Source organism: Paraburkholderia acidipaludis NBRC 101816 (genome assembly GCF_000684975.1).
GTDB lineage: Bacteria > Pseudomonadota > Gammaproteobacteria > Burkholderiales > Burkholderiaceae > Paraburkholderia > Paraburkholderia acidipaludis.
Genome location: NZ_BAXZ01000018.1, coordinates 57,672 through 169,050, shown reverse-complemented (window position 1 = coordinate 169,050; position 111,379 = coordinate 57,672). Strand labels below are relative to the sequence as shown.

At 66.6% G+C, this 111,379-nt stretch carries 104 protein-coding genes, 3 tRNA genes and 2 pseudogenes (2 of these 109 only partly in view); 61 read left to right on the top strand and 48 right to left on the bottom strand.

The annotated features are described in order from the left end of the window. The 3 genes from BAC01S_RS20420 to mfd form a co-directional block, all read right to left on the bottom strand. Window positions 1-23, bottom strand: the start of a protein-coding gene (locus tag BAC01S_RS20420) for a threonine/serine dehydratase (RefSeq protein ID WP_027796429.1). It extends 988 nt beyond the left edge of the window; 23 of the gene's 1,011 nt are visible here — the first part of the coding sequence; it begins with the start codon at window positions 21-23; its stop codon lies off the left edge, out of view. A 26-nt stretch (window positions 24-49) separates the two neighbouring features. Then, window positions 50-1,294, bottom strand: coding sequence for an acetylornithine deacetylase (gene argE / locus BAC01S_RS20415; protein ID WP_027796428.1), 1,245 nt, complete (start codon window positions 1,292-1,294; stop codon window positions 50-52). Between the two features lie 131 nt (window positions 1,295-1,425). Next, window positions 1,426-4,899 (bottom strand): transcription-repair coupling factor, encoded by a 3,474-nt coding sequence (gene mfd / locus BAC01S_RS20410; RefSeq protein WP_027796427.1) that lies wholly within the window; start codon window positions 4,897-4,899, stop codon window positions 1,426-1,428. Window positions 4,900-5,085: 186 nt separating this feature from the next. Here mfd and ispD point away from each other — a divergent pair, with 186 nt between their 5' ends. From ispD to BAC01S_RS32025, 3 genes are all read left to right on the top strand, one after another. After that, the gene (ispD, locus tag BAC01S_RS20405; RefSeq protein WP_027796426.1) at window positions 5,086-5,808 is read left to right on the top strand and encodes a 2-C-methyl-D-erythritol 4-phosphate cytidylyltransferase; all 723 of its coding nucleotides are present in this window, start codon (window positions 5,086-5,088) and stop codon (window positions 5,806-5,808) included. Between the two features lie 36 nt (window positions 5,809-5,844). Further along, entirely contained in the window at window positions 5,845-6,324 is a 480-nt protein-coding gene (gene ispF, locus BAC01S_RS20400; RefSeq protein ID WP_027796425.1) for a 2-C-methyl-D-erythritol 2,4-cyclodiphosphate synthase, read from the top strand. 195 nt (window positions 6,325-6,519) lie between these two features. Further along, window positions 6,520-7,683 carry an acyltransferase family protein gene (locus BAC01S_RS32025; RefSeq protein ID WP_407667944.1) on the top strand — a complete coding sequence of 388 codons (1,164 nt, stop codon included), beginning with the start codon at window positions 6,520-6,522 and terminating at the stop codon, window positions 7,681-7,683. Here BAC01S_RS32025 and BAC01S_RS20390 read toward each other — a convergent pair. From BAC01S_RS20390 to ompR, 3 genes are read right to left on the bottom strand one after another with little or no spacing between them, the layout of a single operon-like run. Beyond that, on the bottom strand, window positions 7,680-8,228 hold the full coding sequence (locus tag BAC01S_RS20390) for a peroxiredoxin (RefSeq protein WP_027796424.1): 549 nt from the start codon (window positions 8,226-8,228) through the stop codon (window positions 7,680-7,682). The two genes, BAC01S_RS32025 and BAC01S_RS20390, sit on opposite strands and share 4 nt — an antisense overlap. Window positions 8,229-8,257: 29 nt before the next feature. Then, window positions 8,258-9,607: an ATP-binding protein gene (locus BAC01S_RS20385; RefSeq protein ID WP_027796423.1), complete on the bottom strand. Its 1,350-nt coding sequence runs from the start codon at window positions 9,605-9,607 to the stop codon at window positions 8,258-8,260. Window positions 9,608-9,650: 43 nt separating this feature from the next. Further along, window positions 9,651-10,385 (bottom strand): osmolarity response regulator transcription factor OmpR, encoded by a 735-nt coding sequence (gene ompR, locus BAC01S_RS20380; RefSeq protein WP_027796422.1) that lies wholly within the window; start codon window positions 10,383-10,385, stop codon window positions 9,651-9,653. Window positions 10,386-10,612: 227 nt separating this feature from the next. Between ompR and BAC01S_RS20375 the strand changes: the two genes are divergently transcribed. The 3 genes from BAC01S_RS20375 (at window position 10,613) to BAC01S_RS20365 (ending at window position 13,998) form a co-directional block, all read left to right on the top strand. Then, window positions 10,613-10,954 carry a hypothetical protein gene (locus BAC01S_RS20375; RefSeq protein ID WP_027796421.1) on the top strand — a complete coding sequence of 114 codons (342 nt, stop codon included), beginning with the start codon at window positions 10,613-10,615 and terminating at the stop codon, window positions 10,952-10,954. A 292-nt stretch (window positions 10,955-11,246) separates the two neighbouring features. After that, entirely contained in the window at window positions 11,247-12,713 is a 1,467-nt protein-coding gene (locus tag BAC01S_RS20370; protein WP_027796420.1) for a DUF1800 domain-containing protein, read from the top strand. A 67-nt stretch (window positions 12,714-12,780) separates the two neighbouring features. Continuing rightward, complete coding sequence (locus BAC01S_RS20365; protein WP_027796419.1) at window positions 12,781-13,998, top strand: DUF1501 domain-containing protein; 1,218 nt, start codon at window positions 12,781-12,783, stop codon at window positions 13,996-13,998. Between the two features lie 54 nt (window positions 13,999-14,052). On the opposite strand, the gene BAC01S_RS20360 is transcribed toward BAC01S_RS20365, so the two are convergent. Further along, entirely contained in the window at window positions 14,053-14,877 is an 825-nt protein-coding gene (locus BAC01S_RS20360) for a squalene/phytoene synthase family protein (RefSeq protein ID WP_027796418.1), read from the bottom strand. A gap of 301 nt (window positions 14,878-15,178) precedes the next feature. On the opposite strand from BAC01S_RS20360, the gene BAC01S_RS20355 reads away from it, so the two are divergent. After that, window positions 15,179-15,265, top strand: a tRNA-Leu gene (locus BAC01S_RS20355). Window positions 15,266-15,386: 121 nt separating this feature from the next. Here the strand turns inward: BAC01S_RS20355 and BAC01S_RS20350 are convergent. Beyond that, window positions 15,387-15,752 carry a hypothetical protein gene (locus tag BAC01S_RS20350; protein ID WP_027796417.1) on the bottom strand — a complete coding sequence of 122 codons (366 nt, stop codon included), beginning with the start codon at window positions 15,750-15,752 and terminating at the stop codon, window positions 15,387-15,389. 119 nt (window positions 15,753-15,871) lie between these two features. On the opposite strand from BAC01S_RS20350, the gene BAC01S_RS20345 reads away from it, so the two are divergent. Beyond that, window positions 15,872-16,624 (top strand): helix-turn-helix transcriptional regulator, encoded by a 753-nt coding sequence (locus BAC01S_RS20345; protein ID WP_407667943.1) that lies wholly within the window; start codon window positions 15,872-15,874, stop codon window positions 16,622-16,624. Between the two features lie 72 nt (window positions 16,625-16,696). Continuing rightward, window positions 16,697-17,800, top strand: coding sequence for a DNA alkylation repair protein (locus tag BAC01S_RS20340; protein ID WP_043202981.1), 1,104 nt, complete (start codon window positions 16,697-16,699; stop codon window positions 17,798-17,800). A 104-nt stretch (window positions 17,801-17,904) separates the two neighbouring features. On the opposite strand, the gene BAC01S_RS20335 is transcribed toward BAC01S_RS20340, so the two are convergent. Further along, the gene (locus BAC01S_RS20335) at window positions 17,905-18,351 is read right to left on the bottom strand and encodes a MarR family winged helix-turn-helix transcriptional regulator (protein ID WP_027796414.1); all 447 of its coding nucleotides are present in this window, start codon (window positions 18,349-18,351) and stop codon (window positions 17,905-17,907) included. A 205-nt stretch (window positions 18,352-18,556) separates the two neighbouring features. Further along, entirely contained in the window at window positions 18,557-19,705 is a 1,149-nt protein-coding gene (locus tag BAC01S_RS20330) for a glycerate kinase (protein ID WP_027796413.1), read from the bottom strand. A gap of 498 nt (window positions 19,706-20,203) precedes the next feature. Between BAC01S_RS20330 and tig the strand changes: the two genes are divergently transcribed. The 8 genes from tig to BAC01S_RS20290 all read left to right on the top strand — a co-directional run bounded on the left by tig (window position 20,204) and on the right by BAC01S_RS20290 (window position 29,496). Further along, window positions 20,204-21,550, top strand: coding sequence for a trigger factor (tig, locus tag BAC01S_RS20325; RefSeq protein WP_027796412.1), 1,347 nt, complete (start codon window positions 20,204-20,206; stop codon window positions 21,548-21,550). Window positions 21,551-21,711: 161 nt separating this feature from the next. Beyond that, on the top strand, window positions 21,712-22,365 hold the full coding sequence (clpP, locus tag BAC01S_RS20320; RefSeq protein WP_027796411.1) for an ATP-dependent Clp endopeptidase proteolytic subunit ClpP: 654 nt from the start codon (window positions 21,712-21,714) through the stop codon (window positions 22,363-22,365). A 248-nt stretch (window positions 22,366-22,613) separates the two neighbouring features. Further along, entirely contained in the window at window positions 22,614-23,885 is a 1,272-nt protein-coding gene (gene clpX / locus BAC01S_RS20315) for an ATP-dependent Clp protease ATP-binding subunit ClpX (protein WP_027796410.1), read from the top strand. A 194-nt stretch (window positions 23,886-24,079) separates the two neighbouring features. Beyond that, on the top strand, window positions 24,080-26,509 hold the full coding sequence (gene lon / locus BAC01S_RS20310; RefSeq protein WP_027796409.1) for an endopeptidase La: 2,430 nt from the start codon (window positions 24,080-24,082) through the stop codon (window positions 26,507-26,509). A 320-nt stretch (window positions 26,510-26,829) separates the two neighbouring features. After that, window positions 26,830-27,102: an HU family DNA-binding protein gene (locus BAC01S_RS20305; protein ID WP_027796408.1), complete on the top strand. Its 273-nt coding sequence runs from the start codon at window positions 26,830-26,832 to the stop codon at window positions 27,100-27,102. Window positions 27,103-27,229: 127 nt separating this feature from the next. Beyond that, a tRNA-Val gene (locus tag BAC01S_RS20300) sits at window positions 27,230-27,305 on the top strand. Between the two features lie 70 nt (window positions 27,306-27,375). Next, a tRNA-Asp gene (locus BAC01S_RS20295) sits at window positions 27,376-27,452 on the top strand. A 106-nt stretch (window positions 27,453-27,558) separates the two neighbouring features. Then, on the top strand, window positions 27,559-29,496 hold the full coding sequence (locus BAC01S_RS20290) for a SurA N-terminal domain-containing protein (protein WP_027796407.1): 1,938 nt from the start codon (window positions 27,559-27,561) through the stop codon (window positions 29,494-29,496). 114 nt (window positions 29,497-29,610) lie between these two features. Here the strand turns inward: BAC01S_RS20290 and BAC01S_RS20285 are convergent, their stop codons facing one another. Both BAC01S_RS20285 and BAC01S_RS20280 read right to left on the bottom strand, forming a co-directional pair. Further along, window positions 29,611-29,958 (bottom strand): hypothetical protein, encoded by a 348-nt coding sequence (locus BAC01S_RS20285; protein ID WP_027796406.1) that lies wholly within the window; start codon window positions 29,956-29,958, stop codon window positions 29,611-29,613. A 121-nt stretch (window positions 29,959-30,079) separates the two neighbouring features. Further along, window positions 30,080-30,838, bottom strand: coding sequence for an arylesterase (locus tag BAC01S_RS20280; RefSeq protein WP_027796405.1), 759 nt, complete (start codon window positions 30,836-30,838; stop codon window positions 30,080-30,082). Window positions 30,839-30,844: 6 nt separating this feature from the next. Between BAC01S_RS20280 and BAC01S_RS32020 the strand changes: the two genes are divergently transcribed. Then, complete coding sequence (locus BAC01S_RS32020; protein ID WP_043202979.1) at window positions 30,845-31,582, top strand: ABC transporter ATP-binding protein; 738 nt, start codon at window positions 30,845-30,847, stop codon at window positions 31,580-31,582. A 47-nt stretch (window positions 31,583-31,629) separates the two neighbouring features. Here the strand turns inward: BAC01S_RS32020 and pgi are convergent, their stop codons facing one another. The 4 genes from pgi to BAC01S_RS34770 form a co-directional block, all read right to left on the bottom strand. After that, window positions 31,630-33,249 carry a glucose-6-phosphate isomerase gene (pgi, locus tag BAC01S_RS20270; RefSeq protein ID WP_027796404.1) on the bottom strand — a complete coding sequence of 540 codons (1,620 nt, stop codon included), beginning with the start codon at window positions 33,247-33,249 and terminating at the stop codon, window positions 31,630-31,632. Between the two features lie 193 nt (window positions 33,250-33,442). Beyond that, on the bottom strand, window positions 33,443-35,053 hold the full coding sequence (locus BAC01S_RS20265) for a bifunctional ADP-dependent NAD(P)H-hydrate dehydratase/NAD(P)H-hydrate epimerase (protein ID WP_043202977.1): 1,611 nt from the start codon (window positions 35,051-35,053) through the stop codon (window positions 33,443-33,445). A 141-nt stretch (window positions 35,054-35,194) separates the two neighbouring features. Then, entirely contained in the window at window positions 35,195-36,490 is a 1,296-nt protein-coding gene (locus BAC01S_RS20260; protein WP_027796402.1) for an FAD-dependent oxidoreductase, read from the bottom strand. Between the two features lie 103 nt (window positions 36,491-36,593). Then, window positions 36,594-36,887, bottom strand: coding sequence for a hypothetical protein (locus tag BAC01S_RS34770; RefSeq protein ID WP_156954483.1), 294 nt, complete (start codon window positions 36,885-36,887; stop codon window positions 36,594-36,596). Here BAC01S_RS34770 and purL point away from each other — a divergent pair. The 4 genes from purL (at window position 36,886) to BAC01S_RS20240 (ending at window position 42,977) form a co-directional block, all read left to right on the top strand. Next, window positions 36,886-40,971: a phosphoribosylformylglycinamidine synthase gene (gene purL / locus BAC01S_RS20255; RefSeq protein WP_027796401.1), complete on the top strand. Its 4,086-nt coding sequence runs from the start codon at window positions 36,886-36,888 to the stop codon at window positions 40,969-40,971. The genes BAC01S_RS34770 and purL overlap by 2 nt on opposite strands. 147 nt (window positions 40,972-41,118) lie before the next feature. After that, window positions 41,119-41,367 (top strand): type II toxin-antitoxin system Phd/YefM family antitoxin, encoded by a 249-nt coding sequence (locus tag BAC01S_RS20250; RefSeq protein ID WP_027796400.1) that lies wholly within the window; start codon window positions 41,119-41,121, stop codon window positions 41,365-41,367. Further along, window positions 41,364-41,750 carry a type II toxin-antitoxin system VapC family toxin gene (locus tag BAC01S_RS20245; RefSeq protein ID WP_027796399.1) on the top strand — a complete coding sequence of 129 codons (387 nt, stop codon included), beginning with the start codon at window positions 41,364-41,366 and terminating at the stop codon, window positions 41,748-41,750. Before BAC01S_RS20250 ends, BAC01S_RS20245 begins: the two co-directional genes overlap by 4 nt. A 102-nt stretch (window positions 41,751-41,852) precedes the next feature. Beyond that, window positions 41,853-42,977 (top strand): Fic family protein, encoded by a 1,125-nt coding sequence (locus tag BAC01S_RS20240; RefSeq protein ID WP_027796398.1) that lies wholly within the window; start codon window positions 41,853-41,855, stop codon window positions 42,975-42,977. A gap of 108 nt (window positions 42,978-43,085) precedes the next feature. On the opposite strand, the gene BAC01S_RS20235 is transcribed toward BAC01S_RS20240, so the two are convergent. The 5 genes from BAC01S_RS20235 to BAC01S_RS20215 all read right to left on the bottom strand — a co-directional run bounded on the left by BAC01S_RS20235 (window position 43,086) and on the right by BAC01S_RS20215 (window position 46,875). Beyond that, window positions 43,086-43,865 carry a peptidylprolyl isomerase gene (locus tag BAC01S_RS20235; RefSeq protein ID WP_027796397.1) on the bottom strand — a complete coding sequence of 260 codons (780 nt, stop codon included), beginning with the start codon at window positions 43,863-43,865 and terminating at the stop codon, window positions 43,086-43,088. A 92-nt stretch (window positions 43,866-43,957) separates the two neighbouring features. Next, complete coding sequence (locus tag BAC01S_RS20230) at window positions 43,958-44,269, bottom strand: BolA family protein (protein WP_027796396.1); 312 nt, start codon at window positions 44,267-44,269, stop codon at window positions 43,958-43,960. Further along, on the bottom strand, window positions 44,266-44,799 hold the full coding sequence (locus BAC01S_RS20225; protein WP_027796395.1) for a septation protein A: 534 nt from the start codon (window positions 44,797-44,799) through the stop codon (window positions 44,266-44,268). Before BAC01S_RS20225 ends, BAC01S_RS20230 begins: the two co-directional genes overlap by 4 nt. A gap of 63 nt (window positions 44,800-44,862) precedes the next feature. Beyond that, window positions 44,863-45,282 carry a peptide-methionine (R)-S-oxide reductase MsrB gene (gene msrB, locus BAC01S_RS20220; protein WP_027796394.1) on the bottom strand — a complete coding sequence of 140 codons (420 nt, stop codon included), beginning with the start codon at window positions 45,280-45,282 and terminating at the stop codon, window positions 44,863-44,865. A 69-nt stretch (window positions 45,283-45,351) separates the two neighbouring features. Continuing rightward, complete coding sequence (locus BAC01S_RS20215) at window positions 45,352-46,875, bottom strand: protein adenylyltransferase SelO (RefSeq protein ID WP_027796393.1); 1,524 nt, start codon at window positions 46,873-46,875, stop codon at window positions 45,352-45,354. A gap of 270 nt (window positions 46,876-47,145) precedes the next feature. On the opposite strand from BAC01S_RS20215, the gene BAC01S_RS20210 reads away from it, so the two are divergent. From BAC01S_RS20210 to BAC01S_RS20175, 8 genes are all read left to right on the top strand, one after another. Beyond that, window positions 47,146-48,843 carry a 3-(methylthio)propionyl-CoA ligase gene (locus tag BAC01S_RS20210; protein WP_027796392.1) on the top strand — a complete coding sequence of 566 codons (1,698 nt, stop codon included), beginning with the start codon at window positions 47,146-47,148 and terminating at the stop codon, window positions 48,841-48,843. A 132-nt stretch (window positions 48,844-48,975) separates the two neighbouring features. Next, a complete protein-coding gene (locus BAC01S_RS20205) occupies window positions 48,976-51,057 on the top strand; it encodes a 3-hydroxyacyl-CoA dehydrogenase NAD-binding domain-containing protein (RefSeq protein WP_027796391.1) in 2,082 nt (693 codons plus the stop codon). A 21-nt stretch (window positions 51,058-51,078) separates the two neighbouring features. Next, window positions 51,079-51,714, top strand: coding sequence for a bifunctional nicotinamidase/pyrazinamidase (pncA, locus tag BAC01S_RS20200; protein ID WP_027796390.1), 636 nt, complete (start codon window positions 51,079-51,081; stop codon window positions 51,712-51,714). 62 nt (window positions 51,715-51,776) lie between these two features. Then, window positions 51,777-52,955: an acetyl-CoA C-acyltransferase gene (locus tag BAC01S_RS20195; protein WP_027796389.1), complete on the top strand. Its 1,179-nt coding sequence runs from the start codon at window positions 51,777-51,779 to the stop codon at window positions 52,953-52,955. A 149-nt stretch (window positions 52,956-53,104) separates the two neighbouring features. Further along, entirely contained in the window at window positions 53,105-53,407 is a 303-nt protein-coding gene (locus BAC01S_RS20190) for a Dabb family protein (RefSeq protein ID WP_027796388.1), read from the top strand. Window positions 53,408-53,487: 80 nt separating this feature from the next. After that, window positions 53,488-53,937, top strand: a complete 450-nt coding sequence (locus tag BAC01S_RS20185; RefSeq protein ID WP_027796387.1) for a PaaI family thioesterase — start codon at window positions 53,488-53,490, stop codon at window positions 53,935-53,937. Window positions 53,938-54,003: 66 nt separating this feature from the next. Beyond that, window positions 54,004-55,002 carry an NADP-dependent oxidoreductase gene (locus BAC01S_RS20180; RefSeq protein WP_027796386.1) on the top strand — a complete coding sequence of 333 codons (999 nt, stop codon included), beginning with the start codon at window positions 54,004-54,006 and terminating at the stop codon, window positions 55,000-55,002. A gap of 76 nt (window positions 55,003-55,078) precedes the next feature. Next, window positions 55,079-55,957, top strand: a complete 879-nt coding sequence (locus BAC01S_RS20175) for an SDR family oxidoreductase (protein WP_027796385.1) — start codon at window positions 55,079-55,081, stop codon at window positions 55,955-55,957. Between the two features lie 29 nt (window positions 55,958-55,986). On the opposite strand, the gene BAC01S_RS20170 is transcribed toward BAC01S_RS20175, so the two are convergent. Next, window positions 55,987-56,811, bottom strand: a complete 825-nt coding sequence (locus BAC01S_RS20170; RefSeq protein ID WP_027796384.1) for an NRDE family protein — start codon at window positions 56,809-56,811, stop codon at window positions 55,987-55,989. Between the two features lie 90 nt (window positions 56,812-56,901). Continuing rightward, complete coding sequence (gene ygfZ, locus BAC01S_RS20165) at window positions 56,902-57,933, bottom strand: CAF17-like 4Fe-4S cluster assembly/insertion protein YgfZ (protein ID WP_027796383.1); 1,032 nt, start codon at window positions 57,931-57,933, stop codon at window positions 56,902-56,904. A 78-nt stretch (window positions 57,934-58,011) separates the two neighbouring features. Here ygfZ and mltG point away from each other — a divergent pair, with 78 nt between their 5' ends. The 10 genes from mltG to BAC01S_RS20115 all read left to right on the top strand — a co-directional run bounded on the left by mltG (window position 58,012) and on the right by BAC01S_RS20115 (window position 67,679). Further along, window positions 58,012-59,022 (top strand): endolytic transglycosylase MltG, encoded by a 1,011-nt coding sequence (gene mltG, locus BAC01S_RS20160; protein ID WP_027796382.1) that lies wholly within the window; start codon window positions 58,012-58,014, stop codon window positions 59,020-59,022. Then, the gene (tmk, locus tag BAC01S_RS20155) at window positions 59,023-59,643 is read left to right on the top strand and encodes a dTMP kinase (protein WP_027796381.1); all 621 of its coding nucleotides are present in this window, start codon (window positions 59,023-59,025) and stop codon (window positions 59,641-59,643) included. It abuts the gene before it with no gap. A 28-nt stretch (window positions 59,644-59,671) separates the two neighbouring features. Then, a complete protein-coding gene (locus tag BAC01S_RS20150; protein WP_027796380.1) occupies window positions 59,672-60,721 on the top strand; it encodes a DNA polymerase III subunit delta' in 1,050 nt (349 codons plus the stop codon). Window positions 60,722-60,863: 142 nt separating this feature from the next. Further along, a complete protein-coding gene (locus tag BAC01S_RS20145; protein ID WP_027796379.1) occupies window positions 60,864-61,376 on the top strand; it encodes a GNAT family N-acetyltransferase in 513 nt (170 codons plus the stop codon). 18 nt (window positions 61,377-61,394) lie between these two features. Then, a complete protein-coding gene (locus BAC01S_RS20140; protein ID WP_027796378.1) occupies window positions 61,395-62,180 on the top strand; it encodes a TatD family hydrolase in 786 nt (261 codons plus the stop codon). Between the two features lie 67 nt (window positions 62,181-62,247). Further along, on the top strand, window positions 62,248-62,991 hold the full coding sequence (locus BAC01S_RS32015; RefSeq protein ID WP_043202973.1) for an ankyrin repeat domain-containing protein: 744 nt from the start codon (window positions 62,248-62,250) through the stop codon (window positions 62,989-62,991). 112 nt (window positions 62,992-63,103) lie between these two features. Beyond that, a complete protein-coding gene (locus tag BAC01S_RS20130) occupies window positions 63,104-63,469 on the top strand; it encodes a Rap1a/Tai family immunity protein (RefSeq protein ID WP_027796377.1) in 366 nt (121 codons plus the stop codon). A gap of 191 nt (window positions 63,470-63,660) precedes the next feature. After that, a complete protein-coding gene (gene otsA / locus BAC01S_RS20125) occupies window positions 63,661-65,058 on the top strand; it encodes an alpha,alpha-trehalose-phosphate synthase (UDP-forming) (protein ID WP_027796376.1) in 1,398 nt (465 codons plus the stop codon). Between the two features lie 117 nt (window positions 65,059-65,175). Continuing rightward, complete coding sequence (locus BAC01S_RS20120) at window positions 65,176-66,339, top strand: AAA family ATPase (RefSeq protein WP_027796375.1); 1,164 nt, start codon at window positions 65,176-65,178, stop codon at window positions 66,337-66,339. Between the two features lie 272 nt (window positions 66,340-66,611). Further along, window positions 66,612-67,679: a glycosyltransferase family 4 protein gene (locus BAC01S_RS20115; RefSeq protein WP_027796374.1), complete on the top strand. Its 1,068-nt coding sequence runs from the start codon at window positions 66,612-66,614 to the stop codon at window positions 67,677-67,679. A 32-nt stretch (window positions 67,680-67,711) separates the two neighbouring features. Here BAC01S_RS20115 and BAC01S_RS20110 read toward each other — a convergent pair whose 3' ends face one another. The 3 genes from BAC01S_RS20110 to BAC01S_RS20100 form a co-directional block, all read right to left on the bottom strand. Then, window positions 67,712-68,299, bottom strand: coding sequence for a BPSL1445 family SYLF domain-containing lipoprotein (locus tag BAC01S_RS20110; protein ID WP_027796373.1), 588 nt, complete (start codon window positions 68,297-68,299; stop codon window positions 67,712-67,714). A 255-nt stretch (window positions 68,300-68,554) separates the two neighbouring features. Further along, window positions 68,555-69,010, bottom strand: a complete 456-nt coding sequence (locus BAC01S_RS20105; RefSeq protein WP_027796372.1) for a hypothetical protein — start codon at window positions 69,008-69,010, stop codon at window positions 68,555-68,557. A 193-nt stretch (window positions 69,011-69,203) separates the two neighbouring features. After that, window positions 69,204-69,518 (bottom strand): PsiF family protein, encoded by a 315-nt coding sequence (locus BAC01S_RS20100; RefSeq protein ID WP_027796371.1) that lies wholly within the window; start codon window positions 69,516-69,518, stop codon window positions 69,204-69,206. A gap of 171 nt (window positions 69,519-69,689) precedes the next feature. Between BAC01S_RS20100 and BAC01S_RS20095 the strand changes: the two genes are divergently transcribed. Next, window positions 69,690-69,986: a YciI-like protein gene (locus BAC01S_RS20095; protein WP_027796370.1), complete on the top strand. Its 297-nt coding sequence runs from the start codon at window positions 69,690-69,692 to the stop codon at window positions 69,984-69,986. Window positions 69,987-70,031: 45 nt separating this feature from the next. Here BAC01S_RS20095 and BAC01S_RS20090 read toward each other — a convergent pair whose 3' ends face one another. Continuing rightward, window positions 70,032-70,691 carry a phosphoribosyltransferase gene (locus BAC01S_RS20090; protein ID WP_027796369.1) on the bottom strand — a complete coding sequence of 220 codons (660 nt, stop codon included), beginning with the start codon at window positions 70,689-70,691 and terminating at the stop codon, window positions 70,032-70,034. A 123-nt stretch (window positions 70,692-70,814) separates the two neighbouring features. Then, window positions 70,815-71,672 (bottom strand): LysR substrate-binding domain-containing protein, encoded by an 858-nt coding sequence (locus tag BAC01S_RS20085; protein WP_027796368.1) that lies wholly within the window; start codon window positions 71,670-71,672, stop codon window positions 70,815-70,817. Window positions 71,673-71,790: 118 nt separating this feature from the next. Between BAC01S_RS20085 and BAC01S_RS20080 the strand changes: the two genes are divergently transcribed. Then, the gene (locus tag BAC01S_RS20080) at window positions 71,791-72,951 is read left to right on the top strand and encodes a 2-aminoethylphosphonate--pyruvate transaminase (RefSeq protein WP_027796367.1); all 1,161 of its coding nucleotides are present in this window, start codon (window positions 71,791-71,793) and stop codon (window positions 72,949-72,951) included. Between the two features lie 76 nt (window positions 72,952-73,027). Continuing rightward, window positions 73,028-73,831 (top strand): phosphonoacetaldehyde hydrolase, encoded by an 804-nt coding sequence (phnX, locus tag BAC01S_RS20075; protein ID WP_027796366.1) that lies wholly within the window; start codon window positions 73,028-73,030, stop codon window positions 73,829-73,831. Window positions 73,832-73,968: 137 nt separating this feature from the next. Here the strand turns inward: phnX and BAC01S_RS20070 are convergent, their stop codons facing one another. Then, window positions 73,969-75,090 (bottom strand): asparaginase, encoded by a 1,122-nt coding sequence (locus BAC01S_RS20070; protein ID WP_027796365.1) that lies wholly within the window; start codon window positions 75,088-75,090, stop codon window positions 73,969-73,971. Between BAC01S_RS20070 and BAC01S_RS20065 the strand changes: the two genes are divergently transcribed. Beyond that, on the top strand, window positions 75,089-75,298 hold the full coding sequence (locus tag BAC01S_RS20065) for a hypothetical protein (RefSeq protein ID WP_027796364.1): 210 nt from the start codon (window positions 75,089-75,091) through the stop codon (window positions 75,296-75,298). The genes BAC01S_RS20070 and BAC01S_RS20065 overlap by 2 nt on opposite strands. 179 nt (window positions 75,299-75,477) lie before the next feature. After that, entirely contained in the window at window positions 75,478-75,795 is a 318-nt protein-coding gene (locus BAC01S_RS20060) for a YnfA family protein (protein WP_027796363.1), read from the top strand. A gap of 34 nt (window positions 75,796-75,829) precedes the next feature. Here BAC01S_RS20060 and BAC01S_RS20055 read toward each other — a convergent pair whose 3' ends face one another. The 8 genes from BAC01S_RS20055 to BAC01S_RS20020 all read right to left on the bottom strand — a co-directional run bounded on the left by BAC01S_RS20055 (window position 75,830) and on the right by BAC01S_RS20020 (window position 84,124). Next, on the bottom strand, window positions 75,830-77,200 hold the full coding sequence (locus tag BAC01S_RS20055; protein ID WP_027796362.1) for a sensor histidine kinase: 1,371 nt from the start codon (window positions 77,198-77,200) through the stop codon (window positions 75,830-75,832). Continuing rightward, complete coding sequence (locus BAC01S_RS20050; RefSeq protein ID WP_027796361.1) at window positions 77,187-77,903, bottom strand: response regulator transcription factor; 717 nt, start codon at window positions 77,901-77,903, stop codon at window positions 77,187-77,189. Before BAC01S_RS20050 ends, BAC01S_RS20055 begins: the two co-directional genes overlap by 14 nt. 18 nt (window positions 77,904-77,921) lie before the next feature. Continuing rightward, the gene (locus BAC01S_RS32010) at window positions 77,922-79,472 is read right to left on the bottom strand and encodes an alkaline phosphatase family protein (protein ID WP_043202969.1); all 1,551 of its coding nucleotides are present in this window, start codon (window positions 79,470-79,472) and stop codon (window positions 77,922-77,924) included. Further along, window positions 79,469-80,197: a TonB family protein gene (locus tag BAC01S_RS32005; protein ID WP_084168702.1), complete on the bottom strand. Its 729-nt coding sequence runs from the start codon at window positions 80,195-80,197 to the stop codon at window positions 79,469-79,471. The genes BAC01S_RS32010 and BAC01S_RS32005 overlap by 4 nt, the downstream gene beginning before the upstream one ends. Before the next feature lies 1 nt (window position 80,198). Then, entirely contained in the window at window positions 80,199-80,597 is a 399-nt protein-coding gene (locus BAC01S_RS20035) for an ExbD/TolR family protein (RefSeq protein ID WP_027796360.1), read from the bottom strand. A gap of 2 nt (window positions 80,598-80,599) precedes the next feature. Beyond that, on the bottom strand, window positions 80,600-81,289 hold the full coding sequence (locus tag BAC01S_RS20030) for a MotA/TolQ/ExbB proton channel family protein (protein WP_027796359.1): 690 nt from the start codon (window positions 81,287-81,289) through the stop codon (window positions 80,600-80,602). 22 nt (window positions 81,290-81,311) lie between these two features. After that, on the bottom strand, window positions 81,312-83,486 hold the full coding sequence (locus BAC01S_RS32000; RefSeq protein ID WP_052408800.1) for a TonB-dependent receptor: 2,175 nt from the start codon (window positions 83,484-83,486) through the stop codon (window positions 81,312-81,314). 383 nt (window positions 83,487-83,869) lie between these two features. Continuing rightward, window positions 83,870-84,124: a DUF4148 domain-containing protein gene (locus BAC01S_RS20020; RefSeq protein WP_027796358.1), complete on the bottom strand. Its 255-nt coding sequence runs from the start codon at window positions 84,122-84,124 to the stop codon at window positions 83,870-83,872. Window positions 84,125-84,387: 263 nt separating this feature from the next. Here BAC01S_RS20020 and BAC01S_RS31995 point away from each other — a divergent pair, with 263 nt between their 5' ends. From BAC01S_RS31995 to BAC01S_RS19980, 8 genes and pseudogenes are all read left to right on the top strand, one after another. Further along, window positions 84,388-84,717, top strand: a complete 330-nt coding sequence (locus BAC01S_RS31995; RefSeq protein WP_043202965.1) for a DUF4148 domain-containing protein — start codon at window positions 84,388-84,390, stop codon at window positions 84,715-84,717. A 38-nt stretch (window positions 84,718-84,755) separates the two neighbouring features. Further along, a pseudogene (locus BAC01S_RS34765) lies at window positions 84,756-84,893 on the top strand (2-hydroxy-6-oxo-2,4-heptadienoate hydrolase); the annotation flags it as partial. A gap of 102 nt (window positions 84,894-84,995) precedes the next feature. After that, window positions 84,996-86,243 carry a serine hydrolase domain-containing protein gene (locus tag BAC01S_RS20005; RefSeq protein ID WP_407667942.1) on the top strand — a complete coding sequence of 416 codons (1,248 nt, stop codon included), beginning with the start codon at window positions 84,996-84,998 and terminating at the stop codon, window positions 86,241-86,243. Window positions 86,244-86,334: 91 nt separating this feature from the next. Then, the gene (locus BAC01S_RS20000) at window positions 86,335-87,024 is read left to right on the top strand and encodes a GntR family transcriptional regulator (protein ID WP_043202964.1); all 690 of its coding nucleotides are present in this window, start codon (window positions 86,335-86,337) and stop codon (window positions 87,022-87,024) included. 194 nt (window positions 87,025-87,218) lie between these two features. Then, window positions 87,219-88,124 carry a dihydrodipicolinate synthase family protein gene (locus BAC01S_RS19995; RefSeq protein ID WP_043202962.1) on the top strand — a complete coding sequence of 302 codons (906 nt, stop codon included), beginning with the start codon at window positions 87,219-87,221 and terminating at the stop codon, window positions 88,122-88,124. A 33-nt stretch (window positions 88,125-88,157) separates the two neighbouring features. Further along, window positions 88,158-89,582 carry an FAD-binding oxidoreductase gene (locus BAC01S_RS19990; protein WP_027796354.1) on the top strand — a complete coding sequence of 475 codons (1,425 nt, stop codon included), beginning with the start codon at window positions 88,158-88,160 and terminating at the stop codon, window positions 89,580-89,582. Window positions 89,583-89,680: 98 nt separating this feature from the next. Further along, window positions 89,681-91,027, top strand: coding sequence for an MFS transporter (locus tag BAC01S_RS19985; RefSeq protein WP_084168700.1), 1,347 nt, complete (start codon window positions 89,681-89,683; stop codon window positions 91,025-91,027). 127 nt (window positions 91,028-91,154) lie between these two features. Then, window positions 91,155-91,502 carry an RcnB family protein gene (locus BAC01S_RS19980; RefSeq protein ID WP_027796352.1) on the top strand — a complete coding sequence of 116 codons (348 nt, stop codon included), beginning with the start codon at window positions 91,155-91,157 and terminating at the stop codon, window positions 91,500-91,502. Here BAC01S_RS19980 and dmpG read toward each other — a convergent pair. The 6 genes from dmpG to BAC01S_RS19950 form a co-directional block, all read right to left on the bottom strand. Beyond that, window positions 91,499-92,593, bottom strand: a complete 1,095-nt coding sequence (dmpG, locus tag BAC01S_RS31990) for a 4-hydroxy-2-oxovalerate aldolase (RefSeq protein ID WP_084168698.1) — start codon at window positions 92,591-92,593, stop codon at window positions 91,499-91,501. The genes BAC01S_RS19980 and dmpG overlap by 4 nt on opposite strands. Before the next feature lie 4 nt (window positions 92,594-92,597). Next, the gene (locus tag BAC01S_RS19970) at window positions 92,598-93,548 is read right to left on the bottom strand and encodes an acetaldehyde dehydrogenase (acetylating) (protein ID WP_027796351.1); all 951 of its coding nucleotides are present in this window, start codon (window positions 93,546-93,548) and stop codon (window positions 92,598-92,600) included. Window positions 93,549-93,561: 13 nt separating this feature from the next. Then, window positions 93,562-94,350 carry a 2-keto-4-pentenoate hydratase gene (gene mhpD / locus BAC01S_RS19965; protein WP_027796350.1) on the bottom strand — a complete coding sequence of 263 codons (789 nt, stop codon included), beginning with the start codon at window positions 94,348-94,350 and terminating at the stop codon, window positions 93,562-93,564. 52 nt (window positions 94,351-94,402) lie between these two features. Further along, window positions 94,403-95,938, bottom strand: a complete 1,536-nt coding sequence (locus BAC01S_RS19960) for a bifunctional 3-(3-hydroxy-phenyl)propionate/3-hydroxycinnamic acid hydroxylase (protein WP_027796349.1) — start codon at window positions 95,936-95,938, stop codon at window positions 94,403-94,405. Window positions 95,939-96,074: 136 nt separating this feature from the next. Beyond that, complete coding sequence (bphD, locus tag BAC01S_RS19955) at window positions 96,075-96,932, bottom strand: 2-hydroxy-6-oxo-6-phenylhexa-2,4-dienoate hydrolase (RefSeq protein ID WP_027796348.1); 858 nt, start codon at window positions 96,930-96,932, stop codon at window positions 96,075-96,077. A gap of 61 nt (window positions 96,933-96,993) precedes the next feature. Next, a complete protein-coding gene (locus BAC01S_RS19950) occupies window positions 96,994-97,890 on the bottom strand; it encodes a VOC family protein (RefSeq protein WP_245616629.1) in 897 nt (298 codons plus the stop codon). 198 nt (window positions 97,891-98,088) lie between these two features. Between BAC01S_RS19950 and BAC01S_RS19945 the strand changes: the two genes are divergently transcribed. Together BAC01S_RS19945 and BAC01S_RS31985 are read left to right on the top strand one after the other, a co-directional pair. Then, window positions 98,089-98,847 carry a TetR/AcrR family transcriptional regulator gene (locus BAC01S_RS19945; RefSeq protein WP_027796346.1) on the top strand — a complete coding sequence of 253 codons (759 nt, stop codon included), beginning with the start codon at window positions 98,089-98,091 and terminating at the stop codon, window positions 98,845-98,847. Between the two features lie 526 nt (window positions 98,848-99,373). Then, a pseudogene (locus tag BAC01S_RS31985) lies at window positions 99,374-100,435 on the top strand (discoidin domain-containing protein); the annotation flags it as partial. A 206-nt stretch (window positions 100,436-100,641) separates the two neighbouring features. Here the strand turns inward: BAC01S_RS31985 and BAC01S_RS19935 are convergent. The 5 genes from BAC01S_RS19935 to ehuB all read right to left on the bottom strand — a co-directional run bounded on the left by BAC01S_RS19935 (window position 100,642) and on the right by ehuB (window position 105,004). Then, the gene (locus BAC01S_RS19935) at window positions 100,642-101,793 is read right to left on the bottom strand and encodes a porin (protein ID WP_027796345.1); all 1,152 of its coding nucleotides are present in this window, start codon (window positions 101,791-101,793) and stop codon (window positions 100,642-100,644) included. 113 nt (window positions 101,794-101,906) lie between these two features. Beyond that, a complete protein-coding gene (gene ehuA, locus BAC01S_RS19930; RefSeq protein WP_027796344.1) occupies window positions 101,907-102,743 on the bottom strand; it encodes an ectoine/hydroxyectoine ABC transporter ATP-binding protein EhuA in 837 nt (278 codons plus the stop codon). A 47-nt stretch (window positions 102,744-102,790) separates the two neighbouring features. Further along, window positions 102,791-103,450 (bottom strand): ectoine/hydroxyectoine ABC transporter permease subunit EhuD, encoded by a 660-nt coding sequence (gene ehuD, locus BAC01S_RS19925; RefSeq protein WP_027796343.1) that lies wholly within the window; start codon window positions 103,448-103,450, stop codon window positions 102,791-102,793. After that, window positions 103,447-104,115: an ectoine/hydroxyectoine ABC transporter permease subunit EhuC gene (gene ehuC / locus BAC01S_RS19920; protein ID WP_043202955.1), complete on the bottom strand. Its 669-nt coding sequence runs from the start codon at window positions 104,113-104,115 to the stop codon at window positions 103,447-103,449. The genes ehuD and ehuC overlap by 4 nt, the downstream gene beginning before the upstream one ends. Before the next feature lie 61 nt (window positions 104,116-104,176). Further along, window positions 104,177-105,004: an ectoine/hydroxyectoine ABC transporter substrate-binding protein EhuB gene (gene ehuB, locus BAC01S_RS19910; protein WP_245616634.1), complete on the bottom strand. Its 828-nt coding sequence runs from the start codon at window positions 105,002-105,004 to the stop codon at window positions 104,177-104,179. Between the two features lie 246 nt (window positions 105,005-105,250). On the opposite strand from ehuB, the gene ehuR reads away from it, so the two are divergent. From ehuR to BAC01S_RS31980, 6 genes are all read left to right on the top strand, one after another. Continuing rightward, window positions 105,251-106,663 (top strand): MocR-like ectoine utilization transcription factor EhuR, encoded by a 1,413-nt coding sequence (gene ehuR, locus BAC01S_RS19905; RefSeq protein ID WP_027796340.1) that lies wholly within the window; start codon window positions 105,251-105,253, stop codon window positions 106,661-106,663. A gap of 118 nt (window positions 106,664-106,781) precedes the next feature. Beyond that, complete coding sequence (eutB, locus tag BAC01S_RS19900; RefSeq protein ID WP_027796339.1) at window positions 106,782-107,765, top strand: hydroxyectoine utilization dehydratase EutB; 984 nt, start codon at window positions 106,782-106,784, stop codon at window positions 107,763-107,765. Window position 107,766: 1 nt separating this feature from the next. After that, window positions 107,767-108,768 (top strand): cyclodeaminase, encoded by a 1,002-nt coding sequence (locus BAC01S_RS19895; RefSeq protein ID WP_027796338.1) that lies wholly within the window; start codon window positions 107,767-107,769, stop codon window positions 108,766-108,768. Between the two features lie 9 nt (window positions 108,769-108,777). Next, entirely contained in the window at window positions 108,778-109,986 is a 1,209-nt protein-coding gene (doeA, locus tag BAC01S_RS19890; RefSeq protein ID WP_027796337.1) for an ectoine hydrolase DoeA, read from the top strand. 5 nt (window positions 109,987-109,991) lie between these two features. Then, window positions 109,992-111,020 carry a N(2)-acetyl-L-2,4-diaminobutanoate deacetylase DoeB gene (gene doeB / locus BAC01S_RS19885; RefSeq protein WP_027796336.1) on the top strand — a complete coding sequence of 343 codons (1,029 nt, stop codon included), beginning with the start codon at window positions 109,992-109,994 and terminating at the stop codon, window positions 111,018-111,020. A gap of 13 nt (window positions 111,021-111,033) precedes the next feature. Then, on the top strand, window positions 111,034-111,379 hold the 5' portion of the coding sequence (locus BAC01S_RS31980; protein WP_043202952.1) for an Lrp/AsnC family transcriptional regulator. The gene runs 137 nt beyond the window's last position; 346 of the gene's 483 nt are visible here — the first part of the coding sequence; its start codon is at window positions 111,034-111,036; its stop codon lies off the right edge, out of view.

Genomic DNA, 111,379 nt, shown 5'->3' with positions numbered 1-111,379 from the left:
GGAAGCGGCGTGCCGGTGGACATGGCGGTAGCGGGGCGTGGGTGCGTAATTATCGGGGTTGCGCTTCCAGCGACATGCCGTGGATCAGCTTGCGCAAAAAGCTTTCGCACGCACCCAGTTGCTCGAGCGCGACGAATTCGTTGGCCTTGTGGGCCTGCTCGATGTCGCCGGGGCCGCACACCACGCTCGGAATGCCCGCGCGCGCGAAGAGCCCCGCTTCGGTGCCGTAGGCCACCTTGCGCTGCGACCGGTCGGCCGTGAGCGTGCGCACGAGCTGCGTGATCGCCGCCTGTTCCGCAGCGTCGAGGCCCGGCGCCGCGGCGATCTTCGTGAACTCGATCGCGGCAGACGCGTGCTCGCGCTGCATCTTCGGCAGCAGCATCTCGCGCGCGTAACGCTCGATGCGCGCGAAGATCGCGTCGGGATCGAGCGAGGGCAGGTTGCGGAACTCGAACACGAAGCGGCACTCGGCCGGCACCGTGTTGATCGCGTTGCCGCCTTCGATCGTGCTCGTCTGCGAGGTCGTGAACGGCACGTCGTAGAGCTCGTCGAACGGGCCGTTCGCGCGGAACTCGTCGGCCAGGTCGCGGATATGGCAGATGAGGCGCGCCGCGTATTCGATGGCGTTCAGGCCGCGCGGCGTGAGCGACGAGTGCGCCGCGTGGCCGCGCACGCAGCACTGGTACGCGTTGATGCCCTTGTGGGCGACGATGGGGCGCATGCTCGTGGGCTCGCCCACGATGCAGCCTTCGGGCTGCACGCCGCGCTTCACGAGTTCCTCGATCATGAAGGGCGCGCCCGCGCAGCCCACTTCCTCGTCGAAGGAGAGCGCGAGATGGATCGGTTTCGCAAGCTGCGCGCGCTGCATCTCGGGCACGAGGGCAAGCGCGGCGCCGATGAAGCCTTTCATGTCGCAGGTGCCGCGGCCGTAGAGCAGGCCGTCGCGGATTTCGGGCTTGAACGGATCGCTGTCCCACTTCTGGCCATCCACCGGCACGACGTCCGTGTGACCCGAGAGCACGATGCCGCCGTTCGTCGCGCCGTCGTGCGCGGGCAGCGTCGCGAACAGGTTGGCCCATCGGCCGTCGCGGCCGTGGGTGAGCGTCGACTCGATGCCGCGCGCGCGCAGATCGTCGCGCACCGTCTCGATCAGGCCGAGATTCGGGTGACGGCTGACCGTGTCCATCGACACGAGCCGGGTAACCCAGGGAAGCGAAATGGGGACGGCGGAGGAGGCGGAAGAAGCGGCGGCGGGCGACTGGGTGGATTGCGCTGATTCAGCGGCGACGGACATGGCGGGGCTCCAGCTTGCTAGTCCTGCCAATCTTACCCAAAAAGGATAAATCGGGCTAAAGGTATCAGCAGATACCCGCATAGCGGGTATCTTTGTGCGACGCAGCAGAGGGCGTGCCGTAGCACGCCGGACTAGCGCGCGCCCGTGCGCGCCGGCGCGCCGAGCGCGCGCAGCGTCTCCTTGACCGTTGCCACGCGCACCGCGAGGTCCGGGCTGCGCGTTTCGATGCGCAGCTTGTCCTGCCCGGCCAGCTTGACGTGCTTGTGCTTCTGCACCATCTCGATGATGCGCATGGCGTCGATCGGCGGGTTCGGCACGAACTGCAGCCCGATCACGGCCTCGCCCGCGTCGATCTTCGTGATGCCGAGCGGCTTCGCGGCGAGGCGCAGCCGGTGCGTCTCGATCAGCGCATGCGCCTGCGGCGGCATCTTGCCGAAGCGGTCGATCAGCTCTTCCTGGATGCCGTCGATCGAATCGTCGTGCTCGCAGTTCGCGAGGCGCTTGTAGAGCGAGAGGCGCTCCTGCACGTCGCCGCAGTAGTCGGCGGGCAGGATGGCCGGCGCGTGCAGATTGATCTCGGTCGTCGCGGCGAGCGGCGCGTTCAGATCCGGCTCGCGGCCTTCCTTGAGCGCCTTCACGGCGTCGGCGAGCATATCCGTGTAGAGCTGGAAGCCGATTTCCTGGATCTCGCCCGACTGCTTGTCGCCTAGCACTTCGCCGGTGCCGCGAATTTCGAGGTCGTGCATGGCGAGGTAGAAGCCCGAGCCCAGTTCTTCCATCTGCTGGATCGCTTCCAGACGGCGCTGCGCCTGCTTCGTGAGCCCCTGCGGATCGTGCACGAGCAGATACGCATAGGCCTGGTGATGCGAGCGCCCGACGCGCCCGCGCAACTGATGCAATTGCGCGAGGCCGAACTTGTCGGAGCGATGGATGAGGATGGTGTTGGCCGTCGGCACGTCGATGCCGGTCTCGATGATCGTGGTACAGAGCAGCACGTTCGCGCGCTGGGCCACGAAGTCGCGCATCACCGCTTCGAGCTCGCGCTCGTGCATCTGGCCATGCGCGACGGCGATGCGCGCCTCGGGCACGAGCGCTTCGAGCATCGCGCGGCGATTCTCGATCGTCTCCACTTCGTTGTGCAGGAAGTACACCTGGCCGCCGCGCTTGAGCTCGCGCAGCATGGCCTCGCGGATCACGCTGTCTTCCTCGCGGCGCACGAAAGTCTTGATGGCGAGGCGCTTCTGCGGCGCGGTGGCGATCACGGAGAAGTCGCGCAGGCCCTCCAGCGCCATGCCGAGCGTACGCGGAATGGGCGTGGCGGTGAGCGTGAGCACGTCCACCTCGGCGCGCAGCGACTTGAGCGCCTCCTTCTGGCGCACGCCGAAGCGGTGCTCCTCGTCGATGATCACGAGCCCGAGCCGCTTGAACTGCACGTCCGACGAGAGCAGCTTGTGCGTGCCGATCACGATGTCGACGCTGCCGTCGTTGATCTGCTGGATCGCCGCGCTCACTTCCTTCGCGGACTTGAAGCGCGAGAGTTCGGCGATGCGCACGGGCCATTCGGCGAAGCGGTCCGTGAAAGTTTGCGTGTGCTGCTCGGCGAGCAGCGTGGTGGGCGAGAGGATCGCCACCTGCTTGCCGCCCATCACGGCGATGAACGCCGCGCGCAGCGCCACTTCGGTCTTGCCGAAGCCGACGTCGCCGCACACGAGGCGATCCATCGGCTTGCCGCTCGTCATGTCGCCGATCACGGCCGCGATGGCGGCGGCCTGGTCAGGCGTTTCCTCAAAGCCGAAGCTCTCCGCGAACTTCACGTAGTCGCGCGGATCGAGCTTGAACGCGTGGCCTTCGCGCGCGGCGCGGCGCGCGTAGAGGTTGAGCAGCTCGGCGGCGGTGTCGCGGATCTGCTGCGCGGCCTTGCGGCGAGCCTTTTCCCACTGACCCGAGCCCAACGCGTGCAGCGGCGCGCTGTCCGGATCGGCGCCGCTGTAGCGCGAGATCACGTGAAGCTGCGAAACCGGCACGTAGAGCTTGCTGCCGCTCGCGTATTCGAGGTGCAGGAACTCGGTGTCGCCTTCGCCGAGATCCATCGTCACGAGGCCGTGATAGCGGCCAATGCCGTGCTGCGTGTGCACGACCGGGTCGCCCACCTTGAGCTCCGAGAGGTCGCGCACCATCGAGTCGACGTTGCTCGCCTGCTCCTGGCGGCGGCGTCCGGCGCGGCGCGCGAGCGGGCCGTAGAGCTCCGTTTCGGTGAGGATGGCGAGCCCTTCGGCCGGCAGCGCAAAGCCGCTCGAAAGGGGGGCGACGCCCAGCACGAAACGCTCGTCGGAGGTCAGCCAGTCTTCATAGCTGTCCACGGACGCGGGCCGCAGTTGGTTGTCGGCGAACAGTTGCGCAATGGTCTCGCGGCGGCCCGCCGATTCCACCGCGAACAGCACGCGGTTTGTCGTCGTGCCCAGATAGTCGCGCAGCGCCGCTAACGGCTCATCGACGTGGCGGTCGATCGCGAGGTTCGGCAGCGCGTTTGCCCAGCCGCCCGCGCTGGCCGCGGGCAGCACGAGGCGCGCGAAGGGCTTGGCGAGCGTGAAGAAGTCGTCTTCGGCGAGGAAGAGGCGCTGCGGCTCCAGGATCGGCCGCTCGCGGTCGTGCGAGAGGAAGTTGTAGCGCTGCTTCGTGTCGGCCGAAAAGCGGCGGATCGCGGCGTCCAGGTCGCCCGAGAACACCAACTGCGCGTTGTCGGGCAGGTAGTGGAACAGCGTGGCGGTCTCTTCGAAGAAGAGCGGCAGGTAATACTCGATGCCGGCCGACGGCACGCCGCTGCCGATGTCCTTGTAGATCGTCGCGCGGCTCGGGTCGCCCTCGAACACCTCGCGCCAGCGGCTGCGGAATGCGGTGCGCGAGGCCTCGTCGAACGGGAATTCGCGGCCGGGCAGGAGGCGCACGTCCTTCACCGGGTAGAGGCTGCGCTGGCTGTCCGGGTCGAAGGCGCGGATCGAATCGACCTGGTCGTCGAACAGGTCGATGCGGTAGGGCAGCGGCGAACCCATCGGGAACAGGTCGATCAGCGAGCCGCGCACGCAGTACTCGCCCGGCCGCACGACCTGGCTCACGTGCTCGTAGCCGGCCAGCGTGAGCTGCGCCTTGAGCTTCGCTTCGTCGAGCCGCTCGCCCTGCGAGAACGAGAACGTATAGGCCGCGAGGAACGAGGCCGGCGGCATGCGGTAGAGCGCCGTCGTGGCGGGCACGAGCAGGATGTCGCAGCGGCCTTCGCCGAGATCGTGCAGCGTCGCGAGGCGCTCCGAGACGAGGTCCTGGTGCGGCGAGAACGTGTCGTAGGGCAGTGTCTCCCAGTCCGGCAGCAGGCGCACGCGGGCCTCGGGCGCGAAGTACGGGATTTCCTGCGCGAGCCGCTGCGCGTCCACGGCGCTCGCGCAGATCACGGCGACGAGCGGCGCGCTCGCGCGCGATGCCGCGCGGTAGCGGGCGATCAGGAGCGCGTCGGACGAGCCGTGCGTACCGTCGAACGCGAAGCGCTGCCCCGGCTTGACGACGGCGACGGGGGACGGAGACGGTGACTGCTGGGAAGCGGCGATATCGGACATAGGCTACAGGTTGGCCTGACTTGGCCTGGTTTGGGCCTGGTTTCGCTCCCGAACCGCCCGTCTCCCAAACGGGGGGCGGGCTGCGGATGCGAGTCCAGCGGGTCCATCCGGCGGGCCGGGGCGCACCGGGCAAAGGACGTATTATAAAATCCGTCCTTTACTTTGACTCATGCGGCTAGCACCAACGTGACACCACGCCTTTTCGCCCTGATCCCGTGCGCCGGAACCGGCAGCCGCTCGGGCTCGGCCATGCCCAAGCAATACCGGAGCGTCGCCGGTCGCGACCTCCTGCACTACACGCTCGCCGCCTTCGACGCCTGCAGCGAATTCACGCAAACCCTCGTGGTGATCTCCCCCGACGACGCCCATTTCGACGCGCGCCGCTTCAGCGGCCTGCGCTTTGCCGTGCGCCGCTGCGGCGGCGCTTCGCGCCAGGCCACGGTGTCCAACGGTCTCGCCGGCCTCGCCGAATTCGGCGCGCGCGACGAAGACTGGGTGCTCGTCCACGACGCGGCGCGCCCCGGCATCACGCCCGCGCTGATCCGCTCGCTCGTGGAGGCGCTCAAGGACGACCCCGTGGGCGGCATCATGGCGCTGCCGGTGGCGGATACGCTCAAGCGCGTGGCGCCGGGCGGCGGCGCGGCGCCCCTTGCACGTATTGCCCGCACCGAGGCGCGCGACGGTCTCTGGCAGGCCCAGACGCCGCAGATGTTCCGCATCGGCATGCTGCGCACCGCCATCGAGCGGGCCCGGCAGGACGGCCACGATCTCACCGACGAAGCGAGCGCGATCGAATGGCTCGGCCATGCGCCGCGCCTCGTGCAGGGCAGCCTGCGCAATTTCAAGGTGACGTACCCCGAAGATTTCGCGCTCGCCGAGGCCATTCTCGGCCGCCAGGCGGCGAACTGAGCGCCTCTCACGATTTCACTACGGAAGACTTTCCCCATGGACATCAGAATCGGACAAGGCTATGACGTGCACGCGCTCGTGCCGGGCCGCCCGCTCGTGATCGGCGGCGTGACCGTGCCTTACGAGCGCGGGCTGCTCGGCCACTCGGACGCCGACGTGCTGCTGCACGCGATCACCGACGCGCTGTTCGGCGCGGCGGCGCTGGGCGACATCGGCCGCCACTTTCCCGACACCGACAAGGAGTTCTACGGCGCCAACAGCCGCGTGCTGCTGCGCGAGTGCCTGCGCCGCGTGCAGGCCGCGGGCTTCGCGCTCGTCAACGTGGACAGCACCGTGATCGCGCAGGCGCCGAAGCTTGCGCCGCATATCGAGGCGATGCGCGCGAATATCGCGGAGGATCTCGGGCTGCCGCTCGATCGCGTGAACGTGAAGGCCAAGACCAACGAAAAGCTCGGCTACCTCGGCCGCGGCGAGGGGATCGAGGCGCAGGCCGCCGTGCTGCTGACGCGGGCGTAAGCGGGGCACGGCCCTTGCGCCGTTCCACCGATGTGCCGATGTGCCGGGCCGACCGCATTCCTGCCCGAAAAACACGGCCGACGAGGCTTGCGCGATCGTCGGCCGTTTTTATTGTCGATTTATTTCCGCTTTTTTTGCACCGATACTGACCGTTGGCGTAAAGCGGGGAGAGTGATGACGGCGGACGAAAGGCGAGTGAAAGGTCTCGACGGTCTCCGGGCGCTGGCAGTGGTGATGGTGTTTCTTGCGCACAAAGCGCACGTCGACGCGGTGGACGTGGGGCAGTTGGGCGTGTGGCTGTTTTTCCTGATCAGCGGCTATCTGATCATCGGCGAATTGCATCGCAACCGCCTGCGTGTGGAGCAGCATACGGCGCGCAAGGATGCGGTGCTTTGCGTGTTTTTCGTCAAGCGCGCGCTGCGTATCTGGCCGGTCTATTACCTCTTGCTGATTGCTTTGGCGATTGCCCACGCAGGCTTTTATCAGCGCGACGTCGATCTGGGCCTCGCCTGGCATTTCGCATTCCTCTCGAATTACTGGATCGGCGTCGTGCACGACAGTTGGCCCGGCACGGTGTCCCACTTCTGGAGTCTCGCGGTCGAGCAGCAGTTCTATCTCGTCGCGCCGTTTGCGCTGCTCTTCACGCGTGCGTCCCGGCATCTCGCGCTCTGCGCGGCGATCGTCGCGGCGGCTGCGCTGGCGCATTGCATGCTCTATCTGCGCGAGGCGAGCGAACCGCTGATCTACGCGTTTTCGCCGTGGAATTTCGCACTGATCGCGCTGGGGGGCGTCGTGGCCATCGGCGGTCAGCGCGTGTCGCCGCCGCGCGGCATGGCGGGCGCGACGTGGTTCGTGGCGGGCATCGGCGGGATTGCAGCCTGCGCGCTGGCGCGAGCGCATTGCGCGGGAGGCGTGGCGCCGGAAGGGGCCGTGCTGCCCGGCGTCTTCGACATCGCTCTCGCGCTGACGCTTGGCATGGTGTTTCTCTGGATCGTGCGTCGCCCGGATTCGATTGCGGTCGCCATGCTCGAGCTCAAGCCGCTCGCGTGGCTCGGCACCATCAGCTACGGTTTCTATCTCTTCCACAACCTCGTGCCGTCGAAGCTGGGCGAGGCCCCCGCACTCTATGCCCGCCTCGGCCTGCCGCCGGTCATGGACGCGGCGCTGCCGCTCGCCGTGCAGTTCGCGCTGGCATTGTTGCTCGCGCATCTATCCTGGCAACTGCTGGAAAAGCGCGTGCTGGACTGGAAGGGGCCGCTGCAGGCGGCGATCCGGCAGCGCATGCCGTGCGGCGTCGACCGCGCCGCCGGGCAGTACCGCAGATCCTCGGACCCGCGGCGAGCGGCGGCCGAGCGCTAGAGCGTCGCGCCGCCGATCGCGCGCCCGCTCGGACACAGCGCGCCCGTCTGCAGGGCGTCGAGCACGCGCAACACCTCGTCGGGGCTGCGTCCAACGTCCAGATTGTCGACCGAGACATGCTGGATCGTGTTGTCGGGGTCGACAATGAAAGTGGCGCGCAGCGCGACGCCGGCCTCCTTGTCGCGCACGCCGAGCTGGTCGATCAGTTCGCCTTTCACGTCACCGAACGAATAGTGATTGAGACGGTCGAGATCCTTGTTCTCGCGCCGCCAGGCCAGCTTCACGTATTCGTTGTCGCAGCTGCCGCCCAGCAGCACGGCGTCGCGGTTCTCGAACTCCTTCTGCAGGCGCGCGAAAGCGACGATTTCGGTCGGGCAGACCGTCGTGAAGTCCATCGGGTAGAAGTAGATGACCTTCCACTTCGTGGAGAAGGTCTGCTCGGTGATTTCGACGAAGGCCGATTCGCCGTTTTCCTCGGGCTCGTTGAAGCCGGGCTTCGCGGCGTTGACGGTGAAGGCTTCGAGTTTGTCGCCCACGGTTTTCATGCGGCAGCTCCTGAGTAGCCAGCGTAGTGTTACGCGCCCTTGGCGAGCGGAAACTCGATCGTCACTTCGAGCCCCGGACCGGGCTGACGGTTGCGCAGGCGCAGCGCGCCGCGATAGCGGCCCACGAGCCGCTGCACGATGGCCATGCCGAGACCCGTGCCGTTGGCCTGGGTGCGCGCGGTGTCGACGCGATAGAACGGCCGTGTGACGAGCGAGAGCTGATCCTCGGGAATGCCGGGGCCTTCGTCGACGACCGAGAGCTCGACGCGCGAATGCGACACGCGCGTTTCGAGCATGATGTGCGGAATGCCGTCCGTCTCGCTCGCGCCATACTTGCGCGCGTTCTCGATCAGGTTGCCCACCACGCGCCGCATGTCGGTGTCGTCGGCCTCGATCATGGCCGAAGGCGCGAGGCGCGTGATGAGCCGCACGCCGTCTTCGCTCGCCATGCGCGCCGCCATCTCGCCTGCGATCACGGAAAGATCGACGCGTTCGGGGCTGCGCTGCACGGGCCGTGCGTAGTCGAGGAAGCGGCCGATGATCATGTCCATCTGCTCGATGTCGTCGATCATCGCGTCCTTGGTGGCCTGGTCGGACGGGCTCATCTCCGTTTCGAGCCGCAGGCGCGCGAGCGGCGTGCGCAGATCGTGCGAGATGCCGGCCAGCATCAACGCGCGGTCGGCCTCGAGCTGCTCGAGGTCGCGCACCATCTGGTTGAAGCTGCGGTTGGTTTCGGCGGCTACGCCCATGCCGCTTTCGGGCAACTGCGCGGGCGACTGCCCGGAGCCCACCATGCGCGCCGACATGGCGAGCCGCGCGAACGGCCGGTTCACGAGACTCGTGATGAACGCCGCGCCGAACAGTGACAGCGCGAGCGCGGACACGCCCCATCCGACCCACTGCAGGCCCGTGACGTTGTCGAGCTGATCGCGGTCGAGCGCGACCCAGTAGTCGTCGTCGTCGATCTTGAAGCTGATCCACACGCCCGGAATGTCGTTCACCGACTGGGCGATCACGGTATCGTCGCCAAGCCGCCCGCGTATGTCGTGCTCGATGAGCCGGTTGAGCGACTCGTCGGGCTGGAGCTTGTATTTGTCGGTGGCTTCGCGCGGATAGACGCGCACGCCCTCGTTGCTCTCCAGATCCTGCAGGAGCGCGCGGCGCAGATCGGGATCGGAATAGAGCAGGGCGGTGCGCGTGAGCTTGACGATGGCGACGAGCTGCAGCGCCACGCGCTGCGCGCGCGGCTCCCGCTCGATCACGCGAAAGCTCTGGAACCACGCGGCGAGACTGACTGCGATGAGGAGTGCAATCAGCAGGAAGGTGCGCCAGAACAGATCGCCGAACGCAAGCGTCAGCACACGCCGGTCAATCCGCATGAAACCTTCCTGTCGACAGAGGAATTGCAGACATCCAGCCGGATCAGGCTGCGCCGTCCGGAATGAACACGTAGCCGAGGCCCCAGACCGTCTGGATGAAACGCGGGCTGCCCGGATCCGGCTCGATCAGCTTGCGCAGACGCGAAATCTGCACGTCGAGACTGCGGTCGAACACTTCGTATTCGCGGCCGCGCGCGAGCTCCATGAGCTTTTCGCGCGACAGCGGCTGGCGCGGATGGCGCGCGAACACCTTGAGCACCGAGAATTCGCCCGTGGTGAGCGGAATTTCCTGGCCGGCCTTCGTGAGCGTGCGCGTGGCGAGGTTCAGCGCGAACTCGCCGAATTCGAACACCTCGGTGGTTTCCGACGGCGCGCCGGGCAGCTCCGAAGGCGCCTGGCGGCGCAGCACCGCATGAATGCGCGCCACCAGCTCGCGTGGATTGAACGGCTTCGGGAGATAGTCGTCGGCGCCCATTTCGAGGCCGACGATGCGGTCCACGTCCTCGCCCTTCGCCGTCAGCATGATGATGGGCGTGCGGTCGTTGCTGCCGCGCAGGCGGCGGCAGATCGACAGGCCGTCTTCGCCGGGCAGCATGAGGTCCAGCACGAGCAGATCGAAACGCTCGCGCACCCACAGCTTGTTCATGGCGGGTGCGTTTTCGGCAACGTACACGTTGAAGCCTTGCTCGCCGAGATAGCGCCGCAGCAAATCGCGCAAGCGCGGGTCGTCGTCGACTACGAGAATTTTCGATGGGTTTTTGGTTTCCATGCGTGGCATCTTATCGCGATTGGATACAGGTGCGAGTTTGCACCAATTATCAGGTAACAGTCAGTTACAAAATTTACCGGTGACGTGCCACGGCGGCAAGCACTGACGGATAGACTGCTTTACTGAATGCGGCCGTTCGGTAGATACTTCAACCGACTTTTACATCGCCACCCGCGTCGGGGCGGGTCCGTGTCTGTTTTCGAGGTAGCCGTTTGCCGCGTCACGAAGGGAAGAAAATGAAGGGAGGGGTCGGGCCGACAATGCGCCACACCGTGACTGCACTGGCGTTGGCCAGCGGCGTCGTGGTGGCATTGAACCCGGTCGCAGCCCATTCCCAGCCCTCGGCCGACCGTTTCGAAAGTCCCCATCCGCCTTCGTACCCTCCCGGCAGCAAGCCGCCGTCCCGGCGCTTTCGCAGCGATTCCCCCGACACCACCGCTTCCGATCTCAGCATGCGTACCTCCGGTGTGCCGCCCGACCTCGATCAGCGCCGCCGCGATGGCCACATGACGCCCGAAGAGCGCCGCCTCCTGCGCCAGCACATCGAAGACGCCGTACGCGAGCTGTACAAGCGCTGATGTCGCGGCACAGCGCGGCCATACGCCGCCGCCGTGCAGGGCTGAAAAATTCCGTAGCAATTGCGCCGTCAACATCCGTACCGGATCGGTCGTTAAGCCGATACATTCAATCTGCGCGTGCCGGGATACGAGTGCGCGCCTTCCTGTCCGAGGCGAAATGGAACCGCTCAGGCCGATGACCCCGCCACGTTTCGTGGCATCAGGCGCATTGCTCGCGGCTGCGTTGCCGCGGCGCGCGGCGGCCGCCGAAGACGGGGCGCCGGCGCCGCATTCCCGGCGCGCATTCGCCGCGATGCCGGGCGAAGACCTGCTGCTCGACCCCGACGACGCGCGCCATCTTCTCCTGCGTAGCGGCTTTGCCCCTTCCGCGGCCGACATCGCTCCGTACGTGGGCCTCTCGCGTGGCGACGCCGTCGACCGCGTGCTGGCGACGGGCCGAACCGTTGCGTTCACGCCGCTTCCCGACTGGACCGCCGTGGCGCCGCCCACGCGCGCCGAGCGCGCCGCATGGACGCCCGACCAGCGCCGCGAAGCGGACAAGCTGCGCGGCCAGCACTACGAGCAGTTGCGGGCCTGGTGGCTGGGCGAGATGCTGGTCACGCCTTCGCCGCTCACCGAGCGCATGACGCTCTTCTGGCACAACCACTTCACGTCCGGCCAGGACAAAGTGCCCGAGCCGCAGCTGATGGCCGCGCAAAACGCGCTGTTCAGGCGCGAGGCGCTCGGAAGTTTCGCCGCGATGCTGCACGCCGTCGCGAAGGATCCGGCCATGCTGCTCTATCTCGACGGTGCGAGCAATCGCAAGGGCAAGCCCAACGAGAACTTCGCGCGCGAGGTGATGGAACTGTTCACGCTCGGCGAAGGGCAGTACACGCAGCGCGACGTTTCGGAAGCGGCCCGCGCGTACACGGGCTGGGGCGTCGATCCGGATACCTGGCACTACGTGTGGCGCCCGGAGCAGCACGACGGCGGCGAGAAGACCGTGCTGGGCCGCAGCGGCGCATTCGATGGCGATGCGGTGCTCGACATTCTGCTCGAAGAGCCGCAGACCGCCCGCTTCGTCACGGCCAAGCTGTGGCGCGAGTTTGTCTCCCCCAGCCCCGACGACGCGCAACTCGACCCGGTCGCGCAGCGGTTTCGCGCGAGCGGCTACGACATCGGCACGGGGCTGCGCGCGCTATTGCTCACGTCCGCGTTTTGGGACGAAGACAATCGCGGCACGCTGGTGAGTTCGCCGGTCGAATTCATCGTGGGCACGATCCGGCGTTTCGACGTTTCCTATGGCGATACGATGCCCTTCGCACGGACGGCCGCGTCGCTTGGGGAGAACCTGTTCTATCCGCCGAACGTGAAGGGCTGGCCGGGCGGCATTGCGTGGATCAACAGCTCGACGCTGCTCGCGCGCAAGCAGTTCGTCGAGCAGCTCTTTCGCGCGACCGAAACGGCGCAGCCGAAGAAGGCCGGCGCGGTGATGAAGGCCGCCGCTTCGAGGGTTCCGCCCAAGGTATCGGCGACGGGATCTTCCATGGCTGCCGGGCCCGGTCCGGCACGCGTGGCGCGAGGCGGCATGCGTTTCGATCTCGACGGCTGGCTTGCGCATTTTCACGTGAGCGCCGACGACACGCCCGGTCTTTCCGCGCAACTGCAAATGCAGCATGCGGTGCTGCCGCTCGAGCCGGTCGACGCGATCGCGGCGGGCTGCAATGCGGGCGCGTATCTCGAAGCACTGCTGATGGATCCGGTCTACCAGTTGAAATAGCGGACATGACACATCGAGTCGACGAACCGGGCGGCGCGGATCGCCGCGACGAGAAGCGAGGCGCAGCATGAAACGACGCGAGTTTCTGGCGGCGGCCGCGGCGGCAGGCACGTCGCTGTGGCTGCCGAACGCGGCACGCGCGGAGGTCGGCTCGGCATCGGGCACCGCGGCCGCGGGCTACGACAATCTGCTGATCCTCATCGAGCTGAAGGGCGGCAACGACGGCTTGAACACCGTCGTGCCGTTCGCGGATCCGCTCTACTACAGCTATCGCGCGAACATCGGCGTGCGCCGCGAACAGGCAATCCAGCTCGACGAACGCACGGCGCTGCATCCCGCGCTCGCGCCGCTGGTGCCGATGTGGCGTGCGCGGCAACTCGCGATCGTGCAGGGCGTCACGTATCCGCAGCCGAACCTCTCGCACTTCCGCTCGATCGAAATCTGGGACACGGCGTCGCGCTCCGACGAATATCTGCGTGAAGGCTGGCTCACGCGTGCCTTCGGGAGTGCGCCGGTGCCGAAGGGCTTCGTCGCCGACGGCCTCGTGCTCGGCAGCGCCGAAATGGGACCCATGGCGAACGGCGCCCGTGCGATTGCGCTCGTCAATCCGGCGCAATTCGCGCGCGCGTCGCGGCTCGTGACGCCGGTGTCGTTGAAGGAACGCAACCCGGCGCTCGCGCACATCCTCGACGTCGAGAGCGACATCGTGCATGCCGCCGACCAGTTGCGTCCGCGGCCGGGACAGTACGCGTTGAAGACGGCGTTTCCGCAGGGGGCGTTCGGCACCTCGATCAAGACGGCGATGCAGGCGCTGGCTTCCGGCGACACGCCGCAGGGCGCACCGATGCCGGGCAAGGGCGTGGCCGTGATCCGCCTCACGCTCAACGGCTTCGACACGCACGAGAACCAGCCGGGGCGGCACGCGGACCTGCTGCGTCAGTTCGCGACGGGCATGGTGGCGCTGCGCGATGCGCTCGGCGAGCTCGGCCGCTGGGACCGCACGATGATCGTCACGTATGCGGAGTTCGGCCGGCGTGTGCGCGAGAACCAGAGCCGCGGCACCGATCACGGCACGGCGTCCGCTCACTTCGTGGCGGGCGGCCGTGTGGCGGGCGGTCTCTATGGCGAAGCGCCGCAACTGGCGCGTCTGGACGGCAACGGCAATCTTCCGGTCGGCGTCGATTTCCGGCAGATTTATGCGACGGTGCTGGGACCGTGGTGGGGGCTCGACGCAGCGGCCGTGCTGCAGGGCAACTTCCGACCGCTGCCGATCCTGCGGGCCTGAAGCACTGCTTAAGATGACGCGCGCCTGATGCAGTTCGTTGCGGATACCCGGAGCTCAGGCGCGCCAGGCGATCCAGAGCTTGCGGATGGGCGTGAGGACGATCTGCTGGTGCAGCACCTGGAACTGCTCGCGCTCCACCTCGGCGAGCAGCGCGAGTGAAAGCGCGGCCAGTGCGCGCAACGTGCGCTGGCCGCGGCGTTCGTCGGACGGAACGGCGGCGAGCGCCGCGTCGATGGCTTCGCGTGCGCGCGCTGTCTGGAACTGCATGAGCTCCGTGAAGTCGTCGCTGTAGCGGCGGTTGATGAGATCCGCAGCGGTGACGTTGTAGCGCTGCAGTTCGTCGATCGGCACGTAGATGCGGCCATGGCGCGCGTCGTTGCCGATCTCCGCCACGAACTGCGCGAGCACGAGCGCATTGCCGAGCGATGCAGCCCATTGCGCGGCCGCCTCCGGGTGGCGTGCGCTCACGCGGGCAATCAGCGTGGCGAAGGTGCCGCCCACGCCCTCGATATAGCGCTTCAGATTCGGGAAGTCGAGATAGCGTGCCTGCTCGAAATCCATCTCGTAGCCGGCGAGCAGCGCCTGAAGCGCCGGGTACGCGCTCTTCACGTCCTGCTTCAGATGTGCCGCGAGCGCCTTGGTGACCGGGTGCGCCGCTTTGCCCTCGGCGAGCGCGGCCAGTTCCTTCTGCCACCACGCAAGCTTGGTGCGGCCAACGGTGGGATCGCTCGTTTCTCTCGCCGTCTCTTCGAGTTCGCGGCGCAGGGCGAAGAGGGCGGCAAGCAGCGGCTGGCGCGCGGCGCTCGCCTGGCGCAGCGCATAGTAGGTGCTCGATCCGGGCGGAGCCGCCTTTTGCAGGCAGTAGTCGTCGAAGTTCACGGCCGAAGTTCGCGGCAAACGAGGGGTGGGGGAGTGCGCCAGCGCGGCCCGGAACGGGCGGCAGCCGTGGCCGCTGCGGCAGACGCGCGATTCTAGCATTGGGTTCGGGATTGCCGCACGCGCACATGCAGACAAGCGTCGGGCAATCGGTTAGAATCTCGCGCTCGCGCTTGACGGGCGTTCGCCGGCGGTATTGGTACGTGTTACGTATCGGCCTACGCTCTGCCCGGCGCCGACGGTTCGCAGAAAATTGACTCGCACGCGACTTCGCAGCGGTCCTGCCGGCCAGGCGAGAAGATTCGCGTGAGTGGCGAAATTGGTAGACGCACCAGGTTTAGGTCCTGACGCCCGCAAGGGTGTGCCGGTTCGAGTCCGGCCTCACGCACCATAAAAGGAAAGGCCACGTTCGAAGGAACGTGGCCTTTTTTGCTTTCCCGACGGCCTTTCGCCAATTCAGACCCCGATAATCCGGCGTTCGCGGGCGCACTATCGAAACTTACTGTTGAAATTTACTGCGCGGGCTCGTTCCGCAGAATGATCAATTGCGTGATCTTTTCCGCCTCTAGCGTGAAGTAGTAGCTGAGGATAAGGGGCGTGGACAAATTCGATTTGTCGAAATTCCCATCGACTCTCGCGTGGATCACGACATTCGCATGATTCCGGAAGGCCGTTTCGACCTGCATCGTCACGTGGTCGCCAAAAATTTCCTTGTCGGCCCACGCCCGGATGGCGTCATGGCCGATGAATTCGCGCCGGACGTCATTGAGCCAGGCATCGGCGGAAAACGTTGCAATGAACGCTGCCGGATCGGCGTGGTTGTGTGCGGCGATGTGGGCGGCAATGACGTCGGGCAGGGCGTGGGTGATGTCTTCCATGGGGTTCTCCAGAGCGGTCTGGCAACGATCGTAAATGAAGGGAATGTCAGTTCCTGTCAGGACGGCGCGCCTTGGCCTGCGCTCCGGGGTCGTGCTGCCGGCGGCTTACAATCTCCGGAATGCGTTTGGGATCGAGATCCCTGTTGAACCGGGAGCGGCGGATGTCACGTTCTGGGCGCCTTCTGGGCCTGATGGAAATACTGCGCATGAGACGGCGGCCCGTAGCGGCCGCGCGGCTCGCGGATGAACTCGCGGTGTCGGAGCGGACGATCTATCGCGACGTGGCCGAGCTGGTCGCGCAGGGCGTGCCCATCGAAGGCGGCGCTGGCATCGGCTACCTGTTGAAACCCGGTCATGTCCTGCCGCCGCTGATGTTCGCGCGCGAGGAAATCGAGGCAATCATGCTGGGGTTGCGCTACGTCGATCAACGGGGCGACGACGTGCTGAAAACCGCCGCCGCGAAGGCGCTGGCGAAGATCGCCGCCGTCTTGCCGCCGGAGGCGGGCGAGGCACTCGACGTGCCGCTGGCGATGCCGGGGCCGCCCGCGCCATCCTTTCCCGACAACCTGGTCGAGTTGGCGCGCCTGCGTGCCGCGATCCGGGCGCAGCGTCGTCTGGAGATCGTCTATGCCGACGCGGCCGGGCGTCGTTCGCAACGCGTGGTCTGGCCCGTGCAGATCGGTTTCATGGACAGCGCGCGAGTGCTTGCCGCATGGTGCGAACTACGGGGAGCCTTTCGCACGTTCCGAACCGACCGGATCCTCGCTGCGACTGAAGGTGCACGCTATCCGGATAATCGCGCCGACCTGATGCGCCGCTTGCACGAGCAGCTTGCGCTTTCCATGGAGCCGCACGCTGCTGACAGGAACTGACAGTCGCTTCGGCGACACTCCCTGCTTCTCCGACTCACGGGCCCCGCCATACGGCGGGCTACCTGCCTTGCCATGACCACTCAAGCTGCCGTGCCGCTGAAGCAATCGATAGGAGAGCTACAGTTCCGCGCGCTGTCGACCCTGCTGAAATCGATCGAGCCTGCTTTCGACGCGCGTGCTTTTCTCGCGACTGCACTCGACGACCTGGACTCGCTGTCCCTGATGGCACGCATACGCCGCGCCAGCGATTCCATCCATGCCGGGGCGCACGCGTTGCCGGGCGGTTACGACGCGGTGCTCGCGCTGCTGACGCAGGCCGCGCCCCGGCTCGACCGGGGATTTGTTTCTCTTGTCGCGCCCGACTTCGTTGGGCAGCACGGTCGGCATGTCTTCGATCGCTCGATGGATGCATTGAAATACTTCACCCGGTTCGGTTCGTCGGAATTCGCGGTGCGCGAATTCCTGCGCGACAACCCGCCTCGTGCGCTGGCGACCATGGAGGTTTGGTCGCGCGATGCCGATGATGCCGTGCGACGGCTGGCCAGCGAAGGCAGCCGGCCGCGTCTGCCATGGTCGTTTCGGCTTCGCGAACTGGATACCGACCCGGCGTTGACGGCACGAATTCTCGATAACCTTCGCGCGGACCCCAGCCCGTACGTGCGCCGGTCGGTCGCGAACCATCTGAACGACGTGACGAAGGTTCATCCCGCGTGGGTGCTGGAGCAAGCCGCCCGATGGGGTATCGAGGACCCGCATACCCGATGGATCGTTTCCCACGCATTGCGTACGCTGGTGAAGCGGGGCGACGCGCGGGCGCTAGCGATGCTGGGCGCGCAAAGCATGCCCAACATCGCTGTCGGGCCGTTCTGCGTGACGCCGGAAACGGTCGTCCTCGGTGGCGCGATCACGCTCTCCTGCGAACTGCGCTCGACGGCAGACGCGGCGCAGCGGCTCGTGGTCGATTACCGCATTGCCTATGTCAAGCGGAGCGGCGTGACGAAAAAAGTGTTCAAGCTGAAGACCCTGACGCTGGCGCCAGGCCAGCGCATTACGCTTGGCCGTAGCCAGCCGATTCGCGATTTCACGACGCGCACGCATTATTCGGGCAGGCATGAGATCGAGCTGATCGTCAACGGCGGTGTCGTTGCGCAGACTGCTTTTGATCTGGTGCGATGACGCGTATGACTTCGGCGGCAACGCGAGCGGGGCGGGCCGCCCGCGTCCTCCGATTCCTCCGATCTATCCGGCCATGGACTCACGCGAGATGCGCGAGCCGGCGCTCACAGTTCCGCGTGTGCCGCCTCGATCACCTTGTCGAGCGCGCGATCCAATGCTTCACGCTCCTTCTCGTCGAGGCAGGCGAAAAGATCGGTATTCCATTTGCGGGCGATGGGCATGACCTTGCGATAGAGTTCGCGCCCTTCGGGCGTGAGCGAGACGAGCACGAGGCGGCCGTCTTCCTCGCTCGTGTCGCGGCGCATGAGGCCGCGGCGCATCAGCGCCTCGGCAGCGCGGCTTGCCTGGCTCTTGTCGAGATTCGCGTGACGCGCGAGTTCCATCACCGAGAACGGGCCGAATGCGCCTACCGCGGCGATGAGGCGCGCCTCGGGCAGCGTGATCCCGAGTTTCGCCTGATAGCGTTCGCTGCTGCCCCGTTCGGACAGCTTGTTCAGGACATGGAGCCGATAGGTCAGAAACTGCTCGAGTCCGGCTTTGCTTGCCTTCATGGTCGTCCTGTCGCGTGAGGATGGCGCGATCGTGTCGCGCGTGATGTGATTGTTGCCGCAACCGGCGCGCGGGTCAATTCGAAACGCATCGCGCGCACCACGAAGGAACGTGGTGCGCGCATCTTTTAATCACTTAAATAGGAACTCGAAGCGCTTGCCGGCGTGTTGCTTGTCTATCGCTTCTTCGGCGCCGGTTCGTCACGCTTCAGCGCGAACCGAAGGCAAGGCGGGTGAGTTGTTCGGCTTCGTTGGCCAGCAGTTTCGCCGCATCGCGAATCGCCGTATCGAGCGTGATGGGCCCAGGGGCCGGGGAGAAGCAACCGCTGAAGTGTTCGGAGAGCCGCGGCAGCGCGGCCGGGTCGACGGCGCCCGACAGCAGCGTCGCGGGCACGTTCGCGGCGCGCGCGTGGCGGCAGGCGATGAAGGGCGCCTTGCCGTGCAGTGTCTGCACGTCCGAACGGCCTTCGCCGGTGATGAGCCAGTTCGCGCCGCGCAGGGCATCGTCGAGTCCGATCTGGCGCGCGACGACTTCCGCGCCCGGCTCGAAGCTCGCGCCGAGCATGCGCAGCGCGAAGCCAAGCCCGCCCGCCGCGCCCGACCCGGCTTCGTCGCGCACGCGCCGCCCGAGCGCCGCTTCGACGAGGTCGGCGAAACGTGCAAGCGCGGCGTCGATCGACGCGACCTGCTCGGCCGTCACGCCTTTTTGCGGACCGAATACGGCCGTTGCGCCATGCTCTCCGGTGAGCGGGTTGTCGACGTCGGACATGCCGACGAACGAGGTCTCGGCAAGACGCGCATCGAGTCCCGAAACGTCCACGCGTGCAACGCGTGCAAGCGCATCGGGCGTGGCGGCGAGCGCCTCGCCGTTGGCGTCGAAGAGCCGCATGCCGAGGCCCGCGAGCAGGCCCGCGCCGCCGTCGTTGGTGCTGCTGCCGCCAAGCGCGACGTAGACGCGGCGCACGCCCTCGTCGAGCAGCATGCGAATTGCCTCGCCCATGCCGACCGTGCTGCGCGCGGCCACGGGCACGCCCATGCCGACGGGGTCGGTGATGCCGACGATCTCGGCCGTTTCGACGATCGCGCTGCCGTCGTGGAGGATGCCGACGGCGGCCTGGCGCTCGGGCCCCGCGGCGCCGCGCACGGTCATGACGCGGCGTTCGCCGCCGACCGACAGCATGGCGTCGAGCGTGCCTTCGCCGCCGTCGGCCATCGGGCAGATGTGGATGAGCGCGTCCGGACGGGCGCGGCGGATGCCTTCGGCGATGGCGGCGGCGACCCCGTCCGCACTCAGCGAGCCTTTGAAAGAATCTGGAGCAATGACGACGACAGGAACGTCGGATGACGGGTTGGGCATGATGTCTCTGCTGGCAAGGGTTGACGTGTCTCAAGCGTCGGCTGAGGCCGGCGGGGCATCCGGCTCGCCCGTAAGCTTAACAGCCTCGCCGCGCCCGCTGGATACCGGGCCAGCGATAGCGCGGATCGGCGCCCGGCATGGCGTTGCGTGGCGAGGGGGCGGTACGCAGGGAGTCGACGCGCCAATCCTTCCGGAAATCGACGTTTTGGGCCGGTTTTGACGGGTTGGGAACCGTCTTTCCGGCATTCCGGGCAAGCCCGGAGGGCAAATTCGTTTTGCGGGGAAAATAGTTTGCTAAAATACTTGGCTCTTTTGACGGAACCGTGTCGCAAGCCGCCTCAATGTGTTTCCTGTGAGCGTGAGGGGCGGCCAGGCTCCGGAGTGTCGCGCCTCTGAGGCCCCAACCAGTCGGGTCGGCCGGGCGCCGCGACGGATGGCGGACCGCGGCACAGCAAAGATTACTGATTCGCTCGAACAAATTTTAGGACGATTGAAGCCATGGCTAACGTTGTAGAAAACCTCGGCAAGCTCGAACGCCGCGTGACGATTTCCCTGCCGAAGGATGCCGTGCAGAAAGAAGTGGATTCGCGCATCCGCCAACTCGCGAAGAACGTGCGCATGCCGGGTTTCCGCCCGGGCAAGGTGCCGCTCAAGATGGTCACCCAGCAGTACTCGGGCCAGGTGGAAGCCGAAGTGCTGAGCGACAAGGTCGGCAAGGAATTCTTCGACATCAGCCGCGCCGAGAACCTGCGCGTGGCGGGCCAGCCGAGCTTCGCGCCGAAGGTCGAGGCAGCCGAAGGCGACTACGCGTTCGACGCGACCTTCGAGGTGTATCCGGAAGTGAAGATTGGCGAAGTGGGCAGCGCCGAAATCGAGCGCACGACCACGAGCATCACCGACGCCGAAATCGACCGCACGCTCGACATCCTGCGCAAGCAGCGCGTGCACTTCCACGCGCGCGGCGAAGCGGGCGAGCACGGTGACGGCGGCGCCGACGCCGCGGCGAAGAGCGGCGACCGCGTGACGGTGGACTTCGTGGGCAAGATCGACGACGTCGCCTTCCAGGGCGGCAGCGCCGAAGGCTTCGCGTTCGTGCTGGGCGAAGGCCGCATGCTGCCGGAATTCGAAACGGCCGCAACGGGCCTGAAGGTGGGCGAGTCGCGCGAGTTCGACCTGACGTTCCCCGCGGACTATCACGGCAAGGACGTTGCCGGCAAGACCGCGAAGTTCACGATCACGATGCAGAAGGTCGAGTGGCCGCATCTGCCGGAAATCGACGCGGAATTCGCGAAGTCGCTCGGCATCGCCGACGGCGACCTCGTGAAGATGCGCGCCGAAATCAAGGACAACCTCGAGCGCGAAGCGAAGCGCCGCACCCAGGCCATCGTGAAGAACCAGGTCATGGACGCGCTCCTGAAGATCGCCGAACTCGAGGTGCCGAACGCGCTCGTCGAGCAGGACCAGCAGCGCCTCGTCGAAATGGCGCGCGCCGACCTCGCGCAGCGCGGCGTGCCCAACGCGAAGGACGCGCCGATCCCGGCCGAGATGTTCAAGGAGCAAGCCGAGCGCCGCGTGAAGCTGGGCCTCGTGCTGGCCGAGCTCGTGAAGGCGAACAGCCTCGAGGCGAAGCCGGAGCAGATCCGCGCCGAAGTGGACGAGTTCGCGAAAAGTTACGAAGACCCGAAGGAAGTCGTGCGCTGGTATTATTCGAACCAGCAGCGCCTCGCCGAAATGGAAGCCTATGTCGTCGAATCGAACGTCGTGGACTTCGTGCTCGGCAAGGCGAAAGTGACGGACAAGCAAGTGAGCTTCGAGGAACTGGCAAGCGCAACGGCGCAGGCTTAAAGCCGCTGTGCTCCGGCGTGCCGGCTGTCGGGGCGACCGACGGCAAGCACGCCGTTTTTGTATCCGCTCAATTTAGCCATGCTGCCCGTGTGGTTGATTTTTGCGGGGTCCGTCGCCATTCGGGTTAATCAAAAGAACTTTTCCAGACAAGGATGCACCGCATGACCATTCGCGCTCAATCGCTGGATACGTTGACTTCCCATGCGTCGCGGGACCTCGACCCGCAGGCGCTCGGGCTCGTGCCGATCGTCGTGGAAACGAGCGGCCGCGGCGAGCGTTCCTACGACATCTACTCGCGTCTTCTGAAGGAACGCGTGGTGTTCATGGTCGGCGAAGTGAACGACCAGACCGCGAACCTCGTCGTCGCCCAGCTGCTGTTCCTGGAAAGCGAGAACCCGGACAAGGACATCAGCCTGTACATCAACAGCCCGGGCGGCTCGGTTTCGGCCGGCATGGCGATCTACGACACGATGCAGTTCATCAAGCCGGACGTTTCGACCCTTTGCATGGGCCTCGCGGCCAGCATGGGCGCGTTCCTGCTGGCGTCGGGCGCGAAGGGCAAGCGTTTTGCGCTGCCGAACTCGCGCGTCATGATTCACCAGCCGCTTGGCGGCGCGCGCGGCCAGGCGTCGGACATCGAAATCCAGGCCCGCGAAATCCTGTACCTGAAGGAGCGTTTGAACCAGTTGCTCGCGCATCACACGGGGCAGCCGGTCGAACGCATCGCGCGCGACACCGACCGCGACAACTTCATGTCCGGCGACGACGCTCAGGCCTACGGTCTCGTGGACCAGGTGCTGCACAAGCGGCCCTGATCCAGCCCGCGCAGTCGTAGTCATTCGATCAGGCGCGCCGCCCCGCGCGGGAGAGAGGGTTCGGCCCTCGCGCCCCCGTGCAAAAAGGGATTGGCGCCGCCGCGCGGACCGTGTGAAATAATCGGCATACGCGCTCGCAGCCTGCGGCCCACACGCCGTCACAGCAAGCGGTTCATGCGCCCCCTTGCCCGGCGTGGCCGGGGGAAACGGCGTATCATGTAACAGAGTGTCCGGAGGCTTATCTATCCATGGCGGACAAGAAAGGTTCTAACAGCGAAAAGCTGTTGTATTGCTCGTTTTGCGGCAAAAGCCAGCATGAAGTGAAGAAGCTGATTGCAGGCCCGTCGGTATTCATCTGCGATGAATGCATCGACCTGTGCAACGAGATCATTCGCGACGAAGCCGCGGGCGCGGGCGTCGACGCAGCGCTGTCGCGCTCGGACCTGCCGAGCCCGCAGGAAATCCGCGACATCCTCGATCAGTACGTGATCGGCCAGGAGCGCGCGAAGAAGATCCTCGCGGTGGCGGTGTACAACCACTACAAGCGTCTCAAGCACCTCGACAAGAAGGACGACGTCGAGCTTTCCAAGAGCAACATCCTGCTGATCGGGCCTACGGGTTCCGGCAAGACGCTGCTCGCGCAGACGCTCGCGCGCCTTCTGAACGTGCCGTTCGTGATCGCCGACGCCACCACGCTGACCGAAGCCGGCTACGTGGGCGAGGACGTCGAGAACATCATCCAGAAGCTGCTGCAGAACTGCAATTACGAGGTCGACAAGGCGCAGCGCGGTATCGTCTATATCGACGAAATCGACAAGATCAGCCGTAAGTCGGACAACCCGTCGATTACGCGCGACGTGTCGGGCGAAGGCGTGCAGCAGGCGCTGCTCAAGCTGATCGAGGGCACGATGGCCTCGGTGCCGCCGCAGGGCGGCCGCAAGCACCCGAACCAGGATTTCATCCAGGTCGACACGACTAACATTCTGTTCATCTGCGGTGGCGCGTTCGACGGCCTCGAGAAGGTCATCACGGACCGCACGGAGAAGACCGGGATCGGTTTCGGCGCGAGCGTGAAGAGCAAGCAGGAGCGCGACGCGGGCGAAGTGCTGCGCGAAGTGGAGCCGGAAGACCTGATCAAGTTCGGTCTGATTCCGGAGCTGATCGGCCGTCTGCCGGTGGTCGCGACGCTCGGCAAGCTCGACGAAGCCGCGCTCATGAAGATTCTGGTCGAGCCGAAGAACGCGCTCGTCAAGCAGTACCACAAGCTCTTCAACATGGAGCGCGTGGAACTGGAAATTCGTCCGGGTGCGCTGCAGGCTGTCGCCCGCAAGGCCATCCGCCGCAAAACCGGCGCGCGCGGCCTGCGCTCGATCCTGGAACAGGCGTTGCTCGACGTGATGTACGAGCTGCCGGCCATGAAGGGCGTGAGCAAGGTGATCATCGACGACAATGTGATCGATGGCGACGGCAAGCCGCTCCTGATCTATGAGGACGCGCCCAAAGTTGCAGGGTCGAACTGATGGCGGTGGTGATCGGCTAAAGAGTTCCGGGAAAAAGCCGTTCATACAATGGGATGAACGGCTTTTTCGTTTATCTTGTGGTCGATGGCGCACTTTTTTTGGAGTCACTGAACTTTTCCCACCCGCGCGAGGCTTGCAATCGGTTTTTCAGGCCTCACTTACCGAACAATTGATTCCATTCATGGGGAAATGAAATGTCAGGCACCCAACTCCTTCCGCCGGAACGCACCACGCTCCCGCTGCTGCCGCTGCGAGACGTCGTAGTTTTCCCGCATATGGTGATTCCCCTCTTCGTGGGCCGGCCGAAATCGATCAAGGCCCTCGAAGCGGCGATGGAGGGCGGCAAGCACATCATGCTCGTCGCACAAAAGACCGCCGCCAAGGATGAGCCGACCGAAAAAGACATGTATGAAGTAGGATGCGTCGCAAACATCCTGCAAATGCTCAAGCTGCCCGACGGCACGGTGAAAGTGCTCGTCGAGGGCCTGCAGCGCGCGAAAACGCTCTCGATCGAAGAGCAGGAAACGCAGTTCTCGTGCGAAGTGATGCCGCTCGAGCCCGACCACGCCGACAGCGCCGAAACCGAGGCGCTGCGCCGTGCGATCGTCTCGCAGTTCGACCAGTACGTGAAGCTGAACAAGAAGATCCCGCCGGAGATCCTGACCTCGCTGTCGGGCATCGACGAGGCCGGTCGTCTTGCCGACACCATCGCCGCGCATCTGCCGCTCAAGCTCGACCAGAAGCAGCACATCCTCGAGATGTTCCCGGTGGTGGAGCGTCTGGAGCATTTGCTCGCCCAGCTCGAAGCCGAAATCGACATCCTCCAGGTGGAGAAGCGCATTCGCGGCCGCGTGAAGCGCCAGATGGAAAAGAGTCAGCGCGAGTATTACCTGAACGAACAGGTCAAGGCGATCCAGAAGGAACTGGGTGAAGGCGAAGAGGGCGCCGATCTCGAAGAACTCGAGAAGCGCATCACCGCCGCGCGCATGCCGAAGGAAGCCAAGAAGAAGGCCGACGCCGAGCTCAAGAAGCTCAAGCTGATGTCGCCGATGTCGGCGGAAGCGACGGTCGTGCGCAACTACATCGACACGCTGATCGGCCTGCCGTGGCGCAAGAAGAGCAAGGTCAACAACGACCTCTCGAACGCCGAAGCCGTGCTCGACGAAGACCACTACGGTCTGGAAAAGGTCAAGGAACGCATTCTCGAGTATCTCGCGGTGCAACAGCGCGTGGAAAAGGTCAAGGCGCCGATCCTGTGCCTCGTCGGGCCCCCCGGCGTCGGCAAGACCTCGCTCGGGCAGTCGATTGCGCGTGCAACGAACCGCAAGTTCGTGCGCATGGCGCTTGGCGGCGTGCGTGACGAGGCCGAGATTCGTGGCCACCGCCGCACGTATATCGGTTCGATGCCGGGCAAGATCCTGCAGAGCCTCGCGAAGGTCGGCGTGCGCAATCCGCTCTTCCTGCTCGACGAAGTCGACAAGATGGGCATGGATTTCCGCGGCGATCCGTCGTCGGCGCTGCTCGAAGTGCTCGATCCGGAACAGAACCACACGTTTGCCGACCACTACATCGAAGTCGATTTCGATCTCTCCGATGTGATGTTCGTCGCCACGTCGAACTCGCTGAACATCCCGCCGCCGCTGCTCGACCGGATGGAAGTCATCCGCCTCTCGGGCTACACGGAAGACGAGAAGGTCAGCATCGCCCAGCGTTATCTGCTGCCGAAGCAGAAGAAGAACAACGGGCTGAAGGCCGGCGAGATCGAAGTGACCGAAGGCGCGATCCGCGACATCATTCGCTACTACACGCGTGAAGCGGGCGTGCGTTCGCTCGAGCGCGAAGTGTCGAAGATCTGCCGCAAGGTCGTGAAGATGCTGCTGCTGAAGAAGGCCGACAAGGCCGTCACGGTGGACAGCGCCAACCTCGACACTTTCCTCGGCGTGCGCAAGTACGACTTCGGTCTGGCCGCGAAGGAAAACCAGATCGGTCAGGTCACGGGCCTTGCGTGGACGGAAGTCGGCGGCGATCTGCTGACGATCGAAGCGGCGGTCATGCCCGGCAAGGGCAACGTGATCCGCACGGGTTCGCTCGGCGACGTGATGAAGGAGTCGGTCGAAGCGGCACGTTCGGTGGTGCGTTCGCGCTCGCGGCGTCTGGGCATCAAGGACGAGGCGTTCGAGAAGCAGGACATCCACATCCACGTGCCGGAAGGCGCAACGCCGAAGGACGGACCGTCCGCCGGCGGCGCCATGACGACCGCGCTGGTGTCGGTGCTCACGGGCATTCCGGTGCGCGCCGATGTCGCGATGACGGGCGAAATCACGCTGCGTGGCGAAGTATTGCCGATCGGCGGGTTGAAGGAGAAACTGCTCGCGGCGCATCGCGGCGGCATCAAGCTCGTGCTGATCCCGGAAGAGAACGTCAAGGATCTCGCCGAGATTCCGGACAACGTGAAGAACGCGATCGAAATCGTGCCGGTCCGCTGGATCGACAAGGTGCTCGAACTCGCGCTCGAGCGGGTGCCGCAGGCGCTGCCGGAAGAAGAGGTGAAGGCCGAGGATGCCAAGGCGCCCGTGGCCGAGTCGAAGGATGCCGGCGCCACGACCGAGGTGGTCAAGCACTGAAACCGGCTGGTCCTGCGCCTGCCGCACCGTCCGGTGCGTGCGGCGCAGCGAATGGTCCGAAAACCCGCGGCTTCGTCCGCGGGTTTTTTTATGGCCGCGCCGCTGCCCGCTCCGTACCTGGGTAAGGAAATCGAATATTCCCTCGAATGCCTCGCCGAATCCGGCGGAACCCCGCTTGACACCGCGCTTTCGGCTTCGTTAAATGTGCGGGGCCCGGCGTTTTGCCGGACTGCGTGTTCCAGTTTTTTGTTCCTGCCTGGTTCCTTTATCTGGCGCGGCAGGCGCCACAACGATTGTCAAACACATTCTCGGGGGCTGGAATGAATAAGACGGAATTGATCGACCATATTGCACAACAAGCCGATATCTCAAAAGCGGCGGCCGGACGCGCGCTCGACGCCGTGATCGGCGGTGTGAAGGGCACGCTCAAGAAGGGAGGATCGGTGACGCTGGTCGGCTTCGGCACTTTTGCCGTCGGCAAGCGCACGGCGCGCACGGGCCGCAATCCGCGCACGGGCGATGCGATCAAGATCAAGGCCGCGAAGGTTCCGAAATTCAGGCCTGGCAAAGCTCTGAAAGATGCGCTAAACTAATTGGCTAGCTGGTTGACGGTGCTTTCGCCGAGATGAATTCAAGATCATGGCGGAATGCGCGGGCTGGCTGTAGTGGCAAAAGCAGCGTGGCAAAAGCAGCACACAGCAGTCCAGAAATCGCGAAGCTGGGTGCTTAGCTCAGTTGGTAGAGCGGCGCCCTTACAAGGCGTAGGTCGGGAGTTCGAGCCTCTCAGCACCCACCAGTTTTCCGCGGTTTTTGCCTTATTCTGTCAGGCACGGGAAGTAAGCCGCGCGTGCAGGTAGTCACCGCATGGAGCGGTAGTTCAGTTGGTTAGAATACCGGCCTGTCACGCCGGGGGTCGCGGGTTCGAGCCCCGTCCGCTCCGCCAGATCAGTCGAAGGCGAACCGAAGGCAAACTGCGGTTCGCCTTTTTTATTGTCCTCTGAGGTAATATCGGGCGTTCTGTTTTTGGCGCTCCCTTTGCTCCTTCACGCATGCTCGACTTTTTCCGCAATCACAAACGGCTGATGATGTTCATGCTGATCCTGGTGGTCCTGCCAGGGCTCGGCTTCGTCGGCATTCAAGGTTTCCGCGGCTTCTTCGACGAAAGCGCGAACGTCGCCAGCGTGAACGGTCACAAGATCACCCGCGCCGAATACGACAGCGCCGCCCGCCAGCAGCTCGATCAGGCGCGCCAGGTCATGGGCGCGAACTTCGACGCGAGCCTCTTCGATACGCCGGAGCACCGCAAGGACATTCTCGACGGCCTGATCCAGCAGCGCGTGCTCGCGGATGAGACGCAGCGCCTGCATCTCACGGCGTCCGACGACGCCGTGCGCCGCACGCTGCTCGCCGATCCGGTGATCGCCTCGCTGCGCAAGCCCGACGGTTCGATGGACCTCGACCGCTACAAGCAGTTGCTCGCGATGCAGGGCATGACGCCCGAGCAGTACGACGAGCGCGTGCGCTATGGCCTCGCGATGCAGCAGTTGCCCGGCGCGGTGATCGACAGCGCGTTTACGCCGAAGTCGCTCGCGCAGCACCTGATGGCGCTCTCGGAGCAGCAGCGTGAAGTGCAGGGTCTCGCATTCCGCACCAGCGACTATGCCGCCAAGGTTCAGCCCACCGACGCGCAGCTGCAGGCTTACTACGACGCGCACAAGAGCGACTTCGCGACGCCCGCCACGGCGCAGATCCAGTATCTGGTGCTTTCGGCGGCCACGGTGGCGGCGAACGTGCAACCGAGCGATGCCGATCTTCAGCAGTACTACAACGAGAACATCGCGCATTACCGCACTGACGAAGAGGTGCGCGCGAGCCACATCCTGATCACGGTGCCGAAGGATGCGAGCGCGGCCGACCGCAATGCGGCCAAACAGAAGGCCGAGTCGATCCTGGCTGAAGTGAAGGCGCATCCCGACCAGTTCGCGCAGATCGCCCAGAAGGAATCGCAGGACCCGGGTTCGGCGGCGAAGGGCGGCGACCTCGGCTACTTCGGCCGCGGCATGATCGCAGGCGGCCAGGCGTTCGACGATGCCGTGTTCAAGCTCAAGAAGGACGAGATCAGCGACGTGATCCAGTCGGACTTCGGCTATCACATCGTCAAGGTCACGGACATCAAGCCGGCCACGACGAAGCCGTTCGACGACGTGAAGGCGTCGATCGTCAACGACGTCAAGGCGCAGCAGGCCGGCAAGCTCCTCGTCGACGACTCCGACGGCTTCAGCTCGCTCGTCTACGAGCAGTCGAAGAGCCTGCAGCCGGCCGCCGACAAGTACAAGCTGACGCTCCAGACGGCCACGGTCACGCCGAAGCCGAACCCCGCGCTGCCGCCAGACAGCCCGTTGAACAACCAGAAGTTCCTTAACGCCGTGTTCGCGAACGATTCGGTGAACCAGCACAACAACACCCAGGCAATCGACGTCGGCAACAGCACGCTGATTTCGGCGCACGTGACGAACTTCCAGGCCGCTGCTACGCCCGCGTTTGCCGCGGTCAAGGACGCCGTGCGCCAGAAGGTGGTGGCGGAGCAGGCAGCCGAACTGGCGCGCAAGGGTGGCGAGGCGAAGCTCGCCGAGCTGCAGAAGTCGAAGGCAACCGACGGGTTCTCGTCGGCGGTGAAGGTTTCGCGCAACGATGCGCAGGGGCTGCCTTCCGCCGCGCTTTCCGCCGTCTTCAAGGCCGATTCCCAGAAGCTGCCGGCCTACGTAGGCGTGGACCTCGGCGCCGACGGTTATGCGATCTACCGCGTGAACTCGGTCACGGAAGGCCCGGCTGTGGAAGGCCCGCGCCTTGCCGCCGCGCAGCAGCAGCTTGCCCAGATGGTCGGGCAGTCGCAGGGCCAGGCTTATCTCGACGCGGTGCGCGACCGCTCGAAGGTCAAGTACTACGGGTCGCTTGGCGCCTCGGGGCAGTCGGGCGACGCTCAGTAAGACGTCTCCAGGCCGTCTCACGCCGGCATGCATAAACAAAGCCCCGCAGTCGAACTGCGGGGCTTTGTCTTTGTTGGCGGTTGCCAGAAGTGCGAGATGCGGGGCAATGTGTCGTTAGAGGCAGGCGCTGATGTCGCCCGTGGCACCGCTGTCCCCGCCGGCGCCCGCGCGCAGGCCTACCCAGGTCTTGCCGCTCGACGACCAGGCCGGGCGAACGATCGCGGCGCCGCCGTTGGGCGGCTGTTGGCCTGGCATATAGACGTCGGCCGCCTGGTCGTTCGCGACGACGGTTTGCGTCACAACCTGTTGCTGCGAGCGGTCGGCCCACTTCTGCGCGATGCATTGCGCCACGGCCCCGGGCGGCTGCTGGCTCGTGCCGACGGACTGCGTGCCGCTTGGGATCGGCTGGTTGGCGCAGGCGCCGAGTGCTGCCGTTATGACAATAAGAGGTAAATATTTCACGCTTGACTCCCTCCAGTCAGGGTCGATCGGAATCGGACGCATGCCGCTCGTCCGGCAAAGGTTCCATGACCGATTCGCTGGGGGCCCGGAGCCGCAAGGCGTCTCTGACGTCCTGCTCCGGCTAGCGCCGGGCACCGCTCTCCAGCAGCGGCTTCAGCGTCGGCCACACGTTATCGAGAAGCAATGGTTGTGCCTGTTGGGTGGGGTGGATCTGGTCGGACTGAAAGAGGTCGGGTTTGTCGGCGAGTCCGGCAAGCAGGAACGGGACCAGCGGCACGTTCAGCTCCTTCGACAACTGGCCGTACAGGCCATGGAATTTCTGAGTGTAGTCGGGGCCGTAATTGGGCGGCACGTACATGCCCACGAGCATCGGTTTCGCGTTGCCCTTGCGGACTTCGGCGATGATGGCGCGCAGGTTGCTGTCGGTGGTGGAGAGCGGCACGCCGCGCAGCGCGTCGTTGGCGCCCAGTTCGACGATCACGATGGCGGGTTTGAGGCGCTGCATCACGAGCGGCAGGCGCGCGAGGCCGCCGCTCGTGGTGTCGCCGCTGATGCTCGCGTTCGCGACGCTATAATCGATTCGATCGCTGGCGAGCCGCCCGCGCATCAGCGCGACCCAGCCCGTGTCGCGAGGTAGCCCGTATTCGGCGGAGAGACTGTCGCCGAGCACGACGATCACGGGCTTCGCGGCGTTGGGCGCCGGTGCCGCAATCGGTGCCGCAGTTGGCAAAGCAGCGGCGCACACTGCCTGCGCGGCGAGGATAAGAGTGCCTGCGGCGAGTCCTGTGGAAAGCCGCGCGGCGAAGAATCCGGCAAGCTGGGCGCGTGCGGAGGAAAATGCGCTGCGAAGCGCCTTGACGGCTAACCTGTGCTTGATCATGTGCGAATGAATAGCGATCCAGTCATCGAAGTGCGGGGATTGTGCAAGCGGGTCACCGATGCCACCGGTGAGCTGACCATCCTCGACGGCATCGACCTCACGGTTGCCGCCGGCAGCAGCGTGGCGATCATCGGCGCGTCGGGCTCGGGCAAGTCTACGCTGCTCGGCCTGTTAGCGGGGTTGGACAGCGCGAGCGCCGGCTCCGTTCGGCTGCTGGGCCAGGAGCTGACCGGGATGGCCGAAGATCAGCGCGCGGCGCTGCGCAACGGCTCGGTGGGCTTCGTGTTCCAGTCGTTTCAGCTGATGCCGCATCTCACGGCGCTCGAGAACGTTGCGCTGCCGCTGGAACTGCAGGGCGGCATGGCCTCGCGCGAGGCCTACCTGCGTGCCCGCGCGCTGCTCGAACGGGTCGGCCTCGGCCAGCGCACCTCGCACTATCCGAAGCTGCTTTCCGGCGGCGAGCAGCAGCGCGTGGCGCTCGCCCGCGCGTTCGTCACCCACCCGTCCGTGCTCTTCGCCGACGAACCGACGGGCAGTCTCGACGCCGCCACGGGCCATGCGGTCATCGACCTGATGTTCGAAATGAATCGCGCCAACGGTGCGACGCTAGTGCTGGTCACGCACGACATCGATCTTGCGCGCCGCTGCGACAGCACGGTGACGATCGAGGCGGGCCGGCGCGTGGCGCACGGGGCATTGGATGCCGGGACGCACATGCCCGGCCGGGTGGAGGCGGGCCGTTAGAAAACGAGGCACAAAGCGCTGCCCTGTGCCTCGATACCGTCCTCGCTTCAGCGCTTCAGCGCGGCGCGTGCCCGTGCGATCAGCGCAGCCGTCGACGAATCGTGCGCCTTCACATCGCCCGGCGCGGCCGTGAGGTCGGCCTCCACCACCTTGCCCAGAATCTTGCCGAGTTCGACGCCCCACTGGTCGAACGGGTTGATGTCCCACACCGTCGCCTGCACGAGCACCTTGTGCTCGTAGAGCGCGATCAGCGCGCCGAGCGAGCGGGCCGTGAGCGCGTCCACGAGCAGCGTCGTGGTCGGGCGGTTGCCGGGGAACATGATGTGCGGCACGAGTTCGGGCTTGTCCGGGTCGGCGATCTTCTTCGCTTCTTCCTCGGTGCGGCCGAGCATCATCGCCTCGCTTTGCGCGAAGCAGTTCGCGAGCAGCTTCGGATGATGATCGGCAAGCGGATGCTCGGGCGTGAGCACGGCGATGAAGTCGATCGGCACGATCGTCGTGCCCTGGTGCAGCATCTGGAAGAACGCGTGCTGGCCGTTCGTGCCAGGCTCTCCCCACGTGATCGCCGAGGTCGCGTAATCGACGAACTTGCCGTCCAGACGCGCCTGCTTGCCGTTGCTCTCCATTTCGAGCTGCTGCAGGTACGAAGGCAGATAGTGCAGCGCCTCGGAGTACGGCGCGACGAGATAGCTCTGCGAACCGAAGAAATTGCGATACCAGATGCCGATCATGCCGAGCAGCACCGGCAGGTTCTTTTCGAGCGGCGCCTCGCGGAAGTGCTTGTCCATGTCGTGCGCGCCGGCGAGCAGCTCGTCGAACTGCTGCGGCCCGATCGCGATCATGATCGAAAGGCCCACGGCCGACCACAGCGAGTAGCGGCCGCCCACCCAGTCCCACATTTCGAACACGTTGTCCTTCGCGATGCCGAACTTCACGACCTCCGCCGGATTGGCCGAAACGCCCACGAAGTGCTTCGCGAGCGCGCTTTCGGGGCAGCCGTGCTTGACGAACCAGTCGCGCATCGAGCGCGCGTTCGTCATGGTTTCGAGCGTCGTGAAGGTCTTCGAGACGATGATGGCCAGCGTCTCTTCCGGATCGATGTTTTCGATGACGCGCCACAGATCCGCGCCGTCGACGTTGGAGACGAAGTGCGACGTGATCTCGGGCAATTCGAGGTGCTGGAGCGCGTGCACGACCATCTTCGGCCCGAGGTCCGACCCGCCGATGCCGATGTTCACGACGTGACGGATGCGCTTGCCCGTATAGCCGGTCCAGGCGCCGCTGCGCACGGCGTCGGCGAATTTCGCCATCTTCGCCCGTTCGGCGAGGATCTGCGCATGGAAGGGCGCGTCGGGCTCGGTTGCGCGCAGGGCCGTGTGCAGTGCCGCGCGGCCTTCCGTCGGGTTGACGATTTCGCCTGCGAACATGGCGTCGCGGCGCGCCTCGACGCCGGCCTCGCGGGCGAGCTGCACGAGCAGCTTCAGCGTGGCGTCGGTGATGCGGTTTTTCGAGAAGTCGGCCGCGAGGCCGCCGCCCGCGTACGTGTAGCGTTCGGCGCGCGTGGGGGCGGGGTCGTTGGCGGGCGCGAACCAGTCACGCAGGCGTTCGTTGCGGATCTGTTCGTAGTGCGCCTGAAGCGCGGACCATGCTGGGAGGGGATTCGTCATGTTCGTCTGGCGGGGAAGAACGAATGGAGAATGCGCGGGCGCGGGGTCGCCGATGACGCAGGCGAGGCTGTACGCGCCGCAGGGATGCGAGCCCGCGTCCAATGGGTTTTGGGCTACGCGGTGAATCAGTATAGCGGTCCCGCGCGCGGCTGCGCGAGGCGCGTCCAGCGTACGGTCGTGCGTTTTTCGAGCGTCAGTCGCGCGACGCGTAGAACAGCCGGTTCATCAGCCGCCGTACCGCCGGCGCCAGTTCGCCTGCCGTGAGACCCGCCGGGCCGTTGCCTTCGGCGCTGAGCGTGTCGGCGGCGAGCCCGTGCAGCCACACTCCCGCCAGTGCCGCTTCGAACGGGGGCAGGCGCTGCGCGAGCAGGGCGCCGATCAGGCCGCCGAGCACATCGCCCGTGCCGCCCGTCGCGAGCCCCGCGTTGCCGGTGGGGTTGACGGCAACGCGGCCGTCCGGTGCCGCAATGACCGTGCCGCTGCCCTTGAGCACGGCCACGGCGGCGAAACGGGCCGCCAGCGCGCGCGCGGCGGCGAGGCGGTCGCGCTGGACCGAGGCCGTATCGGTGGCCAGCAGGCGCGCCGCTTCGAGCGGATGCGGGGTGATCACGCACGGGGTGGCGCGGGCGGCCGCGCGTGCCGCGAGGGCTTCGTCGCGGGCGACGAGATTGAGTGCGTCGGCATCGAGCAGAACGGGCACATCGAGCTCCAGGATCTGGTCGACGAGATTGCGGGCCGAGGCGCTGCCGCCCATGCCGCAGCCCGCGGCGACGGCGTCGAGCGTGCCGAGCGCGAGCTTGCCTGCGGCATGCAGCATCAGTTCGGGGTGCGGCGGATCGTAGGGCGGCGCGTCGCTGCCGATGAAGCCCACGTGCACTTTGCCCGCACCCGTCAGCAGTGCGGCGCGTGCGGCGAGGATGGGCGCGCCGCACATTCCCGTGTCGCCGCCGATCACGGCGAGCGTGCCGTAGGTGCCTTTGTGCGTCGAGTAATCCCGGGCGGGCAGCGAGGCGGCGAAGAGCGACGGGGCGTTCAGGCGAGCCGGGCCCGGAGAGTTCGGTGCGCCAGTGTCGGCTTCGATGCCCGCCGTTACACCAATCGGCGCGACAGTCACGGCCCCGGCGTGGTCGCGGCCCTCGCCGGTGTAGAGGCCGGGCTTGGCCGCGATGAAGGTGACCGTGTGCGTCGCGCGCACCGCGGGGCCCGAGCCGACGATGTTGCCGGTGTCGCTGTCGAGACCGCTCGGCACGTCGAGCGCGAGCACGTGACCGGCCCCGCGCGCCCGGGCCGAAAGGCGCACGGCGAGATCGGCAAAGATACCTTCGAGGCCGCGCGTGAGCCCAATGCCGAACATGCCGTCGACGAGCCAGCCGTAGGCGTCGAACGCGTCGGGCGGCACGGCGCCGATGGGCACGCCGGCCGCGCGGGCTTCGGCCAACGCCCAGCGGGCGTCGTCCGGCTTGACCTCGACGGGCATGCAGACCTCCACGGACACGCCGGCGCGGTACAGGCCGGTCGCGACCACTAGAGCGTCCCCGCCGTTGTTGCCCGGCCCGGCGACGATCCAGACGGGCCGCCCCGCGGCCGGCGAGGGCGCATGAGCGATCTGCTCGAGCAGGAAATGGGTGGCGGCGGCCCCGGCGCGCGCCATGAGCGTATGGGGAGGCTCGGCCTGCGCCGCCGTTTCAACGGCGCGCAGTTCTGCGACGGTGAGGAGCGGCAAGGCCCGGTCGTGCGGCGTAACCAGGGTGGGGACGGAGAGGCCGGAAGAGCGGGAAAGCGGCGTATCGGTTATATCGGGCATGGCGTCGGCGAAGCGGAGGGTATCGACAGTGCAACGATACCCGAGCCGCTCCGGCCGGGCGAGGGAGGCCGCGCGCCGCCGCCGGACGGGGTGTCGCGCAAGCCGGCCGGCGGCGGCAGCGCGAGTCGGCGCGAACGGGTCTTAGCCGCGCTCGGGCCGCAGCGCGGCGATGGTTTCGGGCGGCAGTTCAGGCGCGATGCCCGACACCTGCTGCGCGACAAGCTGCGCCGAGCCCAGCGCGAGCGCCCAGCCCGCGGGCCCGTGACCGGCGTTCACGAAGAGTCGCGGATGCCCCGCGTTGCCGACCGCGGGCAGGCCGTCGGCCGAAAGCAGCTTCATGCCTTCCCACGCGAGGGCTGCGGAAATGCGCGCCGCGCCGGGTGCCCAGTCGCGCGAAGCCTCGCCGAGCAGCGCGAGCGCGTCTTCGGTCAGCGCCTCGGGCAGCGGCTCGTCGATCTGGCGGGCGTGCAGCAGCACCGCGCCGCCCGAGATGCGCAGCCGGTGGTTCACGCGTGTGATCGCGATACGCCGCGCCGCGTCGACGATCGTGTGGTGCGGCACGCACTCCTCGTGCGCCACCGGGGCGTTCAGCGTGTGCACGCGCAACGGATAGAGCGGCAGCTTGATCCCGAGCGGCGCGAGCAGGCGGGGCGTCTGCGCGCCCGCGGCAACCACCACGGCGTCGGCGGAAATCACTTCGACGTCGCGCGAGCGAGCCTCGTCGGGCTGGCGCGGCGCGAGCTCCACGGCCGCGCGGCCGCTTTCCAGCCGGATCGCGCTGACCGCGCGGCCCGTCTGGAACTGCACGCCGCCCTGCATATCGAGCACCTGCTTGAGCTGCTTCACGAAGAGCGGACAGTTCGCCACCCGGCCGTTCTCGAAGTGCACGCCGCCCGCGAACGGCGGGTCGGCGGGGAGATTCGGTTCGAAGGCTAGGCACTCCGCCGCGCTGAGCGCATGGTGCGGCACCTCGAAGCGGCGCAGCAGTTCCAGCGCGGGCTGCGTCAGCGCCCATTCGTCGCTGCCGCGCACGAGGTAGACGAGGCCCTCGCGCTGTTCGTACTCGAGCTGGAAGCGGCCTTCGGCGTCGTCCAGGACGTTTTCCGCCGCGTCGATCAGCGGACGCAGCAGCGCATAGCGCGCCTCGAATGCCTCGGAGCCGTGGAGGGCGCCCAGCCGCTTGACGAACGCGCGCGCCTGGCCGGTAAAGCCCGTCTTGCAGATCACGCCGCCCGTGGACTGGCGGCCGTCGCGCAGGAAGGTGGGACCGAACCATACGTCGATCGGCGTGGGCAGCGCGATGCCGCTGTGGCCGTAGGTGGCGCCTTGCGCGACCGTGGCGTGGCGCTCGACCACGCAGACGCGATGGCCCGCCGCGCGCAGCTGGTAGGCGGTGGCGACGCCGGCGATTCCGCCGCCAATGACGATGACATCCATGACGATACGATCTGCAGGCAGACGGCGCGCCAATGACCGCAGTGATGACGGTCAGGCCGTGCCGTGCCGGGGTAGGGCGTGCGGCGCGTGGGCTTTCGTGGGTTCACGAGTTCGCGCGCCGATCGGGTGAAACGCGCAATGATAGCAGCCAAACGGGGCGGCTCGCCATGCGCGGGGTGCCGGAAAGGCCCCGGCGGGTCGGCTGGAGCGGGCCTTCCGGGTTATAATCGCGGTCTCCCTTTCGCCCGATGTCGCCCCCCACGCGCGACGCATCGCCATTTTTGCGATGGCCGCCGCGCGAGGCGAAATTTGCGCCCCCGGCTTCATGACGCAAATTCGCGACGCAAATCCACGACGCCAACTCGCGACGTAACTTCGACGCAACGCCCCAGTCCATGGCCCACTTCTCGTGTTTCCCCGGTGCTTCGGCCCTCTCCGACTTCCGTCAAACCCGTCTGCTCGAAACGCTTCAGCGTATCGACGCCAACATCGTCGGCGTGCACGGCCAGTATCTGCACTTCGTCAATGCGGCTGCGCCGCTCAGCGCCGAGGACAGCGCGAAGATCGAAGCGCTCATGCACTACGGCGCGCCGTTCGCAGCACCGCAGGAGCGCGGCAGCGCGGTGACGTTCCTCGTCGTGCCGCGCTTCGGCACGGTGTCGCCGTGGGCAAGCAAGGCCACGGACATCGCGCATCACTGCGGCCTCGAACAGGTGCGCCGCATCGAGCGCGGCGTCGAATATACGGTCGTGCTGAAGTCGGGGCTGCTCGGCGGCAAGAAGACGCTGTCCGACGAAGCGCGCGAAGCGGTTGCGGCGGCGCTGCACGACCGCATGACGGAAAGCGTGGCGGCCTCGCGCGACGTGGCGATGCATCTCTTCGACGAACTGCCGGCAAAGCCGATGCAGACCGTCGACGTGCTGGGCCACGGCCGCAAGGCGCTCGAGACGGCGAACGGCGAACTGGGCCTCGCGCTTGCCGACGACGAAATCGACTATCTCGTCAACGCGTTCACGAAGCTCGAGCGCAATCCCACCGACGTCGAGCTGATGATGTTCGCGCAGGCCAACAGCGAACACTGCCGCCACAAGATCTTCAACGCGACCTGGACGATCGACGGCAAGGAGCAGGAGCTCTCGCTCTTCGCGATGATCCGCAACACCGAGAAGATGAGCCCGCAAGGCACGATCGTCGCGTATTCGGACAACTCGTCGATCATGGAAGGCGCCGTGGCCGAGCGCTGGTTCCCGCGCAAGAGCGCGGCAAGCGGTGCCCCGGGCGAGCAATACGGCCGCCACACCGAACTCACGCACACGCTGATGAAGGTGGAGACGCACAACCACCCCACGGCGATCTCGCCGTTCGCGGGCGCGGCAACGGGCTCGGGCGGCGAAATCCGCGACGAAGGCGCGACGGGCCGCGGCGCCCGTCCGAAGGCCGGTCTCACGGGCTTCACGGTCTCGAACCTCGATTTGCCCGAAGCACGCGAAACGTGGGAAAACGCGCGCGACGCGGCCATGCCGCCCGCGCACCGCAATCCGGCCGATGAGGCGCAGGCCTATGGCCGTCCGGACCGCATTGCCTCGCCGCTGCAGATCATGATCGACGGGCCGCTCGGCGGCGCCGCGTTCAACAACGAATTCGGCCGCCCGAACCTGGGCGGCTATTTCCGCGTCTACGAGCAGAACGTGGCGGGCACCGTGCGCGGCTACCACAAGCCGATCATGATCGCGGGCGGCATCGGCAATATCAGCGCGCAGCACACGCACAAGCACGACCTGCCGGCGGGCACGCTGCTGATCCAGATCGGCGGCCCCGGCATGCGCATCGGCATGGGCGGCGGCGCGGCCAGCTCGATGGCGACCGGCACCAATACCGCCGAACTCGACTTCGACTCCGTGCAGCGCGGCAACCCCGAAATCGAACGCCGCGCGCAGGAAGTCATCAACTCGTGCTGGCAACTGGGCGAGGGCAACCCGATTCTCTCCATTCACGACGTGGGCGCGGGCGGTCTCTCGAACGCGTTCCCCGAGCTCGTGGACGGCGCCGACAAGGGCGCGCGCTTCGAACTGCGCAAGGTGCAACTGGAAGAATCCGGCCTCTCGCCGCGCGAAATCTGGTCGAACGAATCGCAGGAGCGCTATGTCCTCGCGATTTCGCCCGCTGACCTGCCGGCCTTCGAAGCGATCTGCGTGCGCGAGCGCTGCCCGTTCGCGGTCGTGGGCGTCGCGACCGAAGCGCGCGAACTCAAGCTGATCGACACCGACGAAGCGGCGCTTGCCGCGAACGGCGGCCACCAGCCCGTCGACATGCCGATGGACATCCTGCTCGGCAAGCCGCCGCGCATGCATCGCGACGTCGCGCACGCGAGCACGCCGCTCGTGCCCGTGGACGTGACCGGCATCGCCTTCGACGAAGTCGCGAAGAGTGTGCTGCGCCATCCGACTGTCGGCAGCAAGTCCTTCCTCATCACCATCGGCGACCGCTCGGTGGGCGGCACGAGCGTGCGCGACCAGATGGTGGGCCCGTGGCAGGTGCCGGTGGCCGACTGCGCGATCACCGCGCTCGACTACGCCGGCTACAAGGGTGAGGCGATGACGATGGCCGAGCGCACGCCGCTCGCCGTGATCGATGCGCCCGCATCGGGCCGCATGGCCGTGGGCGAGGCGATCACGAACATCGCGTCCGCGCCCATCGCCTCGCTCGACAAGCTCAAGCTATCGGCGAACTGGATGGCCGCGTGCGGCGCGCCGGGCGAGGACGCCGCGCTCTACGACACCGTGAAGGCGATCGGCATGGAGCTGTGCCCGGCGCTCGGCATCGGCATTCCGGTGGGCAAGGATTCGCTCTCGATGCGCACGAAGTGGAACGACGCGGGCGTGGCGAAGGAAGTCGTCGCGCCGGTGTCGCTCATCATCTCGGCGTTCGCGCCGGTCGAGGACGTGCGCCGCCATCTCACGCCGCAACTGCGCCGTACCGACGAAGCGGGTCGCGGCGTCGACTCCGTGCTGATCGCGATCGATCTGGGCCGCGGCAAAAACCGCCTCGGCGGCAGCATCTTCGCGCAGGTCACGCAGCAGGTGGGGGACGCGGTGCCGGACGTGGACAGCGCCGAAGACCTCAAGCAGTTCTTCACGGCCATCCAGCAACTGAACGCCAACGAACAACTGCTCGCTTACCACGACCGCTCGGACGGCGGTCTTTGGGCGACCGTCTGCGAAATGGCATTCGCGGGCCACACCGGTGTGTCGCTGAACGTGGACATGCTGGCGCTCGACTCCGAACACGAATCCGACTATGGCGACGCCAAGGACTGGGCGAAGCAGACGAGCGGCCGCCGCGAGGACCGCACGCTGCGCGCGCTGTTCTCCGAGGAGCTCGGCGCCGTGATCCAGGTGCCGGCGCAACAGCGCGACGCCGTGTTCGCGGTGCTCCGTCAGCATGGTCTTTCGGCTTGCTCGCACGTGGTCGGCCAACTGAACGACCGCGACGCGATCGAGATCTATCGCGACGCGAAGCGCATCTACGAAGCGCCGCGCGCCGAACTGCAGCGCGCCTGGAGCGAAGTGAGCTGGCGCATCGCGCGCCTGCGCGACAATCCGGCCTGCGCCGATGCCGAATACGACGCGTTGCTCGACGCGGCCGATCCGGGCATGCAGCCGCATCTCACGTTCGACGCGGCCGAGGACATCGCCGCGCCGTTCGTCGCGACCGGGGCGCGCCCGCGCGTCGCGATCCTGCGCGAGCAGGGCGTGAACTCGCATCTGGAGACCGCCTACGCATTCGACCGCGCGGGCTTCGACGCCCACGACGTCCACATGAGCGACCTGCTGGAAGGCCGCGCGACGCTCGCCGACTTCGCGGGCGCCGTGGCGTGCGGCGGCTTCTCGTATGGCGACGTGCTGGGCGCGGGCGAGGGCTGGGCGAAGACGATCCGCTTCAACGCTAGGCTCGCGGACATGTTCGCCGCCTTCTTCGCGCGTCCGGACACGTTCGCGCTCGGTATCTGCAACGGTTGCCAGATGCTGTCGAGTCTCGCCTCGATGATCCCCGGCGCGGAAGCGTGGCCGAAGTTCACGCGCAACAAGTCGGAGCAGTTCGAAGCGCGCTTCTCGCTCGTGGAAGTGCAGAGTTCGCCGTCGATCTTCTTCGCGGGCATGGAAGGTTCGCGCATTCCGGTGGCGGTGGCGCACGGCGAAGGCTACGCCGACTTTTCGCAGCAGGGCGACCTTTCGAAGGTGGCCGTGGCGATGCGCTATGTCGATCACCGCGGGCAGGCTACCGAGGGTTATCCGTTCAACCCGAACGGCTCGCCGCAGGGCATCACCTCGGTGACGACGCCGGACGGCCGCTTCACGGTGCTGATGCCGCACACGGAGCGCGTGCAGCGCACGGTGACGATGAGCTGGCATCCGGAGGCCTGGGGCGAGGCGAGCCCGTGGATGCGCGCGTTCCGCAATGCGCGCAAGTGGGTGAGCTAAGGGGAGCGTTCGTTACCCCTTGCCTTGACGACAAAAAGCCGACCCGCGAGGTCGGCTTTTTGTTGCGTGGCATTCGGTGCCGATTCGGTGTCGGCTTGATTCACGAGATTAGCCAGACTAGACTAAGTATATTAAACGGGAGCGCCCATGAACTACGTCAACATGCTTGAAGCCAAGTCGTCCCTGTCGCGCCTGGTGGAGGACGTCGAATTGGGGCGCGAAGCGGAAATCATCATTGCCCGCGGCGGCCGGCCGGTCGCGCGACTCGTGCCGCTGGCTCCGGTCGCGCCCGTGGAACGGCGCATTGGCGTGGCCAAGGGGCGCTTCGAGGTTCCCGACGACATCGACGCCCACAATGAAGAGGTGGCAAACCTCTTCTATGGACGCGGCGCGTGAATCTTCTGCTCGACACGCATATCGCGCTTTGGGCCATCACGGATAGCCCGAAATTGTCCTCAACGGCGCGAGATCTGATTCTGGCGCAAACCAGCACCGTCTTCGTGAGTGTTGCGAGCCTCTGGGAAATCGGCATCAAGCATTCCCTGCAACGCGGCGATATGCCGGTATCTGGAAAAGCCGCGTTGGATTACTTCAGGGAAGCGGGGTATCGCATCCTGCCAATCGAAGCCGAGCATGCAACGGCTGTCGAAGCGCTACCGTCGCATCACCAGGATCCGTTTGACCGGCTCCTCGTGGCCCAGGCCCTGACTGAACCGCTGAGGTTGATCACGCATGACCAGCAAGTCGCACGATACAGCGACTCCATTATCCTGGCCTAACCAGCACGGGCCGGCTCAGGTTGCGGCGAATACCCCCCTAATCGCTGCATAAAATGCGGCGATTAACTTGCCCCTGCGGCGAATGCCGCCCATAATCACCGCATGAATAGCGGCGATTACACCTACATCTGGCAGGCCAACGACTGGCCAAGCTGGCGTTTCGACCTGGCGAAACTGGCAGCGCCCATGGCCGAGGTCAGTCGCGCCCAAGGCGTGTTGACGGGACGGCTGGCCGACGTCGGCATGGCGCTGCGCGACCAGGCCAGCCTCGCCGCGCTCACCGAGGACGTTGTCAAGACCAGCGAGATCGAGGGCGAACGGCTCGACGTCCAATCGGTACGCTCGTCCATTGCGCGCCGTCTGGGCGTGGACGTCGGCGCGCTCGCGCCGGTGGACCGTCATGTGGAAGGCGTGGTCGAGATGGTGCTCGACGCCACGGCCCACAGCGAGTCTCCGGTCACGAGAGAACGCCTGTTCGGCTGGCACGCCGCATTGTTCCCCACGGGCTATGCGGGTCTTTCCCGGATCAACGTCGGCGCCTGGCGCGACGACGCCAGCGGACCCATGCAGGTGGTGTCGGGTCCGATCGGCCGCCAGCGCGTGCATTTCGAAGCGCCGCCCGCAAACCGGCTGGAGGCCGAAACCGGCCGCTTCCTCGACTGGATCAACGGTCCCGTCAAAGAGCCGCTGCTGATCAGGGCCGGCCTCGGTCATCTATGGTTCGTGACACTGCACCCGTTCGACGACGGCAATGGCCGGATCGCCCGGGCGATCGGCGATTTGCTGCTCGCCCGAGCCGACGGCAGCCTGCAACGGTTCTACAGTCTGTCGGCTCAGATTCAGCGAGAGCGAGCGGGATACTACGACATTCTGGAGCGCACGCAGAAGCGGGGCCTGGATGTGACGGAGTGGCTGCTCTGGTTCTTCGACGCGCTACATCGTGCGGTCGACCAGGCGCAGTTCACGCTCGATGCGGTGCTGACCAAGGCGCGCTTCTGGCGCGAGTGGGCGACGTCGCCATTCAACGAGCGCCAGGTGAAGCTGCTTAACAAACTGCTCGATGGTTTCGACGGCAAGCTCACGAGCGGCAAATGGGCTGCCATTGCCAAATGTTCTTCCGATACGGCCTTGCGCGACATCAACGATTTGCTGACGCGTGGGGTGTTGCGGAAGACGAAGGGCGGCGGCCGGAGCACGAGCTACGAGCTGAGCGAGCTTCCCGGATAGCTGCGTGGTCGCGGCCAGCGCATGCAGCAACAGGCAAAAGAGAGGGCCAACAAAAAACCCGCGCCATCAAGGTCGCGGGTTTTTCGTCACAGCATCGCGCCGGGCGCGTTACTGGATCTTTGCCTGCTTGCGCAGATTCTCTTCGAACGCCTGCAGCTTTTCCTGCTGCAGTTGCTGCGTGATCTGCGGGCGCACCTGGTCGAGCGGCGGCGGCGTGATCGGGCGGATGTCGTCCACGCGGATGATGTGCCAGCCGAACTGCGTGTGCACCGGAGCATCAGTCATCTGGCCTTTTTGCAGATGCGTTGCCGCCGCGGCGAATTCGGGCACGTAGGCCTTCGGATCCGACCAGTCGAGGTCGCCGCCGTTCTTCGCCGAGCCCGGGTCCTTCGAGTACTGCTTCGCGAGGTCTTCGAAGCTCGCGCCGGCCTTGATCTTCGCGATCAGGTCCTTCGCTTCCTGCTCGTTGTCCACGAGGATGTGGTGCAGGTGATACTCGCTGCCGCCCGCGTCCTTGATCAACTGGTCGTAGCGCGCCTTGACTTCGGCGTCGGTCGGCTGATTGTTCTTCACGAAGTTTTCGATCAGCGCGCGCAGCACGACCGTCTGCTGGGCCACGGCGATCTGCGCCTTCACGTCCGGCTGGTTCGGAATGCCTTCGCGAATCGCTTCCTGCATCAGGATCTCGCGGTTCACGAGTTCTTCACGCACGGCCGCCTGCAGCTGCGGGGAGTCCTGCTGGCCTTGGTGGACGAGCTGTTCGACGAGCGCGTCGGCGCGTGCTTTGGGAATCGGCGTGCCGTTCACGACGGCGATGTTCTGCGCGAAAGCGGGAGCCGCCGCGCAAGCAGCCAGCAACACCCAGAGACGGGTTTTCTTCAAGGTCATCGGAAAGTCCTAACAGGGCGAACCCAAAGGGCAACTAAACGGGAACGAATGGAAAATGCAAGAGAAACTAAAAGGCGAACCGGAAAGCAGGGCTACCGTGGCAGCGCTGCGGCTTCTTCGGGCGTGAGCGCCGTGATCGCGAGCGCGTGGATGCCGCGCTGCATCGCCTCGGCCAGCGCATCATACACCATGCGATGCCTTGCCACGCGGGCTTTCCCCGCGAATGCGGCGGCCACGATCGTGACGCTGTAATGGCCGCCGGCCGCGGCGCCGGCATGGCCCGCGTGCTGCGCACTGTCGTCGCGCACCGCGATCGACGCGATGGGCGCAAGCGCCGCCGCGAGGCGCGACTCGATCAGCGCCATGCGTTCGGCCGGGCTGGCGTTCAGGAAGACGTCGCTCATTCCTCTTCCTTGATGTAACGCGAAAGCCACAGGCTCTGCCCGACGATGAACACCACGAGAATGCCGGTTGCGCCAAAGAGCTTGAAGTCCACCCACGCGTCGGTCGAGAAGTGGAACGCGACGAAGAGGTTCACGAGGCCGAGCAGCACGAAGAAGATCGCCCAGATCAGATTGAGCTGCGTCCAGACGCGGTGCGGCAGCGTGATCTGCTTGCCCATCATCGTCTCGATGAGGTTCTTGCCGAAGCCCAGCTGCGCGCCCAGCAGCGCGACCGAGAAGGCCCAGTACAGCACGGTGGGCTTCCACTTGATGAAGGTTTCGTCGTGCAGCACGAGCGTCGCGCCGCCGAACACCACGACGATGGCGAGCGATACCCACAGCATGGGATCGACCTTGCGGTGACGGAAAGCCACCCACGCGATCTGCACGAGCGTTGCGACGATGGCCACGGCCGTTGCCGTGAAGATGCCCCACAGCTTGAAGGCAACGAAGAAGAGGATGATCGGAAACAGATCAAACAGAAATTTCATTATCGGCCCGAAGGTTTGCAAAGTGCGCCGCAAAAAGGGGACGCGACGCCCAGGGCGCCGCGGTCACTTGGGCTCGAATTGTAGCGCAGCCGAATTGATGCAATACCGGAGGCCGGTTGGGGCGGGACCGTCCTCGAACACGTGGCCCAGATGCGCGCCGCAGTGCTTGCAGCGCACCTCGATGCGTAGCATGCCGTGCGAGCGGTCCGTGCGTTCCTCGATCACTTCGCCGTTGATCGGGCGGAAGTAGCTCGGCCAGCCGCAGCCGGCGTCGAATTTCGTATCCGATTCGAAGAGCGGGGTGCCGCAGCACACGCAGTCGTAGATGCCGCGGTCCCAATGATCCCAGTAGCGGCCCGTGAACGGGCGCTCGGTGGCCGCGTGGCGCGTCACCTGATAGTCCGTGTCCGAGAGCTGTTTGCGCCACGCTTCGTCGTCCTTGTGGCCGGGATAGGCGGGGGAATTGTGATCGTCATGGCTCATGTCGGGGTTCCTGTCTGCTGAAAGACAACGCTGAAAACGTCGGGCGGAAGCGGCGGTTCACGAGCCACATCACGAAGAGCAGCTCACCGAAAGCGTGCCGGCCCAGTCGGGCGGCAGCGCCGCGTAAGCCGCGTGCTCGGGCTGCTCGTCGAACGGGCGCGAGAGCACCCGCGCGAGCCGCTCCACTTCGCTGAAATCCTTCTGCTGCGCGCGTTCGATCGCTGTTTGCGCGAGATGATTGCGCAGCACGAACTTCGGGTTCACGCGGTTCATCGCCTCGGCGCGCACCTCGTCGCTGCGCGGTTCTTCCTGAAGCCGCGCGCGGTAGTCGTTCGCCCAGGCGTCGAAGGCCGGGCGATCGAGGAACAGGTCGCGCACGGGCGCGTCTTGTTGCGCTCCGTGCTTCGAGACACCGGCAAGGTGGCGGAAGGTCAGCGTGAAATCGGCACGGTTCGCGTGCATGATTTCGAAGAGCCGGTTAGAGAGCGCATCGTCGCCCTCGCGCGCCGTTTCGAGGCCGAGCTTGGCGCGCATGCGCGCCTCCAGCGCCGGCGAGAAATACGCCTTGAAGCGTTCGAGCACGGCCTGGGCGTCGGCTACCGCGCGTTCGCCGCGCGTCTTATCGTCGGCGCTTTCGTCCGCCGCGTCACGTTGCAGCCCGAAAAGCGGCAGCAGCGCCTGGGCGAGGCAGAAGAGATTCCAGTACGCGATCTGCGGCTGCATGCGGTAGGCGTAGCGCCCCTGCGAATCCGAATGGTTGCAGATATGGTTCGCGTCGAAGCCGTCGATGAAGCCGAACGGACCGTAGTCGATCGTGAGGCCGAGGATCGACATGTTGTCCGTGTTCATCACGCCGTGACAGAAGCCCACGGACTGCCACTCGACCATGAGCGCCGCCGTGTTGCGCACGGCCTCGTCGAGCAGCGCGAGATAGGGGTCGTCGGCTTCGCGCAGTTGCGGGTAGAAGCGCGCGATCACGTGGTCGGCGAGCGCCTGTAGCGCGACGACGTTGTCGTTCGAGTAGAAGTGCTCGAAGTGGCCGAAGCGCACGAAGCTCGGCGAGACGCGCGTGACGACGGCAGCCGTTTCGAGTTCCTCGCGCCGCACCGGCAGGTCGGAGCCGATCACCGCGAGTGCGCGCGTCGTGGGAATGCCCAGATGATGCATGGCCTCCGAGCACAGGAATTCGCGGATCGACGAGCGCAGCACCGCGCGGCCGTCGCCCATGCGGGAATAGGGCGTGCGCCCCCCGCCTTTGAGCTGGAGTTCGAAGCGCTGCCCGGCGTGCTCCAGTTCGCCGATGCCGAGCGCGCGGCCGTCGCCGAGCTGGCCGGCCCACACGCCGAACTGGTGCCCGGAATAGACCGAGGCATACGACATCGTTTCTCCCGTGCGTTCGCGCGTGGTGTTGCCGGCAAAGAGCGCGGCGAACGCAGGAAGGGCCGGGTCGGCGGCGAGCGCGGGGTCGAGTCCGAGCAGCGCGGCCGTGCCGGCCGAAAAACCGACGAGGTAGGGCTCAGGCAGCGGTGCCGCCGGCAGCCGCGTGAGGAAGGCTGCGCCCAGCGAGGAAAACGCGTCGCCGCGCGGCGTCATGAGCTCGCGTTCGAGTTCGGCGAGCGGGCCCGCGTGAACATCCGTCTGGACGCCGGACGGGGCTTCGGGCAAGGCAGCGGAGCCTGCTTCGGGATGGGAAAGGCCTGGTGAAAACGACATGTTGAGCGCCTGTTGAATAGCCGATATTGTAAATCCGCGCCAGCCGGCGTGCTGGCCGGCCGCTCGGCCCCCGCCGGGCGGGCCGCGGCGGCCGCGCGAACCATCGACAACAGACGACAACAGACAAAGAGAGCGAGGAGACCGACAACGATGACTGCGACGACGACTGCGCCGCTGCTGGGACAGATGATGGACGTGCCGCTCAACCTGTCGTCGCTGCTCGTGCACGCGGCGCAGCATCACGGCGACACGCAGATCGTGTCGCGCCGCATCGAAGGCGATGTGCATCGCTATACGTACCGCGAGTGCGAGACGCGCGCGAAGCGGCTTGCGCAGGCGCTCGTCGCGCTGGGTGTGGCGCCCGGGGAGCGCGTCGGCACGCTCGCGTGGAACGGTTATCGGCACCTGGAAGCGTACTTCGGCGTGACGGGTTTCGGCGCCGTCTGCCATACGATCAATCCGCGGCTCTTTCCCGAGCAGATCGCCTGGATCATCAACCACGCGGACGACCGCTACATTCTTTTCGACACCACGTTCGCGCCGCTCGTCGACGCGCTCGCGCCGCAATGCCCGAACGTGCGCGGCTGGATCGCGCTGGCCGCGCAATCGCACCGGCCGGACATGCGTACCCCGGTGCTCTGCTACGAGACGCTGCTCGACGAACAGGACGGCCGCTATGACTGGCCGGCGCTCGACGAACGCAGCGCGTCGAACCTCTGCTACACGTCCGGCACGACCGGCAATCCGAAGGGGGCGCTCTACACGCACCGCTCGCAGGTGCTGCATGCCTACGGCGCTTCGCTGCCCGACGCGATGGCGCTTTCCTCGCGCGACGCGATCCTGCCCGTGGTGCCGATGTTCCATGTGAACGCGTGGGGCATTCCGCACGCGGCGCCGCTGAACGGCGCGAAGCTCGTGCTGCCGGGCAAGGAGCTGGACGGCAAGTCGCTCTACGAACTGATGGAAGCGGAAGGCGTGACCTGCTCGGCCGGCGTGCCGACCGTGTGGCTCGGACTGCTTACCTATATGCGCGAGGCCGGCGTGAAGTTTTCCACGCTACAGCGCACGGTGATCGGCGGCTCGGCGTGTCCGCCGGCCATGCTGCGCACCTACGAGGACGTCTACGGCGTGCAGGTGATTCACGCCTGGGGCATGACCGAGATGTCGCCGCTCGGCACGCTCGCGAAGCTGAACTGGGAGCAGTCGCAGCGGCCGCCGGAGGCGCAGCGCGCGCTGCTGGAGAAGCAGGGGCGCGTGATTTTCGGCGTCGACATGAAGATCGTCGGCGAGGACGGGCGCGAACTGCCCTGGGACGGCGTGGCCTTCGGCGATCTGCACGTGCGCGGACCGTGGGTCATCGACCGCTATTTCCGCCAGGAGGGCACGCCGCTCGTCGACGGCTGGTTCCCGACCGGCGACGTGGCGACCATCGATCCCGACGGCTTCCTCCATATCACCGACCGCAGCAAGGACGTGATCAAGTCGGGCGGGGAGTGGATCAGCTCGATCGATCTGGAAAACATTGCGGTTGCGCACCCGGCCATCGCGGAGGCCGCCTGCATCGCTTGCGCGCATCCTCGCTGGACCGAACGGCCCCTGATTGTTGCCGTGAAGAAGCCCGGCGCCGAGGTCACGCGCGAGGAACTGCTGGCCTTTTACGTCGGCAAGATCGCGAAATGGTGGCAGCCCGACGACGTCGTATTTGTCGAATCGCTGCCGCATACGGCCACCGGCAAGCTGCAAAAGCTCAAGCTGCGCGAGCAGTTTCACGACTACGTCCTGCCGACGGCGCTCGCCGCCGAGGCCTCCTGCCCCATGAACGCGCCGGCGGGCCACGATCCCGCGTAGAAACCCTGAGCCTGCTTGCATCGACAAAAATTGAACGAACGTTCTTTTTTGTGTATCCTGTTTGCTGACCGGGAATGTCGGACAATGAAGCCGGCGACGCACAACGCGGCCCGCAAGCATGGAGGCAGGCAAATGGCAGTGGACTATACGACTCGCGACGGCGTCGCCGTCATCACGCTCAACAACCCGCCCGTCAACGGTCTCGGGCATTCCACCCGGACCGGCATCGTCGAGGGCGTCGCGCGCGCCAACAGCGATCCGGCCGTCGTCGCCATCGTGATCACGGGCGCCGGCAAGGCGTTCTCGGGCGGCGCGGACATCACCGAATTCAACACGCCGAAGGCGACCCAGGAGCCCACGCTCCACACCGTCATCGACGAAGTCGAAAAGAGCGCCAAACCCGTCGTCGCGGCGATTCACAGCGTTGCGATGGGCGGCGGCCTCGAACTCGCGCTCGGCGCGCACTATCGCATCGCCGCGCCCGGCGCGCAGATCGCGCTGCCCGAAGTCAAGCTCGGCATTCTGCCTGGCGCCGGCGGCACGCAGCGCCTGCCGCGCGCGCTCGGCCTCGAACCCGCACTGAACATGATCGTGACCGGCACGCCCGTGCTGTCCGAAAAGCTCGCCGGCACGGGCCTCTTCGACGCCATCGCGCAAGGCGATCTGCTCGGCGAAGCCGTCGCGTTCGCGCGCAAGGCGTCCGACAACTCGGGTCCGCATCCGCTCGTGCGCAACCGCAAGATCGAGCATCCGAACGCCGAAGGCTTCCTGCAGTTCGCGCGCAACACGGTGGCCGCGATGGCGAAGAACTATCCGGCGCCCGTGAAGTGCGTCGACGCCGTTGCCGCGGGCGTGAAGGACGGCTTCGTCAAGGGTCTCGCGTTCGAGCGCGAATGCTTCATGGAACTCGTGCAGACGCCGGAAAGCCGCGCGCTGCGTCACGCATTCTTCGGCGAGCGCGCCGCGAGCAAGATTCCCGACGTGCCCTCGAATACGCCCACGCGCGACATCCAGCAGGTCGCCGTGATCGGCGCGGGCACGATGGGCGGCGGCATCACGATGAACTTCCTCAACGCGGGGGTGCCCGTCACGCTGCTCGAAATGAAGCAGGAGGCGCTCGACCGCGGCATCGCGACGATCCGTAAGAACTACGAAGCGCAGGTCAAGAAGGGCAAGCTCACGGCCGAAAAGCTCGAAGCGCGCATGGCGCTGATCCGCCCGACGCTCACCTACGACGACCTCAAGCAGGCCGACCTCATCATCGAAGCCGTGTTCGAAGAGCTGGGCGTGAAGGAGCAGGTCTTCAAGCGGCTCGACGAAGTCGCGAAGCCCGGCGCGATCCTCGCCTCGAACACCTCGACGCTCGACGTCGACAAGATCGCTGCTTTCACGAAGCGTCCGCAGGACGTGGTGGGCATGCACTTCTTCAGCCCGGCCAACGTCATGAAGCTGCTCGAAGTCGTGCGCGGCAAGGAGACGGCGAAAGATGTGCTCGCAACGGTCATGCAGCTCGCGAAGAAGATCCGCAAGACGGCCGTGGTGTCGGGCGTGTGCGACGGCTTCATCGGCAACCGCATGATCGAGCAGTACGTGCGCCAGGCGCTCTACCTGCTCGAAGAAGGCGCGCTGCCCGCGCAGGTGGACCGCGCGATCGAGAAGTTCGGCTTCGCGATGGGTCCGTTCCGCATGAGCGACCTCGCCGGCAACGATATCGGCTGGGCGATCCGCAAGCGCCGCTATCAGGAGAAGCCGGACCTCAAGTACTCGAAGATCGCCGACCGCCTCTGCGAAGGCGGGCGTTTCGGCCAGAAGACCGGCGCCGGCTGGTACGACTACAAGGCGGGCGAGCGCAACGCGCTGCCTTCGGCCCTCGTGGACGACATGATCGTCGCGTACTCGAAGGAAGCGGGCATCGCGCGCCGCAAGATCGGCGACCAGGAAATCGTCGAGCGTCTCGTGTATGCGCTCGCGAATGAAGGCGCGAAGATCCTGGAAGAAGGCATCGCCTCGAAGGCGTCGGACATCGACATGGTCTATCTGACCGGCTACGGTTTCCCGCTGTGGCGCGGCGGCCCGATGCTCTATGCCGATACCGCGGGCCTGTACAACGTGGCGCGCGCCATTCGCCGCTACGCGGAACAGCCCAACGGCGACGCCTGGCAGATCGCGCCGTCGCTGGCCGACCTCGCCGAAAAGGGCGGCACCTTCAACTGAGTCGTTCACCGGACGGACATCATGAGAAGCGCGGATGACGTGCTGCTGCTGATCGACCTGCAATACGACTTCATGCCGGGCGGGGCGCTTGCCGTCGCGCACGGCGACGAAGTCGTGCCGGTCGTGAACCGGCTCGCGCAGGGCTTCAGCCATGTCGTGCTTACGCAGGACTGGCACCCGGCGCAGCACGTTTCGTTCGCGGCGAACCACGCGGGCCGGCAGCCTTTCGAGACGATGACGCTGCCGTATGGCGAGCAGGTGCTGTGGCCGACGCATTGCGTGCAGGGCAGCGAAGGCGCCGCGCTGCATAGCGGGCTCGACGTGCCGCATGCTCGCGCGATCATCCGCAAAGGCCATCACGCCGACGTCGACAGCTACTCGGCCTTCCTCGAAGCCGACCGCAAGACGCCCACGGGCCTCACGGGCTATCTGCGCGAAGCGGGCGTGAAGCGCGTGTACTGCTGCGGCCTCGCGACCGACTACTGCGTTGCGTGGTCCGCGCTCGATGCGCGCGCCGCCGGGTTCGAGGCCGTGCTGATCGAGGACGCCTCGCGCGCCATCGATCTGAACGGCTCGCTGGCCGCCGCCTGGGAGCAACTGCTCGCTGCGGGCGTGACGCGCGTGCAATCGGCAGAGGTGTTGCGCGGTCTTTCATGAAGGGTCCGTTTCAATCCGGACATCGCCTTGCAGGATCAACCTATTAGTAGCAGGAGACACACATGACTGACGCCGTAATCGTATCGACCGCGCGCACGGGCCTCGCCAAATCGTGGAAGGGCTCGTTCAACATGACCCACGGCGCGACCCTGGGCGGACACGTGACGAAGGCCGCCGTCGAGCGCGCCAACCTCGACCCCTCGCGCGTCGAAGACGTGATCATGGGCTGCGCCAACCCTGAAGGCGCGACGGGCGGCAACATCGCGCGCCAGATCGCATTGCGCGCGGGCCTGCCGGTTTCCGTGCCGGGCATGACGGTCAACCGCTTCTGTTCGTCCGGACTGCAAACCATTGCGCTGGCCGCGCAACGCGTGATCGCGGGCGAGGGTGACGTGTTCGTCGCGGGCGGCGTGGAGTCGATCTCGTGCGTGCAGAACGAGATGAATCGCCACCTGGCTTACGAAGGCTGGCTCAAGCAGAACAAGCCCGAGATTTACTGGAGCATGCTGCAGACCGCCGAAAACGTCGCGAAGCGCTACGAAATTTCGAAGGAGCGTCAGGACGAATACGGCGTGCAGTCGCAGCAGCGCGCCGCCGCCGCACAGGCCGCGGGTCTGTTCAATGCGGAAATCGTGCCGATGACGGTGCTCGCTGGCGTCGCCGACAAGGCAACCGGCCAGCTCGTGACGAAGGAAGTGACGATCGCCGCCGACGAAGGCATCCGCGCCGACACGACGCTCGAAGGCGTGGCGAAGATCCGCACGGCGCTGCCGGGCGGTGTTATCACCGCGGGCAACGCGAGCCAGTTCTCGGACGGCGCGAGCGCCTGCGTGGTGATGAACGCAAAGGTCGCGGAGCGCGAGGGCCTTACGCCGCTCGGCATCTTCCGCGGCTTCGCCGTGGCCGGCTGCGAGCCCGACGAAATGGGCATCGGCCCGGTGTTCGCGGTGCCCAAGCTGCTCAAGCAGGCCGGTCTCAAGGTCGAGGACATCGACCTGTGGGAGCTGAACGAGGCGTTCGCCGTGCAGGTGCTCTACTGCCGCGACAAGCTCGGCATCCCGGCCGATCGCCTGAACGTGAACGGCGGCGCGATTGCGGTTGGCCACCCGTACGGCGTATCGGGCGCACGCCTCACGGGCCATGCGCTCATCGAAGGCAAGCGTCGCGGCGCGAAGCTCGCGGTCGTGACGATGTGCATCGGCGGCGGGCAGGGTGCGGCCGGTCTCTTCGAGATCGTCTGACGCCGGCGCCGGAGGGCCGAAGGCGGCTTTTCGCCTGGCATGGGCTTGCAGGGGCTCCCCTCGCGCGGCAGGTCGCGCGGGTATCATGACGTCTTCCGGCGCGCGCCTCGTGCCGCGCCTCTTCAACGCAGACTGAAAAGGTGAATACGTTGATTCGTCATATCGTCATGTGGCAGCTCAAGGAGTCGGCGGAAGGTGCAACCCGCGAGGAAAACCTCGTGAAGTTCAAGGCCCTTCTGGAAGGCTGTCGCAATCTCGTGCCCGGTACGCTGCATCTGGAAGTCGGCCTGGCGGAACCGGGCCTCGCGTCGACGTTCGACATCGCGCTCGTCTCCGACTTCGCCGACAAGGCCGCCCTCGACGCCTATCAGGACCACCCCGATCACGTCGTCGTGAAGCAGTTCGCGAAGGCCGTGACGGAAGGCCGCCAGTGTGTCGATTACGTGATCTGATTGAGCGCCGATTGAGCATCATGAGTGACCAGGACCAGGGTAAGAGCAAGGCAGACGGCGGCGCCGTAGCGACTTCGCAGATGACCATCGAAAGCCCGTTCGTCGATCATCTCGGCGCGCAGCTCGTGAGCGCGCGCGACGGCGCGAGCGAAGTCGCGCTGTTGCTCGCCGAGCGGCATCTGAACACGTGGGACATCGCCCACGGCGGCGTGACGATGACGCTGGCCGACATCGCGCTCGCCATGGCCGCGCGCAGCGTGGCCGGCGACGGCGTGGGCGTCGTCACCGTCGAAATGAAAGTCAACTTCATGCAGCCGGGCCGCGGCGAGTTGCGCGCCTATGGGCGCGTGCTCACGCGCACGACCACGATGGCCTATTGCGAAGGCGAAGTGCGCGATAGCGAAGGCCATTTCGTCGCGAAAGCGCTCGGCACCTTCAAGTACATGCGCAGGCTTGCGGTGGGGCGCGACGTCGCGCGCCAGCGGCTGCGCAGCGATCCAACGGCGAAGCCGGGACCGAGCGACGGCTGAGCACGCCGGCGCGCCCTTCCTGTCTCGCCATTCACCTACGCGGCCACGCGCCGCAGAGCGAACGCCATGACCCAAATGAATCGCCAGATCCTGCTTGCGTCGCGCCCGGAAGGCGCTGCGAGCGTCGACAATTTCCGTCTCGTCGAGACCCCGCTCGCGCCGCTGCAGGAAGGGCAGGTGCGCGTGCGCAACCACTACCTCTCGCTCGATCCGTACATGCGCGGCCGCATGAACGAGAGCAAGTCCTACGCGGCGCCGCAGCCGCTCGGCGAAGTGATGATCGGCGGGACGGTGGGCGAGGTGGTCGAATCGCGCAATCCGAAGTACAAGGCCGGCGACAAGGTGGTGGCGATGTTCGGCTGGCAGGAGTTCGGCACCTCGGACGGCTCGGGCATGCAGCTCGTCGACACGACCCACGTGCCGCTCTCCGCTTACCTTGGACCGGTAGGCATGCCGGGCGTCACCGCCTGGTACGGCCTGAACCGCATCATCGCGCCGAAGGCGGGCGAGACGGTCGTCGTGAGCGCCGCGAGCGGCGCGGTGGGCAGCGTGGTGGGCCAGCTCGCCAGGCGCGCGGGCTGCCGCGCGGTGGGCATTGCCGGCGGCGCGGACAAGTGCCGCTACGTCGTGGAGACGCTGGGCTTCGACGCCTGCGTCGACTACAAGGCCGGCAACCTGTACCAGGACCTCAAGGCCGCGACGCCCGACGGCGTGGACGGCTACTTCGAGAACGTCGGCGGCGAGGTGCTCGATGCGACGCTCGCGCGCATGAACGCATTCGGGCGCATCGCGCTGTGCGGCATGATCGCGGGCTACGACGGCAATCCGCAGCCGCTCAAGTATCCGGGTCTCCTGCTCACGCAGCGGCTGCTCGTGCAGGGCTTCATCGTGAGCGAGCACATGGACGTATGGCCGCAGGCGCTCAAGGAGCTCGGCGCGCTCGTCGCGCAGAAGCAACTGGCGTATCGCGAAACCGTGGCCGAAGGCCTCGGGAACGCGCCGTCCGCGTTCCTTGGCATGCTCAAGGGGCAGAACTTCGGCAAGCAGCTCGTCAAGCTGGTCTGATGCTTCACGCCTGGCCGGCGCTCGTGCGCCGGCTTTGTCATGGATTCCAACGCAGCGCGTCCAACCAGGGATAGCAATGGCTGATCCGTTCCAGTTTCACGGCCGCGTGGCCGTCATCACGGGCGCCGCGAGCGGCTTTGGCCGCGCGTTCGCCCACAAGGCCGCCGGGCTCGGCATGAAGCTCGTGCTCGCGGACGTCGATCAAAAACAGCTCGACGAGACGGTGGCGGCGTTGCGCGCCGCCGGCGCCGAAGCGATCGGCGTGCGGACCGACGTGCGCGACCCGGCCGCGGTCGACGCGCTCGCGAAAGCCGCAGTCGACACCTACGGCAAAGTGCATCTGCTCTTCAATAACGCGGGCGTGGGCACCGGCGGCTTCGTGTGGGAAAGCAGCGCGAAGGACTGGGAGTGGGTGTTCAGCGTGAACGTGATCGGCGTTGCGAACGGCGTGCGCGCCTTCACGCCCATCATGCTGGCCCAGGGCGAGCCCGCGCATATCGTCAACACGGCTTCCGTCGCGGGCTTGCTGTCGCCTTCGGCGATGGGCGTCTATAACGCGTCGAAGCACGCGGTCGTGTCGCTCACCGAAACCTTGTATCACGACCTCAAGAGTGTCGGCGCGGCGGTCGGCTGCTCGGTGCTGTGCCCGGCGTTCGTGCCCACGGGCATCGCCAACGCGGAGCGCAGCCGCCCCGACGACCTGCGCAACGACGCGCCGCCCACGCGTTCGCAGCAGGCCGCCGACCTGCAGCTGCAGCGCGCGGTGCGCTCGGGCCGCATCACGCCGGACGACGTCGCCACGCAAACCTTCGACGCGATCCGCGAAAACCGCTTCTACATCCTCACGCATCCGCAGATTCTCCCTTCGGTGAAGCTGCGTCATGAGGACATCGAAACGTTGCGCAACCCCATCGATCCGCTTTCGTTGAAGCCGGAAGTGAAGCGGGTAGATTGAACGGCGCGGCGATCCAGCCGCCGTGACGCTCAGCGCGTCTCGACGACGAATCGCTCGTGGCGCTCGAAGTCGCCGGGCCGCACGATGCGATGCGAGCCGTTGTCGTCGCTGCGCTCGACGACCTCGGCCTCGATACGCGTGCCATCCGCGCTGACGCGCAGCGCCGTGGTGCCGCGCGTGCCGTATTCGGGCGTTTCGATGAAGGCCGCCGAGAGCGCGCGTTCGCGCTCGAGCGGGATGCCGGTGGCCGGCAATTCGTCGTCGCGGGCGATCTGCGGGTCGCGCATCATCGCCACGAGCCGCTCGAGCGGGGCCGGTGCCCCATTGCCGACCAGCCCGGCAAGCTCGGCGCGCTTGCGCACGAGCTTGGGCCAGGGCGTATCGAGCACGGCGTTCGAAATGCCGTGCGTGCCGGATGGCAGGAGCGCGGGCGCGAGATCGCCGCGATTGCAGTACCAGGCCAGTTCGCGCCGCGTCCAGTCACCCACCACCAGATTGAAGCCGTTATAGAGGCCGCCATTGCGCGCCACTTCGGCCAGATAGCCGAGCGGCGTATCGGGCAGGCCCTCGCTGCCGGCGAGCCAGGCCGAGACGAGCGTGCCGCGCGTGGGCGCGTCGGGCCGCATTTCATGCGGGGCCCGGTAGTTCGTGAGGGCGGCGAAGCGGCCGCCGCGCGTCATGCCGAGCCATGTTCCGCCGCCCACGAGGTCGCGGCCCGCGAGCACGTGGGGGGTGTCGTCCCACCAGTGGAGCGGCTCGGCGGTGCGGCGCAGGAACTCGTCGCGGTTCGCGGCAAGCGTAAACATGGCGCCTGCCGTGGCTTCGGGGCGCCAGTCGAAAACGATCAGGCACATGGCTCGGGCTCAGCGGCGCGCGCCGCCGCGGCCGGTGCAACGGATGCGTGCAGGGCGCGGCGCGCGACGCGCGGGTACGGGGCCAACGCGTCAGACCTCGGCGGGCAGTGCGTACGGCAGCGGCAGGAAGCGTAGGGCGGGGCCGTCGGCGGCGCCCAGATGCACGGTGCCCGACTCGAGCGCGCCGAGCTTGATTTCCGCGAGCAGATCGACGCCGCCCTCCGGCGCGTTCGCCGCGTTGACGATCATGCCGCACGGCTGGCCGGGGTCGTCGGAATGAAAGAGCTCGGCGCCCGCGCGCGCGGCATCGAGCTCCGCGGCGACGCTCGCCAGCGCGGTGCGGCGCTTGATCGTGCCGCGATACTGGCTGCGCGCCACGATCTCCTGGCCCGGATAGCAGCCCTTCTTGAAGTTCACGCCGCCAAGCACGTCGTAGTTCACCATCTGCGGCACGAACTGCTCCGAAACCGCCTGGGTGATGCGCGGCTCGCCCGCGCGGATGTCGAGCCAGTCCCACACGGCCGGCGCTACGCGCGTGAGCTTGCCTTCGAGCGACGCGAGGCGCGCCTCGACGGCTTCGTTCGGGCCGACCCAGAGATAACGCAGGCGGCCGGCCGCGTCGGGCAGGCGGACCAGCGTGCCGGCCGGGTCGTCTACTTTCACGTGCACGCCATCGGGCAGGGCGTCGAATTGCGCCGCGAGCGCGCCGCGCACGTCGCCGGCAAGGCCCACCACGAGCAGCTTCTCGCTGTCGTCCACGAGCTTTGCCTTCGCGCGCAGCACGAACATCGAGAGCCGCTTCTGCACGCTCGCCTGCACGTCCTTCGCGATCAGGAGACGGATTGCTTCGCCGCTCTTCCAGACGAGAAATGAGGCGAGAAGGCGCCCCTTCGGCGAACAGTAGCCCGCGAGGCGCGCACCGGCCACATCCAGATGCTGGATGTCGTTCGTGAGCTGGCTGTGCAGGAAGCTTGCGGCGTCGTCGCCGCTGGCGTCGATCACGCCGAACTGCGGCAGGATCGCGTACGCGCCGCCCTTGAGGACAGCCTCGAAATCATGCGCGGCGGGCGGCTCGGCGGCGGTGACGGGAAGCGTGGCGGCGGAATCGAGCGGGGAATTCATGGATTCGGGGAACAGTCAATCCTGACTTTAGCGAGGGCAAGCGGTTATTATAGGAGGCTCGTTCCGAGCCGTGTTTTCATGTCCCTCCTCAAGAAATGCCTTGTTGCCGGCGCCACGCTCGCCGTGCTTGGCGCGGCCGCCGTGGGCGGCATCTGGCACTGGGCCAATTCCCCCGTGCAGCTTGCCACCCCTCAGCTCGATGTGACCATCAAGCCGCACAGTTCGGTACGCAGCGTCACCGCGCAGCTGCGGCGCGGCGGCGTGCCGGTCCAGACCGACCTGTTCGTGCTGATGACGCGCGTGCTCGGCCTGCAAAGCACGCTCAAGTCCGGCAACTACGAATTCAAGCTCGGCATCACGCCCTACGAGGTGCTGCAAAAGATGGCGCTCGGCGACGTCAACGAGTACGTCGCGACGATCATCGAAGGCTGGACCTTCAAGCGCATGCGCGCGGAGCTCGACGCCAACCCGGCGCTGCACCACGACAGCGCCGGCATGAGCGACGCGCAACTGCTCGCCGCGATCGGCGCGCCGGCCGCGCCGATGGGCAATGCCGAAGGCCTGTTCTTCCCCGACACCTATCTCTTCGACAAGGACACGAGCGACCTCGACGTCTATCGCCGCGCCTACCGGCTGATGCAGACGCGGCTCGCCGAAGCCTGGTCCGTGCGCGCGCCGGGGCTGCCGCTCCAGTCGCCCTACGAGGCGCTCACGCTCGCGTCGCTGATCGAGAAGGAGACGGGCAAGGCCGGCGACCGGCCGCTCGTGGCCGCGGTGTTCGCCAACCGGCTGCGCGCGGGCATGCCGCTGCAGACCGACCCCGCCGTGATCTACGGACTCGGCGAAAATTACCAGGGCCGCCTGCACAGGCAAGATCTGCAGACCGACACTCTTTACAATACGTATCTGCACCTCGGTTTGCCGCCGACACCCATTGCGCTGCCGGGCGCGGCGTCGCTGCAGGCGGCGCTCAATCCGGCTGCGACGGCCGCGCTGTATTTCGTGGCGCGGGGCGATGGCAGCAGCATTTTTTCGAACAATCTGGTCGACCATAACAAGGCAGTCGACAAATACATTCGGGGGCAGTAAATGGCGCGGGGCCGATTCATCACGTTCGAGGGCATCGACGGTGCGGGCAAGACCACGCATCTCGCCTGGTTTCGCGACCGGCTTGCAGACAAGCTGGCCGGCGCCGGGCGCCAGGTCGTGATGACGCGCGAGCCGGGCGGCACGCCGCTTGGCGAGGCGCTGCGCGAGATCCTGCTGCATCAGCCGATGGACCTCGAAACCGAGGCCCTATTGATGTTCGCGGCGCGCCGCGAGCATCTGGCCCAGGTGATCGAGCCGGCGCTCGCACGCGGCGACTGGGTGCTCTCCGACCGCTTCACCGACGCGACCTTCGCCTACCAGGGCGGCGGGCGCGGCTTGCCGCGCGACAAGCTGGAGACGCTCGAGCGCTGGGTGCAGGGCGGTTTCCAGCCCGACCTGACGGTGCTGTTCGACGTGCCGCCGGCCACCGCGAGCGAGCGGCGCGGCGCGGCGCGCGAGCCGGACCGCTTCGAGAGCGAGACCGATGCGTTTTTCATGCGCACGCGCGCCGAATACCTGCGCCGGGCGGAAGAGGCGCCGTACCGCTTCGTGATCGTCGATTCGACGCAGAGCATCGAAACGATCCGCGCCCAGCTCGGGCACGTGATCGCGGCGCTTTGATATTCTCGGCTAACTGGTTGATTTCAAAATGATCTATCCGTGGCAGACCGGCGACTGGGAGCGCCTTCGGCAACTGCGCAGCCACTGGCCGCATGCGTTGCTGCTGCACGGCCAGGCCGGGATCGGCAAGCTGCATTTCGCCCAGCATCTGGCCAAAGGGCTCCTGTGCGAGTCGCCGCAGCCCAATGGCGAGCCCTGTGGTTCGTGCCCCGCCTGCAACTGGTTCGTCCAGGGCAATCACCCCGATTACCGCATCGTCGTGCCGGAGGCGCTGGCCGCCGAGGTTGGCCCGGTGAGCGCGGACGACGGCGACAAAGCGGCCGACAAGGGTGAAAAGGGCGAAGGTGAAGACGGCAAGAAGACCCGCACGCCCAGCAAGGAAATCCGCATCGAGCAGGTGCGCGCGCTGCTGGACTTCACGGGAGTCGGGTCGCATCGCGGCGGCTTGCGCGTGGTCGTGCTGTACCCGGCCGAGGCGCTCAACGTGGCCGCCGCCAATGCGCTCCTGAAAACGCTCGAGGAGCCGCCCTCGGGCGTCGTGTTCCTGCTCGTCTCGGCCCGCATCGACCGTTTGCTGCCCACCATCATCAGCCGCTGCCGCCAGTGGCCGCTCTCCACCCCCGCGCCCGAGATTGCCGAGACGTGGCTCGCGGCGCAGGGCGTGGCCGACGCGAAAGCCCTGCTGGCCGAGGCGGGCGGCGCGCCGCTCGCGGCGCTCGCGCTCACCCGCGACGAAAACCGCACGCTGCGCGACTGGACCCTCGCGCAGCTCTCGGCGGGGCCGGCCTGCGACGCCTTCGCCTGCGGCGAGACGCTGCAGAAGCTGCCTGTGCCGCTCGTGCTGGGCTGGCTCCAGCGCTGGGCATACGACCTGCTCGCCGAGCGCACCGCCGGCCGGCCGCGCTATTTCCCGCAGGCCGCCGCGGCGCTCGCGCGCTGTGCCGCCAGGCTCGACGCACCGGCGCTCGCGCACTACCTGAAAACCGTCACGCGTCAGCGCGCGGTCGAGAACCATCCGCTGAACGCGCGTCTCGTGTTCGAAGAACTGTTTCTCGGCTATCGTGAACTGTTCGACTGATGTTCGGGTTCAGCGCGATCGTTCGCGCGAAGCGCCAACCTGACCGATCCACCGACCCGGCCCGCCGCGCCTGATGCGTTAAGGATGCGCCACGGATGCGCCAAACCGCAGGCAATGCGAGCCCCAGCCGAAATAGAACACCATGAGTCTTGTCTACCGGGATGCCACCCTCGACGATCTGCCCGCCATCGTCGCCATCTACAACTCGACCGTGCCGTCGCGGCAGGTCACGGCCGATCTGGAGCCGGTCAGCGTGGAAAGCCGCCTGCCGTGGTTCCACGCGCACGGGCCTACCACGCGGCCGCTGTGGGTGGTGGAGGAAGGCGGCTGCGTGATCGCGTGGCTCAGCTTCTCCGACTTCTATGGCCGCCCGGCCTACCGGCACACGTCCGAGGTCAGCATCTATCTCGACGAAGCCGCGCGCGGCAAGGGCCTCGGCCGCAAGCTCCTCACCGCCGCCCTCGAAGCCGCGCCGGGCCTCGATATCCATACGGTGCTGGGCTTCGTGTTCGGCCACAACGCGCCGAGCATGCGGCTCTTCCAGGGCTTCGGCTTCGCGGCGTGGGGCACGCTGCCGCGTGTCGCCGTGCTCGACGGCATCGAGCGCGATCTGATCATCCTCGGCAAGCGGCTCGACACCGCGCCCGCCGCCTGAAACCACGCAGGACCGCCCATGTTCGTCGATTCGCATTGCCACATCAATTTCGAGGGTCTCGCCGACCGTCTGCCTGAGGTCCTCGAAAACATGCGCTCGAACGCCGTGACGCACGCGCTGTGCGTTTCGGTCGATCTGGAGACGCTGCCCTCGGTGCTCGACATCGCCAGCCGCTTCGAGAACGTCTACGCCTCGGTGGGCGTGCACCCGGACCACGAGGAGGCGCAGGAGCCGGGCGTTGCCGAACTCGTGGAGCTGGCCGCGCACCCGAAGGTGGTCGCGATCGGCGAAACGGGGCTCGATTACTACCGCCTCGGCGAGCGCACGATCGCCGACATGGAGTGGCAGCGCGAGCGCTTTCGCACGCATATCCGCGCGGCGCACGCGACGAACAAGCCCTTGATTATCCACACGCGCGCCGCCTCCGAAGACACGCTGCGCCTGATGGAAGAGGAGCGCGCGGGCGTGCCGGGCGGCGTGATGCACTGCTTCACCGAGCCGTGGTCCGTCGCGGAGCCGGCGCTCGCGCAGAACTTCTATATTTCGCTGTCGGGCATCGTCACGTTCAAGAGCGCCACCGACGTGCAGGACGTGGCGCGCCGCGTGCCGATCGACCGTTTGCTGATCGAAACGGACTCGCCGTACCTCGCGCCGGTGCCTTTTCGCGGCAAGCCCAATGAACCTGCGTACGTGAGCCATGTCGGAAGATTCATTGCGCAGCAGCGGGGAATCTCCGATGCCGAACTCGGCGCGGCCACCACGCAGAACTTCTTCCGGCTTTTCAAGATCCCGGCAGCGGTTTGAATGCCTGGCCCGGAGCTGTCAATATCATTTGTTATCAACAAGATACTGAAAAACGTTAAGGCCTCACATGAACTTTAATCCGCTTTCACCCGCCGTCTCTCCCGTTCGTGCCGCGTTCGTGCGACGCGTGGCCGCGGCGCTCGCCTTCGGGGCGAGCGCCGCGCTGCTGGCCGCCGCGCCCGTGCACGCCGCGTCGGTCGACTCGCTCGTGAAGGCTGTCAAGTTCGACGACGACAGTGCCGTCAAGAAGGATCTCGCGGGCGGCATGGACCCGAACGCCACGGACGACCACGGCATGCCGCTGCTGGTGCTGGCCGCCCGCGAGAAGTCCGACAAGGTGGCGGCCGTGCTGCTCGACAATCCGCAAACGAAGATCGAGGCCGAAGACGGCGCCGGCGAGAATGCGCTGATGATGGCTTCGCTGAACGGCGACACCGACCTCGTGAAGCTCCTCATCACGAAGGGCGCGGAAGTCAACAAGAAGGGCTGGACCGCGCTGCACTACGCGGCGGCGAACGGCCACGACGACATCGCGAAGCTGCTGCTCGGCTATTCGGCCTATGTGGACGCGCCGTCGCCCAACGGCACCACGCCGCTCATGATGGCCGCGCGCGGCGACCATATCTCCACGCTCAAGCTGCTGCTCGACAACGGCGCGGACCTCAACGCGAAGAACCAGATCGGCATGAACGCGCTCGACTTCGCCAGGCAGTACAAGTCGCCGGACGCGATCAAGGGGCTTTCCGCCCGCATGGCGCAGCAGGGCGCTCAGCCCGCCGACACGGCGGCGCCGCAAAACGGTGCAAAATAACGGGATTGCCGCTGGATCGGACCGACCGGCGGCGGACCAGCTAGCGGACCGACCAGCGGCGAGGCGGCCCCAGGCGGGCGCCGCACCCCACAGTTACGAATAAAGGAGAACCATGCTGCGGGCTCTGATTTGCGCCGGTACGCTCGTTCTGCCGGTGTCGGCATTCGCCTTCACGGCCAGCGATCTGAACCGGCTCTGCACGAAGACCGATGTGGCTTCGCGTAGCGCGTGCGCGGCCTACATCGAAGGCGCCGCCGACGGGATCTTCAACACCATCGACGCGATCGGCGGCACGACCGGGCCGCGCGTGGGCCAGTACTTCTGCCTGCCGCCGGACGCGCGCTCGGCGCAGTTGACCGACGCGGTGCGCAAGTACATCGCGGACAACCCGAACGTGGCGGGCTATAACGCCAGCACGGCCATTTCGCTCGGCCTCGGCAAGGCGTTCCCTTGCGCGCCCGGAAGCGGCGGCGATTGAGCGCCGGTTGATCCGCCCGCCGCCGGGCCGGTTTTCGACGTTGACGGCGGCACGCGCCAGGCCAGTCCGTACGCGGCACGCCTCGTGCTAACCGGTAGCACGGCAGCCGGGCAGGCTGCGCCGGCGGCCTGTGGCGCAAGGGAACCCGCCCTGTGTCCGAAGCCGAGGCTAGACGTGCGGAGGAAGCCGGAATGGGTAGATTGATCGTCGTGTCGAATCGCGTGGCAACGCCGACGGAGACCAAGGGCTCCGCGGGCGGGCTGGCCGTGGGCGTGTTCGGTGCGCTCAAGGATGCGGGCGGCGTCTGGTTCGGCTGGAGCGGCGACGTCGTCAGCGAAAGCGTGGCGAACGCGGGGCCGGCCCTCGTCGAGGAGGAGCCCGTCACGTTCGCGACCGTCGGCCTGACGCGCAAGGACTACGACCAGTACTACCGCGGCTTTTCGAACGCCACGCTCTGGCCCGTTTTCCACTACCGCAACGACCTCGCGCGCTATGAGCGCGACGAGTACGCGGGATACCGCCGCGTGAACGCGTGGCTTGCCCACAAGCTGGTCAAGCTGGTCGACCCGGAGGACAACATCTGGGTGCACGACTATCACCTGATCCCGTTTGCCGAAGCCCTGCGGTCCGAGGGCGTGGCGAACCGGACCGGCTTCTTTCTGCATATTCCGTTTCCCTCGCCGCAGGTGCTGCAGACGATTCCGCCGCACGACGAGCTCGTGAGGTCGCTGTGCTGCTATGACCTGCTGGGCTTCCAGACGCGCAACGACCAGCAGGCGTTCCACGACTACGTCGCGCGCGAGGCGCACGGCAAGGTGATCGAGCACGGCGAGAAAGCCGAGGTCGAAGCGTATGGCCGCAAGCTGCGCACGGGTGTCTATCGCATCGGCGTGTTTCCCGACGAGATCGCCGAGCAGGCGGCCCGCTACGAGAGCCGCCAGCACGTGCTCGACCTCAAGCAGAGCCTGGAAGGCCGCAAGCTCATCATGAGCGTGGACCGGCTCGATTACTCGAAAGGGCTCGTCGAGCGTTTCCACGCGTTCGAGCAACTGCTGGAAGACGCCCCGGAGTGGCGCGGCAAGGTCACGCTCGTGCAGATCGCGCCGCCCACGCGCTCGGACGTCGCCAGCTACCGGATGATTCGCGAGGAGCTCGAGCGCGAGGCCGGGCGTATCAACGGCCGCTACTCGGGGCTCGACTACACGCCGATCCGCTATCTGAGCCAGCAGTACGACCGCTGGAAGCTGATGTCGCTGTTTCGCGAGTCGCAGGTGGGCTATGTCACGCCGCTGCACGACGGCATGAATCTCGTGGCGAAGGAGTATGTGGCGGCGCAAAATCCCGCCGACCCGGGCGTGCTCGTGCTCTCGGTCTTCGCGGGCGCCGCCGCCGAGCTTTCGGGCGCCGTGCTTGTCAATCCGCACGATGCGACCGGCATGGCGGAGGCGCTGCAGCAGGCGTTGTCGATGCCGCTTGCGGAGCGCCAGTCGCGTTATGAGATCAACATGGCGGCGCTGCGGCGCAACGATCTCGGCGTTTGGCGCGACACCTTCCTGAGCGACCTGAGCAACGTGCCCCGGCTGCGCTGACGGTCGCGGCGACGCCTTGCCCCGGCTTCGCGCGAGGCATTGCGCGAAGCACAGCCTCGGGCCGGCCCCGCGCGCGATTGCGTATGATCCGGCGATCGTTTCCGCCACACATGCCTCATGCTGACCACGCTCGCCATCGCCAATTACCGCTCGCTGCGCGAGCTGATCGTGCCGCTCGGGCCGCTCAACGTCATTACCGGACCGAACGGCAGCGGCAAGTCGAATCTCTACCGCGCATTGCGCCTGCTCGCGCTCACCGCGCGCGGCGGCGTGATTCCCTCGCTCGCGCGCGAGGGCGGCCTGCAGTCCACGCTCTGGGCCGGCCCCGAACGCTTCTCCCGCGCGGCGCTCGAGGGCGCCGTGCCGGTTCAGGGCACCGTGCGCAAGGAGGTCGTGAGTTTGCGTCTCGGCTTCGCGGGGGACGCGTTCGGCTATGCGATCGACCTGGGGTTGCCGACGGCGTCGACGTCGCAGTTCGCGCTCGATCCGGTCATCAAGCGCGAATGCATCTGGAATGGGCCGCTGCTGCGGCCTTCGGCGTTGCTCGTCGACCGCCGGGGGCCGGCGATCCGCATCCGCGACGAGGCGGGCGACTGGACCACGCTGGCACAGCCCGTCGCGAGCTTCGACAGCATGATGTCGGAGTTCGCCGACCCGCGCAGCGCGCCGGAGATGATCGCCGTGCGCGAGCAGATACGCTCGTGGCGCTTCTACGATCATTTCCGTACCGACGAGCTGGCCCCTGCGCGTCAGGTGCAGATCGGCACGCATTCGCCGGTGCTTGCCGACGACGGCGCGAATCTCGCCGCGGCGCTGCAGACGATACGCGAGATCGGCGACGGCGAGGCGCTCGACACGGCCGTTGCCGACGCCTTCCCCGGCGCGCGGGTCGAGATCGTCAATCACGAAGGGCGCTTCGAGCTGGCGCTGCGCCAGCATGGGCTGCTGCGGCCGCTGCGCGCGGCCGAGCTTTCGGACGGCACGTTGCGCTACCTGCTGCTCGCGGCCGCCTTGCTGAGTCCGCGGCCGCCCGCACTTCTCGTGCTCGACGAACCGGAGACGAGCCTGCACCCCGATCTGCTGGCGTCGCTGGCGCGCCTCATCGCGCGGGCGTCCCGGCAGTCGCAGGTGTTCGTGGTGTCGCATGCGGCGCGCCTCGTGGCGGCGCTGGAGCGCGAGGAGGGCAGCCGCTCGATCGTGCTGGAACGCAAGCTGGGGGCGACCGCGCTGGCCGACGCCGAAGCGCTCGACCTGCCGCCCTGGAAATGGCCGTCGCGCTGAAGGCCGGCGCCTGGGAGCGCGCGCGGGCACGGGTACACGGTTTGCACGGCAGCGAAGCTTTGCGCGGGGGCGTGCCGGGCGGCGGACGGCCCGTCGCCGTGCCGTTTGTCGCGCCATATGTCACGCCGTTTGTTACACCGTTTGTTACACCGTTTGTCACGCCGCTCGCCGCCGTGCCGGCTCGCATTCGCCTTGCCTTACAATGAGCCATGAGATCAGAAGCCGCGGCGCTGCCCGATCGCGCCCGCGCACCGGATAGACGGAGACTCCCGATGAGAATCGCCCAGATCGCCCCGCTCACCGAATCGGTTCCGCCCAAGCTCTACGGCGGCACGGAACGCGCCGTCTCGTACATCACCGAAGCGCTCGTGGACCTCGGCCACGACGTCACGCTGTTCGCGAGCGGCGACTCGGTCACGCGTGCCAGGCTCGAACCGGTCTGGCCACGCGCGCTGCGCCTCGACCCCTCGATTCGCGACCGCATCGCGCCGCATATGCTGCTCATGGAAATGGTGCGCCGCCAGGCCGACCAGTTCGACGTGCTGCACTTCCATATGGACTACTACTCGTTCTCGGTGTTCAAGCGCCAGGACACCCCGTTCGTGACGACCTTGCACGGCCGCCTCGATCTGCCCGAGCAGCAGCCCGTTTTCGATACCTTCAACACGGCGCCGGTCATTTCGATTTCGAACGCGCAACGCCAGCCCCTGCCGCAGGCCAAATGGCTCAGCACGGTCTATCACGGGCTGCCCGAGCACCTCTATGTGCCGCAGCCGGTCGAGCCGCGCTATCTGGCCTTCCTCGGCCGCATCTCGCCGGAAAAGCGCGTGGACACGGCGATCGGCATCGCGCGCCGCTGCGGATTGCCCATCCGCATCGCGGCGAAAGTGGACGAGGCCGACCGCGAATACTTCGAACGCACGATCAAGCCACTGTTGGCACTGCCAGGCGTCGAGTTCGTCGGCGAAATTTCCGACTCGCAAAAGGCGGAGTTCCTTTCGGGCGCCCACGCGCTGCTGTTTCCGATCGACTGGCCGGAGCCGTTCGGTCTGGTGATGATCGAGGCGATGGCTTGCGGCACGCCCGTGATCGCGTTCAACCGCGGCGCGGTGCCGGAAGTGGTGGACGAGGGGGTGACGGGATTCATCGTGGAAGACGAAATCGGCGCCGTCGCGGCCGTGAGCCGCCTCGCGCGCGTGCCGCGCACCGGTGTACGGCGCCGCTTCGAGGAGCGCTTCACGTCGCGCCGCATGGCGCAGCAATACGTGGAGGCATATCAGGCGGTGATACGCGCGAGCCGGCGCTCGCGCTTCAAGGTGATCGATACGTCCGCGAGCTGAAGCGCTCGCGGAGCGTCCCGCGCGTTGCTTCCTTAGAGATCGAGACGCGAGATCTTCGTGCTGTTGAGCGACAGGTCGCCGATCAGGCCGCTGTCGGTCATCACGAACACTTCGACCGGCTTTACGGCCGTGGTCGTGTCGATGCTGCCGTTCGCGCCGACCTTCACGAGCGCGACCGAGGCGTCGCCGCCCACCGACCAGCCTTCCGAGCTATGCAGGCGGTCGAGCGCATCCTGCGTCATGAAGAGGTAGACGACCGACTTCGTCTGCATGCCGAGCGTGGCGCCCACCGACACCGACGTCGTGCTGTAGTAGCCGGCCGTGCTGCCGCCTACGCGCAGCGCGCCGTCGCCGTGCTCGCCGCCGATGCCGATACCCGCCTGCGTGACCTTCGGGAACACCAGGATGCCGCGCGCCTTGCCGACCAGTTCGCGCGAGCCCGGCACGGTCTGGAAGAGGCGCGAGAGCGTACCGTCCACGCTGGCGTCGATCGCCTGTTTGCGTGCGTCGTTCGAAGCGGCGGTGGGAGGTTGATCGCCGGTGGTGCTGCAGCCTGCGAGCGTGGCGCTGGCGATCGCAATGGCGAGAGATGCCTTCAGCAGGAAGCCATACTTTTGCATTTTCTTCTCCGTTTTGGTGGCCGGAAACCGCACCGCTAATGGCCGGGAAGACCGGCTATGCGGGCTGAAGCGGTTATAGCACAGATACTTCGGAGGGCTGTTCGAGCGAGCCCGTCCAGCGAGCCCGGAGCTGCGCTGCCGCGCGGTCTCGGCGCGACGTGCGGGAATTCGGTGATATGCGCGATGGATAAATGCTTGCGGACGCCGCAACCGGTGCAGTCGGCGCAACCGGCGCAACGATAAACGGCAACCGCGTCATGGCTCGGGTACGGCTTTCGCGGCGGGCTTCGCGGGCGGCCGCCGAAGCGCGCGGCGAACGCCGCCGATCAGCATGCCGAGGGCGAGCAGCGTGGCCGCGGGCACGATCCAGTAGCCGACGAATGCATGCCAGAGATAGCCGAAGAGGGTACTGCGGCGCAATGCGTATTCGTCTTGCGCTCCCTGCCAGCGTGCGGCGTTTTGCGTCAGGACGTCGGCCGGGCAGCCGGCGGCGCGGGCCGCGTCGGCGCTACCCTGGCAACGCTGCGGCAGGCCGGCGTTGCGTTCGGCGTCGGTGAACGTCCACGTGGCCAGCGCCCGCTGGAGTTCCTCGCGGTTGTAGGCCATCTCTTCCTGAACCTCGCGCACGGCGACGATCATCACCGGCACCAGCCAGAATACGATCACCAGCAGCCAGCGGCGAAACCAGCGGTTCTTGTGTCTCCATGCCATCCGTGCCTCCGTTCGATGCCATTGGCATCAACGTCAACCGGCGGCCCGATGGCGTATGCGTTATGTCGTTCGGGATGGGACCGCCGTTGGAGCCATCATAGGAGAAAAACGGCGTGTTCGAAGGCGGTGCCCGAGCGGAGGGGAAAAACGCGCGGCTACCGTAGCCGCCGCGCGTTGGCAACCCGTGCGGCGGTCAGCTCTTCGTCGAGAGGCACTGCTTCATGAAGGCCTTGCGGTCGTCGCCCTTCTTGTCGCCGGCCTGCGTGTTGCACGCCTTCATCCGTTCCTGCTGCGACATCGTCGGCGCCGGTGCGCCGCTGGCCGAAAGACATTGCTTCATGAAGGCCTTGCGGTCGTCGCCCTTCTTGTCGCCGGCCTGCGTGTTGCATGCCTTCATCTTCTGCTGCTGGCTGTTCGGCGCGGCCGCGGAGGCGGGCGTCTGTGCGAGCGCCGGTGCGGCCAGCACGCCGCCCAGCACGATTGCAGCGATAACGGATTGCATCTTCATGGGTCACTCCCTTTGGGATTTCGACGTTGTCGGTAGTCGTGCGAGCGGGCCTTGGCGGTCCATTTTCGCGGCGACCATTATGGCAAAGCCTTCTTGAAAACGGGGCAGCAATGTCCGCGGTTGACGGCATGACGCACAATGCCGTTACACGAACGCCTGGAGGAGGGCACGATGCATTGGCTCTTGATGTACGAACTCGCCGAAGACTATCTCGAACGCCGCCCCGAGCATCGCAACGCTCATCTCGCGCTTGCCTGGGCGGCAGCGCAGCGGGGCGAACTGCTGCTCGCGGGCGCGGTGGCCGATCCCGTGGACAGCGCGCTCCTGCTGTTCCAGGGCGAGACACCCGCCGCCGCCGAAGCTTTCGCGCGCGCCGATCCCTATGTCACGGCAGGGCTGGTCCGAAGCTGGCGCGTGCGGCCCTGGCAGACCGTGGCAGGAGAGCATGCGGCCAATCCTGTGCGCTGAGCCACGGGGCAGGGCCAGGCACCGGTGTACACCGGTGCCTGGCCCTCAGGACGGATCCGGGCCGCGGGCCGCTTCGTCGAGCAGTTCGCGCACGGTGTCGTCGCCAACCTGCTCGAAGTCGAGGTAGAACTGCCCGACGCTGTAGAAGTGCTGGGGCGCGAGCACGCTGACGAGTTCGTCCACGGCATTGCCGAGGCGATTGCGCGCCAGGGCGGGCGCAACGGGGACCGCGGCGATGATGCGAGCCGGACCGAGGGTCGCGAGCGCCCGTGCCGCAGCCTGAAGCGACGCGCCCGTCGCCATCCCGTCGTCGATGACGAGCGCCACGCGCCCGGCCACCGGCACCGGCGAGCGCTCGCCGCGATAGCGCGCTTCGCGGCGTCCCAGTTCGATGCGCGCCGTGGCCAGCGCGCTTTGCAGCTGGGCCACGCTCACGCCGGCTTCGCGCACGAGCGCTTCGTCCACGAACTGCGCGCCGTTCGACGAGAGCGCGCCCATGGCGAGTTCCGTCTGCCACGGCGTACCGAGCTTGCAGACGGGCAGGACGTCGAGCGGCGCGCCCAGCGCGGCGGCGACCTCGAAGGCAACCGGCACGCCGCCGCGCGGCAGCGCGAGCACGACGACGTCGCGTCGTGCAGCGTAGGGGGAAAGGTGCTGCGCAAGCAGGCGGCCCGCTTCGCGGCGATCGGTGAACGGACGCTCCATGACGGGCTCCGGGGCGAAACGACTCGACCAGTTTGCCACGCCATGCCCGGCCTCGTGCGGGAAATGAAAAGGGGTGCAGAGCATTGAAGCCTGCCCCGCACGCCGCGCCAGAGCCGGCCACGCTCAGTCGGGTTCGATCGCGAAGAGTGCGTCGAGCAGGTTCGAAGACGGCTGATCGGCGAGCCGCGTGAGCGATTCGACCATGCGCACCTGGCAATCCACGAGCGGGACCATGCGGATGCGGCGCGACTCGCCGAACTCCGCATGCGCGATCACCCCCACGCCCACGCCCTGCGCGATGGCCGTCTGCAAGGCCTCGCGGCCGTCCACGTAGAGCACGGGCTGCACCTGCAAGCCTTTGCGCACGAGCTCGGCTTCGAGCAGTTGCTGCGTCACCGACTGGGCCTCGCGAAACACCATCGGCTCGCGCACCAGTTCCTCGTAGCTCATGCGCCGCTTCTTCGCGGCGGGGCTCTCGGCGGGCACGACCGCGACGAGCGGTTCTTCGCGCAGCACGCGCGTTTGCAGGCGGCTATGCACCTGGCGCGCCGCCGTGATCGCCGCGTCCACCTCGCTGGCGAGCACGCGGCGCAGGCATTCGGTGGCGTTCGCGATCGACAGCTTCACCACCACGCCGGGATAGCGGCGCCGGAATACGCCGATGAGCTTGATCGCGAGGTCGGGGGCATCGGCGATCAGCGAAAGCTCGCCCGACTCCAGCGCGCCCGCGGCCTCCAGCAGCCGCCGGGCGTCGCGCTCGCAGCCCACCATCTGGCGCGTCACGGCGAAGAGGCGCCGCCCGAGGTCGGTGAGCTCGACGCCGCGCGGCGCACGCTCGAAGAGCTTGACCCCGAAGTCCTGCTCCAGCCTGCGGACGTGGTCCGAGATGGCCGGCTGCGTGAGCGAGAGCGCCTGCGCGGCGCGCGAGAAGCCGCCGTGCTCGGCGACGGCGTGAAAGGCACGTAACTGGGCGTACTGCATGGCGATCCGGTTCTGATAAGTTTAGCTTATATGAGCATCGATTATATCGATTTTACCGATGTGCTGCGTTCCGGTACTGTGTCGGCATTCGATGCTGAAACCCGACCGGAGTCGCCGCATGCCCACCCCCGCCGAACCTTATCTGCTGACCCCCGGGCCGCTCACCACGGCCGCTTCCACGAAGGAAGCCATGCTGCGCGACTGGGGCTCGTGGGACGGCGAGTTCCGGGACATGACGGCCCACCTGCGCCGCAGCCTGCTGGCGATCGCCGGCGACACCCAAGGCGCCTGGGATTGCGTGCCGCTGCAGGGTAGCGGCAGCTATTGCGTGGAGGCGATGCTCGGCAGCTTCGTGCCGCGCGACGGTCACGCGCTCGTGCTCGCGAACGGCGCCTACGGCAAGCGCATTGCGACGACGCTGCGCTATCTGGGCCGCCGCCACACCGTGCACGACACCGGCGACTATCTGCCGCCGCGCGCCGCCGACGTCGAACGCCTTCTCGTCGCCAACGCCGACATCACGCACGTCGTGGTGGTCCACTGCGAGACCAGCTCCGGCATCCTGAACCCGATCGAGGAGATCGCCGCCGTCACGGCGCGCCACGGCCGCCGTCTGTTGATCGACTCGATGAGCGCGTTCGGCGCGGTGCCGCTCGACGTGCGCAAGCTGCCGTGCGACGCATTCGTTTCGTCGGCGAACAAGTGCATTGAAGGCGTGCCGGGCTTCGGCTTCGTGATCGCGAAGCAGGACGTGCTGCGCGAGGCGAAGGGCAACAGCCACTCGCTCTCGCTCGACATTCACGATCAGTGGGACGTGATGAACCGCACGGGCCAGTGGCGCTTCACGCCGCCCACGCATACGGTCGCCGCGTTCGTCGAGGCGCTGCGCCTCCATGCGCTTGAAGGCGGCCAGCCCGGGCGTCTCGCGCGCTATGCGCGCAACCGCGACGTGCTGGTCGCGGGCATGCGCTCGCTCGGCATCGAGCCGCTGCTCACCGAGCCATGGCGCTCGCCCATCATCGTGACGTTTTTCTCGCCCGCCGATCCGGCCTTCCAGTTCGAGCGCTTCTACGAACTGATGAAGGTGCAGGGTTTCATCATCTATCCGGGCAAATTGACCACTGTCGAGAGCTTCCGCATCGGCTGCATCGGCGCGCTGGACGACACGGTGATGCGGCGCGTCGTGACCGCGTGCGGTTCGGCGCTGCGCACGCTCGGCGTGACGAGCGGCGCGCCGGATCTCGCCGCGCTCGGCGCGCGCGAGGCGCTCGCGGCATGAAGGGTTAGCACCGGCCCATGCAGCAGCCATACCACGCAAGAACTCTCTACGCAGGCATTTCGCAGGACTTAAGGCAATGAAACACGTTAAGGCAGTGATCTTCGACTGGGCCGGCACGGTGGTGGACTACGGTTCGCGCGCGCCGATGGGCGCATTCGTCGAAACCTTCGAAGCGTTCGGCGTGCCGATCACGATCGACGAGGCGCGCGGCCCGATGGGCATGGCCAAGCGCCCGCACATCGCGGCGCTGATGGCGCTGCCGCGCGTCGCTCAAGCCTGGGAGGCGCGCCACGGCCACGCGCCGGGCGACGCGGACATCGACGCCGTGTACGACGTGTTCGTGCCGAAAAACATCGCGGTTGCCGCGCAGTACAGCGACGTGATCCCGGGCGTGCCCGCCGTGACCGCCGCGCTGCGCGCCGAAGGCGTGCGCATCGGCTCGACCACGGGCTACACGCGCGAGATCATCGACCAGATCGTGCCGGGGGCGGCCGCGCAGGGCTTCCAGCCCGACAGCATCGTCTGCACCGGCGACACGCCCGAAGGCCGGCCGTCGCCGTACATGATCTATCGCACGCTGCCGCAGCTCGGCGTGTGGCTCGCGCGCGACGCGATCAAGGTGGACGACACCGAGGTCGGCATCGAAGAGGGCATCAATGGCGGCACGTGGGCCGTGGGCGTGGCCGTGAGCGGCAACGCGTTCGGCATGACCGAGGAAGAAGTGCGCGCGCTCCCGCTCGACGAGTTCGCGCGCCGCCGCGAGGCTGCCGTGGAGCGTCTGCGCGCCGCGGGCGCCCACTACGTGATCGACAGCGTGGCCGACCTGCTGCCCGTGGTGAGCGAGATCGAAAACCGGCTGGCACGCGGCGAGCGTCCCTGAGCGTTCCTTAGCATCCCTGAAGTGTCCCTGAGCGGTAGAGCGGTTCGACGGAGCTCCTCGGGCGCGCCTTCGCGTTGATCGCGAGGCGCGCCTTTTTTTGCCTGTTTTTTCCGTTGCAGCAGCCGCTGGCCCGTGGCTTACCAGGTGGCCTCGAATGCCTTCTGCACCTGCGCCGTTTGCGCGATGCCGTTCGCGATCAGGATCTGCGTGAGGATGCGCGCCTTCTGCGGATTGAGGTCGAGCGAGACGGCAAAGCCGCTCGTGTCGTCATTGACTTCGACGTTGCGGTTCACGAAGCCCGATCCCACGCGCGAGGCACGCACCACGACAATGCCCTGCTTCGCGGCGCGCTGCAACGCCTCGAGGGCCGCCTTCGAAGTGTTGCCGTCGCCGACGCCCGCGAGCACGATGCCCTTCACCTTGTTCGCGATCGCACTGTCGATCTCCATGGCGTCCATGTTTGCGTGCGAGTACACGATCGCCACGCGCGGCAGCGCGTCGCCCGAAGGCAGCGTGTACTTGTGGCTGTCCGGCTGGTAGGCGGGCGCGACGAAGCGCACGCTTGCCGGGTCGACATAGCCGATCGGGCCCGTATCGGGCGAAACGAAGGTCTGCACGCTCGTCGTGTTGGTCTTGGTGGTCCAGCGCGCCGACTGGATCTGGTCGTTCAGCACCACGAGCACGCCGCGCCCGCGCGCGGACGGACTGGCCGCGACCTCGACGGCTTCGTACAGATTGCTCGGGCCGTCCGCGCTCGTTGCCGTGGACGGACGCATGGAGCCGACCAGCACGACGGGCTTGTCGGTATGCAGCACGTTGTCGAGGAAGAACGCGGTTTCTTCGAGGGTGTCGGTGCCGTGCGTGATCACGACGGCGTCGGCCTCGTTCTTGTCGAAGATCTCCTGAATGCGGCGCGCGAGCGCAAACCACACCTTGTCGTTCATGTCCTGCGAGCCGATCGAGGCGACCTGCTCGGTGGAAAGGCGGGCCAGTTTTTCGATGCCGGGCACGGCCTGCACGAGCTGCTGCGCGCCGACGGCGCCGGCGTTATACGCATTCGCGGCACGCGTATCCGCCTGGCCGGCGATGGTGCCGCCCGTGGCGAGCACGGCGACGCGCGGCAGGTTGCCCTGGCCGCTGTCCTGCGCGTGCGCGGACGGCGCCTGAAAGGCTGCGGCGGCAACGACCAGCGCGGCGGCGACGAAGCCGCTCCATGCGCGCCGGCTGGCCGGCGATTTTGGTTGAATGGCGTTCTGCATGTTTGATTTCCTCCGGCTCTGGAAAATCGGTTTATTGGAAACTGCCGATGCGGAAATCATTATTGACGAATTTTCAGGAGGCTTAATTGTGTGTGCGCAATTTATTTGCTGCTGGACGCATTTTCGAGGGCAAGAGAGCATTGAAAATGCGCGCTGGGAATTCGGCAGCGCTATTTGCGCGGAATTATTTCGGCAGGAGAAGCGGTGAGCCGATTTATTTAATCCGTCTTTAGCGCGAATTGAAACTATCGGAATATTCGTTCAAAAATCTGAAACGCGATAGCGGATTTTTCGGGCGGTGCCGGTTGGCTCTCGCCGTTAGCGGCTTCGTGCCTGCGCAGGTGTGTCGCGTTACCATGGGCGCCCCGCTTGCAACATGGCTTCACGATGACGACATTCCTGCTGTTCGTACTGACCGCGATGGCCGAGATCGTCGGCTGCTATCTGCCGTACCGCTGGCTGCGCGAAGGCGCGAGCGCGTGGTGGCTCGTGCCCGCCGCGGCCTCGCTCGCGTTGTTCGCCTGGCTGCTCACGCTGCACCCGAGCGCGGCCGGCCGCACGTATGCGGCCTATGGCGGCGTCTACGTTTGCGTGGCGCTGATCTGGCTCTGGGCCGTCGAGGCGATCCGGCCCAGCGCGTGGGACTGGGCCGGCATGGGGCTCACGCTGGCCGGCATGGCGCTGATCGCGTTCCAGCCGCGTTAGCCGCGGGCCATGGGCAGCAAAAGCGCGAGCCGTGTCAGCCGGCCAGGGGTTTGGGGAACCTCAGCTGCATCCGGCAGCCCGGCTCGTTGTCGAGAATTTCGATGGCGGCGTCGTGCACGCGCGCAATCGCGGCGACCAGACTGAGGCCGAGACCGTGGCCGGGCGTCGAATGCTCGAACTTGTGCGCCCGATAGTACGTGTGCAGCACGGCGCCGCGCTCGGCCGGCGCGATGCCGGGGCCGGTGTCGGCCACCACGAGCAGCGGCTGGCCGCCGTCGAGCCGCACGCCCAGCTCGACCGCGCCGCCCTCCGGGGTGAACTTGAGCGCATTGTCGACGAGGTTCTCGATCGCGCCGAACAGCAGGTCGAAGTCGCCGTTGACTTCCACGGGCACGCCGGCGTCGAGCGTGAGCGAGAGCCGGCGATCTTCCGCCAGCGGCTCGTAGAGTTCGGCCACGTCGCGCAGCACGGTGTCGAGCGCCACCGTGCGGAAGCTGGCGCGGCGGCTGCCCGACTCGACTTCCGCGATCCGCAGCAGCGCGGTGAAGCGATTGAGCACCACGTCGGACTGGCCGATGGCGACGTCGATGGCGTGGGCGAGCGCCTCGGGGGATTCGGCGCGCCGCCGGGTGCGCTCCAGCCCCGCGCGCAGCGAGGTCATCGGCGTGCGCAGGTCGTGCGCGATGCCCGCGCATACGCCGCGAACCTCCGCGACGAGCCGCTCGATCTCGTCGAGCATCGTGTTGACGATGGCGGCAAGGCGGTCGAGGTCGTCCGTCGTGCCGCGCAGCGGCAGGCGCCGGTTGAGCTTGCCGGCCATGATCTCGCCGGCGGTTTCGCTGATCGCCGCAATCCTGCGGTTCGAAATATGGTTGAGCGCCGCGCCGCAGGCAAGCGCCAGCAGACTCGTCAGCGCGACGCCGGCGCACAGCGTTTTCAGCAGGGTGCGGTCGAAGCGGCGGACTTCGTCGATCGAATGGCCGACGACGATGCGCAGGCCGCTCGTGGTCGGAATGATGATGCCGCGATAGTGCGCGCTTCTCGTGCGGTCGCCCTCGCGGATCGTTTCCGTGTAATTGAACGGCTTGCGGTCCTTTTCCGGCGGCAGGGCCGAGATATTGCCGGCAAGGCGTATGCCACTGGCGTCGAACAGGCCATAGGGCCGCGAGGTCGCGATGTCGCGGCGGCTCAGCGCCGTGATCGTCGTAATGGCTTGGGCGCGGTCGATCGCGTGAAATTCGGCGAATTCGCCGCGCAGCCGCTCGTCGACCTCGTGCAGCAGATAGCTGGCTGTGAGCCAGTAAAGCAGCGCGAAGAGCGCGATGGCCGAGCCGACGAACACGGCCAGCAGCCAGCCGACGCCGCCGGAAAGGCGCGCGCGCCGACGCGCGTCAGCCCGCGGCATGGATGATGTAGCCGGCATTGCGCACCGTCACGATCATGGCCGAAAGCCGCCCGTTGCAGCTGAGCTTGCGGCGCAGGTTGCTGATATGCATGTCGATCACGTTGGTCTGCGTGCCGAAGTGGTAATTCCAGACCGACTCGAGCAGCATGGCGCGCGTCACCACTTCGCCCGCGTGGCGCATCAGGAATTCGAGCAGGTTGTATTCGCGCGGCTTCAAATCGATAAGTTCGCCTGAGCGTTGCACGACATGCGTTTCGGTGTCGAGCGTGAGATCGTCGATCTGCAGTACCGATGCATCGGGGGAGCCTGCCAGCGTGGCATGGCGGCGGCGCAGCAGCGCGTTCAGGCGCGCCGTCAGCTCCAGCCCGTCGAAAGGTTTGACGACGTAGTCGTCGCCGCCCGCCCGCAAGCCGCGCACGCGTTCGTCCACCGCGTCGAGCGCGCTCAGGATCAGCACGGGCGTCTCTTTGCCGATGTTGCGCAGCGTAGTGAGGATCGAGAGGCCGTCGAGGTCGGGCAGCATGCGATCGAGCACGATGGCGTCGAATCTGCCGTTGGTCGCCCGCAGCAGCCCCTGGAAGCCGGTCGGCACGCATTCCACCTCGAAGCCGTAGTCTTCGAGAGCGGCGGTGACTTCCAGCCCCGCACCGGGATCGTCTTCGACGACCAGCACGGTGGGACGGCTTGCGGGCGCAATGTTCATCGGCAGTTCAGTGGCAGCTTAGTGGCCGGAGGCCGGCGTTAGCGTTTCGTCATGCGCGAGCGGACCCGTCGTGGCCCAGGCCGTGCCCGGCAGGACCGACGTGCCCTCCAGCGCGACGGCTTGCAGCGCGTTCGGAGGCAGGCCGAGCGCCGAGAGTATCGTCGGCGCGACCTGGGTCGTCGAGACGGGCCACGTGACGCTCGTGCCCGTCGCGGCGAGCCGCGGGCTCGACACGAGCAGCGCGACGCGCGTGTCGTCGCCGTGGAACCCGCCGTGCTCGGCGAGCTTACCATCGTGCGGTGGCGTGAATATGACACCGTTGCGCGATACGACGACGATGTCGGGCGTGCGGCTGTCGGCGGCCGGGGCCGGGAAGCGCAGCGCCAGCCTCTCGCCGCTGATCACGTCCGCGATGCCCAGCGCCTGGGCGTGGGCGCGCAGCGCGGCCGTGACGGCCGGGGCCGCGGCGGGGTCGCGCAGCCATACGAGCGCGCCGTGGTCGGTGGTCAGTTGCGCGAGGGCGCCCGGCGCGGCCGCGTCGATCACTTTTGCGAGCTGGGCCTCGTCGATCTTGTCGAGCCGGGCGCGGTCGATCGGGCCGTTGCCGTGCTTGGCCGTGACGATCACGAGCGTGTCCTCGCGCAGGTGGCGGCGGTCGAGCTCGGCCACGAACGCGCGCAGCAGGGTGTCGACATGCGCGATCGCGCCTTCGAGACCGGGCGTGGGCGCGCCGTCCGCGTCGCGGTAGCCGTAGATCTTCTGTGCCACGTTGACGGCCTGAAGGTTCAGGCCGAACACGTTCGGCACGGCCGCCTGCGCGCGCCCGTCGTGGGTCAGGCCGTCGATCTCGTTGACGAGCGCGCGGGCCTTCATGTCGTCGTAGGCCTCGGTTTTCGCGAGCGAGCCGGTGATTTCGCGCGCCTTCGCGTCGGTGAGCCCTTCGTAATTGGCACCGATCTCCGGCAGGAACAGGTCATCGACACCATGGCCCGACGGCCCTTCGACGAGTTCGTAGGTCGGGTGCTTGTCGATCCATGCGGTGTAGCCGCCCGCGTCGCGCACGGCCTCGAATACGGTGTTCACGCGCAGGTAGGCATGCGGGTAGACGGGCGTGCAGCCATGCCGCGGGTCGAGCGGCAGCTTCGCGGCGTCGATTTCGTCGTGGCCGTGGCCGTCGTCTTTGTCGAGCGATTCGTCGTAGCGCACGCGCGTGCCCGTGCGGCTGCAGTCGCTGCCGGGGGGGGCGAGGGCGCGGTCGTACGAGTCGTCGTAATACACGCCGGTTGCCGCGGGCGTGCCGCCCGTCACGAGCGCGAGCAGGCCGGGAAACGAGTCGGCCGGCACGACTGCCTGGGCGTTCGTGTAGTCGATGCCCTGCGCCGCGAGCTGCGCGAGCGTGCTATTGGGGTGAGCCGAAACGTAGCGGGCGAGGTCGTCCGCGTGGAGCCCGTCGACGCTCACCAGCAGGACGTGGTGCACAGGCGCGTCGGCAGGCAGCGTGGCGGCAGTCGCCGCGCCATTAATAAGGAAAGCGAAGCAAGCGGAAAGTGCGGGCAGAATCAGTTTCATTCGTGATCGTCTAGATTGAAGTTGACCCATAGTTGTTCGGTAAGGGTTTTGCCTGCAAACGCAGGTTCCGGCCTGGGATAGTCCGCATCGCGCACGGCGGCGAGCGCCGCGCGGTCGAGCAGCGCGACGCCGCTGGACACGACCACGGTCTCGCCCGAAACGGCCCCGTCGCGATACTGGAACGCGACGCGCGTGCGCCCCGAAATACCGGCCATGCGAGCCGACTCCGGGTAGTGCAGCGCGGCCTGGATCGCCGCGCGCACCTTGCTGGCGAAATCCGGGCTCGGTCCGGCCGGCGCGGGCGTGGGTGCAGGCGCCGGGGCGGGCGCGGGCGGCGGCGCCGCGTCGGTCGGTGCCGTTGCCGGGGAGGGTGCGGGCAGCGGAGCCGCGGACGGCGCCGGCGTGGGCCGCGGCGGTTCGGTGACGGGCCGGGGCGGCGCCGCATGCGCGGCGCGATGAACCGGCTCGGTCCGATGCGGCTGCGGCACCGGCGGGGGCGGCTTGGGCGTCGGCGGTGCTGGCGTCGGCGCCGCGGGATGCGGTGCCGGCGCGCTCGTCAACGAAAGCAGGGTGGGCGGCCGCTCGGGCGGCGGCGTGGCGCTCTTGTGCCCGAGCATCGCCCAGCCGAGCCCGAGCAACGCCAGCTCCACGACGAGCGCGACGCCCGCCGCCGTATACAGGCGCCGCTCTTCGGACATGACGGATGCGGTGGAGAGGGTGGCCATGTCACTTCGCCGCCGGCTGGGCCGCGAGGGCGACCTGGGTCACGCCGGCCGCGCGGCACGCATCCATCGCGGCCACGAGGTACTGCAGGCGCGCGCCGCTTGCGCCGGCGATCGTCACGACCGTATGCGCCGGGTCGGCCTCGCGCGCGAGCAGCGCCGTGAGCTGGGCCGGCGTGAGCGTGCGCGAGTCGACCGAGAGCGTGCCGTCGTCGGTGAGCGTGACCGTGATCTTCGGCGGCGGCAGCGGCTGCGCGGTGGAGCTGGACGGCAGCCGCGTGGCGAGGCCTGCGTTCGGAATCATGTGCAGCGTGATCATGATGAAGAACACCAGCAGGAAGAACATGATGTCGATCATCGGGATGATCTCGATGCGGGCCTTGCGCGCTTCGAAGTACTTCATGGTCATGCTCCCTGCGAGGCCAGTCCCGCCGCCACGTCGCGCCGGCTCTCCTGCACTTCGGCCAGCGGCTCGTGCGCGATGCCCGACATGCGGTTGACGAGCGACACCTTCACCGTTTCGAGCTGGTGCACGACGATGCGCACGCGGTTGTGCAGGCCGTTGAAGAACAGCAGGCCGATCATCGCGACGAACAAACCCGATGCGGTCGCAACGAGTGCCTCGGCCACGCCGCCCGTCACCTGGGTGGGCGCATTGCCGGGGTTCGAGAGCACCTGGAAGGCGTGGAACATGCCAACGATCGTGCCGAAGAGGCCAAGCAGCGGGGCGAGCGTCACGACCGTGTCGAGCACCCACAGGAAGCGGTCGATGCGCGGCGCCTCGCGCATGATGGTTTCCTCGAGCGAAGCCGAGAGCTTTTCGCGGCTGCGCTCGCCCGCCATGCGCGCGGCAAGCGACATGATCCGGCCGACCGGCAGATCGCGATGCCGGGCCGCGAGCGTCGAGAGCGCCGCGGCATCGACGCGGTCGAGGCGGTCGAGCTGGTCGAGCGCCGCAGTGCCGCTCGCGGCGATGCGGTGCAGGAACCAGGTGCGCTCGACGATGACGGTCAGCGCGACGAACAGCATGGCCGCGATGACGTACAGTACGCCGCCCGAATCGCTCGCGAGATGCATCAGGGTGTCGGCAGTCATGGCATGAAACTCCAGTCAGAGGTTAAAAGTCGGTCGAGACGGTCGCGATGACCGAGCGGCCGGGGATCGTCCAGTAGAGCGGCGTGTTGTCCGCGGCGGTGTAGCCCGCGAGGCCGTCTATGCTCGTCCGGTTGAAGAGGTTGTCGATCTCGAGGCCGATGCGCGTGTTGCGCATCCACGTGGTCGGCGACTTGATCGTGTACGCGCCGGCCAGGTTCGTGACGAGGAAGCCGCCGATCGGCTGCGTGTCGCCCGTATCGCCGTACTGGTGGCCGATGAACTTCGAGATCAGCGAGGCGTGCAGCGGACCGCGGTCGTAGATCGCGCCGAACGCGGCGGTCTGCTGCGGCGCATTCGGCATCCAGGCGCCGGTGCTCTTCTGCTTGGCGGAGTTGAACGTGAGGTTGCCGTAGAGGCTCACGCCGTAGCCGACGTAATACGTCGCCTCGGTTTCGACGCCCTTGTAGACGGCGCCGCCCGCGTTCGAGAAGTACGTCTCGCCGCCCACCGTGGTGCTCGTCACGGCGTTGCGGAAGTTGATGTAGTAGACGTCGGCCGCAACCGTCAGGCGGTCCGTCTTGTACGTCGTGCCGATCTGGTAGTTGTCGGTCTGCTCGGGAGCCGGCTGGCCGGACAGCGAGGGATTCGGCACGTAGAAGACGTTCAGGTTCGGCGCGAGGAAGCCCTGGGCGTACTGCACGTAAGCGCTCCAGTTCTTGTTGAAGTCCTCATGCAGCGTGACCGAGGGCAGAACCTTGCTCCACGTGTGGCTGAAGTCGACGGGGTCGCCCGTGCTCTGGTTTTGCGGCGAATCGATACTGCGCTCGAACGAGACGTACTTGACACCCGGCGTGAGCGTGAGCCCGTACGGCAGCTTCCACGCGTACTGGATGTACGGCTGGAACGTGAGCATCGTGTCGTGCATCGTGAAGTTCAGCTGCTCCAGCGCGAAGTTCAGCGTGTCGTCCACGTTCATGTTGTCGCGGTAGTTCGTCTGGTACGCGAGCCACCCGCCCAGCGTCAGCTTGCCCGGACCCAGATCCCGTTGCGCGTTCAGGACGTCGCCCCATGCGCGATAGTTGTTGGCCATCTGCGTGCCCGGCACGTTGTCCGTACCGAACGTGGTGCCGTTCGGCGTCTCGCCGTTGGGGTCGAGGCCGTTGAAGCCGTCGTGGTAATAGCCGTAGGTGTAGACCTTGTTGTCGAGCTTCCAGCTTCCCAGCACCGTTTGCAGGCCGATGTATTCGAAGTCGGTGTTGATGCGGTCGAAGTTGTAGCCGTAGAACGCCTGGCTCGCCGGATTGCCGTTCAGGCCGAAGTTCGGGCCGTATTGGGCGATCTGCGCGGCCGTCGCGCCGAGCGAGGTGTTCTGGTAGATGCGGTTGTAGTCGGCGTAGAACGTCAGCAGCGTGTCGTTGCCGATCGGCTTGTCGAGCTTGAAGTAGAAGTTGTCGCGCCGCTGCCCGACATCGGTCAGATAGCCGTCGCTGTCCGAGTGGTCATAGCCCACCACCGCGCGCGCGTCGCCCCACTGCTGCAGGTCGCCCGTGTTGATCTGACCGCCCGCGAGCCACGTGTTCCAGCTGCCGTAGGAGCCGAGCACGGTGAAGGCCGGCGTTTGCGAGGGCTCGATCGAGTCGATGGCCACCGTGCCGCCGAACGTTGCGAAGCCGATCTGCGAAGCGTCGCCCGGACCGCGATCCACGGCGATGCTGCCGATGTTCTGCGAGTTGAAGAACGACGTGGAGTGGTGCGTGAAGTCGTTGGTGTCGCCGAACGGAATGCCGTCGAACGTCACGTTGTACTGACCATCCTGGAAGCCGCGGATCGTCAGGCTTTGCGTTTCCATGAGGCCGGGGCCGTTCGGCGTGATGCCCGACACGCTCGGCGCGATCTGGATGATGTCGCTGTAGTTGGCCGTGGGCGGCGTGCTGTTCTCGATGTAGTTCTTGTTGATGATCGACTTCGGCTCGGAAGCCGTGAGCGAGCCCTGGGTCGGCGCCTGGGCGGGAGCCGATTGCGGATTGTTCGGGTTGCCCGTGTCGCTTATCGCCGATCCCGACGAAGCGGTGCTTTGCACGGAGCCGAGATCGCCGCTCGACTGCGCGAAGGCAAGCGGTGCGCCCGTGGTACAGAGCGAGGCCAGAATAAGTTGTGCCAGCGGCTTTCTGCGGAACCGCGTCTGATGCTGTGTCATCCGTAGGTGTCCTTGTTTTCGATTGACGATCTGGTTGAGAGACGCCGCAATCGTAGAGACAAGGAATTAATCGGCCGTGATGTCTGTCTTACGAAGTTAAGGAGTGTGGCGGGAGCCGAAGCCGGGGAGCAGGCGGACGAGCGCCCCCACGTCGTTAAAACTCGAGGCGGAAGGCGAGATGGTGAGGCCGGCGTGTTGCAGCCGAAAGGCGGGATGCTTACAGCTTTTTATGATTGGGCCGGGCTTGACACGAGGCGCCGGGGAGACTGCCGGCGATTCCGGTGCGCGAGGAAAGTTGCGTGCGCACCGGTTTGTCCACCGGTTTGTCGTATCGCGGCGGCAAGGCGTGAAGGTATCAGATTGGCGTCGTTGCGTGGGAGCCGTCAGTGATGGGCATAGAGCGTCGAGTTCAGATACTTGAGCTGTCCATCCTGCTCGGCCCTGACCAGTTCCTGATAGACCTCGGCGCGCGTCTTTTCATGTGCCGGCTGACCGTAGGCGGGCATCGCGGCGCCGTTCGCGGCCGTGCTTGCCGGAGCGGTATTGGCGGGCTGGGTGCTTTGCGTCGCCGTCTGGGCGTGTGCCGCCGTGGCGAATGCCAGGCTCGCGGCGAGACAGAATCGGATGAGGGTCTTCATGATGCTCCTTCGTGGGAACCGCGGATTCATGCCTGCCACGATAGCTGACGATTACCTTCCGTTCCATTGCGGAATTATGAAGAGAAGTTTAGCTTGCTGCGAAGCAGCACGGCCGGGCGCCGGCGCCCGCTGGTGCCCATTCGCGCGGCCAGGGCTGCCGCCGGCGCGCCATGATGAAGAAGGTTTAACCTCGATACGCATGCTTTCCTGGGCGCGGCGAAGTACGCTGGCAATGTTCGACGCCCTGGACGGAGGCATTCGTCATGAACACGCTATCCCGCGGCACCTGGTTAGTTTTGCTGAGCATTTTCTCGTTGCCGGCTTTGGCCGGAGCGAGACTCACGCCTGAGCAGTGCAACGATTACCCCTTCGTGAAGACCGATCACCCGGTCACGCATCGCGAGCTGCAGAATGAACTGCGCGAACTGGAGTCCGTGGGCTATGTCCCGGCCATCGGCGACGACTACAACTATCCGGACGATATTCAAACGGCCGAGCAGCGCCTGCGCGTGCTGTATCGGAGAGACTGCCTGCCCCCTGCGCCGGGCGAGCAGGCCATGCCCGGAGAGGCCACCGGCACGACGCACTGGTGACGTGAAAACGGCGATCGCTCCCGGCCTTTGACGAGGCGAATTACCACGACCCGGGAACGGGTGCTCCGGTGCTGCTGATTCACGGCTCAGGGCCCGGCGTGACGGCGTGGGCCAACTGGCGGCCGACCAAGCCGGCGCTGGCACGCGCACGCCGCGTGATCGCGCTCGCCATGGCCGTGCGTCTTTGCTGAAAGTCCTCGAATCGCCGATACTGTGGCGGAACTCGGCCAGATGCGATCCAGCCAGCCGCAACGCTCAGCAAAGGAGAGAACATGGGGATGGGAAGCAAAGAAAAGCAGGGGATGTCGTGCGAACGCCTGGAGCGGATAGAACGCTTCATGAACGACAACTATATTGCCACCGGCAAGCTGGCAGGCGCCATCACCCAGGTGTGGCGGCGCGGCGCACTCGCGCTGAACGCCGTGCAGGGTCTTGCCGACCGCGAGCGGCAGGTGCCGCTGGCCGAGAATTCGATCTTCCGCATCTATTCGATGACCAAGCCCATCACGTCCGTGGCGGTCATGATGCTGCTGGAGGAGTGCAAGATCGCGCTGGACGATCCCGTCAGCAAGTACATTCCGGCCTGGGAAAATCTTGGCGTGCACGCCGGCGGCTTCATGGACAGCTTCCAGACGCGCCCGCCCGCGCGCCCGATGCTCGTGGTCGATCTGCTGCGCCATACCTCGGGCCTGACCTACGGCTTTCATCAGAACACCAATATCGACGCCGCTTATCGCAAGCTGAAGCTGGGCGACATCGGGCTCGACGGCACGCTGGAGGAGATGATCGAGAAGCTGGCTACGCTGCCGCTCGAATTCTCGCCGGGCGAAGCGTGGAACTATTCCGTTTCCACCGACGTGCTCGGCTATATCGTCGGCAAGGTCAGCGGAATGCCGTTCGAGGCCTTTCTCAAGGAGCGAATCTTCGACCCCCTGGGCATGGTCGACACGGCCTTCCATGTGCCGGAGGAGAAGGTGTCGCGCTTTTGCGCCTGCTACGCCATCGGTTCGCTCGGTTCGAAGGTCGTCTCGCAGAAAGGGCCGATGCTGCAGGACGATCCGCGTGACAGTCCGTATCTCAAGCCGCCCAGCTTCGTCTCGGGCGGCGGCGGCCTCGTATCGACGGCTGCCGACTACATGCGCTTCGCCCGCATGCTGCTGCAGCGCGGCGAGCTGGACGGCGTGCGCCTGCTGGGTCCGAAGACGCTGGCGCTGATGACCGCCAACCACCTGCCGGGCGGCCTCGATCTGCCGAGCCTCTCGCGCTCGATGTTCAGCGAGGCCGCCTACGACGGAGTGGGCTTCGGCCTCGGCTTCGCGACCACCCTGACGCCCGCGGCCACGCTGATTCCCGGCAGCGCGGGCGACTTCTTCTGGGGCGGCGCGGCCAGCACCTTCTTCTGGGTCGATCCGGCCGAGGACCTGATCGTGCTGTTCCTCACGCAGTTGCTGCCGTCCAGCGCCCATCCGGTGCGCCGTCAATTGCGCACGATGGTCTACAGCGCGATCACCGAGACCGGGGCCTGAGGTGCGTTGCGGTGCCGGGGGAGCGGGCCAAACCGCTCCCGTGTGCGTGCTAACATGTCAGGCAGCAGTCAACCCGCATGCGGAACCGGCAATGAACTCTATTCCCACCGTCAAGGACGAGCAGGAGGGCAAGTCGCTCCGACTCGTCGCCTACGAAAATTTCACGCAGCAGATCCTCAACGCCAACATCCGTCCGGGGCAGTTCATCTCGCAGCGCCAGTTGATGTCGCTGACCGGCATGCCGCTCGGCGCGGTTCGCGAAATGGTTCCGCGCCTCGAGGCGGAAGGCCTGCTGCGCACCGTGCCGAACCGCGGGCTGCAGGTGTGTCACGTCGACCTGCGGCTGATCCGCAACGCCTTCCAGCTGCGCCTCGTACTGGAGCGGGAGGCGATCGTCAATTTCGTGCAGAGCGCCACCGACGCGGAACTGGATCGCCTCGAGCGCGCCCACAAGGACATCGTCAAGCGCGCGTCTTCGAAGAAGATCGACGCGAGTGTGGTCGCCGACGCGCAAACGATCGATTGGGGCCTGCACGACAGGATGATCGACGCGATGGGTAACGAGATCATCTCGAACATCTACCGCGTCAACAGCCTGCGTATTCGCCTGATTCGCCTCGAGCACGTCGTGCTGACCCCGGAGGTCGTGCTGCCGACGATGCGCGAACACCTCGAACTGATCGCCGCGCTGAAGGCCCGCGACATCGATACGGCGGTCGCGCTGCTCGAAACCCATATCGAGAATGCGCGCAAGCGCTCGCTGGGAGATTTCGGTCTGTAGGCGGCTATCAGGGATGTGATTCGGGGCCGTAATTCGGGGCCCTGACGCCGCGGTCCTGATAAACCCTGGTGCCGTTTCGCTTTGATTCGTTTTGACGCATCATTGTCAACGCACTAACATGTCAGTCACAGTTTGGCCGGTGTTTGGTTGGCGATCAGGCCGGCGCGGCGATACCTGACAGGAGAGCGGCAATCATGACTTTGCAAGGCGGTAGTGGGGAAGGGGTGTTCGCAGCGGTCGCGACGCCGCTCGACGCGGCGGGCCGCGTCAACGTGCCGTTGCTGGCGCGTCACTCGCTCGACCTGATCCGGCGCGGGCTGCACGGAATCACGCTGTTCGGCACGACGGGCGAGGGGCCTTCGTTCACGGTGGACGAGCGGCGCGCGGCGCTCGACGCGCTGCTCGAGGCGGGCGTCGCGAATCACCAGGTCATCGTCGCAACTGGCGCGGCGGCGCTGGGCGACGCCATCGAACTCACGCGGCATGCGCTCGCGCGAGGTTGCAGCCGCGTGCTGCTGTTGCCGCCGTTCTTCTTCAAGGATGTGAGCAGCGCCGGCGTGGCCGATGCAGTCGGCACCGTGGTCGAGGCGCTGGACGATCCGCGCTTGCGCATCATTCTCTATCACATCCCCCAGGTCTCGGGCATTTCCGTCGATCATGGCGCCGTCAAAACGCTGCGGGAGCGCTATGGCGCGGTGATCGAGGGTATCAAGGACAGCAGCGGCAATCTTGAGCACTCCCTGGGATTGATCGAGCGGCATCCTGGGCTGAAGGTGTACGTGGGCGCCGAGAACACGATTGCGCGAACGCGCGCGGCGGGTGGGGCGGGCACGATCTGTGGGCTGGCAAACGTCGTGCCGGAGGCGATCCTCGCGAGCTTCGCCGGCGACAGCGGTAATAGCGATGAAACCGTCGCTGCCTTGCTGGCCGGCGTGGGCAGTCAGCCGTTCACCCCCTGGTTGAAGGCGCTGCTCGCTCTTCGCCAGCGCGACGACAGCTGGCGCCGCGTGCGCCGTCCGCTCGTCGAGGCGGGCCCCGATGCGCTGCGGGCGCTGCCCCCGGCATTGCGCGAGGCCTGCCCCGACCTCGCCGCGGGCTGACCGGAAACGAAACGGATACGGACGGAGGACGACATGGATCACGAGCCGCACGCACAGGATCTCGCCGCTGCGCAGCACGAAGGACTGCTCAGGGCGTTGCGTGACGCGTTAGGCCCCGCCGCGGTGCTAAGCGGCGCCGATATTCCCGCGCGCAACGAGCACGACTGGAGCACGCTAGGTCCGCTGCGGCCGGTGGCGGTCGTGCGGCCGGCGGATACGGAAGGCGTCGCGACGGCGATGCGCCTGTGCGCGCAGCATCGCGTGCCGGTCGTGCCGCAAGGCGGCCTGACCGGCCTTTGCGGCGGCGCGCGCCCCGTGGAAGGAGCGGTGGCCTTGTCGCTCGAACGGATGGTCGGCGTCGAGGAGATCGATGCGGCATCCGCCACGCTTACCGTGAAAGCGGGCACACCGCTGCAAGTCGTGCAGCAGGCCGCCGACGAAGCCGGATTTTTCATCCCCCTCGATCTCGGCTCGCGCGGCTCGTGCGCGATAGGCGGCAACCTGTCGACCAATGCCGGCGGCAATCGTGTGATCCGCTACGGCATGGCGCGCGAAATGGTGCTGGGGATCGAAGCCGTGCTGGCCGACGGCACGGTCGTGACCAACCTCAACAAGATGCTGAAGAACAACGCGGGCTACGACCTGAAGCACCTGTTCATCGGCAGCGAGGGCACGCTCGGCATCATCACGCGCGCCGTGCTGCGGCTCTCGCCCAAACCCGGCTGCACGATGGCGGCGCTGTGCGCACTCGATAGCTATGCGCAACTCGTCGCGTTGCTCGGCGCGGCGAGACGGGGCCTCGGGCCGCTGTTGTCCGCGTTCGAAGTGATGTGGCCGGACTACTGGCGAACGGTGACGCAACAGGTGCCCGGCGTGCGCGATCCGCTGGGCGGCGAGCACGCTTGTTATGCGCTGATCGAGGCGCAGGGCATGGACGAGGCGCTCGACGCTCCGCGCTTCGAACATTGGCTCGGCATGCAGATGGAGCAGGGCGTGATCGCCAATGCCGCGCTTGCGCAGTCGTTGGCCGACGTGCACGCGTTCTGGGGTCTGCGCGACGCCTGCGCGGAATTTCCCCAGGTGCTGGGGCCGCACGAGTCGTTCGACATCGGCTTGCCGGTGGCTGCCATGGACGAATACGTGGGCGCTTGCCGCGACGCGTTGCGAAAGAGCCTGCCCGGCGTCGTCGCCCTCTTTTACGGCCACATCGGCGATGGCAACCTGCATATCGTGGCCTGCGTGCCGGGCGTTTCCCCGCAGCCGAAGGAAGCGATTGCCGAGACGGTCTATACGCTCGTGCAGCGCTTTGGCGGCACGATTTCGGCGGAGCACGGCATCGGCATCACGAAGAAGGCCTGGCTGCCCGGCACGCGCAGCGAAGCCGAGCTGGCTCTGATGCGGCGGCTCAAGCGCGCCCTGGATCCGCACCAGCTGCTCAATCCGGGGAAGGTCTTGTAGCCGCCGCGGTTCGACGCCTGCGCAGCTAGATGTCCGGGTAAGGAGGCCGGCGCCAGATCGGTCCTGTGGTCCATTGCAGGAGCAGACAAGGAGACACCATGCAGACGAACCCGCAGACGGATGCGGTGGCGGAGACGGCTTTGGTCGAGCGTGCGGTGCGCCGCGCGAAGCGGCGGATCGTCCCGTTTCTGATTCTGATGTACCTGCTGTCCTATCTCGATCGTGCGAACATCGGCTTCGCGAAGCAGGCCTACCAGGCATCGACGGGGGTGAGCGATACCGCGTTCGCGTTCGGCGCGGGTATCTTCTTCATCGCATACGCATTGTTCGAAGTGCCGAGCAATCTGATGCTGCACAAGGTTGGGGCTCGCAAGTGGCTGTCGCGCATCATGGTCACATGGGGGCTGATATCCGCGCTGATGGCGTGCGCACGCAGCGACACGCTGTTCGCGTGGATCCGCTTTTTTCTCGGCGCCGCCGAGGCAGGGCTGTTTCCGGGCGCCGTGCTGTATCTGACCTACTGGTTTCCGGCCCGCTCGCGCGGCCAGATCATGGGCATCTTCTACTTCGGCTCGCCGCTTGCGCTGATGCTGGGCGGCCCGCTGTCGGGCTATCTGCTGGAACGGGACGGGCTGTTCGGCCTGCACGGCTGGCAACTGATGTTTCTCGTAGAAGGGGGGCTCGCGGCCATGGTCGGCGTCTGGTCCTTCTTCTATCTGTGCGACCGGCCGGCCGAGGCACGCTGGCTGCCGCGCGACGAAGCGCAGGCACTGGGCCGGGTGCTGGCCGCCGAGGAGCAAGAAAAAATTCTGCACGGAAAAACGAGCTTCCGGGCGGCGCTTTCGGATCCGCGTCTATTGCACTTCGCAGTGCTTTACTTCTGCATCCAGATTGCGGGCTACGGGGTGGCGTTCTATCTGCCGACGCAGGTGAGTGCGCTGCTGCACGTCAAGGTCGGCCTGCATGTGGGTCTCGTGTCGGCGATTCCCTGGGCGTGCGCGATCGTGGCCGGGGCATGCTATCCGGGTTTTGCCGTCCGTAGCGGTCACCGGAAGTTCTTCGCGACGCTTTCGGCGCTCGCCATTACGGCCGGGCTCGTCGTTTCGGCCCATACGGCGCCTGTTGTCGCGATCACGGCGCTGTGCTTCGTGACGATGGGCATCATGACGGTGCAGCCCATTTTCTGGACTTTCCCGGCGGCCTACCTGGGGGGCGCCGCGGCGGCCGGCGGATTTGCGGTGATCAACGCCATCGGAAATCTGGGCGGATTTTTCGCGCCCAATGTGAAAAATGCCGTGGAGGCCTCATTCCATTCGCCGGCCGCGGGGCTGTACGCGATCGCGGCAAGCGGCGTTGCCGCGGCGGTGCTGATTTGCGCCACGCGGGTCAATGCCCGCGAGGCGCATGAGGCAGGCGCCGACGCGGCGGTGCGTGCGGGTAGTTAGCTCGCTCGCGAATCCGTTCCATTTACCCCTTGGCTGGAATCTGTCGCATACTTGTTACAGTTGCCAGGCAATATGGCAGGCATCGTGATGTTCCACGTCGTATTCCATTGCTTTCAAGGGGGAAACAATGCGTTCAAAAATCGTCGCCTCATTTCTGATGGTTTCCATGCTGGCCGCGTCCGGCACGGTGCTGGCCCAGCCGCAGCACCATGACGGCGGTCCCTCGCATGGGCCGCGCCAGCCGGTACACGACGCTTCGGTCGACCGCCCGGGCGGTCCGATTCCGCATCAGGACTGGCACAAGGGCGAGCGGATCCCGGCTGAATACCGCGACCGCAACTACGAGGTGGACAACTGGCGCGAGCATGGCCTCTCGGCTCCGCCGCGCGGCTATCACTGGGTCGGCGTGAACGGCGACTACGTGCTGGCCGCCGTGGCAACCGGCGTCATCGCCAGCGTCCTCGCGTCGCACTAGGCCGCAGGCAGGGGAGCGCCGGTTTTCGCCGGCGTCGTGGTGCGGAGAGTGTCCGCGTCCGACGAACCCGCTCCCCGACTGTCTTGCTCCTTGCGGATATCCAGCGCCACGTCCACGATCATGTCCTCCTGGCCGCCCACCATGCGGCGCCGGCCCAGTTCGACGAGGATATCCACCGTCTTCAGCCCGTACTTCTTCGCGGCCACTTCCGAGTGGCGCAGGAAGCTCGAATACACGCCCGCATAACCCAGCGCCAGCGTTTCGCGGTCCACGCGCACCGGCCGGTCCTGCAGCGGCCGCACGATGTCGTCGGCCGCGTCCATCAGCGTGTAGAGATCGGCGCCGTGGTTCCAGCCCATGCGCTCCGCCGCCGCGATGAACACCTCCAGCGGCGCGTTGCCCGCACCGGCGCCCATGCCCGCCAGCGAAGCATCGATGCGCTCGCACCCTTCCTCCACCGCCACGATCGAGTTCGCCACGCCCAGCGAGAGGTTGTGGTGCGCATGCATGCCTGTCTGCGTTTCGGGCCTGAGCGCGCCTTTCACGGCGCGAAAGCGCTCGCGCACGTCGTTCATCGTCAGCGCGCCGCCCGAGTCCACCACGTAGATGCAGGTCGCGCCGTAGCTCTCCATCTTCTTCGCCTCGACGGCCAGCTTCTCCGGCGTCGTCATGTGGCTCATCATCAGGAATCCCACGGTATCCATGCCCAGCTCGCGCGCGTACCCGATGTGCTGCTTCGAGATATCCGCCTCCGTACAGTGCGTGGCTACGCGCACCACGCGCGCGCCCGCGTTGTACGCCGCCTTCAGGTCGTGGATCGTGCCGATGCCCGGCAGCAGCAGCGTGGCGATCTTCGCGTGCCGCACCACGTCGGCCACCGCCTCGATCCATTCGAGGTCGCTGTGCGCGCCGAACCCGTAGTTGAAGCTCGAGCCCTGCAGGCCGTCGCCGTGGGCGACCTCGATGCTGTCCACCTTCGCCCGGTCCAGCGCGCGGGCAATGTCCTGCACGTTCTGGATGGAGTACTGATGGCGGATGGCGTGGCTGCCGTCGCGCAGCGTCACGTCGGAGATGTAGAGTTTCCGGCTCATGGCTTCAGGCTCCCTGGGGGCTCAACAGCGTCTGCGCCATGCGTTCGGCTGTGGCGAGCGCGGCGGACGTCATGATGTCGAGATTGCCGGCGTAGGCAGGCAGATAGTGGGCGGCGCCTTCCACCTCGAGGAACACCGAGGTCTTCAGGCCGCTGAACTTGCCGAGGCCCGGAATATTCAAGGGGGCACCGGCGGGGATCGCGTCGAACTGCACCTTCTGCTTGAGGCGATAACCCGGCACGTAGGCGTTCACTTTCCTGACCGTTTCTTCGATCGATGCTTCGATCTGCTCACGATCCGCCGGGTCCGAAAGCGTGTAGACGGTGTCGCGCATCATGACGGGCGGCTCGGCCGGGTTCAGCACGATGATTGCCTTGCCCTTTGCCGCGCCGCCTACCGCCTCGATCGCCTTCGAGGTCGTTTCGGTGAACTCGTCGATGTTCGCGCGCGTGCCCGGTCCCGCCGACCTGCTGCTGATCGACGCGACAATCTCCGCGTAGTGCACCTTCGCCACGCGCGAGACGGCGGCGACGATGGGGATCGTGGCCTGGCCGCCGCAGGTGACCATGTTGACATTGGGCGTGTCGAGTTGCGCGTCTAGGTTCACCACCGGCACGCAGTACGGGCCGATCGCAGCGGGCGTGAGGTCGATCACGCGGATGCCGGGCTTGTGCGCGCGCAGCAGCGCATCGTTCTTCACGTGCGCCCCGGCCGAGGTTGCGTCGAACACGAAGTCGATTTCGCCGAATACGGGCAGGCGCGTGAGGCCTTCCACGCCTTCGTGCGTGGTCGCCACGCCCAGGCGCACGGCGCGCGCGAGGCCGTCCGAGTGTGGATCGATGCCGACCATCGCCGCCATCTCCAGGTGAGCGCCGTTGCGCAGGATCTTGATCATCAGGTCCGTGCCGATGTTGCCCGAGCCGATGATGGCGGCCTTGAGTTTTTCCGAAGCCATAGACGTTCCTTGTTCAGGCGGAGAAAGTGGCGCGCACGCTGCCCAGGCCCTCGATCTGCGCGGTATAGGCGCCGGGCGCCTTCACGGCCACCATGGGCCCCAGCGCGCCCGTGAGCACCACGTCGCCCGCACGCAGCGGCGTGCCGAGCTGCACCATGCGGTCGGCAAGCCACACGGCGGCGTTCAGCGGGTTGCCGAGGCACGCGGCGCCATTGCCGCGCGAGAATACTTCGCCGTCGCGCGAGAGCTCCATTGCACACCCCGCCAGATCGAGCTGCGCAAGCGGCACGGGGCGGCTGCCCACCACGAAGCGCGCGCTGGAGGCGTTGTCGGCAACGGTGTCGACGAAGCGGATGTCCCAGTTCCGGATGCGGCTGTCGACGATTTCTATCGCCGCCAGTGCGCAGGCCGTAGCGCGCACGATATCGGCGAAGGTGTGCTGCTCGTGCGTGAGATCGCGCTCGAGCACCAGCGCGATTTCGGCTTCCACCTTCGGCTGGATCAGTTGCGGGAGCGGGATCGGCTCGCCGTCGCCGCGGGCCATCGAGGCGAACAGCGCGCCGAAATCGGGCTGATCGACGCCAAGCTGCGTTTGCACGGCGAGCGAGGTGAGGCCGATCTTGCGGCCCACGATGCGCTCGCCGTTCGCCACGCGCCGGTCCACGTTGGCCTGCTGCACGGCGTAGGCGGTGGCGAGGTCGTCCGTGGCGATTTCGCCGCGCACGGGGGCGATGGTCGCGCGCGAGGCTTCGGCTTCGCGCAGGCGGGCGGCAAGGGCATTCACTACGGCGATATCCGGCATCGGCAAGTTCCTCCTTGATGGATTGTGGTTCGCCGCCACGCGCGGCGACGATTCAAACCGGTACGGAAAGGCCGCTCACGTCGGCCGCGGCGACGAACCGGTCGGGACGCAATGCCACCGCGCGCGCGCCATACTTGCGCAGCCAGGGGCGCAATACGCCGTCGAGGTCGATCAGTTCGTCGGTGCCCCGGGTGTGCTGGTCCTGCTGACGCACCGCGATGTAGCGGGCCCCGAGCTTGTCCCACGCTTCTTTTTCCGAAGCGCTGAGCAGCGTGGCGGGATCGACGTCGTCGCCCAGCAGTACGAAACGATCGCCAAGCAGCTCGTCAAGCCGCGCCATCACTCCGCGCGTGTCGCCGACCACGGGCTGCGGCACCATGCGGCCGACAATGCTGTCATGGGCAACCGGGCCGCGCAGCCAGCCGGCCGCGAGCACCGGCGGCGCGATCAACGGCGGTTCCGGGGCATCCGCCGGCGGCGGCGCATTGAGCGCCGCTTGCTCTTCTTCCGAAAGTTCCTGCTTGATGATGCGGCCTAGCTCGACGGCGAGCTGCGTGTAGAACACGGCGTTGGGCCGGCGCTCCGTTTCGTAGGTGTCGAGGAACGGCTCGGGCAAGGTGCCGTTGATCACGCCCGCGAGCTTCCAGCCCAGATCGAAGGCGTCGCGCATGCCGGTCTGCATGCCGGCGCCCGCCCACGGCGGCATCAGATGCGCCGCGTCGCCGGCCAGGAAAACGCGTCCCACACGCCACTGGTCCGCCATCCGGGTATGGTGGCGATAGAAGGCGTGCTGGTGAATTTCGACGTCGTCCTCGTTTACGCCCAGTGCCTTGAGCAACGGCCACACTTGTTCCTGCGCCGCAAAGTCCGCTTCGGTCTCGCCTGGCTTGAGCGGCAGCTCCCAGCGGTGGTTGCCGCCAGACAGCGCAATGTCCACCACCGGCCGCTCCTTGTCGGACCAGAAGGTCAGCAGATTCCGGTCGGGCCACCAGCGCTTCACGCGGCAGTCGATGACGATCCAGAGCACGTCGAGCGTATCTCCCAGGAGCTTCACGCCGAGCGCGTTGCGCGTGGCGCTGCTGCCGCCGTCGCAGCCGATCGCATAGCGCACGCGTGTGCTTTCCTGCGTGCCCGTTGCGGGATCCCGGGCCGTGACCGTGACACCGGCCTCATCCTGCTCCAGCGAGACCACCTCCAGGCCAAAACGCACCTCGATCTCCGCGTGCCGGGCCGCGCATTCGCGCAATGTGGCTTCCATCGTCGGCTGGTAAATGTTGAAGAAGCGCGGCTTGATGCCCAGCGTTGACGGCGGGTGCTCGATGCGCATGATTTCGGTGCCGTCGTAGCGCATCCAGCGCAGCGCGCGCTGAGGGTCGATGCATTTCAGAACCGGTTCGTCGACACCCAGGTTCTGGAAGATCCGCATCGTCCAGTCGTTGACGGTCACGGCGCGCGCGCGGGGGTAGATGTCACGGTGTCGCTCGAACACGACGGCGGAAATGCCGTATTTCGCGAGAGTGAGGGCGGCGACGACACCGCTCGGACCATAGCCGACAATGGCGACGTCGGCATCGTATGGGTCTTTCATGGGAGGCTCCACTAAATGTTTTACCGCTTCCTGCGACGCGCCCGATCAATTTGGACTACGTAATTCATGCTGCGACCGTACCCGTTCTTGCCATTTCCCGCGGGCGGTCATTCGACCCCGGCCGCGGGCCGCGTCCTTACCAGCCCTTCAAAAAGTCGATGACGAGCTGATTGAATTCTTCGGCATGCTCCCACTGGGCCCAGTGGCCGCACTTCGGCAGGATATGGAGCCGGGCGTCCTGCAAGGTGTTGATCATGCGTAAGCCATGATCGAGCGGCACGAAACGGTCGTCGCGTCCCCAGGTAATCAAGGTCTTGTGGAAGATTTGCGGGAAGCGGGCCGAAAGATCCCACGTCGTGACCGGACAACGCTTCGAACTCTCGACGAAATTCTTCAGGTGATTCAGGTTCGATTCGATGTTGTTCCACCGTCCCTGACGCAGCTCCTCGGTAATGGCTTGCGGGTCGTAGACGAACACTTCGAGCATGGCCTCGAAGTTCTCGTAGGTCGGTTGCGCATACAGCTTGAACATGCGCTTGATCCCCTCGCCAGGCTGCGGCTGGAGGATGCTCGGGCCTTGCGCTCCCGGCCCCATGAGCACCATGCGGTCCATGCGGTCGGGGAATTCCAGCGCAAAGCTCAAGGCAGAGGCGCCGCCCATCGAATTGCCGACCAGATGGGCTTTTTCGATGCCGAGGGCGTCCAGCACGCCCTTGGCGGCGCGGGCGTTCAGCAGATTGCGCGGCACGTCGGTGACGATCTCGCCCGATTTGTTGAAGCCCGGGCTGTCGAGCAGCAGCACGCGGAATCCGGCGTTCACCAGCGCGTCGATGTTCCGGTAGTAGTTGCTCCAGCCGCTGGCGCCGGGGCCGCCGCCGTGCAGCATGGCGACCGCCGGGCCGCTGCCGGCATCGTTGAAATGGACGGTGAAATGCTCGAGGCCGGGTTCGTCGATCGTTACGAACCTGCTGGTGCCGGATTCGGTCAGGGTCATGCTGTCGCTCCTGTGACGGGTGGCGGGTGTGTGGTCGGCGGGATGGGCGCGATCGCGCGGTTCAATGCGCTTGCGCAGCCGGCTCGCCCGGAGGCGGATTCAGCTGGTGGCCCCAGTCGCTGAGCTCGGTGTAGCGCTTGACCTCCCAGGTGTCGTCGTCGACGACGATGCCGCCGGCGCCGAATTCGATCGCGAAGCCGGAGGGCGAGATCATGTAGAAGGAGAACATCTGGTCGTTGGGGTGGTGGCCCAGCTCCATCAGAATGGGCACGCCCGCCTGTTTGCAGCGGTCGTAGGCGAGGCCGACGTCGTTGGGGTCGGTGCACTCGACCATGATGTGATGAATGCGTTTGGGGACCGGGAACGGCACGTCGGCGACCGCCAGGGAATGATGGCGGCCGGCACGGGCATGGAAGAAGGTCACGTCGAGCTTGAGGCCCGGCGCCGCGTCGCCGCTGATGGTGTCGCTGAGCTTCAGGCCCAGCACGCGCTCGCAGAACGCCTTGGCCTCGGCGCTCTGTTTGGGCACCGTAACGAAGTGCCCGGCGCCCAGGCGCCCCGTGCTGAATGCCCCGCGCAGCACCGCGGAACGAAACGTGTTGCGGGTGTGCGCCCGGTAGGCGGTGCTGTAAAACTCGTGGCGAATGCCATCGGGGTCGTGGCAGACGAAAACGCGTGCCACGCGGCGCTGTTCGGCGACTTTCGAATCCGCCTCGGCGATATCGACGCCCCGGCCGCGCGCCTGATCCACGAAGGCCTTGAGTTGCGCGTCGGATTCGAACTCCCAGCCGGCGGCGAGAAAATCGTCGAGATCGCTCCTGAGCAGCAGGATGCGCTGCTCGTAGTCGTCCATGCGCAGGCCGAGCGACTCGCCGGGCACGCGCGTTCCGGCCTGGAGACCCAGCACGTCGACGGCAAACCCTTCCCATGCCGCCAGGTCAGTGACGCCCAGGACCATATATCCCAGCGTTGACACGCTTTGCATACTCTTCTCCTGATTTGCGATTCCGATGACCGGCGGCCCGGGATTTCGCCCCCGGTTTGTCGCGGCCCGAGTCCACAGTTCGGAAGTGTACCGATAGGTCCAAAACTGGCCACCTAGGGGAAACGTGTAATGTACCGATTGGTCCAATACAGTCGGGCTTATACTCACGGAATGGAAAAAGAACAGCAAATCGGCAATCGGCGCGGCCAGCGGTCGCGCCAGGAAATCCTCGACGCGGCCTCCCGCGTGATGTCGGCCTACGGCTACGCCGGGACTTCGATGTCTGCGCTGGTGGAGGCCACCGGCATTCCCAAGAGCGCGATCTACCATCATTTCGGCTCCAAGGCCGGGCTGCTCGCGGAGGTGATGGCCGGCGGCGCGCGCGGCTTTTTCGCGGCCATGCGGGAAGCTCACCGGAATCCGCCGGCAGACGGCACTCCGCGCGAACGTTTGGGCTGGTACCTGAAAAAGACCGGCGAGGTATTCGAACACCGCGAGAATTTCCTGCGCCTGCTGCTCGTCATGGTCATGAGCAATGAGTCCGCCGAACCCGAGGCCATGCAGACGGTTATCGAGGTGCGCAACGAAGGGCGCGCGTACATGCGGGAGATGATCCGCAACGCGTTCAGCGCGGCAGGGGAGGACGTTGCGAACGCAGTCGCGGAAGATCTCGCTTACTTCGGAATGCTTGGATTCGACGGCGCCTTCGTTTCCCTGCAGTCGGGCGATAACCGGTCGATGACCCTGCACATGGAGCAACTCACGAGCGCCCTGATCGCGCTCGGCGAGGCCCGTGCGGCTGCTTTCCAGAGCAGGGCGGAGGCATCGCGCCGCAAGCCCGCGGCAAAACGCGCGGCAAAGCACGCAACACCATCGCCGCAAGCTCACGACGCGCAACAAACACGCAAGAAAAACGCGCTTCGAGCTTGACCCTGCCTGTTCCGCAGCGATTCCAGAGACGCCCGTTTTGCACGGGCTGAAACGCCCCCGCTTTCATCGCTGTCCCCAGCATCGGGGACCGTCCCCGCGCGTTCGTTCATAGCGCGCCATGCTTCGCGCGTAGAACTTTCCTCATAGGGCTCGGCCCCGTTTATTTTTCAGATGAATTTCTTTTTTTTTTCATGGTTGGAGGGCATACTCCGGCCTCGGTAAAGTAAGTCGTACATAGCGAGTCCCGTAACCGGACTTTCTTTCGACCTCCATCCCAGGCGTGTTCGCGCTGCGGTCATTTTTACTTCAGTGACCCGGCAGTGAAACGCGGCCTGCCCAAACCGCGCTCCGGTCCTTCCGGTCGCAGCCCGCCTCCAGCCCCATGCACTGGGTTGAGTAAAGCGGCACTGCAGAGCGCTTCCTGTGCGACGGGTGTCACTGCCTGAAGGGCCCGACATCGTGTGAAAAAACCCTCGAGCGCGGGGGTGACGGCGTGCACGTTAGATAAGTATCAGGAGTACTACCTGTGAAGTTGAAGTCATTTGCAGTCACGCTCGCGGTCGGTATCGTCGCGGCCGCATGCGGCGGGGAAATCCAGGCGGCCTGCGTCAACGATCCGCCGAATCAATCGAATGCATCGTTCCCCAGCAGCCTCACCGGCAAGCTGGTCTACCACAGCTACGTCAGCTACGGCGACGGAACGAGTCAGCTCTTCATTTACGACTTCACGGCGCATACGCTCACGCAGGTCAGCAATGCATCGTGGGGCATCACCGACCCCATGAACGCCAGCTTCTCGCCCGACGGCAAGTGGCTGCTCTTCATGGGTGTGCAAAACAACGCGTGGAACGTGTTCATGTGGCCGACGAACGGCAGCCATATTCCGTACAACCTCACGAACAGCACGGGCGCAACGCGCAACGAAGACCCGAAGTTCTCGCCTGACGGCTCGAGTGTGATCTTCAAGCAGAACAGCGCCAACGACATGCAGGGCACGCTGTCGTACCCGGGCGGCATCCCGCAATTCACGTCGGTGATCGACATCACCAACAACAAGACGCAGGATTCGATGCCGTTCATGACGCCGGACGGCACGAAGCTGCTGTTCTCGGAGGGATCGGGCGGCGCGAGCCTCGGCCTCTACGAGGAGACCATCGCGACGGGCGCCACGGTGAAGTTCGACGCGGCGAGCGGAATCAGCACGTACTACCCGATCGTGCGCGCCGACGGCACGGTGTTCTACACGAAGTGGAACAACGCCAGGCAGCAGCTGGATCAGCTGTACACGAAGACCGCCGCGTCCGATACGCCGACCCAGCTGAGCATCGACGATTGCGTCAGCAACAACGACGACGCGGGCCCGGTCAACGGGACCAACTACGTCTTCTTCTCGTCCACCACGGCGGGCGGCTACCAGCTCTATCTGGGCGATATCAGCACGGGCAAGCGCTGGAGTCTCACGCAGTTCGGCGTGAATGCGGACAGCACGAAGGCGAAGCTCGGCTCCAGCTATTACGCCGGCACCACCTCGTCGACGACCGGCAGCACGACCACCCCGCCGGCGACGACGACCACGAGCAGCACGTCGACGTCTTCGCAAGGCTCGTCGCATTCGCGACACGGGCGCGGCTAAAGCCGGCGTCCCGGTACGCTCCGAGGCGCGCGGGGAAGGGCGGCGCGGATGCCGCCCTGGGGCATCGGGCAAAGCCGGAGTCCGCATTCAGGCATGCGGACTTCGCGAAGCGCCTGCCGGGGGGCATAGCAGGATCGGTTCAGTCGTACCGTCCGGAAGGTTCAGAACCGGTGAATCATCGCGATCCGGTACACCACCTGGTTCGGCGACGACGAAATGCCTGCCGACGCCGGCGTCTGCGCATCGTCGAACTGCGTCCCCGTATGCGCGCTCTCCACGTGCTGGTACGCGCCCTGCATGTAGAACGAGGTGCGCTTGCTCACGTCGTAGTCGAGCATCAGCGAAGCGCTGTGCCACTTCGGATGGTAGTTGCCCGCGGTCGTGTCGAGACCGCCGATCGTATAGGTATAGGACGCGCCGAGCCAGAGCGCCGGCGTGAAGAAATACTGGCCGTTGAGCTGGAAGTTGTCGAAGGTCCAGCGAGTCCAGGCGCCGCCGTTCGCCGGCGTGATCGGGCCGCTGAGGTAGACGCTGCCCGTGGGGTCGTCCACGCTGGTGTGCGAATACGCGACGCCGACGAGCGCCTTGCTGAAGCGGTACGAGGCGGCCGCGTCGATGTTTTCCTGCGACTTCGCGACGAACACGGAGTCGTCCGTGACCGCGCCCTGCGTGCCGAGGCCGGGCTGGTCGATGCGCATGTACGCCACGGCCGCCGTCAATCCGCCGTTCTGATATTGCCCGGCCGCGCTCATCAGGCGATTCTCGGCAAAGCCGCCCGCGGTGTTGCTGAACGCGTACATGGCTTCCCCGGTGAAGCCGTGCACGGTGGGCGTCACGTACTTGACCGAGTTGTCGACGCGGAAATCCCAGTCCGCGTTGTCGTTGTCGAACGGGCTCGACGCGACGTTGCCCGCCCAGTTGCCGGCGGCGGTGAGGTCGCTGAACATGTCGATGGTCGGGTCGTACTGGCGGCCGAACGTGAGCGTGCCGTACTGCTGCGACGCGAGGCCCACATAAGCTTGACGCCCGAAGAGCCGCTGTCCCTGGCCCAGCGCGCCGTTGCTGGCGTCGAATCCGTTCTCCAGCAGGAAGATGGCGCTGTAGCCGCTGCCCAGGTCTTCGTTGCCCTTGAGACCGAAGCGGCTGCCGACCACGTCGCCGCTCTGCATCCGCCACGCGGAGCCGCTGCCGGCATTGTTGGTGTAGTCGAGGCCTTCGTCGACGAGGCCGTACAGCGTGACGCTGTTCTGGGCGTGGGCGCTGGCGCTCGCGGCGAGCCAGGCAAGCAGGCAAATCTTCAGACGTGTGTTCATGGTGTGTTTATCGTAGGTTGGCGTTGACGAAAAAATCAGGAATACAAAATAAATAACATGCGTCGGCGAGCGGGAACGATGCTGCGATTGCTCCTCGTCGCCGCCGGGGCGGGTCAACTGGCTTCGCGCACCGCTCGCAGGAATTGCTGGGTGCGCTCGTGCCGGGGTGAAGTGAAGAACTGCTGCGGCGGCGCCTCTTCGAGAATCTTGCCGTGCGAGAAGAAGCAGACGCGATCGGCGAACTCTCGCGCAAAGCCCATCTGGTGCGTCACCATCAGCATGGTCAGGTTGTGCTCGGCGCCAAGGCGCCGGATCACGTTGAGCACCTCGCCGCACAACTCGGGGTCGAGCGCCGAGGTGACTTCGTCGAACAGCATCACCTTCGGCCGCATGGCCAGCGCGCGTGCGATGGCGACGCGCTGCTGCTGGCCGCCCGAAAGCTGCGAAGGGTAGTGGTCGCGCTTGTCGGCGAGGCCCACCATGGAAAGCAGCTCCATCGCGCGCTCCACGGCTTCGGCGCGGCTCAGCCCGAGCGTGCGCATGGGCGCTTCGATCGTGTTGCGCAGCGCCGTCATGTGCGGAAAGAGGTTGAAGCTCTGGAACACCATGCCGATGCGGCTGCGCACGCGGCGCACGTGAGCGTCGTTCGCGGGCACCCACGCTCCGTTGCGTTCCATGTGCGTGAGCGATTCGCCGCCCACGTCGATGCGGCCCGCGCTGAGCGGGTCGAGCGTCATCAGCACGCGCAGCAGCGTGGACTTGCCCGAGCCGCTCGGCCCGATAATGGCCACCTTCTCGCCCGCCGCGACGTCGAGGTCGAGTTCGTCGAGCACGGTGAGCGCCCCATAGCGCTTCGTCACGCCGCGAAAGCGGACCATCGGCTTGTCGCCGGCGGCATGGCCGACCGCGCCTGCGGCCTCGCCGAGCGCGGGAACGAGATCTCTTTTCATGCGTGTCTCCTGAGTATGCATGGTCGTCCGATCGTTCTGCCGCGCGCTCACGGCAGCCTCAGCCGTCGTTCGAGGTGGCGCACGCCGGTGGCGAACGTCACGCTGATGAGCAGGAAAAACAGCCCCGTGAGCGTGATCGGCTCCAGATAGCGGAACGTTTCGGAGCCGATGTTCTTGGCCTGCTGCATCAGTTCGACCACCGTGATGGCCGAGAGCACCGGCGTGTCCTTGAACATGGCTACGAGGTAATTGCCGAGCGCCGGAATGACCGGCCGGATCGCCTGCGGCAGGATCACGCCGCGCCAGAGGGCGGCGCGCGGCAGCGAGAGGGCGCAGGCGGCTTCCCACTGGCCGCGCGGCACGCCGTTGAGCCCGGCACGGTAGACCTCCGAGACGTAGCACGCATAGTGCACGGCAATGCCGAGCGTGCCGGCCGCGAGCGCGCTCAGCGTGATGCCGTAGAGCGGCGCCACGTAGAACAGGACGTAGACCTGGATCAGCAGCGGCGTGCTGCGCACGAACTCGACGAACAGCGCCGTAGGCCGCGCGATGGCGCGCACGGGGCTGCGCCGCAGGATCGCCAGCGCGAGACCGAGCACGAGGGCGACGGCGAAGCCCACGAGCGTAATGCCGATCGTGTAGAGGCACGCGTGCAGCAGCTGGGGGGTGATCCGCAGCGCGTAGCCGAAGTCGAAGAAGCGGTTCATCGCACGGCTCCCACGGGCATGCCGCGGCCCACGCGACGTTCCACGCGCCGCATCAGCGCGACCAGCGCCTGGGCCAGCACGAAGTAGATGACGAGCGTGAGCGCGAAGATCTCGGCGGTCTTGAAGGTGGCCTCGTCGAGCTGGCGAGCGCGGAACGTGAGGTCGGAAAGGGTGATCAGCGAAACGAGCGACGTGCCCTTGATGAGCTCGATCATCAGGTTCGTGGCAGGCGGCAGCGCGTGGATCATCGCCTGCGGCAGAACCACGCGAAAGAGGCGCGAGCGCGCGGGCAGGTTCAGCGCGAGCGCGGCCTCGTGCTGGCCGCCCGGCACCGCGCGCAGGGCGCCGCGCAGGATTTCCGAGCCGTAGGCGCCGTAATGGAGCCCGAGCCCGAGAATCGCGACGGTGAGCGGCGTGAGCGCCAGATCGAAAGGCGGCAGCGGCAGCACGAAGAAGAACCAGAATAGCTGCACGAGCAACGAAGTGCCGCGAAACACTTCGACATACGCGTTGGCGAGCCAGCGCAGCGCGCGCGAAGGCCCGAGGCGCAACGCCGTTGCGATGCCCGCCATGACGATGGCGAGCAGGATCGACCCGGCGGCAATCTGGATCGTGACGCCGGTGCCTTTGAGGAGGAGCGGCAGGAGTTCGTTCAGGTCGCCCATAGCGGTTCCTTGAAGAAGATGGCCTGGCGCGGCGCAGCGCCAGGATGCGGCACGTCCGTGCTCAGCCGCCGCACAGCTGGGCGGCCGTCTTGTCGGGCAGATTCGATTTGTCGAAGCCGAAAGGCGCCACCGTCCGCAGATGGTCCGGCGTGCCGATCCATGCATGAAGCGCCTTGTTCACGGCGTCGCGCAGGTCGGTGTCCTCCGGGCGGAACGCGAGCGCGCCGTAGCCCGTGTGCTTCGGGTCGTCGATGAACTTCTGCTGCGCCTCGACCTGACCCGGCGCTTTCGCGGCCAGGTCCTTCATCGTGAGCGCGGTGCCCGCGGCGGCATCCGCGCGCCGCGCACGCACTGCCTGCAGCTGCGCGGTGGTGTCGGGAACCTGCAGCAGCTGGCTGTCTTTCACGCCGGATTCGCGTGCGTAGCCCAACTCGACCGATCCGGCCATGACCGCGAGCGTTGCGTCCGCTTTCGCAACGTCCGCGTAGCTGTGCAATTGTTTCGGATTGCCGGGCAATGTGAGCAGCGTGTCCTCGATCTTGTATTGCGGATCGGCAAATGCCACCTGCTTGCAGCGCTCGGGCGTCACGTACATGCCGGCGGCGATCACGTCGAAGCGGCCGGCGCGCAGGCCGGGAATCAGCGAGCCCCATTCGGTCAGCACGGCGTCCACCTTCTTCACGCCGAGCTGGGCAAAGATCTTGCGTGCGATTTCGGGCGATTCGCCGGTGACGGTGCCGTCGGGCGTCGTATAGGCAAACGGTTTTTCGTTGGCGTAGCCGATGCGGATCTCGCCGGTGCGCTGAATGCGCTGCAAGGTGGTTTCGGCGTGGGCCGCGGCAATCGCGGCGCAGGCGGAGATCAGGAAGGCGCTGGCCGCGCCCAGCATGCGAATTCGCTTCATGTTCGTGGTGTCCCGTGGTCGTCGTGGTCGTGCTGGTAGCGGTTGCGGTGCCGGAAAACCGCTCCCGGCACCGGGAAATCCCTGCCGCACAAGGCCCGCCACACAAGGCTTTGGCAGCAGCGATCGGCGCAGCATACAAAGCCATTTTTTGTTGACGCTTGCACTAGGACAATTATTTTCCCGGTCCTTTTTGAGCGACCATGTCGGCTGAGGAAGGAGGAGAGGGCGGAGATGGCGCGGGCGAAGGTTTCCAAAGAGTGGCGCGAAGCGGTCGGCGCCGCGCATGGCGCGGAATCGAAGTACAAGCGGCTCGTGAAGGCGATCACGCTGGACATCGAGAACGGTGCGCTGGCCGCGGGCATGCGGCTTGCGCCGCAGCGCGAGGTGGCCGCCGAGCTTGGCATCAGCGTGCAGACGGTGACCAACGCCTATAAGGAGCTTGAAAGGCAGGGGCTGATCCGTTGCGAGGTGGGGCGCGGCAGCTTCGTCGCGGCGCGCGTGACGGAGGCGATGTCGAATTACATACTCGATACCGCGGAGCGCGAGATCGTCGACTTCTCGATCGCGCGCATCGTCCACACGCCCCAGCACGATGCGGCCTGGCGCGACGTCTGCGCCCAGCTCGCCACGCTCGACGATCAGCCGTGGATCCGCTCGTTCCGCCCCATCGCCGGCTTCGAGCACCATCGCCAGGCGGGCGCGGCATGGTTAGGTTCGCTGAACATGCCGGCCAGCCCCGAGACGCTGCTTGTTACCAACGGTGCGGCCCAGGGCATTTTCCTCGCGCTGGCCTCCACGGTCGGGCCCGGCGACACGGTGCTCTGCGAGAGCCTCACGGATCATGGCGTGATCGGCCTTGCGAACGTGCTTGGCTTTACGCTCAAGGGGCTCGAGATCGACGAGCATGGCATCCGTCCCGAACATTTCGAAGAGATGTGCGACAGCGAGCGTGTGAGCGCGCTCGTTTGCACGCCGACTTTCAACAATCCCACGATGTCCGTGATGCCCGATTCGCGGCGCCGCGCGATCGCGCGCATCGCGCAGCGCTATGGTGTGTACGTGATCGAGGACGACGTGTATGGCGCGCTGCCGGCGCAAACCTGCACGCCCATCGCGAGCCTGATCCCGGAGCTTGCGTTCTACTGCACGAGTATGACGAAGTCCGTGCTGACGGGCCTGCGCACCGGCTATCTGGCCGTGCCGCGCCGGCTCGCGCTGCGAGCCGAAAGCGTGCTGCGCGTGACCAGCTGGATGGCCACCTCGCCGGTTGCCGAGATCGCCGCGCGCTGGATCACGGACGGCACCGCGCGCCGGCTCGTGGCGCTGCAGCGCGAACGGCTCGCCGCACGCCAGGCGATGGTGCGCGCGGTGTTGGGCGAGTACGTGCTGGGCGCGCATGCGAATGCGCCCTCGGCCTGGCTGCGCGTGCCGGATTACTGGCAGGCCGACCGCGTTGTGCGCGAGCTGCGCAAGCGGCAGATCGCCGTGACCTCGCCCGACCCGTTTCTCGTGGGCGGCACGCAGCGGCCCAACGCGGTGCGGATCAGCCTTGGCGCGGAGGTGGGCGACACGGCGTGCCGCAACGCGCTCGAGACCATAGCCGGCGTCTTCGAGCAGTATCCGCACGTGAACGACTTTGTCTGAGCAGGCGCCATCGCGACAGGGCTCGCGAAGCGCGGCGCGAATTGTACCAGGACATTAGAAACGCCGTTTTGGAACATTAGACTGGTTCGCACAGCATCAGCTACGGAATGTGCGTTTCATGTCATCGCTTTCGCTTGCCGACGTTTATCGGGCCCGCCAGCGCCTCGCCGGTCGCGCGGCCCACACGCCGCTCGTGGCGTCGCCGTCCTTGTCCGCGCACGCGGGCGCACCGGTTTATCTCAAGCTCGAAACCGTTCAACCGACGGGCAGTTTCAAGCTGCGCGGCGCGACCAATGCCGTCGCCCAACTCGCCGAAACCGGCGTGACGCGCGTGGTCACGGCTTCGACCGGCAATCACGGCCGCGCGCTCGCCTATGCCGCGCGCGCGCTCGGCATCGAGGCCGCCGTCTGCATGTCCTCGCTCGTGCCGCGCAACAAGGTCGATGCCGTGGCGGCGCTCGGCGCGCGCGTCGTGATCGCGGGCCGGAGCCAGGACGACGCGCAGATCGAAGCGCAGCGCCTCGCGAGCGAAGAAGGTTATGCGTTCGTGCCGCCGTTCGACGACGCGCGCGTGATTGCGGGGCAGGCGACGATCGCCCTCGAAGTGCTCGAGGCGCTGCCCGATGCCGCCACGCTCGTCGTACCGCTTTCGGGCGGCGGCCTTTTCAGCGGCGTTGCCTTTGCGGCGAAGGCGATCCGTCCTTCGATCGCGGCCATCGGCGTTTCGATGGCGCGCGGCGCGGCCATGCATGCGAGTCTCGCGGCGGGGCAGCCCATCGAGGTCGAAGAAGTGCCGACGCTCGCGGACTCGCTGGGCGGCGGCATCGGTCTGGACAACCGTCATACGTTCTCGCTCACGCGTGCGCTTGCCGACGACGTGATCCTGCTCGACGAGCCTTCCATCGCGCGCGGCATCGTTCATGCGTATCGCCAAGAGCGCCTCGTGGTGGAAGGCGCGGGCGCCGTGGGCATCGCGGCGCTGCTGGATGGACGCATTGCCGGCGCGGAGCGTGCGGAAGAGCAGGGCGGCCCCATCGTTGTCCTGATCAGCGGCGCCAATATCGACATGGCGGTACACCGCCGAATTATCTCGGAGACCTGAATTGCATCCTGTTACCTTGCTGGGCGAGGCGCAGCTGCGCGCGCTCGTTCCGCTCGACCTCGCGGCCGTGGACCAGGTGGAGGCCGCGTTCGCCTCGCTCGCGACCGAGGCCGTGGTCATGCCGCCGATCCTCAATCTTGCGCTGCCCGAGCGCAATGGCGAAGTCGACGTGAAGACCGCGTATCTGCCGCGCTTCGAGCAGTTCGCGATCAAGATCAGCCCGGGCTTCTTCAACAACCCCGCGCTCGGCCTGCCGAGCCTGAACGGCCTGATGCTCGTGCTTTCGGCGAAAACCGGCCTTACCGAGGCGGTGCTGCTCGACAACGGCTATCTGACCGCCGTGCGCACGGCGGCGGCGGGTGCCGTCGCGGCGCGCTGGCTGGCGCGCGAAGACGCGCGTCACGCGGCCATCGTGGGCGCGGGCGAGCAGGCTCGCCTGCAGCTCGACGCGCTCATGCTCGTGCGCAAGATCGAGCGCGTCCATGTCTGGGCGCGCGACGTCGAACAGGCGCTGACGTTCGCGGATGCGGCCGCGCGCCGCCACGGCATCGAAGTCTGGGTGGCCGATTCGGTGCACGACGCATTCCGTCATGCCGACGTCGCGATCACGACGACGCCGAGCCGCGCGCCGCTCGTCGACGCCAGCGATCTGCATGCGGGCCTTCACGTCACGGCGATGGGCTCCGACGCGGAGTACAAGAACGAAATCGCGCCCTCGGTATTCGAGGTGGCGCGCTATGTCTGCGATCGCCTTCAGCAGACGCGTTTGCTGGGCGAGCTCGCGCATGCGATCGCGGCAGGCGCGGCCGAGCCGAAGGCGCGCTTCGACGAACTTGGCGAGGTGGTGGCGGGGCAGCGCCCGGGCCGCCGGCACGCCGACGAAATCACGCTTTGCGACCTCACCGGAACCGGCGCGCAGGACACGGCCATCGCGGCGCTCGCGTTGGTGCGCGCCAGGGCGTCGGGCATGGGAACGGTCTTTCACAACGCAGTTACGCTTTGAGAGGGGATGATGTCGGCAGCAAATGAATCGAAGGAGGGGGTGCCGCGCCTCGCATTCGCACGCGGCGAGTACGAAGCGCGCATCGCGAGGACGCGCGCGGCGATGCAGCAGAAGGGCATCGACCTGCTGATCGTCACGGACCCGACCAACATGTACTGGCTCACGGGCTACGACGGCTGGTCGTTCTATGTGCATCAGTGCGTGCTGCTCGCGCAGGAGGGCGAGCCGGTGTGGTACGGGCGCGGCCAGGACGCGAACGGCGCGAAACGCACGACGTTCCTCGCGCACGAGCAGATCGTCGGTTATCCCGATCATTATGTGCAGTCCACGGAGCGTCATCCGATGGACTACCTCGCGAGCGAGGTCATCGCGGCGCGCGGCTGGAGCCAGCTTCGCATCGGCGTCGAGCTCGATAACTACTACTTCAGCGCGGCCGCTTACGCGGCGCTGCAGCGCCATCTGCCCGGCGCGCGCTGGGCCGACGCCACGGCGCTCGTGAACTGGCAGCGTGCCGTGAAGTCGCCGCGCGAGATCGAGTACATGCGGGTCGCGGCGCGCATCGTCGAAAAGATGCACGCGCGCATTCTCGATACCGTCGAGCCCGGCATGAAGAAGAGCGATCTCGTCGCCGAAATCTGCCGCGCCGGCATCACGGGCGCGCAAGGATACGGCGGCGACTATCCGGCCATCGTGCCGCTGCTGCCGACGGGCGCCGATGCCGCCGCGCCGCATCTTACCTGGGACGACTCGGCATTCGGCAACAACGCCGGCACGTTCTTCGAAATTGCGGGCTGCTATCGCCGCTATCACTGTCCGCAGTCGCGCACCGTGTATCTCGGCAAGCCGCCGCAGCATTTTCTCGAAGCCGAGAAAGCGGTCGTGGAAGGCATCGAGGCCGGGCTTGCGGCCGCCAAACCGGGCAACGTCTGCGAGGACATCGCCAACGCATTCTTCGCTGTCCTGCGCAAGTCGGGCATCGAGAAAAACAGCCGTTGCGGCTACCCGATCGGCGCGAGCTATCCGCCGGACTGGGGCGAGCGCACGATGAGCCTGCGCCCCGGGGACCGCACGGTTCTCGAACCCGGCATGACGTTCCATTTCATGCCGGGCCTGTGGCTGGACGACTGGGGCCTCGAGATCACCGAGAGCATTCTGATTACCGAGACCGGCGTGGAGACGTTCTGCCAGACGCCGCGCAAACTGTTCGTGAAGGAGTAGGGGCGATGCGCGCATCACCCATCACGCCGACCGTCGATTTCGACGCCGAAGGCGTGCAGCATGGCTTCCTGAAGCTGCCGTATTCGCGCGACGATTCCGCGTGGGGGGCGATCATGATCCCCCTCACCGTGATCGGGCGCGGCGACGGGCCCACCGTGCTGCTAACGGGCGGCAATCATGGCGACGAGTACGAGGGGCCGATCGCGCTCGCCAAGCTCGCGGCCTCGCTCGATGCCGCCGAAGTGACCGGCCGCGTGATCATCGTGCCGTACATGAACTACCCGGCTTTCCGCGCGGGCTGCCGCACGTCGCCGATCGACGCGGGCAATCTGAACCGCAGCTTCCCGGGGCGCCCCGACGGTACGGTGACCGAAAAGATCGCCGACTACTTCCAGCGCCATTTGCTCGAACGCGCGGACTACGTGCTCGACATTCACGCGGGCGGGCGCACGCTCGACTTCGTGCCGTTCGCGGCGATTCACGTCCTGCCCGACGGCGAGCAGCAGGCGCGCTGCGAGCGCGCGATGCGGGCCTTCGGCGCGCCTTACTCCATGCGCATGCTGGAGCTCGACAGCGTGGGGCTTTTCGACAGCGCCGTGGAGGAGGCCGGCAAGGTGTTCGTCTCGACCGAGCTCGGCGGCGGCGGCAGCGCCACGGCGGCGAGCGTGGCGATTGCGGATCGCGGCCTGCGCGGTTTTCTCGCGCATGCCGGCGTGATCGAACGCACGCATGCGGCGCACGACCCGGAGCGGCGCACCACGACGCTGCTCGACATGCCCGACGGCCGCTGCTACACGACGAGCGAGCATCGCGGCCTGCTGGAGATGTGCCGCGACCTGGGGGAGAGGGTGGAGGCCGGCGACGTGCTCGCGCGCGTGCACGACATCGAGCGAACCGGCACGCGTCCCGTGGAATACGTCGCGCAGTGCGGCGGCCTGCTCGCCGCGCGCCACTTCCCCGGCCTCGTGCAGGCAGGCGACACCGTGGCCGTGGTGGCCCAGGTGGTCGAGCGCAATCTGCCGGTGCCGGCATGAGCGGGACGGCAACGTGATCAGGCTCGACCGCTACGACCTCGCGATTCTGCGCATTCTCGAGCGCGACGGCCGGATCACGAAATCGAAGCTCGCCGAAGAGGTGAACCTGTCGATCTCGCCAGCCTGGGAGCGTGTGCGCAAGCTCGAGGAGAGCGGTGTGATTCGCGGCTATCGCGCGGACGTGGACTGGGTCGGCGCCTTCCGGGTCAGCCGCATCGTCGTGGAGGTGACGCTCTCGCGGCACACCGCCCAGGAGATGCGGCGCTTCGAGGAGCGCATCGGCGCGGCCGACGAAGTGACGCAGTGCTACGCAACCGGCGGCGGCGTGGATTACGTGCTGCACGTGGTAGCGCGCGACA

Bases quoted from the DNA above. Each gene is read 5' to 3' on its own strand.
- argE (WP_027796428.1), bottom strand. From the start codon at position 1,294: ATGTCCGTCGCCGCTGAATCAGCGCAATCCACCCAGTCGCCCGCCGCC.
- mfd (WP_027796427.1), bottom strand. From the start codon at position 4,899: ATGTCCGATATCGCCGCTTCCCAGCAGTCACCGTCTCCGTCCCCCGTC.
- ispF (WP_027796425.1), top strand. From the start codon at position 5,845: ATGGACATCAGAATCGGACAAGGCTATGACGTGCACGCGCTCGTGCCG.
- BAC01S_RS20390 (WP_027796424.1), bottom strand. From the start codon at position 8,228: ATGAAAACCGTGGGCGACAAACTCGAAGCCTTCACCGTCAACGCCGCG.
- BAC01S_RS20385 (WP_027796423.1), bottom strand. From the start codon at position 9,607: ATGCGGATTGACCGGCGTGTGCTGACGCTTGCGTTCGGCGATCTGTTC.
- ompR (WP_027796422.1), bottom strand. From the start codon at position 10,385: ATGCCACGCATGGAAACCAAAAACCCATCGAAAATTCTCGTAGTCGAC.
- BAC01S_RS20375 (WP_027796421.1), top strand. From the start codon at position 10,613: ATGAAGGGAGGGGTCGGGCCGACAATGCGCCACACCGTGACTGCACTG.
- BAC01S_RS20370 (WP_027796420.1), top strand. From the start codon at position 11,247: ATGCCGGGCGAAGACCTGCTGCTCGACCCCGACGACGCGCGCCATCTT.
- BAC01S_RS20365 (WP_027796419.1), top strand. From the start codon at position 12,781: ATGAAACGACGCGAGTTTCTGGCGGCGGCCGCGGCGGCAGGCACGTCG.
- BAC01S_RS20350 (WP_027796417.1), bottom strand. From the start codon at position 15,752: ATGGAAGACATCACCCACGCCCTGCCCGACGTCATTGCCGCCCACATC.
- BAC01S_RS20345 (WP_407667943.1), top strand. From the start codon at position 15,872: ATGCGTTTGGGATCGAGATCCCTGTTGAACCGGGAGCGGCGGATGTCA.
- BAC01S_RS20340 (WP_043202981.1), top strand. From the start codon at position 16,697: ATGACCACTCAAGCTGCCGTGCCGCTGAAGCAATCGATAGGAGAGCTA.
- BAC01S_RS20335 (WP_027796414.1), bottom strand. From the start codon at position 18,351: ATGAAGGCAAGCAAAGCCGGACTCGAGCAGTTTCTGACCTATCGGCTC.
- BAC01S_RS20330 (WP_027796413.1), bottom strand. From the start codon at position 19,705: ATGCCCAACCCGTCATCCGACGTTCCTGTCGTCGTCATTGCTCCAGAT.
- tig (WP_027796412.1), top strand. From the start codon at position 20,204: ATGGCTAACGTTGTAGAAAACCTCGGCAAGCTCGAACGCCGCGTGACG.
- clpP (WP_027796411.1), top strand. From the start codon at position 21,712: ATGACCATTCGCGCTCAATCGCTGGATACGTTGACTTCCCATGCGTCG.
- clpX (WP_027796410.1), top strand. From the start codon at position 22,614: ATGGCGGACAAGAAAGGTTCTAACAGCGAAAAGCTGTTGTATTGCTCG.
- lon (WP_027796409.1), top strand. From the start codon at position 24,080: ATGTCAGGCACCCAACTCCTTCCGCCGGAACGCACCACGCTCCCGCTG.
- BAC01S_RS20305 (WP_027796408.1), top strand. From the start codon at position 26,830: ATGAATAAGACGGAATTGATCGACCATATTGCACAACAAGCCGATATC.
- BAC01S_RS20290 (WP_027796407.1), top strand. From the start codon at position 27,559: ATGCTCGACTTTTTCCGCAATCACAAACGGCTGATGATGTTCATGCTG.
- BAC01S_RS20280 (WP_027796405.1), bottom strand. From the start codon at position 30,838: ATGATCAAGCACAGGTTAGCCGTCAAGGCGCTTCGCAGCGCATTTTCC.
- BAC01S_RS32020 (WP_043202979.1), top strand. From the start codon at position 30,845: ATGAATAGCGATCCAGTCATCGAAGTGCGGGGATTGTGCAAGCGGGTC.
- pgi (WP_027796404.1), bottom strand. From the start codon at position 33,249: ATGACGAATCCCCTCCCAGCATGGTCCGCGCTTCAGGCGCACTACGAA.
- BAC01S_RS20265 (WP_043202977.1), bottom strand. From the start codon at position 35,053: ATGCCCGATATAACCGATACGCCGCTTTCCCGCTCTTCCGGCCTCTCC.
- BAC01S_RS20260 (WP_027796402.1), bottom strand. From the start codon at position 36,490: ATGGATGTCATCGTCATTGGCGGCGGAATCGCCGGCGTCGCCACCGCC.
- purL (WP_027796401.1), top strand. From the start codon at position 36,886: ATGGCCCACTTCTCGTGTTTCCCCGGTGCTTCGGCCCTCTCCGACTTC.
- BAC01S_RS34770 (WP_156954483.1), bottom strand. From the start codon at position 36,887: ATGGACTGGGGCGTTGCGTCGAAGTTACGTCGCGAGTTGGCGTCGTGG.
- BAC01S_RS20250 (WP_027796400.1), top strand. From the start codon at position 41,119: ATGAACTACGTCAACATGCTTGAAGCCAAGTCGTCCCTGTCGCGCCTG.
- BAC01S_RS20240 (WP_027796398.1), top strand. From the start codon at position 41,853: ATGAATAGCGGCGATTACACCTACATCTGGCAGGCCAACGACTGGCCA.
- BAC01S_RS20235 (WP_027796397.1), bottom strand. From the start codon at position 43,865: ATGACCTTGAAGAAAACCCGTCTCTGGGTGTTGCTGGCTGCTTGCGCG.
- BAC01S_RS20230 (WP_027796396.1), bottom strand. From the start codon at position 44,269: ATGAGCGACGTCTTCCTGAACGCCAGCCCGGCCGAACGCATGGCGCTG.
- BAC01S_RS20225 (WP_027796395.1), bottom strand. From the start codon at position 44,799: ATGAAATTTCTGTTTGATCTGTTTCCGATCATCCTCTTCTTCGTTGCC.
- msrB (WP_027796394.1), bottom strand. From the start codon at position 45,282: ATGAGCCATGACGATCACAATTCCCCCGCCTATCCCGGCCACAAGGAC.
- BAC01S_RS20215 (WP_027796393.1), bottom strand. From the start codon at position 46,875: ATGACGCCGCGCGGCGACGCGTTTTCCTCGCTGGGCGCAGCCTTCCTC.
- BAC01S_RS20210 (WP_027796392.1), top strand. From the start codon at position 47,146: ATGACTGCGACGACGACTGCGCCGCTGCTGGGACAGATGATGGACGTG.
- BAC01S_RS20205 (WP_027796391.1), top strand. From the start codon at position 48,976: ATGGCAGTGGACTATACGACTCGCGACGGCGTCGCCGTCATCACGCTC.
- pncA (WP_027796390.1), top strand. From the start codon at position 51,079: ATGAGAAGCGCGGATGACGTGCTGCTGCTGATCGACCTGCAATACGAC.
- BAC01S_RS20195 (WP_027796389.1), top strand. From the start codon at position 51,777: ATGACTGACGCCGTAATCGTATCGACCGCGCGCACGGGCCTCGCCAAA.
- BAC01S_RS20185 (WP_027796387.1), top strand. From the start codon at position 53,488: ATGACCATCGAAAGCCCGTTCGTCGATCATCTCGGCGCGCAGCTCGTG.
- BAC01S_RS20180 (WP_027796386.1), top strand. From the start codon at position 54,004: ATGACCCAAATGAATCGCCAGATCCTGCTTGCGTCGCGCCCGGAAGGC.
- BAC01S_RS20175 (WP_027796385.1), top strand. From the start codon at position 55,079: ATGGCTGATCCGTTCCAGTTTCACGGCCGCGTGGCCGTCATCACGGGC.
- BAC01S_RS20170 (WP_027796384.1), bottom strand. From the start codon at position 56,811: ATGTGCCTGATCGTTTTCGACTGGCGCCCCGAAGCCACGGCAGGCGCC.
- ygfZ (WP_027796383.1), bottom strand. From the start codon at position 57,933: ATGAATTCCCCGCTCGATTCCGCCGCCACGCTTCCCGTCACCGCCGCC.
- mltG (WP_027796382.1), top strand. From the start codon at position 58,012: ATGTCCCTCCTCAAGAAATGCCTTGTTGCCGGCGCCACGCTCGCCGTG.
- tmk (WP_027796381.1), top strand. From the start codon at position 59,023: ATGGCGCGGGGCCGATTCATCACGTTCGAGGGCATCGACGGTGCGGGC.
- BAC01S_RS20150 (WP_027796380.1), top strand. From the start codon at position 59,672: ATGATCTATCCGTGGCAGACCGGCGACTGGGAGCGCCTTCGGCAACTG.
- BAC01S_RS20145 (WP_027796379.1), top strand. From the start codon at position 60,864: ATGAGTCTTGTCTACCGGGATGCCACCCTCGACGATCTGCCCGCCATC.
- BAC01S_RS20140 (WP_027796378.1), top strand. From the start codon at position 61,395: ATGTTCGTCGATTCGCATTGCCACATCAATTTCGAGGGTCTCGCCGAC.
- BAC01S_RS32015 (WP_043202973.1), top strand. From the start codon at position 62,248: ATGAACTTTAATCCGCTTTCACCCGCCGTCTCTCCCGTTCGTGCCGCG.
- BAC01S_RS20130 (WP_027796377.1), top strand. From the start codon at position 63,104: ATGCTGCGGGCTCTGATTTGCGCCGGTACGCTCGTTCTGCCGGTGTCG.
- otsA (WP_027796376.1), top strand. From the start codon at position 63,661: ATGGGTAGATTGATCGTCGTGTCGAATCGCGTGGCAACGCCGACGGAG.
- BAC01S_RS20120 (WP_027796375.1), top strand. From the start codon at position 65,176: ATGCTGACCACGCTCGCCATCGCCAATTACCGCTCGCTGCGCGAGCTG.
- BAC01S_RS20115 (WP_027796374.1), top strand. From the start codon at position 66,612: ATGAGAATCGCCCAGATCGCCCCGCTCACCGAATCGGTTCCGCCCAAG.
- BAC01S_RS20110 (WP_027796373.1), bottom strand. From the start codon at position 68,299: ATGCAAAAGTATGGCTTCCTGCTGAAGGCATCTCTCGCCATTGCGATC.
- BAC01S_RS20105 (WP_027796372.1), bottom strand. From the start codon at position 69,010: ATGGCATGGAGACACAAGAACCGCTGGTTTCGCCGCTGGCTGCTGGTG.
- BAC01S_RS20100 (WP_027796371.1), bottom strand. From the start codon at position 69,518: ATGAAGATGCAATCCGTTATCGCTGCAATCGTGCTGGGCGGCGTGCTG.
- BAC01S_RS20095 (WP_027796370.1), top strand. From the start codon at position 69,690: ATGCATTGGCTCTTGATGTACGAACTCGCCGAAGACTATCTCGAACGC.
- BAC01S_RS20090 (WP_027796369.1), bottom strand. From the start codon at position 70,691: ATGGAGCGTCCGTTCACCGATCGCCGCGAAGCGGGCCGCCTGCTTGCG.
- BAC01S_RS20085 (WP_027796368.1), bottom strand. From the start codon at position 71,672: ATGCAGTACGCCCAGTTACGTGCCTTTCACGCCGTCGCCGAGCACGGC.
- BAC01S_RS20080 (WP_027796367.1), top strand. From the start codon at position 71,791: ATGCCCACCCCCGCCGAACCTTATCTGCTGACCCCCGGGCCGCTCACC.
- phnX (WP_027796366.1), top strand. From the start codon at position 73,028: ATGAAACACGTTAAGGCAGTGATCTTCGACTGGGCCGGCACGGTGGTG.
- BAC01S_RS20065 (WP_027796364.1), top strand. From the start codon at position 75,089: ATGTTTGATTTCCTCCGGCTCTGGAAAATCGGTTTATTGGAAACTGCC.
- BAC01S_RS20070 (WP_027796365.1), bottom strand. From the start codon at position 75,090: ATGCAGAACGCCATTCAACCAAAATCGCCGGCCAGCCGGCGCGCATGG.
- BAC01S_RS20060 (WP_027796363.1), top strand. From the start codon at position 75,478: ATGACGACATTCCTGCTGTTCGTACTGACCGCGATGGCCGAGATCGTC.
- BAC01S_RS20055 (WP_027796362.1), bottom strand. From the start codon at position 77,200: ATGCCGCGGGCTGACGCGCGTCGGCGCGCGCGCCTTTCCGGCGGCGTC.
- BAC01S_RS20050 (WP_027796361.1), bottom strand. From the start codon at position 77,903: ATGAACATTGCGCCCGCAAGCCGTCCCACCGTGCTGGTCGTCGAAGAC.
- BAC01S_RS32010 (WP_043202969.1), bottom strand. From the start codon at position 79,472: ATGAAACTGATTCTGCCCGCACTTTCCGCTTGCTTCGCTTTCCTTATT.
- BAC01S_RS32005 (WP_084168702.1), bottom strand. From the start codon at position 80,197: ATGGCCACCCTCTCCACCGCATCCGTCATGTCCGAAGAGCGGCGCCTG.
- BAC01S_RS20035 (WP_027796360.1), bottom strand. From the start codon at position 80,597: ATGAAGTACTTCGAAGCGCGCAAGGCCCGCATCGAGATCATCCCGATG.
- BAC01S_RS20030 (WP_027796359.1), bottom strand. From the start codon at position 81,289: ATGACTGCCGACACCCTGATGCATCTCGCGAGCGATTCGGGCGGCGTA.
- BAC01S_RS32000 (WP_052408800.1), bottom strand. From the start codon at position 83,486: ATGACACAGCATCAGACGCGGTTCCGCAGAAAGCCGCTGGCACAACTT.
- BAC01S_RS20020 (WP_027796358.1), bottom strand. From the start codon at position 84,124: ATGAAGACCCTCATCCGATTCTGTCTCGCCGCGAGCCTGGCATTCGCC.
- BAC01S_RS31995 (WP_043202965.1), top strand. From the start codon at position 84,388: ATGAACACGCTATCCCGCGGCACCTGGTTAGTTTTGCTGAGCATTTTC.
- BAC01S_RS20005 (WP_407667942.1), top strand. From the start codon at position 84,996: ATGGGAAGCAAAGAAAAGCAGGGGATGTCGTGCGAACGCCTGGAGCGG.
- BAC01S_RS20000 (WP_043202964.1), top strand. From the start codon at position 86,335: ATGAACTCTATTCCCACCGTCAAGGACGAGCAGGAGGGCAAGTCGCTC.
- BAC01S_RS19995 (WP_043202962.1), top strand. From the start codon at position 87,219: ATGACTTTGCAAGGCGGTAGTGGGGAAGGGGTGTTCGCAGCGGTCGCG.
- BAC01S_RS19990 (WP_027796354.1), top strand. From the start codon at position 88,158: ATGGATCACGAGCCGCACGCACAGGATCTCGCCGCTGCGCAGCACGAA.
- BAC01S_RS19985 (WP_084168700.1), top strand. From the start codon at position 89,681: ATGCAGACGAACCCGCAGACGGATGCGGTGGCGGAGACGGCTTTGGTC.
- BAC01S_RS19980 (WP_027796352.1), top strand. From the start codon at position 91,155: ATGCGTTCAAAAATCGTCGCCTCATTTCTGATGGTTTCCATGCTGGCC.
- dmpG (WP_084168698.1), bottom strand. From the start codon at position 92,593: ATGAGCCGGAAACTCTACATCTCCGACGTGACGCTGCGCGACGGCAGC.
- BAC01S_RS19970 (WP_027796351.1), bottom strand. From the start codon at position 93,548: ATGGCTTCGGAAAAACTCAAGGCCGCCATCATCGGCTCGGGCAACATC.
- mhpD (WP_027796350.1), bottom strand. From the start codon at position 94,350: ATGCCGGATATCGCCGTAGTGAATGCCCTTGCCGCCCGCCTGCGCGAA.
- BAC01S_RS19960 (WP_027796349.1), bottom strand. From the start codon at position 95,938: ATGAAAGACCCATACGATGCCGACGTCGCCATTGTCGGCTATGGTCCG.
- bphD (WP_027796348.1), bottom strand. From the start codon at position 96,932: ATGACCCTGACCGAATCCGGCACCAGCAGGTTCGTAACGATCGACGAA.
- BAC01S_RS19950 (WP_245616629.1), bottom strand. From the start codon at position 97,890: ATGGTCCTGGGCGTCACTGACCTGGCGGCATGGGAAGGGTTTGCCGTC.
- BAC01S_RS19945 (WP_027796346.1), top strand. From the start codon at position 98,089: ATGGAAAAAGAACAGCAAATCGGCAATCGGCGCGGCCAGCGGTCGCGC.
- BAC01S_RS19935 (WP_027796345.1), bottom strand. From the start codon at position 101,793: ATGAACACACGTCTGAAGATTTGCCTGCTTGCCTGGCTCGCCGCGAGC.
- ehuA (WP_027796344.1), bottom strand. From the start codon at position 102,743: ATGAAAAGAGATCTCGTTCCCGCGCTCGGCGAGGCCGCAGGCGCGGTC.
- ehuD (WP_027796343.1), bottom strand. From the start codon at position 103,450: ATGAACCGCTTCTTCGACTTCGGCTACGCGCTGCGGATCACCCCCCAG.
- ehuC (WP_043202955.1), bottom strand. From the start codon at position 104,115: ATGGGCGACCTGAACGAACTCCTGCCGCTCCTCCTCAAAGGCACCGGC.
- ehuB (WP_245616634.1), bottom strand. From the start codon at position 105,004: ATGCTGGGCGCGGCCAGCGCCTTCCTGATCTCCGCCTGCGCCGCGATT.
- ehuR (WP_027796340.1), top strand. From the start codon at position 105,251: ATGGCGCGGGCGAAGGTTTCCAAAGAGTGGCGCGAAGCGGTCGGCGCC.
- eutB (WP_027796339.1), top strand. From the start codon at position 106,782: ATGTCATCGCTTTCGCTTGCCGACGTTTATCGGGCCCGCCAGCGCCTC.
- doeA (WP_027796337.1), top strand. From the start codon at position 108,778: ATGTCGGCAGCAAATGAATCGAAGGAGGGGGTGCCGCGCCTCGCATTC.
- doeB (WP_027796336.1), top strand. From the start codon at position 109,992: ATGCGCGCATCACCCATCACGCCGACCGTCGATTTCGACGCCGAAGGC.